This window comes from Streptomyces sp. NPDC107546 (assembly GCF_055639175.1).
In genome coordinates, this window is sequence record NZ_JBVKBA010000001.1 from 228284 (window position 1) to 341729 (window position 113446).

98 protein-coding genes and 1 pseudogene (2 of these 99 cut by a window edge) are annotated in these 113446 nt (G+C 71.8%); 46 read left to right on the forward strand and 53 right to left on the reverse strand.

Going from position 1 to position 113446, the window contains the following annotated elements; translation table 11 throughout:
- Positions 1-151, forward strand: partial view of a protoporphyrinogen oxidase gene (gene hemG, locus ACZ7L1_RS00950; protein WP_471433067.1) — the 3' portion only. 1307 nt of this gene lie to the left of the window's left edge; the window shows 151 of its 1458 coding nt (coding positions 1308-1458); the start codon falls outside the window, past its left edge; the stop codon is at positions 149-151.
- Between the two features lie 4 nt (positions 152-155).
- Positions 156-887, forward strand: a complete 732-nt coding sequence (hemQ, locus tag ACZ7L1_RS00955; RefSeq protein WP_471433069.1) for a hydrogen peroxide-dependent heme synthase — start codon at positions 156-158, stop codon at positions 885-887.
- A gap of 156 nt (positions 888-1043) precedes the next feature.
- On the opposite strand, the gene ACZ7L1_RS00960 is transcribed toward hemQ, so the two are convergent.
- The 11 genes from ACZ7L1_RS00960 to zapE form a co-directional block, all read right to left on the reverse strand.
- Positions 1044-1805: a DUF4142 domain-containing protein gene (locus ACZ7L1_RS00960; RefSeq protein WP_471433071.1), complete on the reverse strand. Its 762-nt coding sequence runs from the start codon at positions 1803-1805 to the stop codon at positions 1044-1046.
- Between the two features lie 297 nt (positions 1806-2102).
- Entirely contained in the window at positions 2103-3407 is a 1305-nt protein-coding gene (locus ACZ7L1_RS00965) for an MbnB/TglH/ChrH family RiPP precursor modification enzyme (RefSeq protein ID WP_471433073.1), read from the reverse strand.
- A 267-nt stretch (positions 3408-3674) separates the two neighbouring features.
- Complete coding sequence (locus ACZ7L1_RS00970; protein WP_471433074.1) at positions 3675-4394, reverse strand: peptidyl-tRNA hydrolase; 720 nt, start codon at positions 4392-4394, stop codon at positions 3675-3677.
- Positions 4395-4455: 61 nt separating this feature from the next.
- On the reverse strand, positions 4456-4656 hold the full coding sequence (locus tag ACZ7L1_RS00975; protein WP_471433076.1) for a hypothetical protein: 201 nt from the start codon (positions 4654-4656) through the stop codon (positions 4456-4458).
- Positions 4657-4687: 31 nt separating this feature from the next.
- Complete coding sequence (locus tag ACZ7L1_RS00980) at positions 4688-5548, reverse strand: polysaccharide deacetylase family protein (protein WP_471433078.1); 861 nt, start codon at positions 5546-5548, stop codon at positions 4688-4690.
- Positions 5549-5622: 74 nt separating this feature from the next.
- A complete protein-coding gene (locus ACZ7L1_RS00985; RefSeq protein ID WP_471433080.1) occupies positions 5623-6510 on the reverse strand; it encodes a PPK2 family polyphosphate kinase in 888 nt (295 codons plus the stop codon).
- Between the two features lie 37 nt (positions 6511-6547).
- Positions 6548-7687, reverse strand: coding sequence for a slipin family protein (locus ACZ7L1_RS00990; RefSeq protein ID WP_471433081.1), 1140 nt, complete (start codon positions 7685-7687; stop codon positions 6548-6550).
- 159 nt (positions 7688-7846) lie between these two features.
- On the reverse strand, positions 7847-9328 hold the full coding sequence (locus tag ACZ7L1_RS00995; protein ID WP_471433082.1) for a SulP family inorganic anion transporter: 1482 nt from the start codon (positions 9326-9328) through the stop codon (positions 7847-7849).
- 8 nt (positions 9329-9336) lie between these two features.
- Positions 9337-9918 (reverse strand): carbonic anhydrase, encoded by a 582-nt coding sequence (locus ACZ7L1_RS01000; RefSeq protein ID WP_471433083.1) that lies wholly within the window; start codon positions 9916-9918, stop codon positions 9337-9339.
- A 146-nt stretch (positions 9919-10064) separates the two neighbouring features.
- The gene (locus ACZ7L1_RS01005) at positions 10065-10466 is read right to left on the reverse strand and encodes a hypothetical protein (protein ID WP_471433084.1); all 402 of its coding nucleotides are present in this window, start codon (positions 10464-10466) and stop codon (positions 10065-10067) included.
- A 187-nt stretch (positions 10467-10653) separates the two neighbouring features.
- On the reverse strand, positions 10654-11754 hold the full coding sequence (gene zapE, locus ACZ7L1_RS01010) for a cell division protein ZapE (RefSeq protein ID WP_471433085.1): 1101 nt from the start codon (positions 11752-11754) through the stop codon (positions 10654-10656).
- A gap of 37 nt (positions 11755-11791) precedes the next feature.
- Between zapE and ACZ7L1_RS01015 the strand changes: the two genes are divergently transcribed.
- The 9 genes from ACZ7L1_RS01015 (at position 11792) to ACZ7L1_RS01055 (ending at position 20596) form a co-directional block, all read left to right on the forward strand.
- The gene (locus tag ACZ7L1_RS01015) at positions 11792-12637 is read left to right on the forward strand and encodes a pyrimidine reductase family protein (protein WP_471433086.1); all 846 of its coding nucleotides are present in this window, start codon (positions 11792-11794) and stop codon (positions 12635-12637) included.
- A 203-nt stretch (positions 12638-12840) separates the two neighbouring features.
- A complete protein-coding gene (locus ACZ7L1_RS01020) occupies positions 12841-13314 on the forward strand; it encodes an indole-3-glycerol phosphate synthase (protein ID WP_471433088.1) in 474 nt (157 codons plus the stop codon).
- A 76-nt stretch (positions 13315-13390) separates the two neighbouring features.
- On the forward strand, positions 13391-14785 hold the full coding sequence (gene murC, locus ACZ7L1_RS01025; RefSeq protein WP_471433090.1) for a UDP-N-acetylmuramate--L-alanine ligase: 1395 nt from the start codon (positions 13391-13393) through the stop codon (positions 14783-14785).
- Positions 14786-14798: 13 nt separating this feature from the next.
- Complete coding sequence (gene msrB, locus ACZ7L1_RS01030; protein WP_471433092.1) at positions 14799-15206, forward strand: peptide-methionine (R)-S-oxide reductase MsrB; 408 nt, start codon at positions 14799-14801, stop codon at positions 15204-15206.
- A 481-nt stretch (positions 15207-15687) separates the two neighbouring features.
- On the forward strand, positions 15688-16698 hold the full coding sequence (locus ACZ7L1_RS01035; protein ID WP_471433094.1) for a substrate-binding domain-containing protein: 1011 nt from the start codon (positions 15688-15690) through the stop codon (positions 16696-16698).
- A gap of 183 nt (positions 16699-16881) precedes the next feature.
- Positions 16882-19236, forward strand: a complete 2355-nt coding sequence (locus ACZ7L1_RS01040) for a sensor histidine kinase (protein ID WP_471433096.1) — start codon at positions 16882-16884, stop codon at positions 19234-19236.
- Positions 19237-19247: 11 nt separating this feature from the next.
- Complete coding sequence (locus ACZ7L1_RS01045; RefSeq protein WP_103838841.1) at positions 19248-19673, forward strand: roadblock/LC7 domain-containing protein; 426 nt, start codon at positions 19248-19250, stop codon at positions 19671-19673.
- 1 nt (position 19674) lies between these two features.
- Positions 19675-20031, forward strand: coding sequence for a DUF742 domain-containing protein (locus tag ACZ7L1_RS01050; RefSeq protein ID WP_200418350.1), 357 nt, complete (start codon positions 19675-19677; stop codon positions 20029-20031).
- Positions 20018-20596: a GTP-binding protein gene (locus ACZ7L1_RS01055; RefSeq protein ID WP_471433098.1), complete on the forward strand. Its 579-nt coding sequence runs from the start codon at positions 20018-20020 to the stop codon at positions 20594-20596. Before ACZ7L1_RS01050 ends, ACZ7L1_RS01055 begins: the two co-directional genes overlap by 14 nt.
- A gap of 30 nt (positions 20597-20626) precedes the next feature.
- Here the strand turns inward: ACZ7L1_RS01055 and ACZ7L1_RS01060 are convergent, their stop codons facing one another.
- Positions 20627-21511 carry a polysaccharide deacetylase family protein gene (locus tag ACZ7L1_RS01060; protein WP_471433099.1) on the reverse strand — a complete coding sequence of 295 codons (885 nt, stop codon included), beginning with the start codon at positions 21509-21511 and terminating at the stop codon, positions 20627-20629.
- A 455-nt stretch (positions 21512-21966) separates the two neighbouring features.
- On the opposite strand from ACZ7L1_RS01060, the gene ACZ7L1_RS01065 reads away from it, so the two are divergent.
- The gene (locus tag ACZ7L1_RS01065; RefSeq protein ID WP_471433101.1) at positions 21967-23334 is read left to right on the forward strand and encodes a magnesium transporter MgtE N-terminal domain-containing protein; all 1368 of its coding nucleotides are present in this window, start codon (positions 21967-21969) and stop codon (positions 23332-23334) included.
- Complete coding sequence (locus ACZ7L1_RS01070; RefSeq protein WP_471433103.1) at positions 23331-24635, forward strand: NRAMP family divalent metal transporter; 1305 nt, start codon at positions 23331-23333, stop codon at positions 24633-24635. The genes ACZ7L1_RS01065 and ACZ7L1_RS01070 overlap by 4 nt, the downstream gene beginning before the upstream one ends.
- Positions 24636-24652: 17 nt before the next feature.
- Here ACZ7L1_RS01070 and ACZ7L1_RS01075 read toward each other — a convergent pair whose 3' ends face one another.
- Complete coding sequence (locus ACZ7L1_RS01075; RefSeq protein ID WP_471433105.1) at positions 24653-25660, reverse strand: cytochrome c oxidase assembly protein; 1008 nt, start codon at positions 25658-25660, stop codon at positions 24653-24655.
- A gap of 198 nt (positions 25661-25858) precedes the next feature.
- Between ACZ7L1_RS01075 and ACZ7L1_RS01080 the strand changes: the two genes are divergently transcribed.
- From ACZ7L1_RS01080 to ACZ7L1_RS01095, 4 genes are all read left to right on the forward strand, one after another.
- Positions 25859-26989 (forward strand): ABC transporter ATP-binding protein, encoded by a 1131-nt coding sequence (locus ACZ7L1_RS01080; protein ID WP_471433107.1) that lies wholly within the window; start codon positions 25859-25861, stop codon positions 26987-26989.
- A complete protein-coding gene (locus tag ACZ7L1_RS01085) occupies positions 26986-27696 on the forward strand; it encodes an ABC transporter permease (protein ID WP_471433109.1) in 711 nt (236 codons plus the stop codon). Before ACZ7L1_RS01080 ends, ACZ7L1_RS01085 begins: the two co-directional genes overlap by 4 nt.
- Positions 27693-28361 (forward strand): ABC transporter permease, encoded by a 669-nt coding sequence (locus tag ACZ7L1_RS01090; RefSeq protein ID WP_471433111.1) that lies wholly within the window; start codon positions 27693-27695, stop codon positions 28359-28361. Before ACZ7L1_RS01085 ends, ACZ7L1_RS01090 begins: the two co-directional genes overlap by 4 nt.
- A 308-nt stretch (positions 28362-28669) precedes the next feature.
- Complete coding sequence (locus ACZ7L1_RS01095) at positions 28670-29632, forward strand: ABC transporter substrate-binding protein (RefSeq protein WP_471433113.1); 963 nt, start codon at positions 28670-28672, stop codon at positions 29630-29632.
- A 111-nt stretch (positions 29633-29743) separates the two neighbouring features.
- Here the strand turns inward: ACZ7L1_RS01095 and ACZ7L1_RS01100 are convergent, their stop codons facing one another.
- The 3 genes from ACZ7L1_RS01100 to ACZ7L1_RS01110 all read right to left on the reverse strand — a co-directional run bounded on the left by ACZ7L1_RS01100 (position 29744) and on the right by ACZ7L1_RS01110 (position 31811).
- Positions 29744-30559, reverse strand: coding sequence for an SAM-dependent methyltransferase (locus ACZ7L1_RS01100; RefSeq protein ID WP_471433115.1), 816 nt, complete (start codon positions 30557-30559; stop codon positions 29744-29746).
- 136 nt (positions 30560-30695) lie between these two features.
- A complete protein-coding gene (locus ACZ7L1_RS01105; protein ID WP_471433518.1) occupies positions 30696-30908 on the reverse strand; it encodes a DUF397 domain-containing protein in 213 nt (70 codons plus the stop codon).
- A 27-nt stretch (positions 30909-30935) separates the two neighbouring features.
- Complete coding sequence (locus ACZ7L1_RS01110; protein WP_446792825.1) at positions 30936-31811, reverse strand: helix-turn-helix domain-containing protein; 876 nt, start codon at positions 31809-31811, stop codon at positions 30936-30938.
- A 288-nt stretch (positions 31812-32099) separates the two neighbouring features.
- On the opposite strand from ACZ7L1_RS01110, the gene ACZ7L1_RS01115 reads away from it, so the two are divergent.
- From ACZ7L1_RS01115 to ACZ7L1_RS01125, 3 genes are all read left to right on the forward strand, one after another.
- The gene (locus tag ACZ7L1_RS01115; RefSeq protein WP_471433118.1) at positions 32100-32651 is read left to right on the forward strand and encodes an ATP-binding protein; all 552 of its coding nucleotides are present in this window, start codon (positions 32100-32102) and stop codon (positions 32649-32651) included.
- The gene (locus ACZ7L1_RS01120; RefSeq protein ID WP_471433120.1) at positions 32629-33111 is read left to right on the forward strand and encodes a hypothetical protein; all 483 of its coding nucleotides are present in this window, start codon (positions 32629-32631) and stop codon (positions 33109-33111) included. The genes ACZ7L1_RS01115 and ACZ7L1_RS01120 overlap by 23 nt, the downstream gene beginning before the upstream one ends.
- A gap of 208 nt (positions 33112-33319) precedes the next feature.
- The gene (locus ACZ7L1_RS01125; protein ID WP_471433123.1) at positions 33320-34123 is read left to right on the forward strand and encodes a VOC family protein; all 804 of its coding nucleotides are present in this window, start codon (positions 33320-33322) and stop codon (positions 34121-34123) included.
- A gap of 117 nt (positions 34124-34240) precedes the next feature.
- On the opposite strand, the gene ACZ7L1_RS01130 is transcribed toward ACZ7L1_RS01125, so the two are convergent.
- Together ACZ7L1_RS01130 and ACZ7L1_RS01135 are read right to left on the reverse strand one after the other, a co-directional pair.
- Positions 34241-34660 carry a DUF6114 domain-containing protein gene (locus ACZ7L1_RS01130; RefSeq protein WP_471433124.1) on the reverse strand — a complete coding sequence of 140 codons (420 nt, stop codon included), beginning with the start codon at positions 34658-34660 and terminating at the stop codon, positions 34241-34243.
- Positions 34657-35340, reverse strand: a complete 684-nt coding sequence (locus tag ACZ7L1_RS01135; protein WP_471433126.1) for a DUF6230 family protein — start codon at positions 35338-35340, stop codon at positions 34657-34659. The genes ACZ7L1_RS01130 and ACZ7L1_RS01135 overlap by 4 nt, the downstream gene beginning before the upstream one ends.
- Positions 35341-35978: 638 nt before the next feature.
- Here ACZ7L1_RS01135 and ACZ7L1_RS01140 point away from each other — a divergent pair.
- Positions 35979-36641, forward strand: coding sequence for a Tat pathway signal sequence domain protein (locus ACZ7L1_RS01140; protein WP_471433128.1), 663 nt, complete (start codon positions 35979-35981; stop codon positions 36639-36641).
- 61 nt (positions 36642-36702) lie between these two features.
- On the opposite strand, the gene ACZ7L1_RS01145 is transcribed toward ACZ7L1_RS01140, so the two are convergent.
- The gene (locus tag ACZ7L1_RS01145) at positions 36703-37620 is read right to left on the reverse strand and encodes a lytic polysaccharide monooxygenase auxiliary activity family 9 protein (protein ID WP_471433130.1); all 918 of its coding nucleotides are present in this window, start codon (positions 37618-37620) and stop codon (positions 36703-36705) included.
- Between the two features lie 252 nt (positions 37621-37872).
- Here ACZ7L1_RS01145 and ACZ7L1_RS01150 point away from each other — a divergent pair, with 252 nt between their 5' ends.
- The 6 genes from ACZ7L1_RS01150 to ACZ7L1_RS01175 all read left to right on the forward strand — a co-directional run bounded on the left by ACZ7L1_RS01150 (position 37873) and on the right by ACZ7L1_RS01175 (position 44847).
- Positions 37873-38325 carry a hypothetical protein gene (locus tag ACZ7L1_RS01150; protein ID WP_471433132.1) on the forward strand — a complete coding sequence of 151 codons (453 nt, stop codon included), beginning with the start codon at positions 37873-37875 and terminating at the stop codon, positions 38323-38325.
- 13 nt (positions 38326-38338) lie between these two features.
- Positions 38339-39487: a damage-control phosphatase ARMT1 family protein gene (locus ACZ7L1_RS01155; protein WP_471433134.1), complete on the forward strand. Its 1149-nt coding sequence runs from the start codon at positions 38339-38341 to the stop codon at positions 39485-39487.
- 381 nt (positions 39488-39868) lie between these two features.
- Positions 39869-42073, forward strand: a complete 2205-nt coding sequence (gene cyc2 / locus ACZ7L1_RS01160) for a germacradienol/geosmin synthase Cyc2 (RefSeq protein WP_471433135.1) — start codon at positions 39869-39871, stop codon at positions 42071-42073.
- Positions 42074-42215: 142 nt separating this feature from the next.
- Positions 42216-42542, forward strand: a complete 327-nt coding sequence (locus tag ACZ7L1_RS01165) for a LysR substrate-binding domain-containing protein (protein WP_471433519.1) — start codon at positions 42216-42218, stop codon at positions 42540-42542.
- Positions 42543-42669: 127 nt separating this feature from the next.
- Entirely contained in the window at positions 42670-43815 is a 1146-nt protein-coding gene (locus tag ACZ7L1_RS01170) for an aminopeptidase P family protein (protein WP_471433137.1), read from the forward strand.
- Positions 43816-43926: 111 nt separating this feature from the next.
- Positions 43927-44847, forward strand: coding sequence for an aminoglycoside phosphotransferase family protein (locus ACZ7L1_RS01175; RefSeq protein WP_471433138.1), 921 nt, complete (start codon positions 43927-43929; stop codon positions 44845-44847).
- An 89-nt stretch (positions 44848-44936) separates the two neighbouring features.
- Here ACZ7L1_RS01175 and treZ read toward each other — a convergent pair whose 3' ends face one another.
- The gene (treZ, locus tag ACZ7L1_RS01180) at positions 44937-46682 is read right to left on the reverse strand and encodes a malto-oligosyltrehalose trehalohydrolase (protein WP_471433139.1); all 1746 of its coding nucleotides are present in this window, start codon (positions 46680-46682) and stop codon (positions 44937-44939) included.
- A gap of 172 nt (positions 46683-46854) precedes the next feature.
- On the opposite strand from treZ, the gene ACZ7L1_RS01185 reads away from it, so the two are divergent.
- The 3 genes from ACZ7L1_RS01185 to ACZ7L1_RS01195 all read left to right on the forward strand — a co-directional run bounded on the left by ACZ7L1_RS01185 (position 46855) and on the right by ACZ7L1_RS01195 (position 49489).
- Positions 46855-47406: an FHA domain-containing protein gene (locus ACZ7L1_RS01185; protein WP_471433140.1), complete on the forward strand. Its 552-nt coding sequence runs from the start codon at positions 46855-46857 to the stop codon at positions 47404-47406.
- A gap of 272 nt (positions 47407-47678) precedes the next feature.
- On the forward strand, positions 47679-49004 hold the full coding sequence (locus ACZ7L1_RS01190; protein WP_471433142.1) for a M14 family zinc carboxypeptidase: 1326 nt from the start codon (positions 47679-47681) through the stop codon (positions 49002-49004).
- On the forward strand, positions 49001-49489 hold the full coding sequence (locus ACZ7L1_RS01195) for an SSI family serine proteinase inhibitor (RefSeq protein ID WP_471433143.1): 489 nt from the start codon (positions 49001-49003) through the stop codon (positions 49487-49489). The genes ACZ7L1_RS01190 and ACZ7L1_RS01195 overlap by 4 nt, the downstream gene beginning before the upstream one ends.
- A gap of 130 nt (positions 49490-49619) precedes the next feature.
- Here ACZ7L1_RS01195 and treY read toward each other — a convergent pair whose 3' ends face one another.
- Positions 49620-51971 (reverse strand): malto-oligosyltrehalose synthase, encoded by a 2352-nt coding sequence (gene treY, locus ACZ7L1_RS01200; protein WP_471433145.1) that lies wholly within the window; start codon positions 51969-51971, stop codon positions 49620-49622.
- Positions 51972-52081: 110 nt separating this feature from the next.
- Entirely contained in the window at positions 52082-54190 is a 2109-nt protein-coding gene (gene glgX / locus ACZ7L1_RS01205) for a glycogen debranching protein GlgX (RefSeq protein ID WP_471433147.1), read from the reverse strand.
- A 312-nt stretch (positions 54191-54502) separates the two neighbouring features.
- On the opposite strand from glgX, the gene ACZ7L1_RS01210 reads away from it, so the two are divergent.
- From ACZ7L1_RS01210 to ACZ7L1_RS01225, 4 genes are all read left to right on the forward strand, one after another.
- Entirely contained in the window at positions 54503-55309 is an 807-nt protein-coding gene (locus ACZ7L1_RS01210; protein ID WP_471433148.1) for a Tat pathway signal sequence domain protein, read from the forward strand.
- 83 nt (positions 55310-55392) lie between these two features.
- Entirely contained in the window at positions 55393-56724 is a 1332-nt protein-coding gene (locus ACZ7L1_RS01215) for a copper amine oxidase (protein ID WP_471433150.1), read from the forward strand.
- Between the two features lie 115 nt (positions 56725-56839).
- The gene (locus tag ACZ7L1_RS01220) at positions 56840-58078 is read left to right on the forward strand and encodes an SAV2148 family HEPN domain-containing protein (RefSeq protein ID WP_471433152.1); all 1239 of its coding nucleotides are present in this window, start codon (positions 56840-56842) and stop codon (positions 58076-58078) included.
- Positions 58079-58186: 108 nt separating this feature from the next.
- Positions 58187-58909 (forward strand): exonuclease domain-containing protein, encoded by a 723-nt coding sequence (locus ACZ7L1_RS01225; protein ID WP_471433153.1) that lies wholly within the window; start codon positions 58187-58189, stop codon positions 58907-58909.
- A 14-nt stretch (positions 58910-58923) separates the two neighbouring features.
- Here the strand turns inward: ACZ7L1_RS01225 and ACZ7L1_RS01230 are convergent, their stop codons facing one another.
- Positions 58924-59901 (reverse strand): DMT family transporter, encoded by a 978-nt coding sequence (locus tag ACZ7L1_RS01230; RefSeq protein ID WP_471433154.1) that lies wholly within the window; start codon positions 59899-59901, stop codon positions 58924-58926.
- 94 nt (positions 59902-59995) lie between these two features.
- Here ACZ7L1_RS01230 and ACZ7L1_RS01235 point away from each other — a divergent pair, with 94 nt between their 5' ends.
- Positions 59996-60901 carry a LysR family transcriptional regulator gene (locus ACZ7L1_RS01235; RefSeq protein ID WP_471433155.1) on the forward strand — a complete coding sequence of 302 codons (906 nt, stop codon included), beginning with the start codon at positions 59996-59998 and terminating at the stop codon, positions 60899-60901.
- On the opposite strand, the gene ACZ7L1_RS01240 is transcribed toward ACZ7L1_RS01235, so the two are convergent.
- Both ACZ7L1_RS01240 and ACZ7L1_RS01245 read right to left on the reverse strand, forming a co-directional pair.
- Positions 60898-61761, reverse strand: coding sequence for a phosphotransferase enzyme family protein (locus tag ACZ7L1_RS01240; protein ID WP_471433157.1), 864 nt, complete (start codon positions 61759-61761; stop codon positions 60898-60900). The two genes, ACZ7L1_RS01235 and ACZ7L1_RS01240, sit on opposite strands and share 4 nt — an antisense overlap.
- A gap of 188 nt (positions 61762-61949) precedes the next feature.
- Complete coding sequence (locus tag ACZ7L1_RS01245; protein WP_471433158.1) at positions 61950-64211, reverse strand: MMPL family transporter; 2262 nt, start codon at positions 64209-64211, stop codon at positions 61950-61952.
- A 242-nt stretch (positions 64212-64453) separates the two neighbouring features.
- Between ACZ7L1_RS01245 and ACZ7L1_RS01250 the strand changes: the two genes are divergently transcribed.
- The gene (locus tag ACZ7L1_RS01250) at positions 64454-65002 is read left to right on the forward strand and encodes a DUF1697 domain-containing protein (protein ID WP_471433160.1); all 549 of its coding nucleotides are present in this window, start codon (positions 64454-64456) and stop codon (positions 65000-65002) included.
- Positions 64995-65369 carry a nuclear transport factor 2 family protein gene (locus ACZ7L1_RS01255; protein WP_471433162.1) on the forward strand — a complete coding sequence of 125 codons (375 nt, stop codon included), beginning with the start codon at positions 64995-64997 and terminating at the stop codon, positions 65367-65369. Before ACZ7L1_RS01250 ends, ACZ7L1_RS01255 begins: the two co-directional genes overlap by 8 nt.
- A 31-nt stretch (positions 65370-65400) precedes the next feature.
- Here the strand turns inward: ACZ7L1_RS01255 and ACZ7L1_RS01260 are convergent, their stop codons facing one another.
- Genes ACZ7L1_RS01260 through ACZ7L1_RS01275 form a run of 4 tightly spaced genes read right to left on the reverse strand, consistent with a single transcriptional unit; the run spans position 65401 to position 69968 of the window.
- Positions 65401-66759, reverse strand: a complete 1359-nt coding sequence (locus ACZ7L1_RS01260) for a GH1 family beta-glucosidase (protein WP_471433520.1) — start codon at positions 66757-66759, stop codon at positions 65401-65403.
- A gap of 29 nt (positions 66760-66788) precedes the next feature.
- Positions 66789-67628, reverse strand: coding sequence for a carbohydrate ABC transporter permease (locus tag ACZ7L1_RS01265; RefSeq protein ID WP_471433521.1), 840 nt, complete (start codon positions 67626-67628; stop codon positions 66789-66791).
- Positions 67629-67653: 25 nt separating this feature from the next.
- Positions 67654-68643: a carbohydrate ABC transporter permease gene (locus ACZ7L1_RS01270; RefSeq protein ID WP_471433164.1), complete on the reverse strand. Its 990-nt coding sequence runs from the start codon at positions 68641-68643 to the stop codon at positions 67654-67656.
- Positions 68644-68648: 5 nt separating this feature from the next.
- Positions 68649-69968: an ABC transporter substrate-binding protein gene (locus ACZ7L1_RS01275; RefSeq protein ID WP_471433165.1), complete on the reverse strand. Its 1320-nt coding sequence runs from the start codon at positions 69966-69968 to the stop codon at positions 68649-68651.
- Between the two features lie 160 nt (positions 69969-70128).
- Here ACZ7L1_RS01275 and ACZ7L1_RS01280 point away from each other — a divergent pair, with 160 nt between their 5' ends.
- From ACZ7L1_RS01280 to ACZ7L1_RS01295, 4 genes are all read left to right on the forward strand, one after another.
- Positions 70129-71388 (forward strand): ROK family transcriptional regulator, encoded by a 1260-nt coding sequence (locus ACZ7L1_RS01280; protein WP_471433166.1) that lies wholly within the window; start codon positions 70129-70131, stop codon positions 71386-71388.
- Positions 71389-71453: 65 nt separating this feature from the next.
- Positions 71454-72062: a TIGR03086 family metal-binding protein gene (locus ACZ7L1_RS01285; RefSeq protein ID WP_471433167.1), complete on the forward strand. Its 609-nt coding sequence runs from the start codon at positions 71454-71456 to the stop codon at positions 72060-72062.
- A gap of 55 nt (positions 72063-72117) precedes the next feature.
- Positions 72118-72735 (forward strand): mycothiol-dependent nitroreductase Rv2466c family protein, encoded by a 618-nt coding sequence (locus ACZ7L1_RS01290; RefSeq protein ID WP_471433168.1) that lies wholly within the window; start codon positions 72118-72120, stop codon positions 72733-72735.
- Between the two features lie 160 nt (positions 72736-72895).
- Complete coding sequence (locus tag ACZ7L1_RS01295; protein ID WP_471433169.1) at positions 72896-75502, forward strand: fibronectin type III domain-containing protein; 2607 nt, start codon at positions 72896-72898, stop codon at positions 75500-75502.
- Positions 75503-75521: 19 nt separating this feature from the next.
- On the opposite strand, the gene ACZ7L1_RS01300 is transcribed toward ACZ7L1_RS01295, so the two are convergent.
- The 15 genes from ACZ7L1_RS01300 to ACZ7L1_RS01370 all read right to left on the reverse strand — a co-directional run bounded on the left by ACZ7L1_RS01300 (position 75522) and on the right by ACZ7L1_RS01370 (position 90426).
- Positions 75522-76271, reverse strand: coding sequence for a sirohydrochlorin chelatase (locus tag ACZ7L1_RS01300; protein ID WP_471433171.1), 750 nt, complete (start codon positions 76269-76271; stop codon positions 75522-75524).
- Between the two features lie 8 nt (positions 76272-76279).
- Positions 76280-77170 (reverse strand): ABC transporter permease, encoded by an 891-nt coding sequence (locus tag ACZ7L1_RS01305; protein WP_471433173.1) that lies wholly within the window; start codon positions 77168-77170, stop codon positions 76280-76282.
- On the reverse strand, positions 77157-77960 hold the full coding sequence (locus ACZ7L1_RS01310; protein WP_471433174.1) for an ABC transporter ATP-binding protein: 804 nt from the start codon (positions 77958-77960) through the stop codon (positions 77157-77159). The genes ACZ7L1_RS01305 and ACZ7L1_RS01310 overlap by 14 nt, the downstream gene beginning before the upstream one ends.
- Before the next feature lie 12 nt (positions 77961-77972).
- Entirely contained in the window at positions 77973-79085 is a 1113-nt protein-coding gene (locus ACZ7L1_RS01315) for an ABC transporter substrate-binding protein (RefSeq protein ID WP_471433176.1), read from the reverse strand.
- Between the two features lie 226 nt (positions 79086-79311).
- On the reverse strand, positions 79312-80640 hold the full coding sequence (locus ACZ7L1_RS01320; RefSeq protein WP_471433178.1) for a sulfate adenylyltransferase subunit 1: 1329 nt from the start codon (positions 80638-80640) through the stop codon (positions 79312-79314).
- A gap of 2 nt (positions 80641-80642) precedes the next feature.
- Positions 80643-81581 (reverse strand): sulfate adenylyltransferase subunit CysD, encoded by a 939-nt coding sequence (gene cysD / locus ACZ7L1_RS01325; protein ID WP_471433179.1) that lies wholly within the window; start codon positions 81579-81581, stop codon positions 80643-80645.
- Positions 81578-82114 carry an adenylyl-sulfate kinase gene (gene cysC, locus ACZ7L1_RS01330; RefSeq protein WP_471433180.1) on the reverse strand — a complete coding sequence of 179 codons (537 nt, stop codon included), beginning with the start codon at positions 82112-82114 and terminating at the stop codon, positions 81578-81580. Before cysC ends, cysD begins: the two co-directional genes overlap by 4 nt.
- Positions 82115-82140: 26 nt before the next feature.
- A complete protein-coding gene (locus ACZ7L1_RS01335) occupies positions 82141-82851 on the reverse strand; it encodes a phosphoadenylyl-sulfate reductase (protein ID WP_471433181.1) in 711 nt (236 codons plus the stop codon).
- Complete coding sequence (locus tag ACZ7L1_RS01340) at positions 82848-83027, reverse strand: hypothetical protein (protein WP_471433183.1); 180 nt, start codon at positions 83025-83027, stop codon at positions 82848-82850. Before ACZ7L1_RS01340 ends, ACZ7L1_RS01335 begins: the two co-directional genes overlap by 4 nt.
- Positions 83024-84715 carry a nitrite/sulfite reductase gene (locus ACZ7L1_RS01345; RefSeq protein WP_471433184.1) on the reverse strand — a complete coding sequence of 564 codons (1692 nt, stop codon included), beginning with the start codon at positions 84713-84715 and terminating at the stop codon, positions 83024-83026. Before ACZ7L1_RS01345 ends, ACZ7L1_RS01340 begins: the two co-directional genes overlap by 4 nt.
- Before the next feature lie 123 nt (positions 84716-84838).
- Positions 84839-84922, reverse strand: coding sequence for a putative leader peptide (locus ACZ7L1_RS01350; RefSeq protein ID WP_309486338.1), 84 nt, complete (start codon positions 84920-84922; stop codon positions 84839-84841).
- 127 nt (positions 84923-85049) lie between these two features.
- Positions 85050-85622: a GNAT family N-acetyltransferase gene (locus ACZ7L1_RS01355; protein ID WP_471433186.1), complete on the reverse strand. Its 573-nt coding sequence runs from the start codon at positions 85620-85622 to the stop codon at positions 85050-85052.
- Between the two features lie 69 nt (positions 85623-85691).
- On the reverse strand, positions 85692-87068 hold the full coding sequence (locus tag ACZ7L1_RS01360) for a hypothetical protein (RefSeq protein WP_471433187.1): 1377 nt from the start codon (positions 87066-87068) through the stop codon (positions 85692-85694).
- A 132-nt stretch (positions 87069-87200) separates the two neighbouring features.
- Entirely contained in the window at positions 87201-88490 is a 1290-nt protein-coding gene (locus ACZ7L1_RS01365; RefSeq protein ID WP_471433188.1) for a GAF domain-containing protein, read from the reverse strand.
- Between the two features lie 301 nt (positions 88491-88791).
- Positions 88792-90426, reverse strand: coding sequence for an acyl-CoA dehydrogenase family protein (locus tag ACZ7L1_RS01370; RefSeq protein WP_471433190.1), 1635 nt, complete (start codon positions 90424-90426; stop codon positions 88792-88794).
- 119 nt (positions 90427-90545) lie between these two features.
- On the opposite strand from ACZ7L1_RS01370, the gene ACZ7L1_RS01375 reads away from it, so the two are divergent.
- The 3 genes and pseudogenes from ACZ7L1_RS01375 (at position 90546) to ACZ7L1_RS01385 (ending at position 92959) form a co-directional block, all read left to right on the forward strand.
- A complete protein-coding gene (locus ACZ7L1_RS01375) occupies positions 90546-91694 on the forward strand; it encodes a YihY/virulence factor BrkB family protein (RefSeq protein WP_471433192.1) in 1149 nt (382 codons plus the stop codon).
- Between the two features lie 13 nt (positions 91695-91707).
- A pseudogene (locus ACZ7L1_RS01380) lies at positions 91708-92244 on the forward strand (DUF6597 domain-containing transcriptional factor); the annotation flags it as partial.
- A gap of 55 nt (positions 92245-92299) precedes the next feature.
- Positions 92300-92959: a ThuA domain-containing protein gene (locus ACZ7L1_RS01385; RefSeq protein WP_471433193.1), complete on the forward strand. Its 660-nt coding sequence runs from the start codon at positions 92300-92302 to the stop codon at positions 92957-92959.
- Between the two features lie 54 nt (positions 92960-93013).
- Here ACZ7L1_RS01385 and ACZ7L1_RS01390 read toward each other — a convergent pair whose 3' ends face one another.
- Positions 93014-94048, reverse strand: a complete 1035-nt coding sequence (locus tag ACZ7L1_RS01390; protein ID WP_471433194.1) for a LacI family DNA-binding transcriptional regulator — start codon at positions 94046-94048, stop codon at positions 93014-93016.
- Between the two features lie 179 nt (positions 94049-94227).
- Between ACZ7L1_RS01390 and ACZ7L1_RS01395 the strand changes: the two genes are divergently transcribed.
- Positions 94228-95832 carry a carboxylesterase/lipase family protein gene (locus ACZ7L1_RS01395; protein ID WP_471433196.1) on the forward strand — a complete coding sequence of 535 codons (1605 nt, stop codon included), beginning with the start codon at positions 94228-94230 and terminating at the stop codon, positions 95830-95832.
- Positions 95833-95954: 122 nt separating this feature from the next.
- Here ACZ7L1_RS01395 and mmuM read toward each other — a convergent pair whose 3' ends face one another.
- The 4 genes from mmuM to ACZ7L1_RS01415 all read right to left on the reverse strand — a co-directional run bounded on the left by mmuM (position 95955) and on the right by ACZ7L1_RS01415 (position 106696).
- Positions 95955-96884, reverse strand: a complete 930-nt coding sequence (gene mmuM / locus ACZ7L1_RS01400) for a homocysteine S-methyltransferase (protein WP_471433197.1) — start codon at positions 96882-96884, stop codon at positions 95955-95957.
- Between the two features lie 80 nt (positions 96885-96964).
- A complete protein-coding gene (locus ACZ7L1_RS01405) occupies positions 96965-99409 on the reverse strand; it encodes a SpoIIE family protein phosphatase (RefSeq protein WP_471433522.1) in 2445 nt (814 codons plus the stop codon).
- 271 nt (positions 99410-99680) lie between these two features.
- Entirely contained in the window at positions 99681-103955 is a 4275-nt protein-coding gene (locus ACZ7L1_RS01410; protein WP_471433198.1) for a HAMP domain-containing protein, read from the reverse strand.
- Between the two features lie 500 nt (positions 103956-104455).
- Positions 104456-106696: an autotransporter gene (locus ACZ7L1_RS01415; RefSeq protein ID WP_471433199.1), complete on the reverse strand. Its 2241-nt coding sequence runs from the start codon at positions 106694-106696 to the stop codon at positions 104456-104458.
- A gap of 219 nt (positions 106697-106915) precedes the next feature.
- Here ACZ7L1_RS01415 and ACZ7L1_RS01420 point away from each other — a divergent pair, with 219 nt between their 5' ends.
- The gene (locus ACZ7L1_RS01420) at positions 106916-107659 is read left to right on the forward strand and encodes a family 43 glycosylhydrolase (RefSeq protein ID WP_471433201.1); all 744 of its coding nucleotides are present in this window, start codon (positions 106916-106918) and stop codon (positions 107657-107659) included.
- Positions 107660-107864: 205 nt separating this feature from the next.
- Here the strand turns inward: ACZ7L1_RS01420 and ACZ7L1_RS01425 are convergent, their stop codons facing one another.
- From ACZ7L1_RS01425 to ACZ7L1_RS01440, 4 genes are all read right to left on the reverse strand, one after another.
- Complete coding sequence (locus ACZ7L1_RS01425; RefSeq protein ID WP_471433202.1) at positions 107865-109454, reverse strand: LuxR C-terminal-related transcriptional regulator; 1590 nt, start codon at positions 109452-109454, stop codon at positions 107865-107867.
- Between the two features lie 132 nt (positions 109455-109586).
- On the reverse strand, positions 109587-111056 hold the full coding sequence (locus ACZ7L1_RS01430; protein ID WP_471433203.1) for a flavin monoamine oxidase family protein: 1470 nt from the start codon (positions 111054-111056) through the stop codon (positions 109587-109589).
- Entirely contained in the window at positions 111053-112276 is a 1224-nt protein-coding gene (locus ACZ7L1_RS01435) for an MFS transporter (protein ID WP_471433204.1), read from the reverse strand. Before ACZ7L1_RS01435 ends, ACZ7L1_RS01430 begins: the two co-directional genes overlap by 4 nt.
- Before the next feature lie 9 nt (positions 112277-112285).
- Positions 112286-113446: the 3' portion of an anthranilate synthase family protein gene (locus tag ACZ7L1_RS01440; protein ID WP_471433206.1), read on the reverse strand. Its footprint extends 774 nt past the window's final position; only the last 1161 of its 1935 coding nucleotides appear in the window; the start codon falls outside the window, past its right edge — the gene reads right to left on this strand; its stop codon occupies positions 112286-112288.

Here is a 113446-nt window from a genome sequence, read left to right on the forward strand (position 1 = left end):
GGTGTGCGGCGCGGTGTACGACGGGGTCGGCATCCCGGCGTGCATCGCGAGCGCGTACGCGGCCGTGGATCAGTTGGGCGGTGACCTGCGCGGTGTCGAGGAGCTCACCGCCAACCCGGTGCAGAGCCTGCACGGCGGAGCGGGAGAATAGGTGCATGAGTGACGACGCCCCCACCACCGAGCCCGGCAGGATCCCGAACAAGGGCAAGCTGGCCAAGGACCTCAACGAGGTCATCCGCTACACGCTGTGGTCCGTCTTCAAGCTGAAGGACGTGCTGCCCGAGGACCGCGCCGGGTACGCCGACGAGGTCCAGGAGCTGTTCGACCAGCTCGCCGCCAAGGACGTGACCATCCGCGGCACGTACGACGTGTCCGGCCTGCGCGCCGACGCCGACGTCATGATCTGGTGGCACGCCGAGACGAGCGACCAGCTCCAGGAGGCGTACAACCTCTTCCGCCGCACGAAGCTGGGCCGCGCGCTCACCCCGGTGTGGTCGAACATGGCGCTGCACCGCCCGGCCGAGTTCAACCGCTCGCACATCCCGGCGTTCCTCGCCGACGAGACGCCGCGCAACTACGTCAGCGTCTACCCGTTCGTGCGTTCCTACGACTGGTACCTGCTGCCGGACGAGGACCGCCGCCGCATGCTCGCGGACCACGGCAAGATGGCCCGCGGCTACCCGGACGTGCGGGCCAACACGGTCGCGTCGTTCTCCCTCGGTGACTACGAGTGGATCCTGGCCTTCGAGGCCGACGAGCTCTACCGGATCGTCGACCTCATGCGCCACCTGCGCGGCTCGGAGGCACGGATGCACGTCCGCGAGGAGGTGCCCTTCTTCACCGGGCGCCGGAAGTCGGTGGCGGAGCTGGTGGCCGGGCTCGCCTGAGGCGGGGGGCGGTGCCCTGTCGGCCGGCCGGGGGTCTGGGGGTTGTCCCCCAGGTGGTGCAGTACCGGGCGCCGGAAGTCGGTGGCGGAGCTGGTGGCCGGGCTCGCCTGAGCGCACTGCGACGGGAGCGCGGCCGGCCGCGCCCCCGTCGGCGGGTCACGGCGGTGGGCTCGACATGGCCGGCGGCAGTGTGTACGTCGGCGAAGGGCTCACCGGGACAGGTGTGCCGGGGTCGTCCGTGGGCCCGGGCGGTGCGGGGGAGCGGGTGAGCGGGGGAGGGCTCGAGGTGGCCGCGTCCTTCGCCAGCGCGTCGAAGTCGACGTAACCGGTGGCCTCCAGGACCTTGATGTGGTCCAGGACCGTCGCGTTCGCGTCGTCGGCGAGGGCACGCACGAGCGAGTTGCGGGTCGTGGCGCGGACCTGGGCGACGACGGTGAAGACCTTGCCGTGGGCGCGTCGGAGCAGGTTGGCGAAGTCGCGGTCGTACTCCTCGCCCTGGGCGGCGTCGAGTGTGTCGAGCCACTGGCGCTGCTGGGCGTTCGGCTGGTTGGGCAGGGCGAGGCCGAGCCGTGCGGCGACGTCGCGGACCCGGGCGTCCAGGAAGGTGTGGCCCCGCACCAGGTGCTCGCCCGCGGTACGGACGGCCTCGGTGGTGCCCTTCTGCTCGGCCTGCTGTCCCGCGGGCAGCTCCCACAGCCCGGCCAGCCGGACCTTGGTGATGAAGTCGCGGTCCAGCGCGGACAGCGGACCGTACTGGGTCGACACGGACTGGGCGTTCAGAGTGTCCACGCCGGTGCCGGAGCGGTCCGCGTAGGACCAGACAGGGAAGACCAGCGCGGCCAGGGTCCCCGCGAGCAAGACGATGAGGATCCCGGTGCCGCTGAGGATGCCGCGGCCTCGGACGGGTCTGGATCTCATGGTGCCTCCTGCTTGCGGCACCGCACGCTAGTGCGCTTCGGGTGCGAGTTGGCATATTACTGCGCCGTATACGCCAACTGCCGTACCAGGCAAATCCACTGGAAACTGGGCATCGCGCACTGAATGTCACAGTCGCAAGACCGGGCACTACGGGACGAACCTCGGCAAGCAACCGCTCTCCCTGAAGGGCGCGACTGTTGTGTTAACCACGGCACATTCCCTGCGGACGACCTCCGGAACGCCCGCTGGAGTGGTACGCGACGGGCGGACGCGGGCAGCGCCCTGCGGGAAGGCGCTTCAGGTGCGCAGCAGGAGCCGGCGCGTGGCGCGGAGCACACGGGCGGCAGGATGCCGGGACGGTGGCGTGGGGCCCGAACGCTCCAGCCACCACGCGCGCAGCCGGCGCCGCGCCTCGTTGTCCTCGGGGCGCTCGGTGAGCAGCAGGTGCTCGGCGAAGTCGAGGGCGTCGCGCCGGTAGCCGCCGGTCATCGGGTGCCGCTGGGCGTAGCCGAGGAAGGCGGACCGGTACCCCTCCCTGAGGATGCCGGGCAACTCGGGCGCGACCTTGGCCACGACACCGGCCCGCTTCGCGGCGAGGGCCCGCGCCTGCACCCCGAGCCGCACCCGGTCGAACCCTTCGGGCACGGGAGTGCCGGCGACGAGACAGGACAGCAGCGCGGCCTGAGCGAGCCCGAGCCGCTGCCGGGCCGCTTCGGTGCCGGCACCCGGACGCCCGCTCGCTGCCGGTGCCAGGGGTGTACGCGTCCCCGGGCCGGGCGCGGCCTTCTCGACCGTCTCCCGGATGAGGGCCAACTCCCGCTCCATCTCCGCCGGTTCAGGGAAGTTCTCGTCGCGTTCCAGCAGGACGCCCGGTGGCGCGGTACGGGACGCCAGGTCCGCCAGGATGTCCAGGACCGGTGGTGGGACCGGGTGGGCGTGGCTGTCGTGCCAGACGCCGTCGCGTTCGTAGCCGCCCGCGACATGGACGTAGGCGATCGCCTCCACGGGCAGCTCGTCGAGCGCCTTCGCCGGGTCCTCTCCCCGGTTGACGTGGTTGGTGTGGAGGTTGGCGACGTCGATCAGCAGCCGTACGCCGGTGCGCTCCACCAGCTCGTACAGGAACTGTCCCTCGGTCATCTCCTCACCCGGCCAGGAGATCAGCGCCGCGATGTTCTCCACGGCGAGCGGCACGGGCAGCGCGTCCTGCGCCATCCGGACGTTCTCGCACAGCACCTTCAGCGCGTCCCGGGTGCGCGGCACCGGCAGCAGGTGCCCGGCCTCCAGCAGCGGCGACGCCGTCCGCGGCCCGCCCGCCCGTACGAACGCGATGTGCTCGGTGACGAGCGGCGCGCCCAGGGCCTCGGCCCGCTCGGCGAGTGCGGCCAGCCGGGCCTCGTCGGGGCGGTCCGCGCCGCCGAGGCCGAGGGACACACCGTGCGGGACGACGGTGACGCCGCGCTCGCGCAGCCGCAGCAGTGACTCGGGGAGGTGCCCGGGGCACACGTTCTCGGCCACGACCTCGACCCAGTCGAGGCCCGGCATGCGCTCCACCGCGTCGGCGATCTCCGGCCGCCATCCGATGCCCGTTCCCAGTCGCTCCATCGTCCCCTCCCTCGCTCGGCCCGCCCGTACCCCTGGACCGCCCGCTGTCGCGGTGACGGAGTCATGGCCCCGGCTGTCGGCGCCGAACCGCCGACCGGGGACGTTCAGAGCAACATTTGAGGTTCCGCCGGACTGGCTACGGCTGCCGCGCGGCCGTCCACCGGCCGGGATCCCGGCCGAGGGGGCGCAGCGTCGCGCCGCGGGACCGGATGGACATCGGCCGCACTGCCGGTCACAGCAACGGGGGCCGGCCGACCGGGGACATGGTCAGTCACGGCGCAGTCCCGGATGGTCCGCCGCCACCGTGCAGCTGCCCGGGGCGATCTCCGTGAAGCCCGCGTCGCGGACCAAGGGCAGGCCCGACGTGGTCAGTTGCCGCCAGCGGGAAGGAGGAGCCGTGCGGACGGCGAGGGGGAAGCCGGCGTCGCGCCAGACCGTGCGCTCCTCGTCCGGCAGGGCCCACCAGGCGAGTTGGGCGCCGTGGCCCGCCTGCGCCATCGCCTTGCCCGCCGACATGTCCAGATCCGGGTTCAGCCACAGTACGGGCGCCATCGGGTCGGCCTCCACCGGCGGCTCCGGGTCCTCGAGGTCCGTCCCCGAGACCTGCAGCCGGGCCAGGTCCTTCGGCCAACCGTCCAGTGGGACCGGAGGGAAGACCCGGACCTCCGCCGACTTGCCGGTGACCGTGATGCCCGGCAGCGCCTCGGCCCGTCGCCACTCCGCGCCGCGCGCCCGCCGCACCACCTTGCGGATCCGCGCGTCCTGCCAGTCCCGCATCGCCCGCGCCCACTCTCCCTCGCCCAGCGAACGCTCGTCACTCAGGATCGCGAGCACGGCGCGTGCCGCCGTCTCCAGCGCGTCCGTGCGGGCCGGGGGAGCGGCGCGCTCGATGCGCACGACGAGCGGCAGCACGAACTGCGGCGCCTCGTCGCGCGCAGTGGGCTCGGAGCGGAACGGGCTGTCCTGGCGGGTCTGGTCACTGGTCACGACGTCCAGTCTGCCAGGCGGAAGATCGGGGCATTCCGGTGACGGGTGGGGCCCTCCCGGCTCATCCCGAGCAGGCGATGCGCTGGGCCTCCTGCCACTCGCAGACGGGGCACAGCGTGATCCCCCTGTACGACTCCGGGTACTCCGTCGGCCGGCGGCACAGCACGCACTCGGCGAACGGCGGGCCGCCCGCCTCGGGCGCCGGGCCCGGGTGCGGGGTGCCCGTGTCGCAGTAGGCCGTGCTGTCGGGGTCATCGCTCATGCCCTCAGCGTAGGCACACCTGGCTCGGTGCCTACCGGCGCCGGCCCGCGGCCTCGATCAGCTCGGACACCTTGACGAACCGGTACCCCTGCTTGCGCAGCTCGGGCACCACCGCCCGCACCGCCGCCTCCGTCACCGGTGCCGCGCTGCGGGTGCAGTGCATGACCACCACGGAGCCGGGCCGCACCCCCTCCAGCACCCGCCGCGCGACCCGGCCCGCGTCCGTGGCGAACGCGTCCCCGCTCACCACGTCCCACTGGACGGCCGTGACTCCGAGGGGGCCGATCGCGCGCAGGGCCCGGTCGTCGTAGCAGCCGCCGGGGAAGCGGAAGTACGGCATCACATGGGGCACGCCCGCCTTGCGGATCGCCGTGAACGCGCGCTCCACGTCCGAGCGCTGCTGCTTCTCGGGCAGGACCGGCAGGCCGTAGCAGCTCCGGGTGAAGGAGTAGTGGCTGTAGGAGTGGTTGCCGACCTCGAAGAGCGGGTCCTCACCGATGTCCCGTGCCTCGTCGGGGTACTGGTCCGCCCAGCGCCCCGTCATGAACACGGTCGCCGGCACCTCCAGCTCCCGCAGCGTGTCGATCAGGTCCGGGTTGTCGAACGCCTCCCCGTCCTCCGCCCGCTCTCCCTGGTCGGCGGTCATGTCCGCGTCGAAGGTGAGGGCGACGGTCTTGCCGCGCATCGCACCCTTCTGGAAGACGGGTGCGAGTCCACCGGGCCCCGGCGCGAGCATGGGCCGCGTGCCGCGGGCGGTCGAGGGGGAGCCGGGGTGGGCGGTGGCGCCCCCCGTGGGGCGCCGGGGGGCGTCGTCGGCGTCGCAGGAGGCGGGCGCGGCGCCGAGGGCACAGAGGGCGGCAAGGCAGGCGATACGTCGCACAAGAGGGATCACCGTACGAACGTAAGGTGGCGATTGCGATCAAAAACGGATGTATCGGTCGATATCGGTCGTAGTGGCCTGTCGTGTCACCCGCCCGGCCGGGACCGCGGCCGGGCCGCGCCCCGCGCCAGCAGTTCGCGGTACTCGTCCACGTCGAAGTCCGCCGCCGGGTACTGAGGATCCAGCTCGCACAGGTGTTCCAGCAGGAGCCTGCTGACGGCCCAGTTGCGGTACCACTTGTGGTCGGCCGGGACCAGGTACCAGGGCGCGGCCGGGGTGGCGCAGCGAGTCAGGGCCGTCTCGTACGCCCGTTGGTAGGCCGGCCACAGGGCCCGCTCGTCCAGGTCAGCGGGGGTGAACTTCCACCGCTTGTGCGGCGTGTCGAGGCGTTTGAGCAGGCGGCGCCGCTGTTCCTCGTAGGAGATGTGCAGGAAGCACTTGATGATCGTCACCCCGTCGTCCGTGAGGGACGTCTCGAACCCGTTGATCCGGTCGTAGCGGCTGTCGATCTCGTCGTACGGAGCCAGCGAGCGGACCTTGGCGATCAGCACGTCCTCGTAGTGCGAACGGTCGAAGATGCCGATCTCGCCGGGGCGCGGGAGCGCCTGCACCACACGCCAGAGGAAGTCGTGCCGCCGCTCCTCGGGCGTCGGCGCCTGGAAGGCGTGGATGCGGCAGCCCGCCGGGTCGAACAGGCCGATGACGTGCTTGACCGTGCCGCCCTTGCCGCTGGTGTCCATGCCCTGGAGCACCAGCAGGATCCGGCGGCGGTCCCCGGCGGTCCCCCCGGCCCACAGGCGTTCCTGCAGGTCGGCCAGGTCCTTGCCCACACGGGCGGTGGCCGCGAGCCCGGCGGCCTTGTCGCCGGGGCCGCCGGGCGTCGCGCCGGCGTCGTGGGCGGTCAGGTCGACGGGCTCGCCGACGGGGAGGCGGAGCAGGTCCCTCAGCGGGGCCTCGTCGCGCTTCGTCGCCATGGAGCACCCCCGGTGGACGGCCGCACGCATCCGAGTCCTAGAACGGAGGCGTCACCGCGGTCTCGGAGGACGACAGTGCGCGGGTCGTTTCCTCCGGGAGGTCGCGGGTCCTTTCTTCCGGGAGGTCGCGGGTCGCCTCTTCCGGGAGGTCGGGGGTCGTTTCCTCGGGGAGGTCGCGGGTCGTTTCCTCGGGGAGGTCGCGGGTCGCCTCTTCCGGGAGGTCGCGGGTCGCCTCCTCCGGGAGGCCGGGCGCGGGCTCGCTCGCCGGCGGGGGAGTAAGAGCGCCCTCGGCCTCGGGTGTCCGGGCGGTCGCGGCGTCGTCCGGCGCCCCCTGCCCGGCCGTGACCGCCGGTGGCGCCTGTGTGGCCGTCGGCGAGGGTGCGCGGGCACCGTCTGCCGCCGGCCGCGTCTCGTGCTGCTGTGCCGCCCGTTCCAGGAACCTGAGCAGCTCCACCGGGAACGGCAGTACCAGCGTCGAGTTCTTCTCGGCCGCGACCGCCACCACCGTCTGCAGCAGCCGCAGCTGGAGCGCGGCGGGCTGCTCGGACATCACTCCGGCGGCCTCCGCCAGCTTCTTGGAGGCCTGGAGTTCCGCGTCCGCGTTGATGACGCGCGCCCGCCGCTCGCGGTCGGCCTCCGCCTGGCGGGCCATCGACCGCTTCATCGTGTCGGGCAGGGACACGTCCTTGATCTCCACCCGGTCGATCTGCACACCCCAGCCGATGGCCGGACTGTCGATCATCAGCTCCAAGCCCTGGTTGAGCTTCTCCCGGTTGGACAGCAGGTCGTCCAGATCGCTCTTGCCGATGATCGAGCGCAGCGAGGTCTGCGCCATCTGCGACACCGCGAAGCGGTAGTCCTCGACCTGGATCAACGCGTTCGCCGGGTCGACCACCTTGAAGTAGACGACGGCGTCCACGCGCACGGTCACGTTGTCCCGGGTGATGCCCTCCTGCCCGGGGATCGGCAGCGTCACGATCTGCATGTTGACCTTCTGCAGCCGGTCCACGAAGGGCACGATCACCGTGAAGCCCGGTGGCCGGGGCGCGCCGAGGAGCCGCCCGAAGCGGAAGACCACCCCGCGCTCGTACTGCTTGACGACCCGTGCCGCCGCGGCCAGGCCCACGAGTCCCGCGACGCCGGCCCCCACAAGGGCACCCACCAGCTCCTGGAGCATGACGACCCCCTCGTCGAGAGGCTCGGTATGTGTGCACTTGCCACGATAGTTCCGCAGGAGTCCACCAGGCGAGCCACAACCGAAGCCCTTCAGGCGCGAGGCCCGCCGATGCGCCACCGGCGGGCCCCGGGGGGTCGGGGGCCAAGCGGCCCCGGGGCGTCAGGTGCCGGACGTCATCAGCGGCTCCGTGCCGGACGTCATCCGCACCGGCTCCGTCCCGGCCACGCTGTGCCGCTCCGCCCAGTTCTCCAGGGCCGTACGGCAGGCGTGGTCCAGGTGGTGCAGCCCGGACAGGTCCAGCTCGACCGGGCGGTCCTGGGGCAACGCCTCCAGGCTGTCGAGGATCTTCGGCAGCCGCAGAAACGTCGCGTTGCCCGACAGGTACACCTGGATCGGGCCGGCGCCCTTGTCGACGACGTCGAGCTTGGCCTTCGAGGCCTCCCAGGCGGTCTTGACGACCGAGAGGGCCAGTCCGATCAGCACGCCCTCGAACATGTTCACCGTGACGATCGAGACGGCGGTGACCACGAGGATCAGTGCCTCGCCCCGGTGCGTCCGCCACAGTGAGGCGATCTCCCGGAACGGGATCAGCTTCCAGCCCGCGTGCACGAGGATGCCGGCGAGGGCGGGCAGCGGGATCAGCGCCAGGGCGGAGGGCAGCAGCGCTGCGAACACCAGCAGCCACACGCCGTGCAGGACACGCGACGCCTTGGTCTTGGCGCCCGCGTGGACGTTGGCGGAGCTGCGCACGATCACCGCGGTCATCGGCAGCGCGCCGAGCAGGCCGCATACCGTGTTGCCCGCGCCCTGGGCCATCAGTTCCTTGTCGTACCGGGTGCGTGGGCCGTCGTGCAGGCGGTCCACGGCGGCGGCGCTGAACAGGCTCTCCGCCGAGGCGATCAGCGTGAAGGCCAGGATGGTGCCGTAGATGGCCGGGTGGGCGAGCTGGCCGAAGGCGCCGGAGCCGGGCGGCTGGATGACGCCGAGCAGGCCCTCCACCTCGACCGTGGCGACGGGCAGGGAGAAGGTGAGCGAGGCGAGCGTGGCCAGGAGCACCGCCGCGAGGGCGCCCGGCACGGCCTGCGCCTTCTTCGGGAGCTTCTTCCACAGCACGACCACGGCGATGGTGCCCGCGCCGACGGCGAGTGAGGTGAGGGCCGTGGTGCTGTCGAGGGCGTCGACGAGAGCACCCGGCAGGCCCACGATCTTGTCTGTGCCGGAGGCCGGGGCCTTCAGGCCGGCCGCCGCGTAGACCTGTCCGGCGATGATCACCAGACCGATGCCGCAGAGCATGCCCTCGACGACGGATATGGAGATCGCCCGGAACCACCGGCCCAGCTTCAGGGCGCCCATGGCGAGCTGGAGCAGTCCGGCGGCCAGCACGATCACACCGAGCGCGGGCAGCCCGAACTCGCTGACGGCCTCGAAGACCAGCACGGTCAGGCCCGCGGCGGGACCGGACACCTGAAGGCTGCTGCCGGGCATCAGCCCGGTGATGATGCCGCCCACGATGCCGGTGACAAGTCCGAGCTCTGCCGGGACGCCGGAGGCGACGGCCACGCCCACGCACAGCGGGAGCGCGACCAGGAAGACGACGAGGGAAGCGGCGAAGTCCTGCTTGAGGAAAGGGAACTTGGTCATGGCGCCGCTCACAGGGCCTCGAACGTGTCGGTCCCGGTGCGGTGTTCGCGCACCGATCCGGTGTGGACCTCGTAGTACCAGCCGTGCAGGCGCAGCTGATCCGCTTTCAGGCGCTGCTCGATGCACGGGTAGGAGCGCAGGCGCAGCAGCTGCGCGAGCACGTGGTTCTGCACGGCCTCCGCGACCGTCGGGTCGTCCGCGGCGGACGACCGAGGCTCGGGCGCGGCGTGCGCGAGCCAGTCGCGCACGGCCGGTACGGCGGTCAGGTCGTCGCCGCGCACCAGCGCGCCGACGGCTCCGCAGTGGGAGTGGCCGCAGACCACGACGTCCTGGACGCCGAGGACCTCCACTGCGTACTCGATGGTGGCCGCCTCGCTGGTGGGGTGCTCGGAGGCGTACGGAGGCACGATGTTGCCCGCGGTGCGCAGTTCGAACAGTTCACCGGGCCGGGCTCCGGTGATCAGCGCGGGCACGACCCGGGAGTCGGAGCAGGTGATGAACAACACCTGCGGGGACTGGCCCCGGGCCAGCCGCGCGAATTCCTCCGGGCGCTGACCGTGCGCACGGGCGTTGTCGATGAGGGGCTGCATTGTCAGTTCCTCCTGGCGCGCCCTGGATGGCGCGTCGGTGTACGAAACATGGCAGATGCGGGTACGGCGACACGACCCACGTCGACGCGCTCGGCCAACGTGGCGTGGTGAGGGGAGGTCGAGTCAGCCCGTACCGGGTGAAGGGCTCAGCAGCGGAACACCTGAAGTGCCGCGGCACTGTGAGCGGTCGAGGATCTGGATATGCGCAGCGCGGCGGGAGAGGCGGCCGGTGGCCGCACGGCCGTGACGTCGTGCGCCAGCGCTACGAGAGCGGGGGCCTCCGGAGCGGAGTCCGCCGCGGCGCGGTGCCGGTCACGGGTGCGCAGCGGGCCGGTGGGGCCGACCGGGTTTCCGTGGTCGCCGCAAGTGACGACCTCGTCCGTCTCGTCGGCGCGCTTGCCGGGGACCGCCTTCGGGGCTTCGACGGCCCTCACATGGGCCTGGTGCGCCGAGGCGGCGAAGGACGCGGTGGGTGCGAAGAACTGCAGGGCGAGTAGGACGGCGGAGAGGATCGTGAGCACGAACCGGACCGTCGTACCGCGTACCATGCGCCTCCTTCCCCTTGCCGACGTCCGCCGAAGGTGTCTGGCCAACACGTTAGCCCGGCAACCGCCTTTGCAGGGTTAACTTTACGTTTCAGGTAAAGGAAAGCCCAAAAATCGAGGTGGGGGTGGCCTGAAGTCGCCACTGACGCACGTCTGTTTGAGACTGCTACGCGTGAACGGGCCTGTGGTGCTACTGCTCCTGAATGAGGCTTGCAGCGTCGCGTGCGAGCGCGGTGAGGCGGGATATGGCGCGGAAGTACTTCTTCCGGTAGCCGCCCTTCAGCATCTCCTCGCTGAACAGCTTGTCGAACGGCAGCCCGGAGGCGAGCACCGGCACCTCGCGGTCGTAGAGCCGGTCCGCGAGGACGACGAGCCGCAGCGCCGTCGACTGGTCGGGCACCGGCCGGACGTCCGTCAGGCACACCGCCTCCAGCCCGTCGGTCAGCGCGCCGTACCGGCTGGGGTGCACGCGCGCGAGGTGGTCGAGCAGCTGCGGGAAGGCGTCGAGCGAGGCGCCCGCGGTGGCGTACGCCGCCTTCGTCACCTGCGCGTCGGTGTACGGCGCCGGCGCCTCGGGCAGCCCGCGGTGGCGGTAGTCCTCGCCGTCGATGCGCAGCGTACGGAAGTGGGCCGCGAGGCCCTGGATCTCGCGCAGGAAGTCGGCCGCGGCGAAACGGCCCTCGCCGAGCTTGCCCGGCAGGGTGTTGGAGGTGGCGGCGAGCGCCACGCCCGCCTCGACGAGCTTGCCGAGCAGGGTGGAGACGAGCACGGTGTCACCGGGGTCGTCCAGCTCGAACTCGTCGATGCACAGCAGGCGGTGGCCGGAGAGCGTCTGCACGGTCTGCTGGAAGCCCAGCGCCCCGACCAGGTTCGTCAGCTCCACGAAGGTGCCGAAGGCCTTGAGCGAGGGCTCGGCCGGGGTGGCGTGCCACAGGGAGGCGAGCAGGTGGGTCTTGCCGACGCCGTAGCCGCCGTCGAGGTAGACGCCGCGGGGGCCCGCGGGCGCCTTGGGACCCTTGCTCCTGCCGAACCCGAGGAAGCCCCGCCTGCCGCCGGCCTGCGCCGCCCCGAGGCGGGTCGCGAAGCCCTCGAGGACACGGACGGCCTCGCTCTGGCTGGGCTGGTTCGGGTCCGGGATGTACGTCGAGAAGCGGACCGAGTCGAAGCGCGGCGGCGGCACCATCTCGGCGACGAGCCGGTCGGCGGGGACGTGCGGCTCGCGTGCGCACAGCGACAGCGGGGCCGCGTCGGCTATCGGTTCGGTCCGGGAGGCGGCGGTGGAGGACGACACGCTTCCCCACTGTACGTGTCGTGCCACACTGCACGACATGCGACGCCTGTTCCCTGTGACCGACGAAACAGACGAAACAGCGGCCCGGCCGGGGGCTCCGGCCCCCGACACCGGGGCGGCGCCGGGCGCCGGTGCGGCGGGCGGCTCCGTCGACCGCGAGTGGTCGCTGGAGGAACTCGCGGCGGCCTACGCCTACCCGGAGCCCCCGCCCGGCGGCCGGGAGCCCTGGCTGCGCGCCAACATGGTCTCCACGCTGGACGGTGCCGCCCAGCACGAAGGGCGGTCCCACCCGATCTCCAGCGCCGCCGACATGCGGATCTTCGGCACGCTGAGAGGGCTCGCGGACGTGGTGATCGTGGGTGCCGAAACGGTACGGCAGGAGGGGTACCGTCCGGCACGCGAGCGTGAGGCCTTCGCGGCGATGCGCCAGGCGGCCGGACAGGGACCGGTGCCCGCCATCGCCGTGGTCAGCTCCAGCCTGGAGCTGGACTTCTCCTGGCCGCTGTTCACCTCGCCCCTGGTGCCCACGCTGCTGCTCACCGGGGCCGCGGCGGCACCGGACCGGGTGGCGGCGGCCGAGAAGGCGGGCGCCCGGGTGGTGATCGCCGGCGACGGCATGGGCGTGGACCCGGTCCGCGCCGTGCGCGCCCTCGCGGAGCTCGGCATGACCCGGCTGCTCACCGAGGGCGGGCCGCGCCTGCTGGGCCAGCTGGTCGTCTCCGGGGTGCTGGACGAGCTGTGCCTGACCGTCTCCCCGATGCTCACGGCGGGCGACGCGCAGCGGATCGCCGGAGGTCCCTCGCTCACGGTGCCCAAGCGCTTCGCGCTGGCGTCGTTGCTGGAAGAGGAGGGTTTCCTGTTCGGCCGGTACCGCCGGACCTGAGGGACAGGGACGTGCGGGGCGTTTCGTGGCTGAAGCTTCGGATTTGCGGCGACAGCGTGGAATCACCCGTTCCGTCGAGTGTTCGGTGGGCACACTAGTTCTCGCGGATCCCGTGCCGGTGCCGGGGCAGGATGGTTTCCGCAAGGGCCGTGACGGCCCGCCGGGGAAAGGTCCGCGGTCCATGGAGGAGAAGGGCGCCTGTCGTGTTCACGAGCGTACTGATGATCGAGAAGGCCCTCACGTCCGCCGACGTGGAGTTCGTCACCACCTTGCACGGTGACGAGCCGGTCTCCTTCCACGTTCTGCTGCAGCCCCGCGGCGACCAGGCGGACCGCCTGCTGCGGGCCATCGACGACATCGCCCTGGGTGAGCTGGACGAGGCGGCGCACGAACGGGAGACACCTGAGGGCAAGGACGCCGCCGAGCTGGGGCGGCAGGCCCTGGAGGTGTCCCTGGCCGCGCTGCGCGCGGCGGGCAGCACGGCCGAGGGGCGCCTCATCGAGGACCACCCGCTGGACGCGCTCAAGGATCTGGTCGGCGAGGTCGGCGCGGACGAGGTGATCGTGCTGACCGACCCCCACTACGTGGAGGAGTTCTTCCACCGTGACTGGGCGTCCAGGGCACGGCACAAGGTGGGGGTGCCGGTGCTGAAGCTGTTCTCGCACAGCAAGGCGTGAGCGTCACCGGGACCCTCACGTGACGCACTAGGGTGTGTCGCTGAACGTCCGCCGTACCAGCATCCAGGAGACACGCATGGCACCCGGCCTCCCCACCGCCATGGACCGACCGCACTTCATCGGCATCGGCGGCGCCGGAATGTCGGGCATCGCGAAGATCCTGGCGCAGCGCGGGGCACGGGTGGCGGGCAGCGACGCCAAGGACTCGCCGACCGCCGAGGCCCTGCGCGCGCTGGGTGCGACGGTGCACATCGGGCACGCGGCCGGGCACCTCGCCGACGACGCGAGCTGTGTCGTCGTATCCTCGGCGATCCGCGAGGACAACCCGGAGCTGGCCCGCGCGGCCGAGCTGGGCATCCCGGTGGTCCACCGCTCCGACGCCCTCGCGGCTCTGATGGAGGGCCTGCGCCCGATCGCGGTCGCCGGCACCCACGGCAAGACGACCACCACGTCGATGCTCGCGGTGTCCCTCACCGAGCTGGGCCTGAAGCCGTCGTACGCGATCGGCGGCGACCTGGACGCCCCCGGCTCGAACGCCCTGCACGGCGAGGGCGAGATCTTCGTGGCGGAGGCGGACGAATCGGACCGCAGTTTCCACAAGTACGCCCCCGAGGTCGCCATCGTCCTCAACGTCGAACTCGACCACCACGCGAACTACGCGTCGATGGAGGAGATCTACGAGTCCTTCGAGACGTTCGTGGACCGCATCGCCGAGGGCGGCACGCTGGTGATCTCGGCGGACCACGAAGGTGCGCGCGAGCTGACGCGGCGCGCCGGCTCGCGCGACGTGACGGTGGTGACGTACGGAGAGGCCGAGGACGCCGACGTGCGGGTCCTGTCCGTCGTCCCCCAGGGCCTGAAGAGCGAGGTCACGGTCCTCCTCGACGGCCAGGAGCTCACCTTCACGGTCTCCGTCCCCGGCCGCCACTACGCGCACAACGCGGTCGCGGCCCTGGCTGCGGGCGTGGCGCTCGGCATCCCGGCGGCGGAGCTGGCCCCGGCCCTGGCCGCGTACACGGGGGTGAAGCGCCGCCTGCAGCTGAAGGGCGAGCAGGCCGGCGTCCAGGTCGTCGACTCCTACGCGCACCACCCCACCGAGATGACGGCGGACCTGGAGGCGATGCGGGCGGCGGCCGGCGAGTCCCGCATCCTCGTGGTCTTCCAGCCCCACCTGTTCTCCCGCACCCAGGAGCTGGGCAAGGAGATGGGCCAGGCGCTGGCGCTCGCGGACGCCTCCGTGGTGCTCGACATCTACCCGGCCCGAGAGGACCCGATCCCTGGCGTGACCAGCGAGCTGATCATCGAGGCGGCGCGGGCGGCGGGCGCGGACGTGCAGGCCGTCCACGACAAGGCGGAGGTCCCCGCGGTCGTCGCGGGAATGGCGAAGCCGGGTGATCTCGTTATCACCATGGGCGCGGGCGACGTCACGGACCTCGGCCCGCGGATCCTGGACCGTCTCGCACAGAGTTAAGGGGTTGGCCTTCATGTCGTACGACGTCGACAAGCCGGAAGAGCAGTGGCGCGCGGAGCTGACCCCGGCGGAGTACGCGGTCCTGCGCCAGGCCGGCACCGAGCCCGCCTTCACCGGTGAGTACACGGACACCAAGACCAAGGGTGTGTACTCCTGCCGCGCCTGCGGCGCCGAACTGTTCACCTCGGACACGAAGTTCGAGTCCCACTGCGGCTGGCCGTCCTTCTACGACCCGAAGGGCACCGACGCGGTGGAGCTCCTGGAGGACCGCTCCCACGGGATGATCCGCACGGAGGTGCGGTGCGCCCGCTGCGGCTCGCATCTCGGGCACGTCTTCGAGGGCGAGGGGTATCCGACGCCGACGGATCAGCGGTACTGCATCAACTCGATCTCCCTGCGGCTGGTCCCTGACCAGGGTTGATCCGACGGGTCAATGGCCGGGGCCCACGGGACGGCCCCGTACCTCACCGGGCTCCGGTCCTGCGTGTCGACTGACGCCGCGGTCATGTGACGATGCGAGAAACGCGGCGGCGCACACTCGGCTGGTCCCCGACGGCGACTGACCGGGCCGGTGGTCGAGGGGGGTGGTGGCTCCCGCGGTCCCGTTCCTGCTTCGGCTGCCGAGGGGCCGCTGTGGTTCCGCGCCCTTCGGCAGGGCCGCCCGGGACGGGAGTCCGGGGACCGGCGTCCAGGGTCCGGCGTCCAGGGTCCGGCGTCGCGGAGATCATCACAATGCGGCAGCAACAGCCGACTACCGGGGGTCGCTCACTTGACCACGGGCGGTCACCCGCGATTGGCTCCGGCACAGCGCGAGCCACCGAGCCGGTACCCCCGGCTCACTCCGCTCTTCCCGTACGACCGCCGTCCTCTGGCTCGGCTGCACAGCGAGGTGCCGCACCCCCATGAAGACCCCTCCCCCTCCGCACAGATCCCGCAGAACCCCCCTCGGCACCGCCCTGACCGCAGCCCTCGCAGCCTGCCTGCTGCTGGCCGGCTGCTCCGGCATCGGCAGCGCCGGATCCGGCGCCGACGCGAAGGCGTCCGGCCCCGGCCGGCTCAAGGTCGCCCTGGTCACCCACGGAGCCAAGGACGACGCCTTCTGGGAACTGGTGCGCAAGGGCGCCGAGGCGGCCGCGGCCAAGGACGGCGCCGAGTTGACGTACGCGGGCGACCCGGACCCCGCGGGACAGGCTGAGTTGGTGCGGGACGCGGTCAAGGACCGGGTCGACGGCATCGCGCTGACACTGGCCAAGCCGGACGCGATGAAGGGAGCGATCGCCGACGCGAGAGCGGCGGGCATCCCGGTCGTGGGGCTCAACTCCGGGATCGACGCCTGGCGTTCCGAGGGCGTGCTCGAGTACTTCGGCCAGGACGAGAGCGTCGCGGGCCGCGCCGTCGGCGACAAGCTGGACGACCTCCGCGGCAAGCACGCCCTGTGCGTCATCCACGAGCGCGGCAACGTCGCCCTGGAAGCGCGCTGCGCCGGCGTGAAGAAGGCCTTCGGCGGCCAGACCGACCTGCTCTACGTGGACGGCACCGACATGAACGCCGTGACCGGCGCCGTCGCCGCCCAGCTGCGGCAGGATCCGACCATCGACGAAGTGGTCACGCTGGGCGCGCAGATCGCGCTCGCCGCGGTCAAGTCGGTGCAGCAGGCGGGCAGCAGGGCGCGCGTCGCCACCTTCGACCTCAACACCGACCTGGTCAGGGCCGTGCAGAGCGGGGACGTGCAGTTCGCCGTGGACCAACAGCCCTACCTCCAGGGCTACCTGGCGGTGGACTCGCTGTGGCTCTACAAGACCAACGGCAACGTCAGCGGCGGCGGCACCGCACCGGTGCTCACCGGTCCGGCCTTCGTGACCAAGGCGAACATCACCTCGGTGGCGAAGTTCGCGGCGGGCGGCACCCGCTGAGCGGGCACCCGGTGCCCAAGCAGGCACCGGTCCCAAGAAACGCCGAAACGATACGGTCCCTGTCGGTGCGCCAGGTCACACGGACGGATAACATCCTGCGCACCCCTGTGTCGCACCGGACACGCGCTCACCCCTCGCGTCCGTCCTCCTTCCCCGTACCCCATGGACCGCTCTAGGACCACGATGTCTCGACGGACACCGACACCTATCCGGCGCCGTCTCGGCTCCATACGCCTCTCCCTGATCCTCCTGGCCCTGGTCCCCAGCGTCACGCTCGCCGCCGTCTGGGGTGTGACCACCACCCAGATGTTCTCGGAGGGACTGCGGCTGCGCGCGCAGACGGAACTGAGCCGGTCCACCGGCGCCATGGGCACCGAGGCGGCGCTCGCCCTGCAGCGGGAGCGGCAGCTGTCCGCGGCGTGGCTGGCCTCCCCGCACGGCTCCCGGGCCGCCCTGGACGCGCAGCGCAGGTCGACCGACGCGGCGGTGGCACAGCTCACCGGGCAGGCCGACGCGATCAGACGGGCGGCCTCCCGCATCAAGGACCCGATGTACTCCGTCGTCGCCTCGGTGGGCAGCCTGGAGTACTACCGCGACCAGGTGGACCGTCCCACGGACATCATCGCCCAGCAGGCGCTGGACCAGTACACCGCGATCATCGGCCGGCAGATCCAGGCGTTCCAGGAGCTCTCCCAGGTCGACGACGGTGACCTCACCTCGCAGGCCGGCCCACTGGTCGCGCTGGAGCACGCCGCGGAGCTGGCCTCCCAGGAGGACGCGGAGCTCACCCTGGCCTGGCCGTCACAGCACATGGACGACGCGTCGTGGGAGCAGTTCATGCAACTGGTCCACGCCCGCCGCTGGCTGGTCCAGGACCAGATCGTGCCCTCGCTCCGAGGGAGCATGAAGACTCAGGCCGAGCGCATCCTGCAGTCGCCCGGGTGGGCGACCCTGCAGAACGTCGAGGACCAGGTGCTCGCAGCCCGGACGGCGTCCGGCGCGCGCGGGATCGCACTGCCGGACGTCCGGCAGCGGTGGAGCACCGCGATGAACACACTCGCCGACCAGTACGCGGCGCTGATCCGGCAACAGACGGCGCAGCTGCTCGACCGCAGCGCCGCCACAGCGCACGGCCTGCTTCTCAAGGCCGGCTCGCTCAGCGCGGGAGGGCTCGCCGCCCTCCTGCTGTGCGTCGGCATGTCCTGGCGGATCACCCGCTCCCTGTCCCGGCGCCTGCGCGGGCTCAGGCTCGCCACGCTCTCCCTGGCCGAGGAACGGCTGCCCGACGTGGTGGCGCGCCTGGAGCGGGGCGAGAAGGTCGACGTGGAGTCCGCGACGCCACCGCTCGACTACGGGCGCGACGAACTCGGCCAGGTGGCCCAGGCGTTCAACACCGCCCAGCGCACCGCCGTGCACACCGCCGTCGAACTCGCCGAGACCCGGCGCGGTTTCCAGAAGGTGATCCTCGGCATCGCCCGGCAGAGCCAGAACCTGGTCAATCTGCAGCTCAGCAAGCTGGACGCGCTGGAGAGACAGCACCAGGACCCGGACGTCCTCAAGGGGCTGTACGAACTGGACTCCACGGCGAGCCAGTTGCGCCGCTACGAGGAGAACCTCGTCATCATCAGCGGCGAGCAGCCCCGGCGCAGCTGGACCGAACCCGTCGCGCTGATCGACATCGTGCGCAGCGCCGTCGGCGAGGTCGCCGAGTACCAGCGGGTGGAGGTGCACACCGACGAGGACGTGTACCTGTCCCCGCCCGCGGTGGCCGACCTGATCCACCTGCTGGCCGAACTCATCGACAACGCGACCGTGTACTCGCCCGCCCCGAGCCCCGTCGAGGTGCGGGCCGCGCTGGTCGCCAAGGGCCTCGCCATCGAGATCGAGGACCGCGGCCTCGGCATGTCCGAGGACGACTACGCCCAGCTCAACGCCCAGTTGGCGGTGGCCCCACAGTTCGACGTGGTGGCCCTCGCCGACGACCTCAGGCTCGGCATGTTCGTGATCGCCCGCCTCGCCACCCGGCACGGCATCGCCGTGACGCTGCGTCCGTCGCCGTACGGCGGGACCACGGCGATCGTGCTCGTCCCGCACGACATCGTGGTGCGTGAGGCCCCCGGGACCTCACAGGCGCCTGACGCCGAGCCCGTACGGGAGCTCCGGCACGCCCGCCCGGCGGCCCGCACCCCCGGGACCGCTCCCGCGGCCGACGCCCGGCGCCGGGAGCCCACCCGGAGGGAAGGCGCCGCGCGCACCGATGAAGCCGGGCACGCGGAAGGGCTTCCCCCGCTGCCGCGCCGGGTGCCGCAGACCAGTCTGGCCGCCGAGCTGCTCGAGGAGGCCGCGCCCGCCGAGGGGGACGGCGTGCTCGACGAGTTCACCGCGGAACGCGCTGCCTCCTCCCTCGCCGGCTTCCAGCGCGGCACGCTCCGGGCGCGTGACGAGGGCACCCTGGAGCAGTACGACCAGGAGGAGCCCGCCGTGGCCGACGTACCCGAGGCCGCACCGACGTCCACACCGCTCGCCGACCGCTCGTGAAGGACACCGACATGACACGCTCCCCTGCCACGCACAGCCAGCTAGACCAGTTGCTCACCTCACTCGTGGACCGGGTCGCCGGGGTCGCCCATGCGGTGGTGCTCTCCGAGGACGGACTGGTCGTCAGCCACTCCACCGGATTCGTCCGCGACGATGCCGAACGGCTCGCGGCGACCGCGTCCGGCCTGATGAGCCTCAGCAAGGGCGTCAGCATGGACTTCCGCGGCGGTCCGGTGCGCCAGGCGCTCATCGAGATGGCCCACAGCTACCTGATCCTCACCCAGGCCGGGCCCGGCGCTCACCTCGCCGTCCTCACCGGCCCGGGCGCCGACGTGGGTGTGGTGGCGTACCAGATGAACATGCTGGTGAAGAAGATCGGCGAGCACCTGAGTGCGGCACCACGTGCGGGCGTCGGCGCGTCCGACAGCGGCGAGTGAGGTGAGCGGAGGCGACGCGGCGGGCCGGCTGGTCAGGCCGTTCACGCTGACCGGCGGACGGACCCGACCCAGCCGCGCCGACTTCACCCTCATCACGACGGTGACGGCGGTGGACCCGCCGCCCGCGTGGGCGCCGCGGCTCCAGCCCGAGCACGCGCGGATCCTGAAGCGGTGCGCGGAGCCGATCGCAGTGGCGGAGCTCGCCGCCCATCTCGATCTGCCGGTGAGCGTGGTCGTGATCATGTTGTGCGATCTGCTGGAGGCGGGCCGGATCACCATCCGCCCGCCGCACCCCGTCTCCCGCACTCCGGACCTTCAACTGCTGCAGAAAGTGAGGGACGGCCTTGGCCGGCTCTGACACCGCCACCCCTCCGGCGCCGGCCCCCGACACGGTGAAGATCCTCATCGCCGGGGGCTTCGGCGTCGGCAAGACCACCATGGTCGGGTCGGTCAGCGAGATCGTCCCGCTGCGCACCGAGGAACTGCTGACCACCGCCGGGCTGGACGTCGACGACCTCGTCGGTATCGAGGAGAAACGGGCCACCACCGTGGCCCTGGACTTCGGCCGCATCACCATCGGCCAGGACCTCGTGCTGTACCTCTTCGGCACGCCCGGTCAGCAGCGGTTCTGGTTCATGTGGAACGACCTGGCGATCGGCGCGCTCGGCGCCGTCGTCCTGATCGACGTCCGCCGCCCGGAGTCCAGCTTCGCCGCCATCGACTTCTTCGAACGCCGCGGCATACCCTTCGTCGTCGCCGTCAACGGCTTCTACGGGCAGCACCCGTACCCGCCCGAGGAGATCCGGGACGCCCTGGCGCTGCCCGAGCACGTCCAGGTGCTGCTGTGCGACGCGCGGGAGCGCGAGTCGTGCCGGGACGTCCTCATCGCCCTGATCGACCAGTTGATCGCCTCGGTGGTGTGACACAGGCCCCGACCGAGGGCCGACGCAGCGTCAGTCCAGCGCGTCCGACAGGCGGACGAAGGTGTGACCGCTCGTCAGCAGCCGCGGTACGGCGGCGGCGATGCCCGGGGCCGTGCCGCCCTCGGGGTGGTTCATGTGGCAGATGACGATGGAGCCGCCGGGCGCGGACGCCACGGTGGTACGCACCTGCTCGGGGGTGAAGGTGGCGCCGCCGTCGCCGTTGACCGAGAAGCTCGCGAAGCGTTCCCCCAGGTCGCTGACGATCCGTGCCGCGACGTCGTCGCTGTACGCGGTGCCGGACCGGAAGAAGCGCGGCGGGGCGCCCAGCAGCCGGGTGAGCTCGGCCCGGTTGCCGGCGATCTCGTCGTACACCTCTCCGGCGTCCCGGGTACCGGGGATGCCGTAGGCGGAGCGCCCGGTGACCGACAGCGGGCGGTGCCGGGTGCCGTGGTTGGCGATCTCGAACAGCGGCTCGGCGGCCAGTCGGCGGAAGAGGGCAGGGTTGGCGTCGATCCAGCGGGAGTTGATGAACAGGGTCGCCGGTACCTCCCGCCTGCGCAGGAAGTCGATCAGCGCCTTGTCGTAGCCGCTGCCGCCCGGGCCACCGCAGGCGTCGAAGGTCAGTGCGATCTCACGCTTCCCCTTCGGCAGTGCGTGCACCACCCCCGGCGCCTCGAAGCCCCAGGTGTGCGGCACGGCATGTCCGTAGCGGGCCACGATCTCGGCACGGGTCACCGTCGGTGCCGTCACCGAGGGCGTGGGCGTCGGCGTCGGGGTGGCCGTGGCGTTCGGTGCGGGCGCACCGGGCGGGCCGGATGTGGGCGTCCCGCCGCTCGTCGCGCCCTTCCGGCCCGCGCATCCGGCGAGCACGCTGGACGCCATGGCGGCCAGCACGGCCCGGCGACCGGTCGTCATCCACACTCCCACCTGGTCGAAAGCTCGGCGACGGACGGCCGCCGCATCACCGTAACCGTAAGGGGCGGAGGATCCACGACCGGGAAGGCACCGGTAAGGGTTCCCCAACAATCCGGTCATGCCGCCCGGAGGCGGGACGGCGGCGGCGTACTCTTGACCGGCCGCGCAGACCTTGCGCAGCGCCTGGTGCCTGTTGGGGCACCAGCTCCGGCGCCGGGATCGGGAGGAGGCGAGATGGACAGTAGTCCGGGCCATAGTCGGCCCCGTTCCGCGTTGTCCTGGTCGTCCTTCCGCGGCCCGGGGCAGCACGTCCTTCCCCGCTGACCGCCCGGCGACGTGAGCCGGTGCCGCACGCGGCCTGACCGGGCCGCGTGTTGTCGTGTGCGCACCAGCGGGAAGGCCGCTGCCGTGGGCCGCCCGGTGCCCCGCTCCGACGGGGCGAGGGGGTGTTCCTCATGGCTGCCCACACCTTGCTCATGTCCACCGGCGCCCGGCTGCGTGACCGCCGGGTCCGTCTGGAGCGCCGCGCCACCGCCTCCAAGGCGGTCCGCGGCTCCCTGGTCTCCCTGGCCGGACTGGTCGGCGGACCCGTCACCAACCAGGCAGGCGAGGAGGTCGGCCGCCTCGTGGACGTGGTCGCCCGGCTGTACGGGGCGGAGTCGTACCCGCCGGTCACCGGGCTGATCCTGCGCATCGGGCGGCGGCGCACCTTCCTGGCCGCCGACGCCATCGGCAGGGTGCACGCCGGACACGTACGGCTGCGCGCCGCCAGGGTGGACCTGCGGGACTTCTCCCGCCGTCCCGGCGAGGTGCTGCTGGCCAGGGACGTCCTCGACCACCAACTGGTCGACGTGGACGGGGTCCAGGTCACGCGCGCCGCCGACCTCTACCTGGCGCCGCTCGTCGACCGCGTCGTCCTGGTCGGGGTCGACGTCTCGCTGCCCACCCTGCTGCGCCGGCTGGGCCCGCGCCGCTGGCAGGCCCGGCCGACCCCGGAGCGGGTCCTGGACTGGCAGGCGGTGGCCCCGTTCGCCGAGGAGGCCACGGAGGGGCCGCCCGAGGTGCGGTTGCGCGCCTCCCGGACCGCGCTGCACCGGCTGCGCCCGGCCGACCTCGCGGACATCCTCGAGGACCTCGGCCGCGCCGAACGGCAGCAGTTGCTGGGGTGGCTCGAGCCCGAACAGGCCGCCGACGCACTGGAGGAGATGGAGCCGGCCGAGCTGGAGAACCTGCTGCGGGAGGCGCACCCCGAGCACGCCGCCCGGCTGGTGGACGAGATGGAACCGGACGAGGCGGCCGACGCGCTGCGCGACCTCACCCCGGAGGAGCGCGAGTCGCTGCTCACCCGTATGCCGGACGACCGGTCCGCGGAGCTGCGCCGGCTGCTGGCGCACCGGGAGGGCACCGCGGGCGGCGCCATGACCACCCTGCTGGTCACGGTCCACCGGGACGCGACCGTGGCCGAGGTGCGGGCCCGGCTGGCCGAGCAGGCCGAGCACCGTACCGAGATCGACGCGGTCGCCGTCGTGGACGACGAGGGCCGGCTGCTGTGCGACATGGCGCTGTTCGACCTGGCGGTGGCCGAGGACGCGGCCCCGGTGGCCGATCTGGTGGCCTGGCTGGCCCAGTTCGGCCCTCCGGTCACCGTGCGCGCGGACACACCGCTGTCCGAGGCCGCCGACCAGCTGGTCGCCGCCCGCGCCTCCTCGCTGCTGGTGGTCGACGACACCGACCGTCCCCTCGGCCGGATCCTGGCCGACGACCTGCTCGACGCCCTGCTGCCCGAACGCGGGCGCGTGCACTTCAGGAGGTTCCTCCAGTGACCCGCGACCTTCACACGCCCCCGACGGCCACGGCACCGGGCACCACCGGCGCACCCGCCGCCCGCCCCACGGGATGGCGGCGCCTGACCATGGTCGCCGCGATCGCAGGCCCCGGGCTGGTCGCGGCCAACGCCGGCAACGACGCGGCCGGGATCGCCACCTACGCCTCGGCCGGCTCCCAGTTCGCCTACGGCACCCTGTTCTTCATGGTCCTGGTGACCGTCGCGCTGGTGATGGTGCAGGAGATGGCCGTCCGCCTCGGCGCGCACACCGGCAAGGGCCTCGGCGCCCTGATCCGCGAACAGTTCAGCCTGCGCCTGACCGCGCTCGCCGTGTCCTGTCTGCTGCTGGCCAACACCGGTCTGGTCGTCAGCGAGTTCGCGGGCATCGGCGCCGCCTTCGAACTGCTGGGGGCGCCCAAGTGGGCGGTCATCCCGCCGGCCGCGATCCTGCTGTGGGCGCTGGTGCTGTTCGGCTCCTACCACTGGGCCGAACGCATCTTCCTGATCATGTCGCTGGCGTTCTTCGCCTATCCGGTCGCGATGATCCTCGGCCACCCCGACTGGGCGGCGGTCGGCCGCCACCTCGTCGTCCCGCACGTCGAACCGAGCAAGGACTTCATCCTGCTCGCGGTCGCCCTGATCGGCACCACGGTCAGCCCCTACATGCAGTTCTACGCCGCCGCCGGTGTCGTCGACCGCGGCGCCAAACCCGCCGACTACCCGCTGATCCGCGCCGACGCCGTCCTCGGCGCGGTGTTCGCCTGCGTCATCAGCCTGACCATCATCATCGCCACCGCCTCCGCGATCGGCGGCACCGGCCCGCTCGACTCCGCCGCCCAGGCCGCCGAGGCGCTCAAACCCGTCGCCGGACAGAACGCTGAACTGCTCTTCGCGCTGGGCCTGATCGGTGCCTCGGCGCTCGCCGGAGCCGTCGTCCCGCTGTCGGCCAGCTACGCCATCGGCGAGGCGGCGGGCGTGGAACGCTCGGTCTCCCGCAGCTTCCGCGACGCCCCGCTCTTCCTCGGCCTGTTCACCGCCCAGATCGTCCTGGGCGCGACGCTCGCGATGACCCCGATCGACGTCATCCAGCTGCTGATCGGCACCCAGGTCCTGCAGGGCCTGATCAGCCCGGTCGTCCTGGTCTACCTGCTGGTGCTCACCAACCGCCGCACCGTGCTCGGAGCGGCCGCCAACGGGCCCCGCTACCGCATCGCCGCCACCGCCGTGGTCGTCGGCGTGGCCACCATGTCCACGATCCTGCTCGTGCAGACCGTCCTCGGCTGGTTCGGCCTTGTCTGAGCCTCCTGGTGAGCGCGTCAGTTCCGCTGCCGGCGGATGCGCTGGGCCACCTCGTTGTCCTCGGTCTCCCACCAGGGCCGTACGCGGTCCTCGTCGGCCGTCTGCCCGGGAGCGGGGGCCGCGGGGACCAGCTCCGTCTCCAGGCGGCGGTCCAGCGCGACGCTCTGGGCCCGCTCGGTGCGCGCCCACTGCACCAGGATCGCGAGCAGGAAGGGCAGCGCCACCAGCTCCGCGATGCTGATCATCGCGCCGCCGCCGAGCTGCTGGTCGTGGTGCACGTCCGGATCCCAGGGCGGGGCGTGGTGCAGGTACCAGGCACCCGCGATCAGCGTGCCGTGGGTCATCACCACGATCCCCGGTACCGCGTCGATGATCCCGTCCACGAACACCAGCGCCGCACGCACCGGATGGGTGCACCAGGCGGGCAGCGCCCCCTCGTGGGTGAGGACCGGCACGACGAACAGGGTCCCGGCGAGCAGCAGGTGGAGATACATCAGCTCGTGCAGCCAGCCGAGGCGCAGGGCGGTCGCGAAGTACGGCGTGAAGTACACCGTCAGCTCGGTGGCGAGCACCAGGGCCGTGCTGACCAGGGGGAAGGTGAGCAGCCGCACCAACCGCCCGGTCATCGCCCGCCGCACCCGCCCCGAGGCGCGCTCGGACAGGGCGCGGACCGCCAGATGCAGCGGGTCGCCCAGCGCCAGGCCGAGGGGCGCGATCAGGTCGAGCAGGACGTTCTGCACCGCGGCGGGCCAGAACAGCGCGTGGTCGTACACCGCGAGCGCGGACATGGTCGCCACGACGAGCGTGCCGAGACCGAGCAGCGCGAAGGTCGCGGTGCGGGCTACGGGCCAGGGCTCGCCCCGGCGCCCGAGCCTCAGCACGCCCCAGCCGTAGAGCGTGCCGAGGAGGACGACCAGGAGGAGCGCCGGGACGTCGAGGTGCCACGAGGACAGCAGGCGTCCCGTGGTGAGCTCCGGCAGGCTCGCCGTCGTCATGGCCATCTCGTCCAGCGGCATGCCGGTCATGCTCTCCCTCGTCTGCGGATTTGCGCAAACCCGCAAGTCAGGGGTTCACCCCAGCCCGGCCCCGACGGCCCCCGCGAGGTCCCGCCGCACGCGCCACGGTGCCGCAACACACGCCGTCTACACTCTCCCCGCAACGGCCCGTGCTGCATCGGCCGAGTTGAGGCCGCTCTCCGCCACACCCGAAGGGCATTCGGCGTTTTGATACGGATAGATTCAGTCACGAAGCGGTATCCGGACGGCACGGTGGCGGTCGACCGGCTGTCTCTGGAGATACCGGACCACTCGATCACCGTCCTCGTCGGCCCGTCGGGCTGCGGCAAGACCACGACACTGCGCATGATCAACCGGATGGTCGAGCCGAGCGAGGGCACGATCACCCTCGACGGCGTCGACATCGGCAAGCAGTCTGTCAACGTCCTGCGCCGGTCCATGGGGTACGTGATCCAGAACGCCGGGCTCTTCCCGCACCGCACCATCGTCGACAACATCGCCACCGTGCCCCGGCTGCTCGGCTGGAGCAAGGACCGCGCCCGCGACCGGGCCCGGGAGCTGATGGAACGGGTCGGACTCGACGCCTCCCTCGCCAAGCGGTATCCCTACCAGCTCTCCGGCGGACAGCAGCAGCGCGTCGGCGTGGCCCGGGCGCTCGCCGCCGACCCGCCGGTGCTGCTGATGGACGAGCCGTTCTCCGCCGTCGACCCGATCGTCCGCAAGGGCCTGCAGGAGGAACTGCTCAGGATCCAGGATGAGTTGGGCAAGACCATCGTCTTCGTCACCCATGACATCGACGAGGCGATCCGGCTCGGCACCATGGTCGCCGTCCTGCGCACCGGCGGCCGGCTCGCCCAGTTCGCGCCGCCCGCCGAACTGCTGTCGTCCCCCGCCGACACCTTCGTGGAGGACTTCCTCGGCACCGACCGCGGCATCCGGCGGCTGTCGTTCTTCACCTCCGGGACCCTTCAGCTGCACAAGACCCCGATCGTCGCCGTCGACTCCACCGCCGAGCAGATCGCCTCCCGCGCCACGCCCGAGGTGCCCTACCTGCTGGTCACCGACCTCGACGGCAGACCGCTCGGGTGGAGCGAGCCGGGGGAGCTGACCGCCGGGGACATCGCGCCGGAGCGACTGCTGCCGTACGGGCGGCCGTTCGCGCACGGCAGGGACTCGCTGCGCGCCGCGCTCGACGGAGCCGTGCTCTCGCCGACCGGGTGGGCCGTCGCCGTGGACGACGCCGGCCGGGTCGTCGGCGTGGTCTCGCAGGCGGCCATCGGCGAGGCGATCCGCAGCGCCCACGCCGAGGGCGTCAAGGACACGAAGGTCGCCGGATGAACGGGTTCTTCGACATCCCGAGCGACCTCCAGCACAGCTGGCCGGGGCTGATCGGACTGCACCTGAGGGAGGCCCTGCTGCCGGTCCTCGCCGGCCTGGCCGCCGCCCTGCCGATCGCCCAGTTCTGCGTGCGGTTCCGCTGGCTGTACCCGCCCGTCCTCGGAGTGACGACGGTCCTGTACGCCATCCCGTCACTGGCGTTCTTCGTCGTCCTCATCGACTACACCGGCCAGAGCGAGCTCACCGTGATGATCCCGCTCGCCGTCTACAGCCTGGTGGTGCTGGTCCCGGCGATCGTGGACGGTGTCCGCTCGGTGCCGCAGGAGACGCTGGCGGCGGCCACCGCCATGGGCATCGGGCCCGTACGGCGCTATCTCCAGGTGCAGTTGCCGATCGCCGCTCCCGCCATCCTGGCCGGGCTGAGGGTGGCGACGGTGTCGAGCATCTCGCTGGTCAGCGTCGGCGCCCTCATCGGCAACCAGGGCGCGCTCGGCAACCTCCTCGCCGACGCGATGTTCTACCACCGGCCCGTCCTCGCGGTGAACTCCGTGGTCACCACGGCCGTCCTCGCGATCCTCGTCGACGCCCTCCTCGTCCTCGTACGCGTCCTGTTGACGCCGTGGATGCCACGCGGCACCGGCAGGAGGCGGAAGGCAGCCGCACGGCCCGAACCGTCCGCACTCGCCGTGGAGGACGCAGTCCGGTGAACGTCCTCAACTTCGTCAACGCGTTCTTCAGCGACAGCGCCCACTGGCACGGCTACGACGGCATCCCGCAACGCCTGCTCGAACACGTCCAGTACTCCCTGATGGCCCTCGCCGTCGCCGCCGCCATCGGGCTGCCGGTGGGTCTGCTCACCGGCCACACCGGGCGCGGCGGCAACGTCCTCGCGTTCGTCGCCACCGCCGCCCGCGCACTGCCCAGCTTCGGTCTCTTGGTGCTGATGTTCGTGCTGCTCGGCCTCGGGCTGCTGCCGGTCATGATCCCGCTGGTGGTGCTGGCCGTGCCACCGATCCTGGTGACCACGTACGAGGCCGTGCGCTCCGTCGACCCGTCCCCGGTGGACGCCGCGCGGGGCATGGGCATGAGCGAGCCCAGGATCCTCTTCCAGGTCGAGGTGCCCGTGGCGCTGCCGCTGATCCTCAGCGGTCTGCGCTCGGCGGCCATCCAGATCGTCTCGACGGCCACCATCGCCGCGTACGTCAGCCTCGGCGGCCTCGGTCGCTACATCGTGGACGGGCTCTACCAGCGCGACTACGAGAAGGTCGTCGGCGGGGCCACCCTGGTGGCCGTGCTGGCGCTCGCCACGCTCACGGTGTTCTGGGCGGTGTCGCGGGCCGCGGTGTCGCCGGGAGTACGCAGGAGCGCCTGAACAACACGCGAGAGGGCCCGGGCACATGATGTTCCCCGGGCTCTCCCGCGCCGTGCGTCATCCCTCCGAACGCGCCAGCTCCAGCACGACGAGGTGGACGCGCCGTGAAGTACGCCCGGTTTCACCTCCGTCCGTCCGCCGATTCTTCACCATCGGACGGCCACAACCAGCCATGCTTCGAGGCCAATCGGTGATCGGAATGCACTTGACTGACCGAGAACCGGCTGGATTGGATCGCATCGTGCGGTGCCCGCACCCCGCACCGCTGTGCCACGCCCTGCCCAACACCCGAGCCCGGAACGGGAACCGTGACTTCTACCGCGAACACCAGCACGTCCAGCAGGAGACTCCCCGGCGCGGCCATCGTCGCCCTTGCCGCCACGGCGGCACTGCTCGCGGGGTGTTCCTCGTCCTCCGACACCAAGTCCGACGACCCGCTCCAGGGCGGCAAGGCGAGCGGCGACACGGTCGTCGTCGGCTCCAACAACTTCTCCGAGAGCATCCTGCTCGCCGACGTCTACGGCGAGGCCCTGAAGGCCAAGGGCATCAAGGTCACCTACAAGCCCAACGTCGGCAGCCGCGAGACGACGTACGGCCTGCTGAAGAACGGCTCGATCACGGTCCTGCCCGAGTACAACGGCGCGCTGCTGGCCTACCTCGACAAGAACGCCGCCCCGAAGACGGTCGCCGCCACCACGGCCGCCATCAACGCCAAGCTGGACTCCAAGCTGACGCTCCTGGAGCCGGCGCCCGCGCAGAACAAGGACTCCGTCACCGTCAACCAGGACACGGCGAAGAAGTACAACCTCACCGAGAAGTCCTCCATCGCCGACCTCAAGGACATCGCCAAGGACCTGGTGATCGGCGCCTCGCCGGAGTTCCAGACCCGGCAGCAGGGCCTGCTCGGCCTGAAGAGCGTCTACGGCCTGCAGTTCAAATCCTTCAAGGCGCTCGACGCGGGCGGCCCGCTCACCCAGGCGGCGCTGAAGAAGAACACCGTGCAGGCGGCCGACATCTTCACCACGGACCCGACCATCACCAAGGAGAAGTTCGTCGTCCTGCAGGACCCGAAGAACCTCTTCGGGTTCGAGAACGTGCAGCCGCTCGTCTACAAGAGTGGGCTCGGCCAGAAGGGCGTCGACGCGCTCAACGCGGTCTCGGCCAAGCTCGACACGGCGGCCCTGCTCGACCTGGACACCCAGGTGCAGCTCCAGAGCAAGGACCCGCTCGACGTCGCCAAGGCCTGGCTGAAGTCGGTCGGCCTGGGCTGACGTCCGCGCCGCGGACACCACCGCGGACGCACCGACGCGGGTGCCCGCGCCCTTCGGGGCGGCGGGCGCCCGCGTCGTCGCCGGCCGCGCCAGGGGGCGCGGGGCCGTGAACTACGGCTTGCGGGCGATCGCCCCGTACATCGCGATGTCCTCGTCCCGAATACCCTGTTCCCCCGTGCCGTCCGGGTGCCACTTGTGCACCTGGACGATCCCCGGCTCCACCAACTCAAGCCCCTCGAAGAACTCGTAAGCCTCCTCGATCGTCCGCAGCCGCATCGGCATGTTGCGGGCCGCGTACTCCCGTGCCACCCGGCCCACCTCCTCGGGCGCGAACTCGGCGGTGCCGATGGTCATCGCCAGGTAGCTTCCGGACGGCAGCGGTTCGAGCAACCGCCGTACGATCCCTACCGCGTCGTCCTCGTCCAGGATGAAGTGGACGATCGCGATGACCGTGAGGGCGACCGGCCTGCCCGGATCCAGGGTCTCCCGGAACTCGGGGGCACCCAGGATGGCCTCGGGGTCACGGAAGTCCGCCTCGATGTACGACGTCTTCCCCTCGGGCGCACTGGCCAGCAGCCCCTGGGACAGCGTGAGCACGATGGGGTCGTTGTCGACGTACACCACCCGTGACTCGGGCGCCACCGACTGGGCTATCTCGTGCAGGTTGGGGGAGGTGGGGATGCCGGTGCCGATGTCCAGGAACTGGCGTATGCCCGCCTCCTCGGCGAGCCAGCGCACCGCCCGGTTCATCCAGTCCCGGTTGGCACGCATGTGGACGGGCAGGGCGGGCCACTCCCGTGCCATGGCGTCACCCGCCTCCTTGTCGGCGGGGTAGTAGTCCTTGCCGCCCAGGATGTAGTCGTAGATGCGCGCCGAGTGCGCGCTCTCGGTGTCGATGCGGTCGGCCGGCCATCCGTTGTCGGGCAACGCCGTCTCCTGTTCCGGGGTCTTGGTTGTCGGGTCTCGGTTGTGGGGTGGGAGAGGAAGGCTCTGCTGAGTACGCAGAGACAAACACGCAGGACGCAGGGATAAAAGAGGATCGGCGGCGGCGGGCGGCCGCGCGTCACAGCAGGAAGTCGGCCTCGCCCGCCTTCACGCTCGCCAGGAAGCCCGCCATCTCGGTGCGGCTGAGCACCAGCGCCGGGCCGTCGGGGTCCGTGGACTGTCGCAGAGCCACGCTGCCGTCGGACAGTTTCTTCGCCTCCACGCAGGCGCCGCCCGCGTCGTCGCTCCAGGGCTTGGACCAGCCGCGGGCGCCGAGGGCGTGGGACGGCATACAGGTGCGTATCGGGTCGTGCACTTCTCACAACTCCTTGCGGATCGCGCCGAGGACGGCCTCGGTCTTCTTCGCGGGCGCGGACTGCGCGCCCAACCGGTCCAGGGCCTCGCGGTAGACCACGACGTCGTCCGCCTTGTCCAGGTAGACGGCGCCCACGAGACCGCTCAGGTAGACGATGTCCGGCAGCTCGGGCGCCCGGAACCGGAAGAGGTGGAACGCGCCGGCGCGCATGGCCGGGTGCGGGCCGTTGCTGAACGGCATGACCTGCAAGGTGACATGGGGGAGGGCGTTCATCGCGATCAGATGGTCGATCTGGGCGCGCATCACCTTCGGGCCGCCGACCGGCCAGCGCAGCACCGTCTCGTCCATCACCACCCACACGCGCGGCGGCGAGGGCCGCGACAGCAGCTCCTGGCGCCGCATGCGCAGAGCCACCCGGCGCTCGGTCGCCTCGGCGGGGGCGTGCGGGTTGCCGGCGCTCAGCAGGGCGCGCGCGTAGTCCTCCGTCTGCAGCAGGCCGGGCACGAACTCGGCCTCGTACGCGCGGATCTGCAGGGCGGCCTGCTCAAGGCTGAGGTACGCGGCGAACCAGTCAGGCAGCACATCGCGGTAGGTGTGCCACCAGCCGCGCTTGTTGGCCTCGCGGACCGACTTCAGGAACGTGTCGATCTCCTGCTGGTCCGTGACGCCGTATGTCTGCAGCAGCTTCTCGACGTCCGCGATCCGCAGCCGGGCCACCTTGGCGGCCTCCATGCGGCGGATCGTGGAGTGGCTGACCCCGATCGCCTCGGCGGCCTGCTCGTACGTCAGACCGGCCCGTGTGCGCAGCTCTTCCAACTGCCGACCGAGGATCATGCGCAGAACGGTGGGGGCGCCGCCCCAGTCGGTTTCCGCGGTCACGCCTACCCCCTCGCGCGGGATGCACGGTCGCAGTCTGTCACGATCTTCCGCCGACCGGAGCAGGATGCACCTCGCGAATTGCAATTTTCAACTTGCCGGTTGCGGGGCGTTGTCGCCGGATGCCACAGTGTTCCTACCGCTCGAAGACGGTGAACCATGGTGCCGAGCAGCTCAGTTGGGGGAGACGGGGCTGCTTCGGCGCCTGCGGCGCGAGGTGCGCGGATCGCGCCGTGGCCGGAAGGCGGTGGGTACCGGCCAGGTCCCCGGACAGACGAAAGGCGAAAGGCGATGGCTCCGCCCTCCCTCCCCCAGTCGGTGGGCCGCCTGCCCGCGGGCGCGGCACACCCGAGAACCGGTGTCTTCGACCTCCCGGCGGTTCCCGCCGCCGTCGGCCTGGCCCGCACAAGCGTCCGGCGGCTGCTCGGCCGCTGGGGCACCGGGGACTGCACGACCGACAACGCCGTGCTGGTGACCTCGGAACTGGTCACCAACGCGGTCAAGCACACCGCCAGCGACCGGATCGTCTGCCGGGTTCGCACCGACGGCCACCGGCTGCGCATCGAGGTCGAGGAGGAGAACCGCGGCGGCACGCTCCCGACCCGGCGCTGGCCCGGGCCGGACGACCAGGGCGGCCGCGGGCTGCTGCTGGTCGGCATGCTCAGCGGCGACTGGGGCGTGCGGGACGCCCCGGACGGCTCCGGCCGCATCGTCTGGGCCGACCTGGCACCGGAACCCGGCGAGACCGTCGTCACCGGCCTGCCCCCGCTCCCGCACACCCTCAGGCCCGCCCCCCACCCGGCCGAAGGATCCACATCGCATGGAACGACCGCACGACTTTGACCCGCTGTCCCCTCCGACTCCCTCCCCGTCCCCGCACACGTCCCTCCCGCTCGAGCCGCCCGGTCGCCTGCCGCTGCCCAGGGAGCTGACCGCGGCCCTCGGGTACGACGCCGTGGGCATCCCCGCGGGCCACGGCGAACGGATCATGAAATGCCTGCCCCGCGTCGGCTGCGTCTTCGCCGACGACCTGCGCTGGTGGTGGATCGTTCCCGCGGGCTCCGACATAGGAGTCACCTGGCCGCCGACGACGAGCTACGCCGTCGACGCGCGTGTGGGACCGGGCGCGGCGACGGACGCACACGGCCGTGACCCCTCCTGGAGTGGCCCCCGCCCCGGTCGGCCCCGGCTGATCCACCGACCGGACGGTGACTCTCCGTACACGCCCCCCATCCCGCTGTACTTCCTCGCCTGCCGCCTGGCCGGCAGCACCCCGCACTGGTCGCTGGGTGTGGGCGCCTGAGGCGGTTCCGGGCCTCAGGCGCCCAGGTCCGTCCGCCGGGGCCCGCGACGCCGAGCTGATCCGAAAGGCAGGCCCCAGCCCCGTCTCGGGATGAAACCCGGCGTCAGGTGGCGCATCCTTGCAAGGGTGCGACCGGGGTACCCGGAGGCCCTCAGCGAACGACGCAGGAGGTGCCCGGCGCCTCCCCTCGGAACCGGGCGGTGTGGTCATGGAGAAGAACGAGACACGCGGCAAGGGGGAAGTAACCAGTCACTCGGTGTTCGGCGCACCGTGCTGGGTGAGTCTCGCCACCCGCGACCTGGAGGGCGCGGAGGAGTTCTACCAGGCCGTCTTCGGCTGGAAGTGGCGGCCCAACAGCCTCGGCGACGGGTTCCGGGTGGCGCTCGCGGACGGGGTGCCCGTCGCCGGGATCGCCGCCGTGGCCTCGATGTGGCAGATGGCCGTGGCCTGGACCGTGTACTTCGCGGTCGACAACGCCGACGAGGCCGCGGCCCGCTGCCGGGAGCGCGGCGGGACGACGGCCGTGGGACCGCTCGCCCTCCCGCCGGGCCGGGCGGCCCTGCTCGCCGACCGCGACGGGGCCGTGTTCGGCATCTGGGAGGGTCCGCTCATCACGGACTGGGAGGAGTGGCGGGCGGCCGCGCCCACCTTCATAAGGCTGCACACGCGCGACGCCTTCGACGCCGCCATCTTCTACGGCGAGGTCCTGGAGTGGGCCGCCGCGCGCCCCGGCTGCTGCGAGGTCCACTACGACGGTGACGAGGTCGTGCTGCGCAGCAGCGCAGTGGTGGTCGCGCGGATCCACTCGGGGGCGGTGGAGGCGGCGCCCGATCCCACGATCCGGCCGCACTGGCAGATCCACTTCACGGTCGACGACGTCACCGCCTGCGTCCTGGCGGCCCGCGCGCACGGCGGGTCCGTGCTGCAGTGGGAGGAGGGCACCGGCGAGGCGGTGCTGGCCGACCCGGACGGCGCACGCTTCACGGTGACCGCCAGGCAGCGGGAACACTGACCGGGCAGCCGCGGGGGCGCCGGCTCGTGGTACGGCCTCGGCGGGCGGGGTCCGGAGGGGAGCCCCGTTGTGGTGTGGGGCCGGGGCGACCGCCCGCCCGCCGAGGGGCGCGAGGGATCAGGGCACGGCCGAGCCGGCGGTGGGGGCCTGATCGCGACGGCGGCGCAGCATGCCCCGGCGCGGCTCCTGGTCCGGCAGCCAGCCGAAGGCCAGACAGCTGCCGACCGCGCCCAGCAGCAGGCCGATCAGGAAGCCGCCCAGGTTGGACGTCAGCCAGGTGCCCAGCGACACCAGGATGCCGATGAGCGAGTAGAACAGGCGCTGGGTGGGGTTGAAGAGGATGAGCAAGCCGCACAGCGCCATCACGGTCGGCAGCAGATACCCCGCGACGCCCTGCATGCCGATGTGCATGACCACCTTCAGCGACGCCTTCTCGGTGAGGAGGATCTCCGCCCCGCCCAGGGCGAGCAGCAGCCCGCCCCAGAAGGGCCGGTTCGCCCGCCACCGCCGGAAGGCGGCCCTCGGCCCGCTCGTCATGAGGGGCAGTCCGAGTCGCTGAAGCCGAGCTTGAGCCCCGGGAGCTTGAAGGTGCCCGCCGTGGTGGCGTAGTTGGTCTGCTTCAGATTGGCGATGTGCACGGTGTCGGACTGCTGGCTGAAGACACCGTGGGGTCCCTTCACACCGGCCTTGTTCAGTGTGCTGGCGTCGTTGCCGATCTCGATGTTGTTGAAGTCGGCGTCACCGGTCAACTGGGTCGAGTCGGTGGTCAGATCGCTGGCGAGGACCTTGTCCTTGCCGCCGCCCGCGGTGATCTTCAGGTAGGAGCCGCCGAGGTCGACGCTCTGGCACAGCTTGGTGAGCGTCGCGTTCTTGATCACGGAGGTGACGACCGCCACCTCGTCACCGACGGTGTCTCTCAGCGGGTTGTCCTTGTCCAGTGTGTCGAGGCCGCCGAACTGCTCGAAGCCGGTGCCGTTCAGGTCGGTGGCGGTGACCGTGAAGGCCATACCGGAGATCGCGAACTGCACGCCCAGTGCTCCCTGGGCGGTCATGATCGCGAGTCCCGCGGCGATCGCGGTGGCAGGCACCGCCATCACCGCGGCGCGGCGCAGGCGGACCCGTCCGCGTCTTGCGGGGGACCCCTCGGCGGCGGAACCGCTTTCCGGGGGCTCGGGGGTGGAACCGGGGGACGCTGTGACGTCCGAGGACGAGGCCATGTCTGCTCCTGGGCATGGTCAATGCGAGTAGGGCTTCACTGGCACGGTGTCCTGGCGCGGACAGTGCTACCGCGCACGCCTCCTCACACCTCCCGGCGTGTGCAAGGGCTTACTCGTGGTGCGGCAGTGGCCACCAAGGAAGTTACCGGGGGTTACACCCAGGGTCAAGAGAGTTGTGTCAGAAGCGTGTTGATTGTGTGGCGCCGGTGATCGACCCGGTGGGCGGCGAAGTCACCGGCACCTCCGGTGCGGTGGCCGCGACCTGCGCCCCCGTGCGTCGATGCTCCAACTTGTGTGTGACGTATTGACGTTGACGATGAATCAGGTCTACAACATCCCGTGTTTTCCGCGGGTCCGTGGCGCCGGATCCGTCGCACGGCGCACGTCTCCCTCCCGGCCCCTGCCTTCCGGGGTGTGTGGTGACACCTCCGCACACGTGGTGCGCCGCACGGATCCTTCACATCCACCGGCGACCCGGTAACCCCTCCGCGTCACCGGCACGTCCGCTTTCCCCCTGTCCACGGACCGTCCCCGGTGGCCCGCCGCCGCTGCCGTCCCGTCACGTACGGAGAAGGCGTGACGGGACGGCAGCGGCACCCACCACCCGCACAGCCCCCCACTTCGGAAAGAGGCACCCCATGCGTACCACCCGATCCCTGCTCGCCGTCGCCGTCGCCGGCGCCGCCGCGGCCCTCGCCGTGGCCACGTCGATCCCCGCCTCCGCGGACGGCGCGGTGCTCACCGCCGGCGGCACCGCCGTCGCCGTCGGCGACGTCCTCAACGCGTCGCTCGCGAGCGGCACCACGGCCACGCTCTACTCCAGCGCCACCGGCACCAGCGGTGTCTCCTGCACCTCGTCCACGTTCACCGCCACCGTCACCGACAACCCGTCCGCCCCCGGCACCGCCGGCGAGTCGCTCACCGGCCACAGCTTCGACAGCAGCAGCTGCACCAGCAACGTCACCGGCGTCCTCGGCGTCGGCAGCATCACCGTCGACAACCTCCCCTACACCACCACGGTCGCCTCCGACGGCACCGTCACCGTCACCCCGGCCGCCGGCTCCACCATCCAGACCACGGTCAAGCTGCGCACCCTGCTCGGCACGATCACCTGCGTCTACCAGGCGCCGAGCCTGACCGGCACGGCGAGCAACACCGACAACAGCATCGGCTTCACCAGCCAGCACTTCACCAAGACCTCCGGCTCGTCGCTGTGCTTCGCCAACGGCTACTTCACGGCGAAGTACGCCCCCGTCACCGACACCAGCCAGGCCGGCGGCCCGGTCGTCTCCGTCAACTGACGGCCCACGGCCCACGGGGGACGGCCGTTTCCGGTCTCCGACGGGACCGGGGGCGGCCGTCTCAGCCGCGTCGGCGGCGCAGCACGGCGAGCGCGGCGCCCCCCAGGAGCAGCGCGACCGCCGCGGCGCCGCCCGCCAGCAGCGGCACCGAGGCACCACTGCCCTCACGGGGCGCCGTGGCCGCGGCCGGGGTGCCGGGTACGGCCGTAGCCGGGACGCCGGACACGGTGGTCGCCGGAACGCTGGGCACGGTGGTCGCCGACGCGTCGGACCCGGTGGTCGCCGGGGCGCTGGGCGACGGTGTCGGCGTGCCGCTCGACCCGCCCTTGTCCGCGCCGGCGCCCGAAGCCCCAGAGGCGGCGAACACCACGTCGGAACACGAGTAGTAGGTGTCCGTCGTGCTGGAGTTCTGCCAGATCGTGTACAGCACGTGGTGCCCCGAGCGGTCCGCCGGAAGCGTCGCCCTGATCCGGTAGGCGCCGTTCCGCAGTGGCGGGTCCGTGACCTCTGCGAACGGCTTCGCCGGAAGGTCCGACCAGGTCAGCGGCTTCGTGGGGTCGTAGCCGCGTGTGGTCAGGAACAGTTTGAACATGCCCGTGTGCGGGATCGTCGAGCTGTACGTCATCGTCAACGTGGCCCCGGGTGCGAGCCGGGTCGCCGGCCAGTCGGAGCGCGCCAGGTCCAGCCCCTTGTACGCGGGCAGCCCTCCGCTGCACAGCCTGCCGTCCGGGATCAGCTGCCGGTCCCTGCCGTTCACGTCCGCCACCCGCAGGTTGTCCCAGGCCGTGAACGGGGCGCCGTTCGCCGCGATCGCCGCCCGGCACGCGGTGGTCCGCGCCCGCTCGCCGCCCTCCGGCGAGCACGCGACCACCCGGCTGACCGGATCCGTGGGCGCGCCGTGGGCGAGGGCCGGGGTCGCGGGCAGCAGCGTGGCCGCCACGGCGACGGCGGCCGCGGTGACGGTGCGGTGAGCGGGCATCCGGTGTCTCCAGGCGCGTCGGGTCCGGCGGGCGCGGGGTGCGCACCGAGAAGTACGGGGATGCGACGGCGCCTGTTCAGACCTGCGGCGCCTCGTGACGGCCCGACCGGCGGCGCGAGGGAGGGCGGACGCGCCGGTTAGCGTAGGCGCATGGCAACGGAGAGCGCCCCAGGGGCGGTTGACGTGAGATGTCCGGGCTGTGGCTCGGCCGCCGTGCGGGCGGTCCCTGAGGTCTGCGCCGATCACGCGTCCATGCGCGACGGCCTCGCCGACCGGCTGGCGCGATCGCCGGGCGCGCCGTCACGGTCCGACAGCTGTGTGCACTTCCTGGAGGGCATGCTGATCGTCGGCGTCGGTGCCGCCCTCGCCTACAGCGGCGTCGCCCACCACCACCCGCTGTACACCGCCGGCGGGTCGCTCCTCGCCGTCCTGCTGCTGGTCGGAACGGTCGTCGTGGTCCGTCGCGAGGCCCGCGAACGCGCCTTCGTCACCGCCGGCGAGCCCCGCGCCGAGGCGCTGTGGCGACCGGCGTACCACTGCGCCGGGTGCGCGTCGGTGTTCTGCCCCGGCGGCACTCCGTGGCAGGGTCTGCTGACGCCGGAGCAGTTCAAGAAGTTCGTGTGGACCGAGGCCGGCTACGACGAGCAGCTCGAGGAGCGGTTCGCGGACGTGGACCTGCCGCCCGGGATTCCCGCCGGCCCCTGAGGAGCCCGAGATCATGCCTGACGCCCCCCTGATCCTCGCCGACGAGCCGGGCTCCTTCCCGCACGGTGTGCTCTCGGCACGGCATCCCGCGCTGATCCGCGCGGTGCGGGACGCCTTCCCGTACGGACCCGACCGGCGGCACGCCCTGGAGGTGCTGCTGACCAGCGCCACCGAGGGCGTCATCGAGCCCCTCGGCACGGAGGACGACGTGCGGTGGGCGGAGTGGGGAGCCCGGGAGTACCTGGGCCGGTCCTGGTTCGAGGTGCCCTTCCTGTGGTCCGAGAGCTACTTCTACCGCCACCTCCTCCAGGCGGTCGGCTACTTCGGCCCGGGTCCCTGGCAGGGCATCGACCCGTTCCGCCCCTTCAAACTCGCCGAACTCGACTCCGCGGAGACCGACGAGGAACTGGCGGCCCTGGACCGGCTGGCCGGGGAGCCGACCGACGCGCGGGCGCGGGCACTGCTGCACGGCTCGCTCTGGGGCAACCGCGCGGACCTCGGCTTCCGCCTGTCCGCACCCGGCGCCTCGACGGCGGCTTCCGGGCTCGTGGCCGACGACAGCGACGTGTTGTGGTCCCTGCTGCCCTGCGACACGGTCTGCCTGGTTGCCGACAACGCGGGCCGGGAACTGATCCCGGACCTGCTTCTGCTGGACCATCTGCTGACCCAGGGCCGGGTACGGCAGGCCCTGCTGCACGTGAAGGCGTATCCCTACTACATCTCCGACGCCACGACCGCCGACGTCGTGGACGCCGTACGCCGCCTCAACGCCGCACGGGGCGAGGCGGCGGCCGCCGGGGAGCGCCTGTGGACGGCTCTGGCCGAGGGGCGCCTGGAGGTCCGGGCGCACCCGTTCTCCTGCGCCCCGCTGCCGTACGCCGACATGCCCGACGACCTGCGCGCCCAGTTCGCCGAGGCGGACCTGACGATCCTCAAGGGGGACCTCAACTACCGCCGCCTGGTGGGCGACCGGCTCCACCCGCCGACGACGCCGTTCGCGGACACCACGGCGTACTTCCCCGGCCCGGTCGCGGCGCTGCGCACCCTGAAGTCCGACGTGATCGTGGGCCTCACCGCGGCGACCGAGGCGTCGCTGGTCGCCGCGGAGGAACAGCGCTGGCGCACGAGCGGCACCCACGCGCTGATCCAGGTCAGGTCGTGATCCCCGAACCCGGTGCGGGAGCGGCGACCTGGATCCCGTCGTGAGGTGCCGGCGCAGCGGCGTGAGCGTTCAAATCGGTCGGCCGGTGAGCGGCAAGGGCGCCGCGACTGAGCACAGAGTGTTACGCAGGCTGCGGACCGGTGAGCGGTGGTCGCGCGCACCGGCACTTGCCCGGCACGCCGGTCGGCCGTTGCCTGTTGGCCGGCTCTTTGGGCGGTCTGGACGCGGACAAGGCGCGCCGAATCCCGGGGTCCGGCGCAGGGGCGGCCGGGCGAGACCAAGACCAGTGCACCCCGCAGAAACCGTACCCCGATTCACGCGTTGGTGTGATCACACCCCGCCGAACGGATGCCTCTCTCACCCCGCGGGCAGGACCCGGCCATGACGCAGCCGTTCGACCTCCCGCACTTCTACATGCCCTACCCGGCGCGGCTGAACCCGCATGTCGACGAGGCCCGCGCCCACTCCACGGAGTGGGCCCGCGCCATGGGCATGCTGGAGGGTTCCGGCATCTGGGAGCAGTCCGACCTCGACGCGCACGACTACGGGCTGCTGTGCGCGTACACCCACCCCGACTGCGACGCCCCGGCCCTCTCCCTGATCACCGACTGGTACGTGTGGGTGTTCTTCTTCGACGACCACTTCCTGGAGACCTTCAAGCGCACCCAGGACCGTGAGGGCGGCAAGGCCTACCTGGACCGCCTCCCGCTGTTCATGCCCCTGGACCTCGGTACCGCGGTTCCGGCCCCGGAGAACCCGGTGGAAGCGGGCCTCGCCGACCTGTGGGCACGCACGGTGCCGTCCATGTCCCCCGGCTGGCGCAGGCGGTTCGCCGTCGCCACCGAGCATCTGCTCAATGAATCCCTTTGGGAGCTGTCCAACATCAACGAAGGGCGGATCGCCAACCCGGTCGAGTACATCGAGATGCGCCGCAAGGTGGGCGGCGCCCCCTGGTCCGCGGGACTCGTCGAGTACGCCACCGCCGAGGTGCCCGACCGTGTGGCAGGCTCCCGCCCGCTGCGCGTGCTCATGGAGACGTTCGCCGACGCGGTCCACCTGCGCAACGACCTCTTCTCCTACCAGCGCGAGGTCGAGGACGAGGGCGAGAACAGCAACGGAGTCCTCGTCCTGGAGACCTTCTTCGGCTGCGGCACACAGGAGGCGGCCGACGCCGTCAACGACATCCTCACCTCACGCCTGCACCAGTTCGAGCACACCGCGTTCACCGAAGTCCCCGCCCTGGCCCTGGACCGGGGTCTCACCCCGGACGAGCTCGCCGCCGTCACCGCGTACACCAAGGGGCTGCAGGACTGGCAGTCCGGCGGCCACGAATGGCACCTGCGCTCCAGCCGCTACATGAACGACAACGCCCGCTCCCGGCAGCGCCCCTTCGGGCTCTCCGGCCTCGGCACGTCCGCCGCCGACGTGCGCGGGCTGCTCGCCGACGCGGGGGCCATGGGGGCGCCTCACACGCCCTTCAGACAGTGGGGGAGGCTGCGTGCGTACACCCATCTTCCCTTCCAGCAAGTGGGGCCTTCGCTGATCCCCGACCTCCACATGCCCTACCAGGTCGAGCTCAGCCCGCACCTGGACGGTGCCCGCGGCCGCCTCACCCCCTGGATGCACCGGATGGGCATGCTGCAGGAGGGCGTCTGGGACGAGGACAAGCTGGCCGCGTACGACCTGCCCCTCTGCGCGTCAGGACTGGACCCGGACGCGACCCCCGAGGCGCTGGACCTCAGCTCCCAGTGGCTGTCCTGGGGCACCTACGGCGACGACTACTACCCTCTCGTCTTCGGCCACCGCCGCGACCTCGCCGCGGCCAGGCTCTGCACCGAGCGGCTGTCGTCGTGCATGCCGCTCGAGGGCGGCGAGTTCCCCGTCCCCGCGAACGGGATGGAGCGCGGCCTGATCGACCTGTGGGCGCGCACCACGGCCGGGATGACCCCGGAGCAGCGGCGATCGTTGCGCGCCGCCGTGGACGACATGACCGAGAGCTGGCTGTGGGAGCTGTCCAACCAGCTTCAGAACCGCATCCCGGACCCCGTCGACTACCTGGAGATGCGCCGCGCCACCTTCGGCGCCGACCTCACCAAGAACCTCTGCCGCATGGGCCACGGCCCCGCGGTCCCGCCCGAGGTGTACCGCAGCGGTACGGTCCGCGCACTGGAGAACGCGGCCATCGACTACGCGATGCTCGTCAACGACGTCTTCTCGTACCAGAAGGAGATCCAGTACGAAGGCGAGATCCACAACGCGCTCCTCGTGGTGCAGAACTTCTTCGGCTGCGACTACCCCACGGCGGTGCGCATCGTGGGCGACCTGATGAACCAGCGCATGGAACAGTTCCAGCACGTTGCCGCCCGCGAACTGCCCGTGCTGTTCGACGACTTCGCGCTCTCCCAGGAGGCGCGCGTGGTCATGGACGGCTATGTGGCCGACCTGCGGAACTACATGGCGGCCATCCTGAACTGGCACCGCAACTGCCACCGCTACGGCGCCGACGACCTGGCCCGCCGCTTCCACGGCTTCGTCCCGGACCTGGCTTCGGCCGTCACCCGGGGGGCGGCGCCGGTGGCACGCTGACCGCCCCCGGCCACGGCGCCGGGCACGACGGCCACCTGGGCTGACGGGCCCGCCACTCCCGGACCGGTGGTCAGCCGAGCCGGACCTTCTCGCGACGGCCGGCGTGCTCCACCGCGGCTTGCGCCAGCGCCCGCACGACGGGGTGCGGGCGCGAGCCGTCGCCCGCGAGTTACCCGACGCGGGCCTGCCGCTGGCTCAACTGCGGGCCGTGGGCGGTGGCACGGGCTTCAGACCGGCCCTGCGCCAGGAGGGCACCGATCTGCGCACGCTCATGGCGCTTGCCGCCGCAGGCCACGGCCTCGCACTCCTGCCGCGCTCGGCGGCCACCGGAGTACCGGGCACGGTCGCCGTGCCGCTCACGGCGCCCCGCGTGGTCCACCGCACGGAACTCCTACACGGCCGGGGCCTGCGCGGAGCCGCGGCGACACTGGCCGAGCGGCTGCTGGCCGCTCCGCAGGCCACGGGGTGACCCGGTGCGCGGGCGGGCGCCCCCGTGCGCGGGCCGTCATGGTCGCAATGGGCTCGCGTCCGCTCCTGCGGAGGGGCAGGATGCTGCCCGTAGACCCTGGGAGGACCCGGACCAGCGGAGGTTATGGATGACCGGCACGCCCGTACCGCCCGACACGGAGGGTCCCGCGCCCTTCACCGCCGAGGACTACGCGGCCCGGATGCGGCGCGCCGCGGACGCCGCCGCCGAGGCCGGGCTCGACGGGATTCTCGTCGCGCCCGGACCCGACCTGGTGTGGCTGACGGGATACCGCCCGGTGGAGACCGAACGCCTCACCCTGCTGGTCCTGCGCGCCGGGCACGACCCCGTCCTCGTCGTGCCCACCCTGGAGGCGCCCGACGCCGCCCGGGCGCCCGGCGGGAGCGCCCTGACGCTGCGCGACTGGACCGACGGCAAGGACCCCTACGAGGCGGCCGGCTCCCTGCTGACAGCCGACGGCCGTTACGGCATCAGCGACAACGCCTGGGCCCTGCACCTGCTCGGCCTGCGCGAACGGCTGCCCGACGCCGGCCACGTCGCGCTCACCCGCGCCCTGCCGATGCTGCGGGCCGTCAAGGACGCCGCGGAACTCGGCCGGCTGGCCGCCGCGGGCGCCGCCGCGGACGCCACGTACGAGGAGATCCGGAAGGTCCCCTTCGCCGGTCGCCGGGAGCGCGAGGTCGCCGCCGACCTCGCCGACCTGCTGCGGCACTTCGGCCACTCCCAGGTCGATTTCACCATCGTCGCCTCGGGCCCCAACGGCGCCAACCCGCACCACGAGGCCGGCGAGCGCGTCATCGAGCGCGGTGACATGGTCGTCCTCGACTTCGGCGGCCTCAAGCACGGCTACGGCTCCGACACCACCCGCACGGTCCACGTCGGCGAACCCACCGACGAGGAGCGCCGGGTGCACGACCTGGTGCGCGCCGCCCAGGAGGCGGGTTTCCGCGCGGTCAGGCCCGGCGCGGCCTGCCAGGACGTCGACCGGGCGGCCCGCGCGGTCATCGCCGACGCCGGGTACGGGGAGTACTTCATCCACCGCACCGGGCACGGCATCGGCGTCACCACGCACGAGCCGCCGTACATGATCGAGGGGGAGGAGCAGCCCCTCGTCCCCGGCATGTGCTTCTCGGTGGAGCCCGGTGTGTATCTGCCCGGCCGCTTCGGGGTCCGCATCGAGGACATCGTGACGGTGACCGGGGACGGCGGACGCCGCCTGAACAACACGCCCCGTGAGATGGCGATGGTCGACTGAAGGAGTGAAGGAGGCAGTGGCCGCCCGCCGACGCGACCGCGAGGCCGCGACGGCCGCCCGACCCGGCAGCAGAACCCGCAGCACGCCCACCGAGACGACAACGGCGCGATCATGACCCAGGCACCGACACCGACGGCGGAGACCGTACGCCGACTGGTCCGCACCCTGCTCCACGACGGCGACGGACCGGACGTGACGCCCGTCGCCGAGGGCGGGCACGCCACCTGGTGGGTCGGTGCACGCCATGTGCTGCGGCTGGCCGCCGATCGGGACGCCACCGCCCGCCAGCGCCGTGAACTGCGGCTTAGGGCCCTGGTGCGGCCGCACATCGGGACGGCGGTGCCGATGAGCGTGGCGCACGGGGAGTGGGCCGCCGGCCGCGGCTACACCCTCGACGCCCGGCTGCCCGGCTCGACCGGAAGGGAACGGGACGTCTCGGCGGTCGGTGAGGCGGACCTCGCGGCCCTGCTCTCGGGGCTGCGCGAGGTACCCGTACGGCAGGCCGAGGCACTCGGCGTGCCGCGCGTCCCGCCCCGCTCACTGGAAACCCTGCGCACCGCCGCCGCGCACGCCGCGGAGCGCCTCGCCGAGCGGGACGAGTTCGACCCCGCCCGGCTCGCCCAGCTCGCCGCCCCGGCCGCCCGCCAGCTCGCCTCCCAGCCCGGCGCGGCCGTCCTGGTGCACCGCAATCTGCGGGACGACCACCTCGTCGTCAGCGACGACGGGCGGGTGCGCGGCGTCCTCGGCTGGAACGACGCGGTGATCGGCGACCCGGCCGAGGACATCGCAGGACTCGCCGTGGCCGTCGGCGCCCCCGCCGCGGTGCGCGCCGCCACCCTCGCCGGCTACGGCGCCCGGCCCTGCCTGCGCGGCCTGTGGCTGGCCCGCTGCGACGCGCTCGTCGCCCTGGCCGGCGGACTCCGGGGCCGAGTCGACACCCCCCTGCCGGACCTGCGGGCCCGCCTGCGCCGCGCCTGGGAGCCGATCCTGCTCGAACGTGTCACGGAACTGCCGGGGGACGAGACGCCGTAGGCGGATGGGCCGGGACGGGCGTGTGAGCTGTCGGGGCGACGCGTGCGTAAACGCTTGCGCGCACGCCTGCGTGCGGTATGCGCGGCACCTCACTCCTGCGTCAGCACCACGCACGACTCGCCCGGCAGGGTCACCACCCCGTCCTCGTCCGGCGGCTGGACCGGTTCCCAGGCGGCCAGCACGCGCGCGTTGCGGAGGCCCAGGGGGATGCGTGCCGGCTCCTTGACGAGGTTGACGGCGACCCGGACGTCCCCGCGGCGGAAGGCGAGCCAGCGCGCGTCCTCGTCGTAGGTGACCTTCACATCCCCGAGGTCGGGGTCCGAGAGGTCGGGCTGTGTGCGGCGCAGGGCGACCAGCTCCCGGTACCAGGCCAGCACGCGCGCGTGGGGCTCGCGTTCCGGCTCGGACCAGTCAAGGCACGAGCGGTTCCGGGTCGCCGGGTCCTGGGGGTCGGGCACGTCCTCCTCCGCCCAGCCGTGCGCCGCGAACTCCCGGCGCCTGCCGCGTCGTACGGCGTCGGCGAGCTCGGGATCGGTGTGGTCGGTGAAGAACTGCCAGGGCGTGCCCGCCGCCCACTCCTCGCCCATGAACAGCATCGGTGTGAACGGGGCCGTGAGCATCAGGGTCGCCGCGCACGCCAGGAGGCCGGGGGAGAGGGACGCCGACAGCCGGTCGCCCTGGGCGCGGTTGCCGACCTGGTCGTGGGTCTGGGAGTAGCCGAGCAGGCGGTGGGCGGACACCCGGCTGCGGTCCAGCGGGCGGCCGTGCCGCCGGCCCCGGAACGTCGAGTACGTGCCGTCGTGGAAGAAGCCGGCCGTCAGGGTCTTGGCGAGGGCGGCGAGGGGCGCGCGGGCGAAGTCCTCGTAGTAGCCCTGCGACTCGCCGGTCAGCGCGGTGTGCAGCGCGTGGTGGAAGTCGTCGTTCCACTGCGCGTGGACGCCGAGGCCGTTCTCGGCGCGGGGGGTGATGAGGCGTGGGTCGGCCAGGTCCGACTCGGCGATCAGGAAGAGCGGTCGGTCCACCTCGGCGGCCAGCGCGTCCACCGCCTGCGACAGCTCCTCCAGGAAGTGGATCGCGCGCGTGTCGTGCAGCGCGTGCACCGCGTCCAGGCGCAGGCCGTCGATCCGGTAGTCGCGCAGCCAGGCCAGCGCGCTGCCGATCAGATACGCGCGCACCTCGTCCGAGCCGGGCGCGTCCAGGTTCACGGCGGAGCCCCAGGGTGTGTGGTGGGTGTCGGTGAAGTACGGGCCGAAGGCGGGCAGGTGGTTGCCGGAGGGGCCGAGGTGGTTGTGGACCACGTCCAGCACGACGCCGAGGCCGAGTTCGTGCGCCCGGTCGACGAACCGTTTCAGCGCGGCGGGCCCGCCGTACGGCTCGTGCACCGCCCACAGCGAGACGCCCTCGTAGCCCCAGCCGTGCCGCCCCGGGAAGGGGCACAGTGGCATCAACTCGACGTGTGAGATGCCCAGTTCCACCAGGTGCTCGAGCCGCTCGGCCGCCGCGTCCAGCGTGCCCTCACGGGTGTACGTGCCCACGTGCAACTCGTACAACACCGCGCCCGGCAGTCCGCGCCCCGGCCACGCGGCACGCCACGCGTACCGTCCGTGGTCGACCACCGCGCTCTGCCCGTCGGGCCCGTCCGGCTGGCGACGCGAGCGTGGATCGGGCAGCACCGGGCCGTCGTCCAGCGCGTAGCCGTAACGCGTGCCGTCCTCGGCCTCCGCCTCGCCCGCCCACCACCCGGCGCGCTCCGGATCGCGCTCCAACGGGCGCGTGGCACCGTCGCAGTGGAGCGTGACCCGGGTGGCCTGTGGTGCCCACACCTCGAACCGCACTGACGTTCCCCCTCGTCTGCTCATCGTGATGTAGCCCGTCCATGGTGCGTCAAAACGCGATCACTTCGCCGCCCGATCGACCCTTTCGTCACACGGAACGACCCTGACGGCGGCCTGGGCCGTCTTTGGGTTTCCTGGACATGCCAGGGCCGACTGACCGACAATCACGTCCGTGACGTCGTCCTACGAGTTCCACACGTACCCCGCGCGGCTCTCGGACGCCGAACGCGACAGGGCGCTGAAGGTGCTCCGCGACGGCGTCGCCCTGGGGCGTCTGTCGCACGACACGTTCCTCCGGCGCATGGAGTTGGCCCTGGTCGCCCGGCAGCCGCACGAGCTGGCCGCGCTCACCGCCGATCTGCCCACCGAGAAGCGCTGGTCGCGGATCGTGTTCGGGACCGTGGAGGCGGTCTCCGGGTTCACCGTACGGCTGCGGCGGGCCTGGCAGGCCGAGCGGCTGCCCAAGCTGCTGCTGCCCCACCCGGGCAACCCCTACCCGCTGCGGATCGGCCGCGACCCCGCGAGCGGCCTCCGGCTCAGCCACGAGACGGTCTCCCGTGTGCACGCCGAACTGAGCCGCCAGGGCGGCCTGTGGATACTGCGCGACCTCGGCTCCACGAACGGCACGACCGTCAACGGCCGCCGGGTGATCGGTGCCGCGGTCGTCCGCGAGGGCGACCAGATCGGCTTCGGGAGGATGACGTTCCGCCTGGCGGCGGAGTAGGGCGCCCGCCCGGCGAGCACCGGCACGCCGGTTCGGAGTGGGGCCACGGCGCGTGGTCCGCCGCACGGAGCGTGGCGAGGGCGCGGTCTGCCGCGCCGGAGCGCGTTACGCCGTCGGAGTGCCGTCCCGCCGCACCGAACCTTCGGTACGTCCCACGGTGTTGACGTACCTGTCCAGCCGTGACTGACTGTGCGTACGCCATGTACAGCAGGTGAATCGACGGCACCGCATAGGGGAGGTGTGCCCTGCCGCCCCTCCTCCGCTACCCGACCGTGGACGAACTCGGCGCCCGTGCCGCCGCGCTGGCCGCCCTCCGTCCGCTCGACGCCCGGCTGCGCCGCGTGGGCACATCCCGCGGCGGCACGCCCCTGTGGCTGCTCTCCGTCGGCCACGGCAGCCGCCACGCCCTCGTCGTCGCCGGACCGCACGCCAACGAGCCCGTCGGCGGCGCCACCGCCCTGCGCCTGGCCGAACGGGCGCTGGCCGACCCCCGGCTCGCCGAGGACGCCGATGTCACCTGGAACCTGCTGCTGTGCCTCGACCCCGACGGCGCCCGGCGCAACGAGGGCTGGCTGTCCGGGCCGTACACCCTCGGCCGGTACTTCCGGAACTTCTTCCGCCCCGGCTTCCTCGAACAGCCCGAGTGGCTTCCCGACGGCGCCGATCGCGCCGCCCTGCCCGAGACCCGCGCCCTGCTCGACCTCCAGGACGAACTGCGGCCCTTCTTCCAGTGCTCCCTGCACGGCGTCGACGTCGGCGGCGGCTTCGTCGAACTGACCCACGACCTGCCGGGCATGGCCCAGCGGCTCGCCCACGCCGCGGCCCGGCTCGGCATCCCGCGCGAACTCGGCCCGTACGACACCCTGTACTGGCCGCTCCTCGGGCCCGCCGTGTACCGCATCCCGCCCCCGCGCCGCGGCGACCTCGCCGCCGCGATCACGGAGGCCGCGGTCGAGTCGACCTGGTTCCACCCGCACCGCTACGGCACCGTCACCGCGGTCGTGGAGGCGCCCATGTGGGGCGTGGCGGCCGTGGAGGACCCCTCACCGCTCGCCGACCCGGACGCGATCCTGCGGGCCGTCAGCGGCACGCTGCGCCGTGACACGCGCCTACTGGAGGGCCTGCTGGCCCGTGTCCGCCCCCACCTGGACGCGGTGCCGGACGCGGCCCGGCTGCTCGCCCCGGTGGACGACTATTTACTGGTCGGACCCGGACTCGCCGACTCCTGGGACCCCGACCTGTACGGCGCCGGTCAGCGGCCGCTGCCGCCGCTGGACACCGCACGGCTGACCGCCCTCGGCATCTCGGGCCGCCGGCTCGCGCTGCGCACCGCGGGACTGCTGCACCAGCTCGCCAGGGCCGCCGGACGCGCGGCGGCCGACGTGCTGCCCGAACTGGACCGGCTGATCGACGCCTGGTGCGCCGACTACCACGACGGCTACGGCGCACGCTGGATCCCGGTGGCGCGCCAGGCCGAGTACCAGGCACGAGTGGTGCTCGCCGCCTTCGAACTCACCGGGCAGTACGCGGCCGTACGCTCCCATTCGGGTGAGAAGGACTGGGGTTCGGCTCCCGCGGTGCCGATGCACAGGGAATGAACAAGACGATCCTGGCCCTGCGCGGCGCCCTGCTCGCCGCGACCGCCTTGCTCATCGCGACACCGGCCCAGGCCGCGCCCCGACCGGCCACCAGCGGCAACTGGCTCTATCTGACGGTCACCAAGGGCGACGCCCGTTCCCGGGACGTCCGCGGCACGCTCCTGATCTGCAACCCGCCCCAGGGACACGCACGGGCCGCCCAGGCCTGCGACCAACTGACCGCCGTGCAGGGCGACATCCGCCGCATCCCGCCCGAGCAGTCCTACTGCACCATGCTCTACGCCCCCGTGACCGTCTCCGCGCGCGGCGAGTGGAACGGCCACAAGGTGGACTACACCCACACCTTCGCGAACAGCTGCGACCTGACCGCGAAGACCGGCGCGGTGTTCGCGCTGTCGGACCAGACACCGGCCCGCTCGGTGCCGGACGGTCGCCACGCACACGGGGCCGGCACCGGCACCCCACGCGCGTGGGGTAGGAGTTGACGACCTCACCCGCGTGGGGTAGGAGCTGACGACCTCACGCGCGTGTGCGCGGACGCGCGGGCTCACCGCTGGTGCGGCCCGCGCCCCGCGAGGGTGGGGAACGCTTCGGACGGCGCACAGGGGCACGACGTCACCGCCCGCCCACCCGCTCCAGCAGCGCCACCGGCAGCCGCGCGAACAGGTCAGCCACGCGCGTGCGCCCCTCGTACTCCCGCTCCGGTGCCAGCGCGTCGGCCCAGCGGCCGGGCGGCAGTGGGAGGGACGTGTCGTGCCAGCCGCCGGCCTCCGCCAGCCGCAGCGACAGTCGCGTGACCGCCGTGAGCACCTCACCGGAGCGCACGAAGGCCACACAGTGCGCGGCACCCGGGCCCTCGGCCGCCAGCGGCGCGTACGTCGCCGAGGCGCCGAAGACCTCCGGGCGCCGCCGGCGCAGGAGCAGCGCGGCTCTGGTCAGGTCTTCCTTGTCCGAGGCCGTCTGCCGCGGTGCGAACGGCCGCCGGTTGTCCGGGTCGACCAGGGCCCGGTACTCGTCCTCGGTGCCCTGGTAGACGTCGGGCACGCCCGGCATCGTCAGCTGGACCAGCGCGGCCCCGAGGACGTTCGCCCGGATGTGCGGTGCCAGCTCCTCCCTCAGGGCCGTCACGAGCCGTCCCGGCGCCCCGCACGGGCCTGCGGAGACGAACGCCGCCACCGCCTCCTCGTAGGCCGGGTCCTGTTCGGTCCACGAGGTGTGCAGCCCCGCCTCCCGCACATGCTTGAGCAGCGCCCCCTTCAGGCGCTCCTCGTCCGCCTGCCCGAGCCCGAACAGCGTCTGCCAGGCCGCCCAGGCCAGCTGGGGGTCGGGCGCGTCACCGTCCGCGCGGGTCACCTCGGACAGTACGTCGTCCCAGCGTTGCGGGCACTGCGTGAGCACCGAGATCGCCGCCCGCACGTCCGCGCTGCGCTTGGTGTCGTGCGTCGACAGCACGGTCCCGGTGACGGGCCAGTCGCGCTGCACGCGCGCGCAGTACGCGTGGAAGTCCTCCGGGGCGACGGCCGGGGCGCCGGGCTCGCCGCCCACCTCGTTCGCCGACAGCAGCGGCACGTAGCGGTAGAACGCCGTGTCCTCCACGGACTTGGCGCGCAGCGCCGACGCCGTCTGCGCGAACCGGGCCCGGAACTCCTCGAGGTCGGGCCCCTCGCCGGCCCGCCCCAGCACCAGGTCGCGTACGACGGTCACCACGTGCGCCTCCTCGGGCACCGCGAACGCGGCCCGGGCCTCGGCGGCGGCCGCCTCGGTGACCACCTCGGCGGCGTCCTGGGAGGCGTACGGCCGGTACACCTCCATGCGGACGAGGAGTTCCCGCAGCGCTGTGCGCAACGCCCAGGGCGCGTGGTCGCGCAGCGCCGGATCCGGGGACGTGGCGCACAGCCGGCTCGTCACTCGGGTGAGCCGCTCCACCTCGGTCGCCAGCTCGTGCGTGACCACCTCGTAGGCGGCGCGGCGCACCGTCGAGGCCCACTGACCGCCGCGGTCGCCCCTCGGGATCGCGAAGAGCCGGTAGTGGCCGAGCAACTCCTCGGCGCCCTCGGGGTCCGCGAAGAGCCCGTCCACGTGCCGCAGCGCGTCGTACCCGGTGGTGCCCGCGACCGGCCAGACGGCGGGCAGGTGCTCGCCGTCCGCGAGGATCTTCTCGACCACCGTCCAGCGCCCGCCGGTGGCCTCCTCGAGCCGGCTCAGATACGCCTCCGGGTCCGCGAGACCGTCCGGATGGTCGACGCGCAGACCGTCGATGACGCCCTCGTCGAGCAGCCGCAGCAGCGTGCCGTGGGTCGCGGCGAAGACCTCCGGGTCCTCCACGCGCACCCCGATCAGCTCGGAGATGCTGAAGAACCGCCGGTAGTTCAGCTCGGTACGGGCCAGCCGCCACCACACCGGGCGGTACCACTGGGCGTCGATCAGCTGGGGCAGCGGCAGTTTCCCGGTGCCCTCGCGCAACGGGAAGACGTGCTCGTGGTAGCGCAGCACGTCCCCGTCGACCTTGAGGTCCTCGATCACCTCGCCGAGCCGGCCCCCCAGGACCGGCACCAGCACCTGCCCGCCCTGCGCGTCCCAGTCGAGGTCGAACCAGCGGGCGTACGGCGACGCCGGGCCCTCGCGCAGCACCTCCCACAGGGCACGGTTGTGGCGGGGGAAGGCGGCCATGTGGTTGGGCACGATGTCCACGACCAGGCCCAGCCCGTGCTCCCGCGCCGTGCGCGCCAGGGAGCGCAGCCCCGCCTCGCCGCCGAGTTCGTCGCGCACGCGCGCGTGGTCGACGACGTCGTAGCCGTGTGCCGAGCCCGGGACGGCCTGAAGGATCGGCGACAGATGCAGGTGCGAGACGCCGAGGGCGGCCAGGTACGGCACGGCCGCCTCCGCCGCATCGAACGGGAACCGCGGCTGCAACTGCAGCCGGTACGTGGCCGTGGGCACCGTCGGGCCGGGACGCTCAGGTGTCATGGAAAGCTACGTACCCGCCCCGCCGCCTTTCGTGTCATCGACGCGCCGCCGACCCGGCCGCCCACGGAAAACGTCCGCCACGCGCGCGTGCCCCGCGGCCGGACCACCGGCTAGTCGGGCCGCTGCAGCACCACCAGGCTCCGATCCACCAGGGTCAGCCGGCCTCCGGCCTCGATCTTCGTACCGGTGCCCGGCGGCAGCCCCTCCGGGACGGCGGTGTCGACGACCACCTGCCACTGGCGCCCGTGGTCGACCGGCACCACGAACTCGAGCGTTTTCGGGGAGGGGTTGAACATCAGCAGGAACGAGTCGTCCGTGATGCGCTCCCCGCGCTGCCCCGGCTCCGAGATCGCGTTGCCGTTGAGGAACACCGTCAGCGCGCTCGCCTGCCCCGACGTCCAGTCCCGCTGGGTCATCTCCTCACCCTCCGGGGTGAACCATGCGATGTCGGACAGCTCGTCGTGCGTGCCCTGCACCGGGCGGCCGTGGAAGAAACGGCGCCGGCGGAAGACCGGGTGGTCCCGGCGCAGCCACACCATCGCGCGCGTGAACTCCAGCAGATCGCTGCCGTCCTGTGGCCACTGGACCCAGGAGAGCTCGCTGTCCTGGCAGTACGCGTTGTTGTTGCCCTTCTGGGTGCGCGCGAACTCGTCGCCGTGGCTGAGCATCGGCACGCCCTGGGAGAGCATCAGCGTGGCGATGAAGTTCCGCATCTGCCGGGCCCGTAGCTCGAGCACCGCCGGATCGTCGGTCTCGCCCTCGGCCCCGCAGTTCCAGGAACGGTTGAAGCTCTCGCCGTCGCGGTTCTCCTCGCCGTTGGCCTCGTTGTGCTTCTCGTTGTACGAGACCAGGTCGTGCAGCGTGAAGCCGTCGTGGCAGGTCACGAAGTTGATGGAGGCCAGTGGGCGGCGGCCGTCGTCCTGGTAGAGGTCCGAGGAGCCGGTCAGCCGGGAGGCGAACTCCGCGAGCGTGCGCGGCTCGCCGCGCCACAGGTCGCGCACGGTGTCGCGGTACTTGCCGTTCCACTCGGTCCACATGGGCGGGAAGTTGCCCACCTGGTAGCCGCCCTCGCCGACGTCCCACGGCTCGGCGATCAGCTTCACCTGGGAGACCACCGGGTCCTGCTGCACCAGGTCGAAGAACGAGGACAGCCGGTCCACCTCGTGGAACTGCCGCGCCAGGGTGGCCGCCAGGTCGAAACGGAAGCCGTCCACGTGCATCTCGGTGACCCAGTAGCGCAGCGAGTCCATGATCAGTTGCAGGACGTGCGGCGAGCGCATCAGCAGGGAGTTGCCGGTCCCCGTGGTGTCCATGTAGTACCGCGGGTCGTCCGCCAGCCGGTAGTACGAGGGGTTGTCGATGCCCCGGAAGGACAGCGTGGGGCCCAGGTGGTTGCCCTCGGCGGTGTGGTTGTAGACGACGTCCAGGATGACCTCGATACCGGCCTCGTGCAGCGCCTTCACCGCCGACTTGAACTCCAGCACCTGCTGGCCGCGGTCGCCCCAGGAGGCGTACGCGTTGTGCGGGGCGAAGAAACCGATCGTGTTGTAGCCCCAGTAGTTGCTCAGGCCCATGTCCGCCAGACGGTGGTCGTTGACGAACTGATGTACGGGCATCAGCTCCAGTGTGGTGACACCCAGCTCGGTCAGATGTTCGATGATGGCCGGGTGGGCGAGCGCCGCGTACGTGCCGCGCAGCTCGTCCGGAAGCGCCGGGTGGCGCATGGTCAGGCCCTTCACATGGGCCTCGTAGATCACCGTCTGGTGGTACTCGGTGCGCGGCCTGCGGTCGTCGCCCCAGTCGAAGTACGGGTTGATCACCACGGACGCCATGGTGTACGGCGCCGAGTCCAGGTCGTTGCGCTTGTCGGGGGACCCGAACGGGTAGCCGTACACCTCCTCGCCCCACCTCACCGTGCCACTGATCGCGCGCGCGTACGGGTCGAGCAGCAGCTTCGCCGAGTTGCAGCGCAGCCCGCGCTCGGGGGCGTACGGACCGTGCACCCGGAACCCGTACCGCTGGCCGGGCATCACCCCCGGCAGGTACGCGTGCCGGACGAACGCGTCCGTCTCCCGCAGCTCGATCGCCGTCTCCGAGCCGTCGTCGTGCAGCAGACACAGCTCGATCCGGTCGGCGGCCTCCGAAAAGACCGCAAAATTGGTCCCGGCGCCGTCATACGTGGCACCGAGCGGATACGCCTCTCCAGGCCAGACCTGCATGAATACGACTCTCCCAGCTTTGCCGGCCCTCAGGGGGCGCCTTGCGGCCGAGTTCCCGAAAGTGACTGCTCCCCCTCCTGAGCGAGCGGGAATCCTGACTCATCCTGCTCGGTCCCTCATCGAGTGACGAGTATGGCGCGAATCGTCCGTGGCGCCTCCGATCCGTCCGACGATGGAACCTCCCCTCACGTGCATCCCTCTTAACGGCCGACCAGCGCACACCCGGCGCGCGCGCTGACCACCGCGCGCCGTGGTGTGCCGAACCAGTGGGGCTCGAGCCACTCCCGCAATGCAGGGGGAGTAGGGGGAAATGTGCGCAGGACAGTGCGCCGCCACCTGGGCAAGGTGGTAGCGGGTGCGGCCATCGCGGTGACAGGGACCGCCGTCATGGTCGGGATCACGCTGCCGGGCTCGGCGGGGGCCGAGGAGCCCGGTGGCAAGGGCGGCGGACTCGCTGCCCAGCAGGCCGCCCGGCAGCAGGATCAGGCCGTGGGGCCCGGTGCAGTAGAGCCGGCTCCCGCCGAGGGAACCACCGGCAAGGGCGACGACCCGCTGACCGATGACGAGATGCGACGCGCCGAGCGCATCGCACTGAGCGGGCCGCAGTTCGCCGCCGGAGAGAACGTCGAGGGCGGGAAGGGCCCGCAACGCCTCGCCGTCGATCTCGCCGCGCCGGACGCGGACGAACTGGACGACCCGAACGCCCGCCGGCGCGCGGAGGTCACTCTTTACGACTACAAGAGCGACGCCCTTGTCACCAAGACCGTCGACCTCCGCTCCGGGAAGGTGGAGGGGACCGGCACCCAGCACGGCGTGCAGCCGCCGCTGGCCCGCGAGGAGAACGCCGAGGCGGCCCGGCTGCTGATCGCCGACCCGCTCGGCGCGGGGCTGAAGGCCGACTACAAGGACGCCACCGGCAAGGACCTGACCTCGCCCGGCCAACTGGTGCTCACCGGCATCGTCTACCGGGCGACCCCGGGCGCCCAGCCGGCGGTCCTCGAGCACTGCGGTGAGCACCGCTGTGTGCGGCTCCTCCCGAAGATCCCGAACGGCTCCTGGATCGACAGCCGTTCCTTCGTGATCGACCTGAGCTCCCGCAAGGTCGGCAGGCTCGGCTGAGCCGCGCGGCCACCGCCCTCCGGAGGAACGTTCCTCTGGACCCCTGGACCTTTCTCGCTTCGTGCAACAGGAGTCTCTTCGTCATGCGCGTGAACAGAAACAGCCGTGCCCGTCGCCAGTCGCTCCACCGGCGGGCCACGGCCGGTCTGCTGACCGCCGGGCTCGCCCTAGGCGGCACCGCGGCCACCCCGGCCTTCGCCCGGACGGAGGCCGCCGCCGCTCCGGCCCCCGAGTGTGGGGCCGCCTACCGGATCGAGCAGAGGCTCGCCACCGGCACCACCTGGCGGATGTGCTGGCGCTACGACAGATACGCCGGTCTGGTGCTGGAGCACGTCTCCTACCAACCTCCGGGCGAGAGCCGTCCGATCAAGGTCCTGAACAGCGCCCGGCTCGCCCAGATCGACGTCCCCTACGACGACGGCTCGGTCGAGTACAGCGACCTGACCGGTGCCGGGTTCGCGCAGGGCCTGATGAACATGGCGCCCGCCGAGTGTCCCGGCGGCACCATCAAGACGGTCAAGGTGCCGGACGCCGGGGACCCGCGCCACCCGAACGTGAAGGGCCTGTGCGCCACGACCCGTTCACGGGGCCACGCCTACCGTATGCAGAGCGACGACGGGAACAAGGTCTACCAGGCCCAGGGCAAGGACCTGCTGGTCTACACCGTCAACAAGGTCGGCTGGTACGAGTACATCACCGAGTGGCGCTTCCAGGACGACGGCACGGTGAACATGAACGTCGGTGCCACCGGCAGCCTCTCTCCGTTCGACTACGACGCGGGGGACGGCCGTGGCTGGCCGATCGGCAAGGGCGCCCGCTCCTACGCCACCAGCCACAGCCACAACGTCTTCTGGCGGCTCGACTTCGGCCTCGACGGCTCCTCCGGGAACAGGATCGAGCAGTACGACTCCGTGGTCAGCCCGCCCGCCCCGGGCGCCCAGGCACCCAGCAACAGGACGACACGCACCGCCGTCACCAAGGAACTCGCGGGCGACGCCGGGAACATGCGCTGGTGGCGGGTCGTCAGCGACACCGGCAAGAACAAGGACGGCCACGCCCGCTCGTACGAACTCGTGCCCGGGGCCTCGACCAAGTACCTCGGCCACGACTTCACCAAGCACGACGTCTACTTCACGGAGTACAACCCGTGCGAGCAGTTCGCCAGTGACAACGTGGGCAACTGCGGTACTGGAGCGGCCAAGACGGTCGACAAGTGGGTCAACGGACAGACGCTCACTCACCCGGTGGTGTGGGTGAACGTCGGTTTCCATCACATAGCGCGCGACGAGGACCAGCAGCCCATGCCGGTCCACTGGCAGGGCTTCTCCATCGCTCCGCGCGACGTCACGGCTATGAATCCGCTCACTCCGCCCGCCCTGGCCGACCAGAACGGACGGCCTCGAAACGGTAGTTGAGAAACGACCCTGTCCATCCGGCTGCACCGTGCCGCACTCCCGGAGTAGTCTTCCTTGATCGTTGGCCGGGGCCTTGCCCCTGGGGAGGCTCGGGGGAGCGGAAGGCGGTGCGCGGGTGGGCTCGGGAGGGCTGGAGCTGCCCCCTGGTGACGAGGGTCACGAGGGGAACTCCGCGGATGTCCCGCCCGGGGCGGTGTCCCTGGCACGGCCGATGGAGACGGGCTCCATCGGACCGGAACTGGACTGGGACGCCGACGCGTGGCGCGAGGTGCGGACCCGCGCCCAGCGGGCCGGGCGGGCCTACATCTGGCTGAATCTGGTCGAGCAGCGGCTGCGCGCGGTCGTGGCCGCCGTTCTCCGCCCCATTTACGAACCGGTCCACGGGGACGACTGGGTGGTCGCCGCCGCCGGGCCGGCCGGCCAGGAGTGGGTGCAGCGGGCGGTCGCGGTACGCGAGGTCAGCCGCCGCAAGGGGTATCTGCTCGACCCCGCCGACGACAACGTGCTCAGCTTCCTGACGCTGCCGCAGTTGCGCGAGCTGATGGTGCAGCACTGGCCGTGCTTCGAGCCGTACATAGACGAGCGCCGCGACGTGGAGCTCGCCCTGGACGAGCTGGAAGTGACCCGGAACGTGGTCTCCCGCAACCGGGCCCTGTCCCAGGCGGTCCTCGCGCAGGCCGAGCGCGCCTCCGCCAATCTCCTGGAGATCCTCGGCGCGGGCGGCGACGTGCCCTCCGCCCGCCGGCTGCCCGTCGACGCGGTCGAGGACCTGGTGGGCGACCGGTACGCGGACGTGGTCGCCGTCCACCCGGACCGGGTACGGCTGCTGCGGCAGTTCCCCGCCGAGGACATCTTCGGCGGTGCCCGCCGCCTGGACGCCATCGGTATCGGCCTCAACCTGCTGGTGCAGAACTTCTCCGGGCGGCGGCTGGTACGGCTCGCCGAGTCCGGCTGCCGGGTGCGGCTGTTGTTCCTCAACCCGGCCTCCAGTGCGGTCAAGCGGCGCGAGCGCGAGCTCGGCATCAGGAAGGGCGAGCTGAGCCGCGCGGTCGAGATGAACATCCTGCACATGCGCCGGGTGCGCTCGAAGCTGCGCGACCCGGGCGCCTTCGAGATCCAGGTCTTCGACGAGACGCCCCGTTTCACCGCGTACCTGGTGAACGGGGACGGCTCCGACGGCATCGCGGTCGTGCAGTCCTATCTGCGTCGCACCCGCGGCATGGAGGCGCCGGTGCTGGTGCTGCGTGGCGGCAGCAGGGTCGTCAAGTCGGACGACGTCGAGGAGAACGGACTCTTCCCCACCTACCGCGAGGAGTTCGAAATGGCTTGGGCTGATTCGCGCCCCGTGTCCTGAACTGTCCGATGGTGTCGGCCAGAAGCGGAATCCCGTCCTCGGATTGTCAGTGGCGCATGCGAGGGTGGAGGCCACCGGGGGAAAGCACCACCATGAAGGGGGGCCGCCATGGCCTGGCACCGGGAGCTGCTGATCGGCTTCGACCTGGAGACGACCGGGACGGATCCGTATGAGGCGCGCATCGTCACTGGGGCGGTGATCGAGGTCAAGGACGGGGAGCCGCTCGGCCGCCGCGACTGGCTGGCGGATCCGGGCGTGGAGATCCCGGCCGACGCGGTCGCGGTGCACGGGATCAGCAACGAGCGGGCGATGGCCGAAGGCCGCCCGGCCGACCGGGTCGCGGACGCGATCGCCGAGGTCCTGGTGGCGTACTGGAGGACGGGAGTCCCGGTCGTCGCCTACAACGCGGCCTTCGACCTGACCCTGCTCTCCGCCGAGCTGCGACGGCACGGACTGCCGTCCCTGCGTGACCGTCTGGGCGGCCTTGTTCCGGCCCCGGTCATCGACCCGTACACGATCGACCGCTGGGCCGACCGCTACCGCCGCGGCAAGCGCAACCTGGAAGCGGTCTGCGCGGAGTACGGAGTGGCGCTGGAGTCCGCGCACAACGCGGGCGCGGACGCGCTGGCCGCGGCCCGGCTGGCCGCGGCGATAGCCGGCCGCCACCCGAAAGTCGCGGCACTCGGTCCGGCGGAGCTGCACCGCCGCCAGATCGAGTGGTACGCGGACTGGGCGGCGGACTTCCAGGAGTTCCTGCGCGCCAAGGGCGACGCGGAGGCGGTGGTGGACGGTACGTGGCCGCTGCGGGAGCCGGTGGACGGGAGGGTCTGAGACGGGCGGGGCGTTCAGGAACCGGTGGGTGCCGTGGTCCCGCGCGTGGTGTCCTTCTCGGCTCGGGGGTGATGCGCGGAGGCGGGGCCGTACGCCGGGTCCGGCGCGGCCGTACGGTGGGCGCGCTCGACGGACTGGCCCCAGTAGGTTCCGGCGACCATCAGGGCCGCGCCGAGACCGGTGAGCGGGGTGAGGCGGTCGCCGCCGAGGACGACGCCCACGGCCACGGCCCACACGGGCTCCGTGCCGAGCAGCAGGCCGGCGCGGCTGGCGGAGGTGCGCTGGACGGCCCAGGTCTGCGCGAGGAATGCGAACACGCTGCAGAACAGGGCGAGATACAGCAGCTGAACCCAGGTCGCGGCGCCGGCGTGCGCGAAGTCGGGCAGGGCGGTGGCGGCCGCGGGGAGGAACAACGCCGTGCCGATGAGGGTCTGCAGCGCCGTCAGGTGCAGGGGACGCACCGCGCGGCCCGCGGTGAGCCGGCCGACCAGGGCCACGTGCACGGCCCGGACGACGGCGGCGGCGAGCATCAGCAGGTCGCCGAGTCCGGGCGCGTGGAAGCCGTTGCCGGACATCAGGAGCCCCACGGCCAGGACGCACACACCCGCGGCGGCGTGGAAGGAGGGCGGCAGCCCGCCGGGGTGACCGGAGCGGTCGAGCAGCGGGGTGAGCACGATGGTCAGGCTGATGATCAGCCCCGCGTTGGCGGCGCTGGTGTGGGCGACTCCGTACGTCTCCACGACCAGCACCGCGGCCTGGGTCAGCCCCAGCGGCACTCCGGCCCGTACCTCGTCCCGCGTCCACCGGCGCCGTCCACGGCGGGCGGCGACCCGGACCAGGAGCAGGCAGGCCGGTGCGGAGAGCGCGTACCGGGCGAACAGGACCGCGGGGACGGACAGAGCGGACACCGCCGTCTGGGCGGAGAGATAGCTGGAACCCCAGACGAGCGCGACCAGGAGGAGTACCGCATCGGTACGGCGGGCGTCGAACACCAGCCCACGGTGCACCGCGCACGACCCTGAAGCACAGCACCAGTTCCTAAAACGATCTTTTAGTACGCCTACACCCTGCCCCTACACTGCGGGAATGGACGAACGTCAGTTGCGGATCCTGCGGGAGCTGGGCGAACTCGGCAGTGTCACCGCGGTGGCCGAGGCGCTGCTGGTGACGCCGTCCGCCATCTCCCAGCAACTGCGGTTGCTGCAGCGTTCGATCCCGGTGCCGCTGACCGAGCGGCACGGGCGGCGGCTGGTGCTCACCGACGCCGGGCAGGCCCTCGCGGGCGCGGCGGTGGAGGTGGAGACGGCGCTGGCGCGGGCCCGGGGCGCCGTCGAGGAGTTCGTCGGGAGGGCGGACGGCGAGGTGTCGGTGGCGGCGTTCCACAGCGCCGGTTCGGCGTTCTTCCCGCCGCTGCTGCGGACCTTCGGCGGGCCCGGTTCACCCCGGCTGGCACTCGCCGACGAGGACGTGCCGCAGGAGGACTTCCCCCGGCTGACGAGGGAGTACGACCTCGTGCTCGCCCACCGCCTCGATCACGCCCCGCCGTGGCCGGGCACGGTGACCGTGACCACCCTGCTGCGTGAACCGCTCGACGTGGCACTCCCCGCCGGCCATCCGCTGGCCGGCAGGCGGAGGCTCACCCCGCGGGACGTGGCCGACGAGCCGTGGATCACCGTGCACGACGGGTTCCCCGTCATGGCCACCATCGAGGCCATCGCCGCCGCGGCCGGGCGCCGGCTGCGGTTGGTCCACCGCATCAACGAGTTCGCGGTGGTCGCGGAGGCCGTGGCCGCCGGGGGCGGGATCGCCCTGATGCCGCGCTGGACGATGCGCCCGCACCCCGCGCTGGTCCTCCGACCGATCGACGGCGTCCAGGCCAGGCGGCACATCGACGCCCTGTGCCGCCCCGAACGCACGGCCCGCACCGCGGTGCGCACGGTGCTGGCCGAACTGCGCCGCGCCGCCCGCACGATCCGGGAGGGGTCGGCTTAGAACGGATACCAGCGCACCGTCTCGTCCCCGTCCCGCAACGACGCAACCCGGCGCTCGAACTCGGCGAGGGCCTTGGGGTTGCTGGGCGCGTGCTGGGCGACCCAGGCGCAACTGGCCGTCTCCCGGGCGCCGCGCAGCACCGAGCAGCCCTCCCACGCGTGTACGTCCCAGCCGTAGGCGGCGGTGAAGGAGTCGTACGCCTCGGCCGGAAGACCGTAGCGGTCACGGGAGAGCGCCATGACCACCAGGTCGTGCTCGCGCAGATCGGCGGAGAAGGTCTCCAGGTCGACCAGGACCGGGCCGTCCGGGCCGATGTGCACATTGCGCGGCAGCGCGTCGCCGTGGATCGGCCCGTGCGCCAGATGCGGGGTGAGCGCGGCCGCCGCGGCGGCGAACCCGTCGCGGCGCTCGCGCAGATAGGCCGCGTCCGCCGGGTCGATCGCGTCACCGGCGAGCCGAAGCCAGCGTTCCACCCCGCCCAGCAGATCGCGGGGCGGCAGGGTGAAGGCGGGGGAGGGCAGGGCGTGCACGATCCGCAGCAGTTCGGCCAGGTCGCGCGGTTCGGCGGGCCGTACGGGGTCGGGCAGCCGGTGCCATACGGTCACGGGATGCCCGTCGACGAGCAGCGGTTCGGGCTCGGCGGCCCGCACCGCCGGGACATCAGCCTCGGCCAGCCAGACGGCGATGTCGAGCTCCCGCCGCGCCCGGGCCAGCAGCTCGGCGTCGCGGCCCACCTTGACCACCAGATCCCCGACGGCGAACACCGCGTTCTCACCCAGGGAGAGGAGCCGCGCGTCCCGCGCCGCACCCGGCAGTACGCCCGCCGCGTCCAGCACATCCCGCGCCCGCGTCTCGTCCATCGCCCGCCTCCGCGTCCCGAACCGGCTCCTGTGGTCTGCCAGTGTCGCATTCCCGCAGGTCGGCGCGGCGACCGGCTGGGGTCCGCGAAAAACCCGTCGGCTGTCTCCGCCCGGTGCGCCTGGAGCCCCGCACCAGGGGAGGGCCCGTCGGCTCCCCGGTCGCCGACGGGCCCTCGCTCAGGTGGGGTTCAGACCCCCAGCGGCTCGTTCTCGTCCCGCACCGCCGGTGCCATCGCCTGCGGTGTCTCGTCGTGCGTGAGGTCCGGCAGCCGGTGCAGCCACTTCGGCAGGTACCAGTTGCGCTCGCCCAGCAGCGCCATCACCGCCGGCAGCAGCACGCCCCGGATGACGGTCGCGTCGATGAGGACCGCGGCGGCCAGGCCCACGCCCATCTGCTTCATGGACTGCATGGACAGTGTGCCGAAGATCGCGAAGACGGCGACCATGATGACCGCGGCGCTGGTGACGACTCCGGCCGTGGTCACCACTCCGTGCGTGATCGCGTCCTTCGTGGTCCGGCCCCGCATCCGGGCCTCGCGGATCCGGGAGACCACGAACACGTGGTAGTCCATCGACAGGCCGAACAGGATGACGAAGAGGAACAGCGGCAGCCAGGTGATGATGGCGCCCACACCGTGCGCGCCCACCAGCGACGCGCCCCAGCCGTGCTGGAAGACGGCGACCAGGATGCCGTAGGCCGCGCCGACCGAGAGCAGGTTCAGGACGATCGAGGTGATCGCGATCGTCAGGGAGCGGAACGACAGGAGCATCAGCAGGAAGGCGAAGACCACGACGAACGCGAAGACCGGCACCACCGAGCCGACGAGCTGGTCGTTGAAGTCGTGCGAGCCCGCGACCTGACCGGTGATCGGCGCCTGCACGCCCTCCACCTTGCCGAGCGTGTCGGGCCGCACCTTGTCGCGGAGCAGCTCCAGGCTCTTGCCCGCCTTGTCCAGGTCGGAGCCGCCGACGAGGGGCACGGAGATCACGGCGACGTTCTGCGCGTCGTGCAGTTTGACGTCGACCGGGCCGCGCGAGGCGCCGGAAGCGATGGCCTCCGTGCGGAAGCCGGTGATCGCGGACTGCACCTCGGGCGCGTTGATGTCCTTCGCCCTGACCACGACCTGGGCCGGCTCCGAGCCACCGGGGAAGGCCTCGTTGACCCGGTTGTAGGTGGCCACGATGGGCAGTTTGTTCCCGAACTCCTGGTCCAGGGTGAGGTTCTGGGTCTTCATGCCGAGTGCGGGCGCGGCGATCGCCAGCAGCGCACCGGCCGCGACCACCAGGGAGACGGCGGGCCTGGCGAGGACCACCTTCAGGACGGCACTCCACAGCCTGCTGCCCTCGTCGGCGCCGTGACCGGCCCGTGCGCGCCGCTTGTCCGGGTGCAGGAACGGGATGCGGCCCTTCTCGACCCGCTTGCCCAGCAGCGACAGCAGCGCGGGCAGCACGGTCACCGAGCCGACCATGGCGACCGCCACCACCATCAGCGAGGCCAGGCCCATCGCCTTGAACGTGGCGAGTCCGGTGAACAGCATGCCCGCCATCGCCACGCACACCGTGACACCGGAGACGATCACGGCGCGTCCACTGGTCGCGGCGGCGATGCGCAGCGCGGTGCCCGCATCTCGACCGGCAGCGCGCTCCTCCCGCTCGCGGCGCAGGTAGAACAGGCAGTAGTCGACGCCGACGGCCATGCCGACCAGCAGCATCACGGAGTTGGCGGTGTCGTTCATCGCCTGCAGGTGGCTGACGATGCCCATCAGGCCCATCGTCGCCATGATCGCGGTGATGGCGAGCGCCACCGGCAACAGCGCCGCGACCAGCGCGCCGAACGCGATCAGCAGGATGCCGAGCGCCACCGGCACCGCGGAGTACTCGGCCTGCTTGAAGTCGTTGCCGAACGCGTCGGAGAACGTCTTGCGCATACTGGCGGCGCCGATCTCCTCGATCCGCAGCTGCGGGTGGTCCTTCTGGACCCCGGCGACGGCCTGGAGCACGGGCTCGACACGGTCACCGGCGGTGTCCGCGTCGCCGCGCATGTCGAACTGCACCAGGGCGCTGCGGCCGTCCTTGGAGATGGTCTTCGTTTCGTACGGGGAGGTCACGTCCGTCACCCGGCCGGTGCCGTCGACGGCCCGCACGACCGCGGTGACGGCGGCGCGGAAGCGCGGGTCGGTGGCCGTGACGGTGCCGTCCTTCGCCTGGATCAGCACGCTCTCGCCGGCCGGCTGCTTGATCCCCGCGTCCTCGATGATCTTCGCGGCGGTGTGTGTCTCCCCCTTGAGCTCGTCGCTGTCCTTGATGTCGACGCGCCCGGCGGCCGAGCCGACGGCCATGGCCAGCACGACGAACAGCACCCAGATGCCGACGGCAGCCCATCGGTGCCGAGCGCTCCAGCCGCCGGCCCGGGCGGCGATGCCCCGCACCCGCGTATCTCCGTTCCCCATGACGGGCTGCCCCCTCCGTGCGGGTGACGGCCCCCTGCCGCCACCGTTCGCTTCGAAGGTAGGGGCTGCGTAAGCGCGACTCGTCGTGCTGCCCGGTGAACCGTGAGCGCCCCGGCTCATCCCCTCGGACCGGGCGACCTCACCATCCGGGAGGACAGTGGCCCCTTACACCTTTCCGGGTGGCTCGGGGGCCGGGATCAGGGTCCGGGCGCCCGCGCGAGCATCCGCTCTAGGGTGTGAGCATGACGACGACGTACGCGGCGCTGCTGCGGGGGATCAACGTGGGCGGCAACCGGAAGCTGCCGATGGCGCGGCTGCGGGAGCTGCTGACCGGGCTCGGTCACACCGGGGTGGCCACGTATCTGCAGAGCGGCAACGCGGTCTTCACCGCCGACCACGGTGACGAGGAGTCCTTGGCGGCGGAGCTCGAGGAGGCGATCGAGAAGGACTTCGGCTTCCGGGTCGACGTGCTCGTACGTGACCACGCGTACCTGAAGGCCGTACGCGAGGCCTGCCCGTTCCCGGCCGACGAGCTCGAGGGCAGGCAGCTGCACGTCACGTACTTCTCGGGGCCGGTGGAGGCCGAACGGTTCGCGCAGATCGAACGGGCCGCGTATCTGCCGGAGGAGTTCCGGCTCGGCGACCGCGCGCTCTACCTCCACGCCCCCGACGGCCTCGGCCGGTCCAAGCTCGCCGAACAGCTTTCGAGGCCCCGGCTGAACAAGGGGCTGATCGCCACCACCCGCAACTGGAACACGGTCGTCAAACTGGAGGAGCTGACCCGTGCCTGAGCAGGGCCCGGCCGTCGAGGCGGCGATCGAGCGCGAACTGCGTCTGCTGGACCCGGAGGTCAGCCGCACTCCCGAACTGGTCGGGGCGCTGCTGCACCCCGACTTCCACGAGTTCGGCGTCTCCGGGCGGCACTGGGACCGGGACTCCGTCATCGAGATGCTGGCCTCGACGACCGATGCGGGGGCGCGGCCCTCCGTCACCTCCCCCGTCACGGGCGTCCAGCTGGCACCGGACCTGGTGCACCTCACCTTCGACACGGAGAACGACGGCCGTCACGCGCACCGCAGTTCGCTGTGGCGGCGGACCGAGGACGGCTGGCAGCTCTACTTCCACCAGGGGACGCCGTTCAGCCCCGGGGCGCAGTGACACAGAGACCCGTCGAGGCGGACGACGTGGTTCAGGCGGCGCTGCGGCCTCGTTCCGCATGCGCCCGGATGATGTCCGCGTACCGGCGCCCGCTGCCCTTCACCGTGCGCTTCTGTGTCCTGTAGTCGACGTGCACCAGCCCGAAGCGCTTGTCGTAGCCGTACGCCCACTCGAAGTTGTCCAGCAGCGACCAGGCGAAGTAACCCGCGAGCGGGGCGCCCTGACGGGCTGCCGATGTGCAGGCCGCCAGGTGTTGCTCCAGATACTCCGTGCGCTCGGGGTCGTGGACGGTTCCATCGGGACGTACGACGTCGGGATAGGCGGAGCCGTTCTCCGTGACGTACAGCTTGCGTGCGCCGTAGTCGTGCGTCAGGCGGAGCAGGAGACGCTCCATGCCGGTGGCGTCGACCTCCCAGTCCATGCCGGTGCGGGGCACGCCGAGGCGGGGAACCGCGCGGACCCGGGGGGCCGGCCCGGTGGGGTCGTCGGCGACGGTGGCGGGCATGTAGTAGTTGAGGCCCAGCCAGTCGAGGGGCTGCGCCATGGTCGCCGAGTCGCCCGGCTGTTCCGGGAGTTCGACGCCGTACACCTCTCGCATGTCGGCCGGGAAGCCGCGGCCGTGCACCGGGTCCAGCCACCAGCGGTTGGTGTGCCCGTCCATGCGGCGGGCGGCCTCGAGGTCCTCCGGCCGTTCGGTGGCGGCGTGGACGGTGGAGAGGTTGTTGACGATCCCCACCTGCGCGCCCGGCGCTGCCGCGCGGATCGCCTGCGTGGCCAGACCGTGACCGAGGAGGAGGTGGTAGGAGGCGCGGACGGCGGCCGTGAGGTCGGTCAGTCCGGGGGCCATCCTGCCCTCCAGGTGGCCGATCCACGCCGAGCACAGGGGCTCGTTGAGCGTGGCCCAGTGATGGACGCGGTCGCCGAGACGTTCGGCGACGACCGCCGCGTACGAGGCGAGGTGGTGGGCCGTGTCGCGGACCGGCCAGCCGCCCCGGTCCTGGAGCACCTGCGGCAGGTCCCAGTGGTACAGGGTGACGGACGGAGTGATGCCCGCCTCCAGCAGGCCGTCGGTCAACGCGTCGTAGAAGTCGAGTCCCTTGGCGTTGACCGCACCGTCGCCGCCCGGCACCACGCGCGGCCAGGCGATGGACAGCCGGTAGGCGGTGGTGCCCAGTTGGCGCATCAGGCCGATGTCCTCGCGCCAACGGTGGTAGTGGTCGCAGGCGACGTCTCCGTGGTCGCCGTTGTCGATCTTGCCCGGAGTGTGCGAGAACGTGTCCCAGATCGAGGGCGAGCGGCCGTCCTCGGCGACGGCCCCCTCGATCTGGTAGGCCGACGTGGCCGTCCCCCACAGGAAGTCCTCGGGCAGTGCGGCGAGGTCGATGGTCACGGAATTCCCTTCGAAGACGTAAGGGGTGGTCACTTCACGGCTCCCGCGGTGAGCCCGGCGACGAGATAGCGCTGCAGGAGGAGGAACCCGGCGACCACGGGCACGCTGACGACGAGCGAGGCGGCCATGATCTGGTTCCAGTAGACGTTGTAGAGCGTGGAGTAGCCCTGGAGGCCGACGGCGAGCGTGCGGGTGTTGTCGTTGGTCATCACCGACGCGAACAGCACCTCGCCCCAGGCGGTCATGAAGGCGTAGACGGCGACCGCGACGATGCCTGGGATCGCGGCAGGCACGACGACCCTGAACAGGGCCCCCAGCGGGCCGCAGCCGTCCACCAGCGCCGCCTCGTCCAGTTCGCGCGGCACCGAGTCGAAGTACCCGATCAGCATCCAGATCGAGAACGGCAGCGAGAAGGTGAGATACGTCAGGATGAGCCCGCCGCGCGAGCCGAACAGGGCGATGCCGGTCGCGTTGCCGATGTTGACGTAGATCAGGAACAGCGGGAGGAGGAACAGGATGCCGGGGAACATCTGCGTGGACAGCACGGTGACCGTGAAGACGCGCCTGCCCCGGAAGTCGTAGCGGCTGACGGCGTACGCGGAGAAGACCGCGACCACCACCGAGCAGACCGTCGCCGCACCCGCCACGATCAGCGAGTTCACGAAGTACCGCGCGAGCGGGATCGTCGACCAGATGTCGATGTACGGGCGGATGGTCAGGTGGCTCGGCAGCCAGCGGAACTTCCCGGAGACGTCGGCCAGGGGCTTCAGCGAGCTGGAGACCATCGCGTAGACCGGTACCAGGACGAACCCGGTGAGCAGGGTGAGGAAGATCCGCCGGGACCAGAGGAAGGACCGCGGCGGAGCCATCGGCGAGCGGGGCGTCTGCGAGGTGCTAGACATCGGCCGTCTTCCTTCCTCGGGAGGTCAGCAGGAGGTAGACGCCCGTCACCACGAGCAGGAAGAGCAGCAGCAGGACGGACATGGCGGAGCCTGTGCCGAAGTTCCAGGTGACGAAGGACGCCTGGTAGATGTGGACCGAGATGAGGTCCGCGGCCTCGGGGGCGGACTTGCCGAACAGCACGTACGGCGTGTTGAAGTCGTTGAACGTCCACAGGAACAGCACCAGGACCAGGACCTGGTTGACCGGGCGCAGTGACGGCAGGGTGATGCGGCGGATCTGCTGCCACATCCCGGCTCCGTCGAGTGCGGCCGCCTCGTACAGCTCGCCCGGGATGTTCTGCAGGCCGGCCATGACGATGAGGAAGGCGAAGGGCCAGCCCTTCCACACGGACACGGTGAGCAGCGCGACGAAGCTGTTGTCGCCGATGAGCCAGAAGGACGGTTTGCCGGTGAGGTGCAGCTGGTCGTGCAGGACGTGGTTCACCAGGCCGTTGTCGTGCTGGAACATGAACACCCAGGTGATCACGGCCGCGTACACGGGAAGCGCGTACGGCACCAGGAACAGGGCGCGCAGCAGGCCGCGGCCGCGGAAGGTGTCCTGCATGGAGATCGCGGCCGCCGTGCCGATCAGCCAACACAGTCCGACCGACAGGAGGGTGAAGGCGACGGTGACGAGGAAGGAGTGCAGCAGCGCCTCGCCGACCGGGGCGTCGAAGTCCACCGACACCCTGTAGTTGGAGAGGGCCGCCCAGGGGGCGGTGCCCCAGTCGCGGATGTAGAACTGGGTGAGCTGCTTGAAGCTCATCACGATGCCGATCACCATCGGCACCAGGTGGACGAGGAGTTCGAGGAGCAGGGCGGGCAGGAGCAGCAGGTACGGCAGTCCGATGCGGCGGATCCTCCCGGGGCGGCGGGGCGTTCGCTTCGCCGCCCCGGAAGGGCTCTTGTGGACGGCGGCCTCCGCCGGAGCAGTGGTCGTCATCGTGCTCACTTCGCCGGCATCTGCTGCTGGGCCTTCTCGAGCTCGGCCTTCACGGAGTCGGTGGTGACCGCGCGTCCGGCGGCCGCGTCCGCGAACAGCTCCTTGACGGCCGTACCGACCGCCGTCTCGAACTGGGATTCGTCGGCCACCTGCGGAAGCGCGGCGGCGCTCTTGGCGAGGGTGTCCTTCAGGACCGCGTTCGCCGGAGAGTTGAAGGCGGGGTCCGCCTGGGCGGTCTTCACCGGCGGGATCGAGCTGTACTCGGTGTTGAGGACCTTCTGTTCGGCGTCGCTGGTCATGAACTGAACGAACTTCATGGCGCCGTCGAGGTTGTGGGTGTTCTTGAAGACGGCCAGGTTGATGCCCGCGACCATGGAGTTGACCTGCTTGCCGGTCCCCGGGGCGCCGGACTGCACGGGCACGGGGGCTATGCCGTACGCGTCCGCGCTCATGCCCTGCGATGCGAGGTTGGCGGAAGCGGACTGCCACAGCAGCATCGCGTTCGTGCCCTTGGCGAAGTCGCTCACGGACTGGTTCTGGGCGTACTCGGCGTTGCCCGGTGCAATGATCTTGTCCGTCGCCATCAGGTCGACGTACTGCTTGACCGCGGCGACCACCCCGTCGCCTGTGAAGTCGGGCCTGCCGTCCGCGGTGAAGAAGTCCGCGCCGTGCTGCTTGGCGAAGACGAAGGCGTGATGGATGTTCTCCGAGGGGTTCGAGCCCTCGGCGCCCAGGCCCCACTTGCCGCCCTCGGACAGCTTCTTGCCGTCGGCGACGAGCTCGTCCCAGGTGGCCGGCGGCTGGGAGATGCCCGCGTCGGCGAACATCTTCTTGTTGTAGTAGAGGGCGTACGCCATCGAGTACAGCGGCACCGCGGCCGGGTCCTTGCCCGGTGCGCCCGTCGAGCCGAGGGCCGAGTCGACGAAGCGGTCCCTGCCGCCGATCCTGGCGAAGTTCTTCGCGTCCCACGGGAGCAGCGCACCCGTGGCCTGCAGGGAGGCGCTCCAGGTGTTGCCGATGTTGAGGACGTCGGGACCCTGCCCCGAGGTGGTCGCGGTCAGGATCCGGTTGAGCAGATCCGACCAGGGGACGACCTCCAGCTTCACCTTGATGCCCGTCTGCTTCTCGAACTTGGCGAGTTCGGGCTGGAGGACCTTCTTGTCGACCTCGATGCTGGCGCCCTGGTTGGAGGCCCAGTAGGTGAGCGTCTTCGGTGAGTCGTCGGACCCGCCGCCGCCCGTCGACGAGCCGCCGCCACAGGCGGTCACGGCGGTCAGCAGGGAAACGGTGACCGCACCGGCGGCCGCGGCTCGGATTCTGCGCATGGCTCAGACGTCCCTTTCCGGAGGGAGACCCACGAGCGCGTTCGTCCCGAACGACACCCCGGGGCTTAATTTAGAGTGTGAGTTAAGACGCGAAGGAAGGTCGCGTCAAGGGATCGCGCGGAGGTATCTTGCAGGTCGGGCAGAGTCGGAGGGGAACCACATGGCGGCGCGGAACGGGCGGACAGTGCGCGACCTGCGGCGGGGCAATCGCACCGCCGTACTGCAACGGTTGTATTTCGACGGGCCGATGAGCCGCTTCGAGCTGGGCCCGGCCACCGGACTGAGTTCCGGTTCCATCAGCAACGTGGTCGCGGAACTGGTCGCCGACGGTCTGGTGGAGGAGGCCGGCACCGTCGAGTCCGACGGCGGCCGTCCCCGCACTCTGCTCCGCGTCACCCCCGCCAGCGGTCACATGATCGGCGTCGATGTGGGCGAGACTCGCGTACGCGTCGAGCTCTTCGACCTCACCCTCACCGAGCTCGCGCGCGCCGAACGGCCCCTGGAGCATCACGGTTACGACGTCGAGATCATCGTCGGCCACATCCGCGACGGCATCGCCGAGGTCCTCGTCGAGACGGACATCGCCCCCGAGCAGCTTCTGGGCGTCGGCATCGGCGTCCCCGGCATCGTGGCACGCACCCCTGAACAGGGGGCCGTGGTCCACGGGCAGACGATCGGCTGGGACGCCGTCCCGCTGGAATCACTGCTGCGCTCGACGTGCGGGCTCCCCGACTGCGTCCCGTACTTCATCGACAACGGCGCCCGGACGCTCGGCCAGGCCGAGATGTGGTTCGGCGCCGGCCGGGGCGCCCGCACCGCGGTCGTCGTCCTCTTCGGCTCCGGGGTCGGCGCCTGTCTCGTCACGGAGGAGGTGGAGCAGGGACGGTCCGTCGAGTGGGGGCATCTGACCGTACGGGTCAGGGGACGCCGCTGCCGCTGCGGCGCCCTGGGCTGCCTGGACGCGTACGCGGGTGCCGAGGCGCTCATCGACCGCTGGCGCGAGGAGGGCGGACGCCCGCCGGAGGGCACCGACGAGGAGACCGCACTGACCGCGATGGTCGCCGCGGCCTACCCACCCGAGGGCACCGATACGGACCCGGTGGCACTCGCCGTCCTGGAGGAGGCCGCCGAGTACGTGGGCGCCGGCCTGTCCGACCTGATCAACCTCTTCCAGCCCGAGCGCATCCTCATCGGGGGCTGGGCGGGACTTCAGCTCGGCACCCGCCTCCTGCCGGCCGTACGCCGGTACGCCGCCTCGTACGCCCTGCGCCATCCGGCCGAACGGGTCTCCATCGACCTCGGCAAGCTCGGCCCGGACGCGGTCACGGTGGGCGCCGCCATCCTGCCCCTCGCCGCCTTCTTCGCACACGGCGGGCAGCGCGGCGCGCACGGTCGCGGACGCCACGGCGAGAGCGCGTGATCCGGTCGAGGGTGCGTGTCGCGTTTGTTCAAGAGGAACGCGGCGGCCGTTCCTAACCTGGAGGCATGAGCGATGCCTACCACAACGTGCACCCCTACCTGGCGGAATGCGCCGCCGAGGCCGCCCGCGTCGCCCGCGGCGTCCGGGCGGAGCGGCTGTCCGAGCCCACCCACTGCACCGGCTGGGACGTCCGTGCCCTGGTGAACCACTGGGTCCTGTACACCTCGCACGGACTCGAACACCGCGCCCTGCGCAAGCAGCTGCCCGAGGAACTGACCGCACGCGACTTCAGCGCGGACCCCGGCTGGGCGCGAGGCTACGCCGAGCAGCTCGACCGCGGCGTCGCCGCCTGGGACGACCCCGCCGTGTGGGAGGGAGAGATCGACCTGGGCATGGCGAAGATGCCCGCCGAGGAACTGGCGCGGATGCTCGTCAAGGAGCTGGCCGTCCACGGATGGGACGTCGCGACGGCCACCGGCCAGGAGTACCGGATCTCCGAGGGCGCCGCACGGCTCGTCCTGGACGTCGTCGAGGCCCACGGCGACCTCTACCGCCAGTACGACGGTTTCGCCGACCCCGTGCCCGTCCCCGACGACGCGCCCGTCTTCGAGCGCGCGCTGGCGGCGAGCGGACGCGATCCGCGGCAGACCCCGGTGGGCGAAGTGGACCACTGAGAAGGCCGGTGATTGGACCAGGGATCCGCGCCAATCGGCGACTAGCGTCGGCGGCATGCCGAACACCTCTTCCGTCCGCGTCGACGCCTACTTCGACCCCGCCTGCCCCTTCGCCTGGATCACCTCGCGCTGGCTGCTGGAGGTCGAGCGTCAACGCCCGCTCGACCTCCGCTTCCACGTGATGAGCCTGTACCTGCACAACGTGGGCAATGAACTGCCCGACTGGTACCGCACGTTGGTGGACAAGTCGATCGGCCCGGTCCGTGTCGCCGTCGCCGCCGCCGAACGGCACGGCGAGAAGGTGCTGCCTGATCTGTACACCGCGTTCGGGACCCGTATCCACGAGCGCGAGGCGGAGGACTTCGACGCGGTGATCACCGAGTCCCTCGCCGAGCTCGGACTGCCGGCCGACCTGGCCGCCGCCGCCCACGACCCCGCGTACGACGAGGCCGTACGCCGCAGCCACGACGCCGGCGCCGAGACCGGCTCGGGCGGCTATGTGGGAACACCCACCCTCCATGTGGACGGCACGGTGTGGTTCGGCCCGGTGCTGCGGGCCATCCCCCGGGGCGCCGCGGCGGCGGAACTCTTCGACAGCTTCCGGGTCCTGGCGACACACCCGGACTTCTTCGAGCTGAAGAGGACCAGGACCGGAGGGCTTTGCTTCGACTGAGTGTCACCGACGGGGTGGTCAGGAATGTGACCATCGGTCCGATGAATTGCGCTCTCGAACGAGGAACTCAAGGCTGTTTTTGTCATATTGATTGACGGTGGTGGACAGTGCTCCTACCTTTCCCGGCGTTGGGTACAGGCAAAGCCCACGGGAGGGTCATATGCCCACGCACCGAAGAGCCGCCCTCGTCACCCTCGTCTCCGCGCTGCTGGCACTCGGTGTTCCCGGTGCCGTCGCCCAGACCCCGGCCACGACCCCGGACCTCTATGTGTCCCCGGCCGGGAACGACCACGCCGACGGCACGGCACGGCACCCGGTCCGCACCCTGGAACGCGCACGCGACCTCGCCCGGACCCGGGCCGCACACCTGACGGCCGACCTGACGATCCATCTGGCGTCCGGCACCTACCGTCCGAGTGATCCTCTGGTCCTGGACGCCCGCGACTCGGGCACCGGCGGCCACAAGGTCATCTGGCAGGGCACGGGCGCCACCGTCATCAGCGGCGGCCGCCAGGTCACCGGCTGGCGTCGGGTCACGGGCCGTCCGGGGCTGTGGTCCGCGCCCGCGCCGCACGGGCTCACCGACACCCGGCAGCTGTACGTGGACGGGGTGCGCGCCCAGCGGGCCCGGGGCGGCGTCCCGGTGACCCTGACGCAGACCGCGACCGGCTACACGGCGTCCTCCGACACCATCGGCCGCTGGAAGCGCCCGTCCGACGCCGAGTTCGTCTACACGAGCGGCGAGGCCCTGTGGAACATCGAGCGCAACGGCCTCGGGCAGTGGACCGAGCCGCGCTGCCGCATCGCCTCCGCCGAGGGCACCACCATCACCATGGCCCAGCCCTGCTGGGACAACTCCAACAAGCGGGTGGAGTTCCCGGACATCCCGGGCCGCACGGTCAGCATGGTCGGACCCGGCCACCTCACCAACAGCGGCAAGGTCACCTACATCGAGAACGCCTTCGAGCTCCTCGACCAGCCCGGAGAGTGGTACCTCGACCGCGGTGCGCACCGCGTCTACTACATGCCCCGCAAGGGCGAGAACCTCGCCCGGGCCGACGTCGAGGCTGCGGCGGCCGAGAAGCTGGTCGACGGCCGGGGCACGGCGAACGCGCCGGTCCACGACATCGCCTTCCGCGGGCTCCGGTTCAGCTACGCGACCTGGCTGACGCCCTCGGGTCCGCAGGGCTTCTCCGAGATCCAGGCGGGCTACACCATCACCGGCGACAAGGGCTGGGCCACGCAGGGCCTGTGCCAGTACGTCGAGGGCGGCACCTGCCCCTTCGCCTCCTGGACGAAGATGCCGGGCAACGTGTCGTTCGCCTACGCAGAGCGCATCGACTTCTCCGACGACGTGTTCGCCCACCTCGGCGCCTCCGGCCTCGACCTCGGCACCGGTTCGAAGGACTCCACGGTCAGCGGCAGCATCTTCACCGACATCTCCGGCAACGGCTTGGAGATCGGGGGAGTGGACGGGCAGACCCCGGCCTCGGGCGTGCAGGTGACCGACAACCACCTCTACGGACTGCCCCGCGAATACCACGGCGGTGTGGCGATCCTCAACGGTTACACCCGGCACAACACCATCGCCCACAACCAGATCGACCACGTCGGCTACAGCGCCGTCTCGATGGGCTGGGGCGGCTGGCCGGACAAGATCGGTGACGCGGCGACCCCCAACGCCAGCCATGACAACGAGGTCCGCGACAACCTGATCTTCGACTACATGCAGATGCTCGACGACGGCGGCGGCATCTACACCCAGGGCCTGACCGGCACCTCGATGACCGACGGCGAGAAGGTCACCGGAAACGTCATCCGCGACCAGTGGGGGCTCGGCAAGAGCGTCTACACCGACAACGGCTGCACCTACGAGACCGTCGAGGGCAACGTCCTGTACCACGCCTCCTACGCCAACGTCGCCTCCCGTCACACCGACTACCGCGACGACCTGGGCAACAACGACCCGACACTCGTCAAGGACAACTGGTGGGAGGAGGGCACCGCCGACAGCGACAACAAGGGCCTGGTGACCACCGGCAACAAGATCATGACGGCCCTGTCGGACGTGCCGGCGGACATCGTGGCGAACGCGGGCCTCGAACCCGCCCACCGCGCACTGCTCCAGCGGAGCATCGGCGGCCCGTCCGCCCCCGAGGCACCCTCCCGCGTCGGCACGAGCACCGCGGGCGCCGACGCGCTCTACGTCACCTTCAACCCGAGCTTCGTCGAGGGAGGTTCCCCGGTGACGGGCTACACGGCCCGCGCCTTCGACGCCACGGGCAAGCAGGTCGGCGAACAGACGGTGACGGCGGCCGACTTCCGGCGCACCGCGCTCGTACGCCTCGGCGGGCTGCCGTCCTCGGGCGGCCCCTTCACGGTGACGGTCACGGCGGCCAACGCGTACGGCACCAGCGCCCCCTCCCTCGCCTCGCTCCCGCTGACGCCCACGGCCGCGACCACGCCGCCCCCGGCCCCGACGAGCCCCAAGCTGCGCACCCGGTCGACGGCGGCCACCCTCGCCTGGACCCCGCCGACGGCGACGGGCGACGCCAAGGTGATCGGCTACCGGGTGACGGTCTCCGACGGCCGCGAGCCGATCGACGTCACCGGCCGGGACGTCCTGGTCACCCAGCCGTCCGCCAAGGGCATGTTCCGCGTCATCGGCGGCCTGAAGCCGGGCGCCTCCTACACGGTCACGATCGCCGCGGTGACGGCGGCGGGCACCGGCCCGTCGGCCACGGTCACGGCGACCACGACCTCATAGGACGCCGGACCGGGAACGGTCAGGCCCCGATTGCCGCGGGCGTCGGCACCCGGGCCCGGTCGTAGCGCTCCACCACGACCCGCGCCACCTCCGGCGCGGGTCCCAGCACCTCGGCCAGCACGTCCGCTCCGGCCGCGCCCCGCGCGATGCGGTCCGGCAGGAAGCCGGGCGCCAGGACGTACGGCGCCACGGCCACCCGGGCGCAGCCCAGCGCGCGCAGTTCGCGCACCGCGTCCTCGGTGCGCGGGAACCCCGCGGGAGATGCAGCGGAGGCGAACGCAGGCCGCACGGCGCACCAACCGGTGTGCCGCCACTCCCGCGCGATGTCAGCGATCACTGCGATCGCCTCCGGGTCGGTGGACCCCGCCGAGGCGAGCACGACCCCGGTCGAGGACTTGTCGGCGGGGGTCAGGCCCGCCTCGTACAAACGGCGTTCGAGGGCCCGCGTCAGCAGGGGCGAGGGGCCCAGCACCTCCGCCTGCCGGATCCGCAGCCGTGGCGGCGCCTCCCGCAGGACCGCGGGGATGTCCGCCCTGGCGTGGAACGCGCGGGTCAGCAGGAGGGGGAGTGCCACCACGTCCCGGACGCCCTGAGCCGCCAGGGACTCCAGCACCCCGTGCACGGACGGGACGTTGAAGTCCAGGAACCCGGTCTCCACGCGCAGCCCGGGCCGCAGCGACCGCACCCGCCGTACGAGGGCGTGCACGGTCGCGGCGTGCCGCGCATCGCGGCTGCCGTGGGCGATCACGAGGAGGACCGGGTTGTGCATGAGGCGGCTCAGCCCTTCACCAGCAGACCGCGGCTGCGCAGCACCCACCGCTCCAGCGGGCTGAAGATCAGCAGGTCGATGGCGATGCCGACGAACAGGATCAGGATGATGGCCTCGAACACCATGGACATGGAACTCGCGTTGCGGCCGTTCTCCAGCAGCGCGCCCAGGCCGATGCCGAGGTCGGGCGAGGAGGCGATGATCTCCGCCGCCATCAGCGAGCGCCAGGAGAACGCCCACCCCTGCTTCAGCCCCGCGAGGTAACCCGGCAGCGCGGCCGGCAGCACGATGTGCCAGGCGCCCCTCAGACCGGTCGCGCCCATCGTGCGGCCCGCGCGCAGGAACAGCGGCGGCACCTGGTCGATGCCGGAGACCAGGCCGTTGGCGATGGAGGGGACCGCGCCGAGCAGGATCACCGCGTACATCATCGAGTTGTTCAGACCCAGCCAGATCACCGCCGGCGGCACCCACGCCACCGAAGGCAGCGACTGCAGACCGGACAGGACCGGGCCGATGGCCGCGCGCACGAACTTCACCCGCGCCACCACCAGGCCGAGGGGGGTGCCGATCGCCAGCGCGAACAGGAAGCCCAGCAGACCGCGCGAGACGCTGGTCCAGATGTAGCCGAGCAGCGTGCCCTGCAGCCAGGCGTCCTTGAACTCGCCCGCCACGGCGCCGGGCGAGGGCAGCTTGGTCGGGTCGTCGACGACCTTGAAGGAGATCAGCGCCTGCCAGACCACCAGGACCAGCGCGATGCCCACGAGCGGAGGGAGGATCTTGTTGACGAAGGTCTGCCGGAAGGGCGTACGGCCGGTGACCGTGGTCTCCAGTGCGTCGAGACCGGCCTCCACACCGTCCAGCCCGGTGCCCTCGGTCGTCTTGGTCTCAGTGCTGGCCATGGCGGCGGATCTCCCCACGCAGTACTTCGGTGATCTCGAGGGACAGCTCCGCGACGGGCGCGTCCTCGATACGGCGAGGCTGCGGAATGTCGACGGTCCACTCGCGGGCCACGCGCCCCGGGCGGGAGGACAGCAGCACCACGCGCTGCGCGAGCCGCACCGCCTCGCGCACGTTGTGCGTGACGAACAGGACCGACACACCCGTCTCCTGCCAGATACGGGTCAGCTCGTCGTGCAGCAGGTCCCGGGTGATGGCGTCCAGCGCGGCGAACGGCTCGTCCATCAGCAGCAGCCGGCTGTCCTGCGCCAGCGCGCGGGCCATGGCGACCCGCTGGCGCATACCGCCGGACAGCTCGTGCACCCGCTTGCCGTACGAGCCCTTGAGCCGGACCAGTTCCAGCAGCTCCTCGGCGCGCTCGCGCCGGTCGCTCTTCGCAACGCCCCGGAGCTTCAGGGCGAGTTCGATGTTCTTGCCCGCGGTCAGCCACGGGAACAGGGCGTGCTCCTGGAACATCAGGGCCGGGCGGCCGTCCGTCGTGATGTCACCGCCGGTCGGCTTGTCCAGGCCCGCCACCAGGTTCAGCAGTGTCGACTTGCCGCAGCCCGAGGCCCCCAGGAGGGTGACGAACTCGCCCGGCGCGACATCGAGGCTGATGTCGTCCAGCACGAGCTGCTGCCCGCCCGGCACCGGGAAGGACTTGGAGACGTGCTCAAGGCGTGCCGCCTGGTCGACGGACTCGGCGGCCGTGGCGAGGGTCGTGGCCATGGTCGTCACCTCCTGGGAACTCATCGGCTGCGGGCTTTACTTGACGCCGAGACCGGCGTCGCTGACGGTCGGGTCACCCTCGGCCTTCAGGACCTCGTTCAGGAGGGTGAGGTCGTAGATGCCGTCCAGCTTCGGGTTCTTCAGCAGACCCGCCTTGACCGCGTGCCGCGCCTCGGTGTTCAGGGTGGAGGCCAGCGGGTCGTCGGTGAACTGGATGGACTTCCACGCCGGGTCGAGGACCTTCGCCGGGAGCGCCTTGCCGGAGTCGATCGCCAGCTGCTGGTTCGCCGCCGCCTTCGCCGCGTCCGGGTTGGCCTTGATCCACTTGTTGGTCTCGACCGACGCCTTCAGCACGGCCTCGACGGCCTTCGGGTGCTCCTTGAGGAACTTCTGCGACACGATGATGTTCGTGATCACGAACTTCTTGTCCGGCCACAGCGAGGACTCGTCCAGCAGCACCTTGCCGCCTTCGGCGACCAGCTTGGACGCGGTCGGCTCCGGTACCCAGGCGCCGTCGACGGAGCCGGACTTGAAGGCGTCCGGGGTGACCTTGTTGTCGGTGCGGACCACCGACACATCGCCCTTGCCGCTCTGCGCGTCTACCTTCCAGCCCTGCTCCGCGATCCAGTTGAGGAACGCCACGTCCTGCGTGTTGCCGAGCTGCGGGGTGGCGATCTTCTTGCCCTTGACGTCCGCCAGGGACTTGATCTTCTCGGGGTTGACCACGAGCTTCACACCGCCGGACGCCGAACCGCCGATGATGCGCAGGCTCTTGCCGTCGGACTTGGTGTAGCCGTTGATCGCGGGGGAGGGGCCGATCCAGCCGATGTCGATGGAACCGGAGTTCAGGGCCTCGATCTCGGAGGGGCCCGCGTTGAAGATCTGGTACTTGGCCTGGGTGGCGCCGAGCGCCTTCTGGAAGAAGCCCTTCTGGACGCCCACGAGCGCGGTGCCATGGGTGAGGTTGCCGAAGTAGCCGATCTTGACGGAGTCGAGGCCGTCGATCTTCTGGGCCCCGGCGGCGACCTTCTGGTCCGACGGGGTGGTGCTCGCCTTGGAGCCGTAACTGCAGGCGGCGAGTGTGAGGAGGGGGAGGGCGGCGACCACGGCTGTGCCGCGGCGGAGGAGCGTCGAGCGGTTGGCAGGCACGGGAGGTGTTCCTCTCGTTGGCCCGGCGGTCACGGTCTTTCAGGTCGTGGCCGGGAGGTCGGCAGGTCTTCGTTTAGGCAGGCAGTGGGGGGTGAGGGCGCGCAGGCAGTGCGCGTACGTCATCGCGCACATCGCGCCACTCCGCCCTGCCCGCTGCCGAGGGCGCCGCTGCCGACACGGCCGCCCTCCTTGGCGAACGTCGAGTAGAAGTCCGTCGTCTTCATGATCAGAAGTCCCACCCGTCGTCGTCGGGTTCGTCCTTGACCGGCTCGGGCGCGGCGAACGACTCGCCGACCATGCCCGCGGTCAGCGTGGTGCCGTCGGACGGGTCGATCAGGATGAACGAGCCCGTGCGGCGCGAGTCCGCGTACGAGTCCACCGGCAGCGGCTCGGCGGTACGGATCTTCACCCGGCCGATGTCGTTGGCGAGGAGCTGCCCCGGGTGCGGGTGCAGGGACAGGTCGTCGAGCGTGAGCCGGGAGGGGATGTCCTTGACGATCGCCTTGACGGTGCGGGTGCCGTGCTTGAGCAGCACCCGGTGGCCTACCGTCAGCGGTTGGTCGGCGACGTGACAGACGGTCGCCTCGATGTCCTGGGTGGTCGGCGGCGCGTCCTTCGTGGGCACGATCAGGTCGCCGCGCGAGATGTCGATGTCGTCCTCGAGGAGCAGCGTCACCGACTGCGGCGTCCAGGCCACGTCGACCGGCTCGCCCAGCAGGTCGATCCCGGAGACATTCGTCGTACGGCCGGACGGCAGAACGGTGACCTGGTCGCCGACCCGGAAGGAGCCGGCCGCGATCTGACCGGCGTAGCCGCGGTAGTCGGGGTGCTCGGTGGTCTGCGGGCGGATCACGTACTGCACGGGCAGCCGGGCGTGGCAGTGCGCCAGGTCGTGGCTGACCGGGACGGTCTCCAGGTGCTCCAGGACGGTCGGGCCGCCGTACCAGTCCATGTGGGCGGACGGCTCCACCACGTTGTCGCCCTCGAGCGCCGAGATCGGGATCGCCGTGACCTCCGGGACGCCCAGCTCGGTCGCGTACGCGGTGAACTCCTCGGCGATCTGCGCGAAGACGGACTCCTGGTAGTCGACCAGGTCCATCTTGTTGACGGCGAGGACCACGTGCGGGACGCGCAGCAGGGCGGCGATCGCGGCGTGGCGGCGGGTCTGCTCGACGACGCCGTTGCGGGCGTCGACCAGGACGACCGTCAGCTCGGCGGTGGAGGCGCCGGTGACCATGTTGCGGGTGTACTGCACATGGCCCGGGGTGTCGGCGAGGATGAACCGGCGGCGGGGCGTGGCGAAGTAGCGGTAGGCCACGTCGATGGTGATGCCCTGCTCGCGCTCGGCGCGGAGGCCGTCGGTGAGGAGGGCCAGGTCCGGTCCCTCCTGGCCGCGGCTGGCCGAAGCCCGCTCCACGGCCTCCAGCTGGTCGGTGAGGACCGACTTGGAGTCGTGCAGAAGCCGTCCGACGAGGGTGGACTTGCCGTCGTCGACCGAACCGGCGGTGGCGAACCGCAGGAGGGTGGTGGCGGAGAGTTCCGTGGTCGTGGTCATGGCTAGAAGTACCCCTCGCGCTTGCGGTCCTCCATGGCGGCCTCCGAGAGCTTGTCGTCGGCCCGGGTCGCGCCCCGCTCGGTGAGCCGGGAGGCGGCGATCTCGGTGATGACCTGCTCCAGGGTCACCGCGTCGGAGTCGACGGCACCGGTGCAGGACATGTCGCCGACGGTGCGGTAGCGCACGAGGCGCTTCTCGACCGTCTCGCCGTCCTTGGGGCCGCCCCACTCACCGGCGGTCAGCCACATGCCGCCCCGCTGGAACACCTCGCGCTCGTGGGCGAAGTAGATCTGCGGCAGCTCGATGCCCTCGCGGGCGATGTACTGCCACACGTCCAGCTCGGTCCAGTTGCTGAGCGGGAAGACGCGCACGTGCTCGCCGGGCGCGTGACGGCCGTTGTACAGCTGCCACAGCTCGGGGCGCTGACGGCGCGGGTCCCACTGCGAGAACTCGTCCCGCAGCGAGAACACGCGCTCCTTGGCGCGCGCCTTCTCCTCGTCACGCCGCCCGCCGCCGAAGACGGCGTCGAACTTCTCGCTCTGGATCTTCTCGGTCAGCGGCAGCGTCTGCAGCGGGTTGCGGGTGCCGTCCGGGCGCTCCTTGAGCACACCGCGGTCGATGTAGTCCTGCACGGAGGCGACGTGCAGCCGCAGGTTGTGCTGCGCCACCGTGCGGTCGCGGTACTCGATGACCTCGGGGAAGTTGTGCCCGGTGTCCACGTGCAGCAGCGCGAAGGGCACCGGCGCCGGGGCGAACGCCTTCAGCGCCAGGTGCAGCATGACGATGGAGTCCTTGCCGCCGGAGAACAGGATCACCGGGTTCTCGAACTCGCCCGCCACCTCGCGGAAGATGTGCACCGCCTCGGACTCGAGGGCGTCCAGGTGGGAGAGGGTGTACGGGCCGCTGTCCGTGCCCTCCTGGATACCGGCGACGGTCGTCATGCCAGTCCCCTTTCGCTGAGCAGCGCGTACACGGACGCGGCGGACTCCTGCACGGTCTGGTGCTGCGACTCGATCCGCAGGTCCGGCGACTCGGGCTCCTCGTAGGGGTCGTCGACGCCCGTCAGGCCCTTCAGCTCGCCGGCGGCCTGCTTGGCGTACAGGCCCTTCACATCGCGCACCGAGCAGACATCGACAGGGGTGGCCACGTGCACCTCGAGGTACGCCGTCCCGTTCTGCTGGTGGCGCTTGCGCACCGCCTCCCGGCTGTCCGCGTACGGCGCGATGACCGGGACGAGGGCCTTGACGCCGTGGCTGGCCAGCAGTTCGGCGACGAAGCCGATGCGCTGCACGTTGGTGTGCCGGTCCTCCCGGCTGAAGCCGAGGCCCGCGGAGAGGAACTCGCGGATCTCGTCGCCGTCGAGCACCTCGACCCGGTGGCCCTCCTCGCGCAGCCGGCCCGCCAGCTCGTGGGCGATGGTGGTCTTGCCCGCGCTCGGCAGACCCGTGAGCCAGACGGTGGCTCCGCTCGTCACGTGTGTCTCCTGAATCTCTGTCATGGTCAGCCGTGCAGCCCGCACTCGGTCTTGGCGCGGCCCGCCCATCGGCCGGCGCGCGCGTCCTCGCCCTCAAGGACCCGGCGGGTGCAGGGCGCGCAACCGACGGAGGCGTAGCCGTCCATCAGCAGGGGGTTGGTCAGCACGCCGTGCTCGGCGACGTAGGCGTCCACGTCGTCCTGAGTCCAGCGGGCGATCGGCGAGATCTTGACCTTCTGCCGCTTCTCGTCCCAGCCGACGACCGGGGTGTTCGCGCGGGTCGGGGACTCGTCGCGGCGCAGGCCGGTCGCCCAGGCGTCGTAGTCCTTGAGGCCCTCTTCCAGCGGCTGGACCTTGCGCAGCTTGCAGCACAGGTCCGGGTCGCGGTCGTGCAGCTTCGGGCCGTACTCGGCGTCCTGCTCGGCGACCGTCCGGCGCGGGGTGAGGGTGATGACGTTGACGTCCATCACCGCCTCGACCGCGTCGCGGGTGCCGATGGTCTCCGGGAAGTGGTAGCCGGTGTCGAGGAACACCACGTCGACGCCGGGCATCGCGCGGGAGGCGAGGTGGGCGACCACCGCGTCCTCCATGGACGAGGTCACGCAGAAGCGCTTGCCGAAGGTGTCGGCCGCCCACTGGAGGATCTCCAGCGCGGAGGCGTTCTCCAGGTCACGGCCTGCCTGCTCGGCGAGCGCCTTGAGTTCGTCGGCCGTCCGTTCCGTCTGAGCCGTGGTCATATCTCGTCCCCTCCGTTGTCGGCTCGTCGAAGCCCCTGGGCGAGAAGGCCCAGGAACTTCAACTGGAAGGCTCGATTGCACGCCGCGCATTCCCACGCGCCGTGGCCCGCTTCGCTCGGACGCAGGTCCTCCTCGCCGCAGTAGGGGCAGTAGAAGGGCGCCGCACGCTCGCTCACGACAGCGCCTCCTCGGAAGCCCGGGAAACCCAGGTCGCGAACCGCTCGCCGTCCTCGCGCTCCGCCTGGTAGCGCTTGAGGACCCGCTCGACGTAGTCCGGCAGCTCCTCCGCGGTGACCTTCAGACCGCGGACCTTGCGGCCGAACCCGGCCTCGAGGCCGAGCGCGCCGCCCAGGTGCACCTGGTAGCCCTCGACCTGTTCGCCCTTGTCGTCGAGGACCAGCTGGCCCTTGAGACCGATGTCCGCGACCTGGATACGGGCGCAGGCGTTCGGGCAGCCGTTGAGGTTGATGGTGATCGGCTCGTCGAAGTCCGGCAGGCGCCGCTCCAGTTCGTCGATGAGCGAGGAACCGCGCTGCTTGGTCTCGACGATGGCGAGCTTGCAGAACTCGATGCCGGTGCAGGCCATGGTGCCGCGCCGGAACGAGGAGGGCCTGGCGGTGAGGTCGAGCGCCTCCAGGCCGTCGACCAGGGAGTCGACCTGCCCCTCCTCGACATCGAGGATGATCATTTTCTGTTCGACGGTGGTGCGGACCCGGCCGGAGCCGTGTGCCTCCGCGAGGTCGGCGATCTTCGTGAGCGTGGTGCCGTCGACGCGGCCGACGCGCGGGGCGAATCCGACGTAGTAGCGGCCGTCCTTCTGACGGTGGACGCCGACGTGGTCGCGCCACTGCTGGACGGGCTGCTCGGGAGCGGGACCGTCGACCAGCTTCCGCCCCAGGTACTCGTCCTGAAGGACCTGGCGGAACTTCTCCGCGCCCCAGTCGGCGACGAGGAACTTCAGGCGGGCCCGGTTGCGCAGCCGCCGGTAGCCGTAGTCACGGAAGATCGACAGGACGCCCTCGTAGACGTCCGGGACCTCCTCCAGCGGCACCCACGCGCCCAGCCGCACGCCCAGCTTGGGGTTGGTGGACAGACCACCGCCGACCCACACGTCGAAGCCCGGCCCGTGCTCGGGGTGCCGTACGCCGACGAACGCCACGTCGTTGATCTCGTGAACCACGTCGAGGAGCGGCGAGCCGGAGATGGCGGTCTTGAACTTCCGGGGGAGGTTCGAATACGCCTTGTTGTTCAGGACGCGGCGCTTCATCTCCTCCAGCGCCGGGGTGGCGTCGATGATCTCGTCCTCGGCGATGCCGGCGACGGGGGAGCCGATCATCACACGGGGGGTGTCACCGCAGGCGGTGACCGTGGACAGGCCGACGGCCTCCAGGCGGTTCCAGATCTCGGGCACGTCCTCGACCTGGATCCAGTGGTACTGGACGTTCTGCCGGTCGGTGATGTCGGCGGTGCCGCGCGCGAACTCCTGCGAGATCTCACCGATGACGCGCAGCTGCTGCGTGGTCAGCGCCCCGCCGTCGATGCGCACCCGCATCATGAAGTACTTGTCGTCCAGCTCCTCCGGCTCCAGGATCGCGGTCTTGCCGCCGTCGATCCCGGGCCTGCGCTGGGTGTACAGGCCCCACCACCGCATACGGCCGCGCAGGTCGTTGGGGTCGATCGAGTCGAAACCCGCCTTGGAGTAGATCGTCTCAATGCGTGTCCGCACATTGAGACCGTCGTCGTCCTTCTTGAACTGTTCGTTGCCGTTGAGCGGGGTGAAGTGACCTGCGGCCCACTGACCCTCGCCACGGTGACGGCTCACCTTGCGGCGGGGCGTGGCGGGATTCTGCGGGGTGGCGGCCATGGTGGGTACGTCCTTCGGGACAGGCAGGAGAGCGGCTCTGACCTGCGCGCGCGGGCACACGAGAGATGTGCGCGACCTTGCGCGAGGGTGGAAAAGGGAAGAAACCGGACTGGCTGGAGGCTGTCAGCTCGCCGGACAGATGGCGCTGGACATGCGGCCGAGATCGACGTGCCGTCGACTCACCAAGGCAATTCCAGTTCCAGACATGACGGAAGCGTGTCATGGCGATCTGGACACAGTCCAGCTTCGTCCGTCATGCGGACACCCTTGTCCCGTAATGTGGGACAAGGGTGTTGTCGGTCACATCACCCGGACGCGCTCGCGTCCGCGCAGGTCAGAGAGCGTACGCCCCCAGCCAGGGGCCCGGGGCGGCAACCTCCGCCTGCTCCTCCACCTTGGTGTCGAACAGCCGGAACCCGCGGCGGCGGTAGTTCTCCATCGCGTGCTCCCCGTCCAGGCTGCACGTATGCAGCCACACCCGCTTCGTCGGCGTCCGCCGCGGCCAGCGGTCCGCGAGGTCCCAGGCGCGGGCGGTCCCGTACGACAGCAGGTGCCCGCCGATCCGCCGCCCCCGGAAGGCCGGCAGCAGTCCGAAGTAGACGATCTCCACGACCCCGTCGTCCTGCGGCTCCAACTCGACGTATCCCGCGGGCGTGCCCCGGTCGTAGGCGACCCAGGTCTCCACGCCCGGCCGGTCCAGGTGCTCCTGCCAGCGCGCGTACGTCCAGCCGAGCCGGTCGATCCAGCGGATGTCCCCGCCGACCGACGCGTACAGGAACCGGCTGAACTCGGGCGAGGGCACCTCGGCGCGGAGGATCCGGACATCGCCCTCGGGGGCCGCGGCGGGCAGCAGATCGCTCGGGGACGTCTGCTCCAGGGACCACGTGGTCACGGTCATGCTGCTCATGCGGCCAGGGAATCACGACGGCGAGCGGTACGACAAAGGGCCCGGCGCCCTGCCCGGCCTGTCGGCGCGCTACTTCAGGGCGTCGTCCACCGCGTCCAGTGGCACCGCGTACAGCACCCGCCCGTCGGCCGGCCCCGATCCGTCGTCGCTCGCCGCGCCCTGAGTGAGCGTCCACAACTCGCCCGTCTCCCGCCAGTACGACAGGGACGCGGTGTGCCGGCCCCAGCAGGCGTGGGTCCCGTCGGCAGCGCAGGTGGCCGTCTGCGCACCGGAGGTGGTCTGCCGCCACAGCGTGCCGTGCCGGCCGCCGACCGAGGGCGCGCGGTCGACGTACCAGTCGGTCCGTGCCGCCCCGTCGCGCCGGTGCGACAGTACGCCCTGCACCCCGGCCGCCGACGTCTCGTAGGCCTCCGTCGCCCTGACGTCGCCGTGCGCGTCCGTGGCGAGCAGGCCGGCGCGGCCGGGCGCGGTGCTGAACGCGTACCGCCACACCCGGGCCGTGTGCCCGTTGCCACCGGGACGCAGCGACTCGCTCGCCACCAGGCTGGCCGGGATGGTGGTGCGGTCGAGGGAGAGCGTGGAGAAGCAGGGCACCCCGTGGTCGTCGGCCGCCGAACAGGGGCCGCCGGTCAGCCGGTAGGAGCCGGCCGTCGGCAGCACGTACTGGTAGCCGTCCGCCGCGTAGCCGCCGTCGACCCGTCCGATCGCGGCGCCGTCGACGTTGGCTCGCAGGATCCGGTGCAGGTCGAACACCAGCAACGAGTCGCGTGCGGTGACGAACAGTTTGTCCCGGTACCAGACCATGCCGGACAGACCGGGGCGGACGGCGGTGAAGTCCTGCCCCCCGGCGCGCGGAGCGACCAGCAGGACCCAGCGGTAGGCAAGGCGGTAGGGATCGTCGGCGTCGACGAAGGCGACCCGGGCGAGGCCCCGCTCGGCGGCAGGGCCGCCGGGGCGGTCCTGGTGCGTCCAGCCGGACAGGATGACCCGGTCCGGGCCCCACAGGCCGTCGGCCTCGGCGTCCCCGGAGGTGGTCACGGACCGCGGTACCCACTGCGGGGTCGTCGCGTCGTCGTGGTCCCAGCAGTACGCGCGCGTGGCGGCCGGCCGCACGGGCAGCGCGGCGGTCTCTGCGACGTCGCACGCGGACCGGTCGCGCATGGTGCGGTCGGCGGAGGACAGGACGCCGTGGACGTCGACGGCGCCGCCCATCGCACGGGTGAGTGTGTCGAGCGTGCGGTGGTCGGTGAGGTCCTCGTGGAGGCGGAGCTTGGCCGTCTCGGTCGCCGTGGTGACACGGGTCAGGCCCCCGGGGTTGTCGCCGCCCGCGGCCTGCGAGGTGCTGATCAGCGTGGCGGCGGCGGTCAGCGCCAGCGCGGTGCCGGCCAGCGTCGCCCGCAGCGCACGCCCCCGGCGCCTGCGGCGGTGCCTGCCACGGTGCTTCATACAACCTCCCGGCGTCGGCCAACTGCTCCTCGTGGTCCGTATGTTGACTTCAGGAGCGGGTGGGGTGGCCTGTAAGGAGGGATGCTACGGCAGACGGATGGAGGACCGGTCGAAGACCCGGGAAAAGCAGGGTTATCCCCACGTTCGGGTGTGCCTAACTCTCACCACCCCAGGCGCCGTCGAGTGCGGCAGCAGGTCGTTCGGGTCGTCCGGGGTGAGCAGGTCCACCTCCGCCGACTCGCGGAAACGATACGGCCGGTGTTCCAGGAACGCTCCCAGATACCGCCTCACACGGGACATCTCGGCGCGGACCGTGACCGTGCGGGCCGGGTCGCCGAACAGGTCGGACGCCAGGGCCGCGGCCGTGCGGCCCTGGCGGTGCACGGCCAGCAGGTACAGCAGTTCCGCGTGCCGGGGGCTGAGTTCATGGGTCCAGGAGCCCGTGTCCCCGAAGACCGTCACCGACCAGCGGCGCGGATGGGAGACGTCCAGGACGATCCGGGCCACCTGTGCGGGCGCGGGCGCGTCCGCGGCGCGGATCAGCCAGCCGCCCGGCAGCGGCTCCACCGTGCAGGGGCCCAGCGCCGGCAGCAGAGCGCGGCCGGGCCCGAGCGACGCGGGCAGCGCCACCCGGCCGGTGTACGGCATCCCGGTCACCGCCGCCGTCCAGCCGTCCTTGTCCACGGCCACCGCACGGCCACCGAGCCGCGCGAGCAGCGGCGCCGCCACCGCGCGCAGCCTCTCCAGCGCGTTCAGATGCGTCTCCCGCAGCCGGGCCTCCGCGAGCCGGGCCACCGACTCCACCCACGCGAGCGTCGCCGGATGCATCGTCTCCAGCGGGCCGCTCACGTCCACCACCCCGATCAGCCGGCCGTCGCGCGGGTCCGTGATCGGGGCGCCGGTGCAGGTCCAGGAGGCGTGGGAGCGTACGAAGTGCTCGGAGGCGAACACCTGTACGGGCCGCCGGGTCACCGCCGGGGTGCCCACGCCGTTGGTGCCGACGACCCCCTCGCCCCAGTCCGCGCCCGGCTCGAAGCCCAGCCCGTCCGCCTTGCGCAGCACCGGCGCGCTGCCCTCGCGCCACAGGATCCGCCCGTCCGCGTCCGCGACGACCATGATGTGGTGCGCGACGTCCGCCACCGACAGCAGGCCCTCGCGCAGCACCGGCAGCACCTGCCGCAGCGGGGAGTCCTGGCGGCGGCGCTCGATCTCGTCACGGCCCAGCGGGTCGGCACGGACGTCGTGGTCGGGGTCGACCCCGCGGCGCAGCATCCGCCCCCAGGACGCCTCGATCACCGGACGCGGCGGGACGGGAGCGCGCTGCCCCGCGAGCGTCGCGCTGCGCACCTCGCTCAGCACGCGCGCCGCCTGCCCGACGTCCAGGGCGGCGAGCCGCGTGACCCCTCTGGCCGAATACGCCACTGGAAACCTCCCCCAAGGCTGTCCGTCCCCGTCGACGGATTCCGGCCGGAAGCGTCCCCCGGCCCGTGTCGACGGTGGTCCTCATACTGCCGTCTACGGTCGGCGGAGGGGGGAAGTCCGGCCAGAGCGGGCGCGGGTTGCAACCCTTTGCAACCCTGGCGGAGGGCCAAGCTCTGGTTGAAACTTGTGCAACGCCGCTCAGACGGCGTCCGCGCTCCTTGAACGGGGCCGGCAGGCGGGGGTGGTGCCGAGTCGGCGCAGCACCACCCCCGCCGCCATCGATCCCTGTGGCCGGAGCATCTCAGGCGACCGGCCGGGCCCGCTCCACCACCGTGGCCAGATCCAGGGTGTGCGGCAGGGTGCCGAACGCCGCACCCCAGTCGCCGCCCAGGCGTGAGGCGCAGAAGGCGTCCGCGACCTCCGGGGGCGCGTACCGCACAAGAAGCGCCCCCTGGAGCACCAGCGCGATCCGCTCCACCACACGGCGCGCCCGGGCCTCGATACCCTCCAGATCGGCGAGTTCGGTGAGCAGGTTCTTGATCGCGCCGTCCAGACGGTGGTCCGCGCCGCGCGCCCGGCCCACCTCCTGGAGGAAGGCGTCCAGGGCGTGCGGCTCACGCTGGAGCGCGCGCAGCACGTCGAGCGCCTGCACGTTGCCCGCGCCCTCCCAGATCGAGTTCAGCGGCGACTCGCGCAGCAGCCGGGGCATGCCGGACTCCTCGACGTAGCCGTTTCCGCCGAGGCACTCGGCGGCCTCCGTCACCACCGGCGTGCACCGCTTGGTCACCCAGTACTTGGCGGCCGGCACCGCGAGCCTGAGGAACGCCCGCTCCCCCTCGCCCCCCTCGTCGTACGCCGCCGCCAGCCGTAGCCCCAGCGTCGTCGCGGCCTCCGACTCCAGGGCCAGATCGGCGAGCACGTTGCGCATCAGCGGCTTGTCCAGGAGCCGGCCGCCGAACGCCTCCCGGTAGGTGCAGTGGTGGATCGCCTGCACCACCGCCTGCCGCATCAGCGACGTCGAGCCGAGGACGCAGTCGAGCCGGGTCGCCGCCACCATCTCGATGATGGTGCGCACCCCGCGCCCCTCCTCGCCGACCCGGCGCGCCCAGGTGCCGTCGAACTCGACCTCGCTGGAGGCGTTGGAGCGGTTGCCGAGCTTGTCCTTCAGACGCTGGATCATGAACACGTTCCGTGTGCCGTCCTCGAGCACCCGCGGCACCAGGAAGCAGGTCAGCCCTCCCGGGGCCTGCGCCAGCACCAGGAACCCGTCCGACATGGGCGCCGAGCAGAACCACTTGTGGCCCGTCAGCTCGTACGTCCCGTCCTCGGCGAGCGGCCGGGCCGTCGTCGTGTTGGCGCGTACGTCGCTGCCGCCCTGCTTCTCCGTCATGCCCATCCCGAAGATCACGCCGGCCTTCTCGGCGGCCGGGCGCAGCCCCCGGTCGTAGACCAGCGAGGTCAGCCGGGGCTCCCATTCGGCGGCGAGCACGGGATCCGTGCGCAGCGCGGGCACGGCGGCGTGGGTCATCGACAGCGGGCAGCCGTGGCCCGCCTCCACCTGGCTCCAGATCACGAACGACGCCGCCCGGCGCACATGCCCGCCCGGCCGCGACCAGGCCGCGGTCAGCCCCGCGGCGACGCCCTTGCCGAGCAGCCGGTGCCAGGCCGGGTGGAACTCCACCTCGTCGATGCGGTTGCCGTAACGGTCGTGGGTCTGCAGCTTGGGTGGGTTCTCGTTGGCCTGCGCCCCCCACTCCTGCACCTGCGCGGAGCCCGCGCTGAGCCCGAGCCCCGACAGCTCGGCGCGCACCTCGTCCAGGAGCGCGGGGTCCAGATGCCGTTCGACGGCCTCCACAAGGGCACGATCAGTGGCGAAGACGTCATATCCGACCAGCGGCGGAGCCTGATTGGTCACGGTGTGCGTGCTGGCTGCCATGAGCTGAACCTACCCCTCGGTACGCGATCGGTCACTCGTATCGCCGAGGGGATGCGCCACACCGGGGGCCACAGCACTGCGGGGTGAGTGGGGGCCCGGGCGGCGGATACCGTTAAGGCGTGCAGCCAGCAGCAAGTGATATCCCCGAGCGGCCCTCCGGCCGTCTCCACCGGGCACGTGCCCTCTACCGGAACGTCTCCAAGCGCAGGACCGCCTGGCTGCTGCTGAAGGACATCGTCAACTCGTGCATGGAGTACCGCGTCCTGGGGCTGGCCGCCGAGGCGGCGTTCTTCACCCTGCTCTCCGTGCCGCCGCTGCTGTTGTGCCTGGTCGGACTGCTCGGCTACGTCGACCACTGGACCGGGACCGACACCATCCAGAGCCTGCAGAACAACATCCTGGACGCGTCCCGCACTGTGCTGTCCGACCGGGGTGTCAAGGAGATCGCCCAGCCGATCCTGCACGACGTGCTCAAGGCCGGCCGTCCCGACGTCGTCTCCATCGGCTTCCTCTTCGCCCTGTGGTCCGGCTCCCGCGCGGTGAACGTCTTCATCGACACGATCACGGTGATGTACGGGCTCGACGGCACCCGGGGCATCGTGAAGACCCGGCTGCTGGCGTTCGTGCTGTTCATCGTGGCGCTGCTGATCGGCTCGGTGGCGCTGCCGCTGATGGTGGCGGGTCCGGACGCGGTGGTGAACGTCGTGCCCTGGTCCACGACCGTGGTGCAGGTCCTGTACTGGCCGGTGGTCATCGTCCTGTCGATCGTGTTCCTGACCACGCTCTACCACGTGTCCGTCCCCGTGCGGTCACCATGGGTCGAGGACGTGCCCGGCGCTCTGGTAGCCCTCGCGATGTGGGTGCTGGGCAGCTTCCTGCTGCGCATCTACCTGACGCAGACGGTCGAGGGCCCCACGATCTACGGGTCGCTGGCCGCCCCCGTGGCCGTCCTGCTGTGGATCGGCGTGTCCGCCTTCGCCGTCCTGGTGGGTGCCGCCGTCAACGCCGCGATCGACCGCGTGTGGCCCGCCGCCGCGACGGCGGCGGCCCGCGAGGCGAACGAGCGGCTGCGCGAGGAGCAGGCCGCCGAGTACGTGGCCCGCGCCGCCGCGACCCGGGTGGCCGACCCCGACGACCCGGACATGCCGTCGGAGTTCCCGGAGCGCTGGTCCCGCTTCCTGCCCCCGGAGGACGTCACCTCCCGCCTGCGCACGCAGGTGCGCAGCGGCCAGATCCACCCGCAGAAAAAGGAGGGACCGGCGGACTGAGCGCGGGCACAGCCTGACGAGCGTGGCTGTCGAGCGAGGCTTCGCGACCGCCGGGTACGCCGAGCGGGCGTCCCGGCTCCCGGGCGCCGTCGTGTGGACCAACCTGTCCTCCACCGCCGGATGGCCGGTGCTGCCCGACGGCTGCATGGACCTGCTGTGGACCGAGGGCCGGCTCCTGGTCGCCGGCCCCGACACGCGCGGGTACCACCCGCAGGGCCCGCCCGTCCGTTGGGCCGGCGTCCGTTTCCACCCCGGAACCGCACCCGCCTACCTGGACGTCCCCGCCCACGAACTGCGCGACCGGCGCGTCGAGCTGGCCGAGCTGTGGCCCGCGGTCGAGGTGCGCCGGCTGGTCGGCCGCGTGGACGCCGCCGACCCCGCGACGGCGCTGGAGGAGATCGCCCTGGAGCGCGCCGCCCGCTCCCCGGCCCCCGACCCGCTGCTGGGCGGGCTGGTCGCGGCGCCCGACTCGGGCCGCCCGGTCGCCGCCACCGCCGACCGACTGGGCCTCAGCGCCCGGCAGCTGCACCGCCGCTCGCTCACCGCGTTCCTTTCGATGCCCTCTGCTGTCGGTACGGCCCCGCCACACGCCTAGGCTCGCTGCCATGCCGTTCCGCGTGCTCGTGTACTCCCGCACCACCGCCTACCGCCACGACTCCATCCCCGATGCCGTCGCCGCCGTACGCGACCTCGGGGCCGCGCACGGTTTCGAGGTCGACGCCACCGAGGACCCGGGGGTCTTCGAGGCTCCCCTCGACGTGTACGGCGCGGTCGTCTTCCTCTCCACCAGCGGTGAGGTGCTGACCCCGGCGGGGCGGGAACAGTTCATGGCGTACCTGCGGGACGGCGGCGGTTTCGTCGGCGTGCACGCGGCCGCCTGCACCGAGTACGACTGGCCGTACTACGGCGGACTCCTGGGCGCCTGGTTCGACCGGCACCCCGCGTACCAGCGGGGCAAGGCCGTCGTCGAGGACCGCGGGCATCCGGCGACGCGGCACCTGCCCGCCGTCTGGGAGTTCGAGGACGAGTGGTACGACTTCCGTACGAACCCCCGTGGCTCGGTCCGGGTGCTCGTCTCCGCCGACGAGTCGTCCTACGAGGGCGGCGGGATGGGGGCCGACCACCCGCTCGCCTGGTGCCGTGAGCAGGGCGGGGGCCGGGTCTTCTACACGGCACTCGGACACGCCTCGGAGGCGTACCAGAACCCCGACTTCCGCGCCCACCTCCTCGGCGGCATCCGCTGGGCGGCCGGGTGGGAGTCGTAGGCTCCGGGACTGCCCGCGCGGACTCGAGCCCCAGTTGCGACGAGCCGTCGCAAGTCAGCGGCGCGGAGGCGCCGTACTGGCCCGTTCCACCAGGCGGGTCGACAGTTCCGTGCGGGTGCCCTCCGGTCGTGCGCCGGCCATCATGCGCACCAGCAGCCGGAGCGCCGTCGCGGCCATCTCCCCGAGCGGCTGCCGAACGGTCGTCAGCGGGGGTGTCGCCCAGCGCGCCTCCGGCAGGTCGTCGAAGCCGACGACGCTGACGTCGTCCGGCATCCGCAGCCCCCGCTCCGCGAGCGCCGCGCACACCCCGAGCGCCATCCGGTCCGAGCAGGCGAAGACGGCCGTCGGCGGCTCGGGCAGGTCCAGCAGTTGCAGCGCGCGCCGGTGGGCGGTCGCCTCGTCGAAGTTGCCGTGGCGCACGTACTCGGGTCGGTACGCGATGCCCGCCGCGGACAGCGCCGAGCGGTACCCGGCGACCCGTGCGCCGCTGCAGAGCTTGCGCCGGTAGCCGCCGATGACCGCGATCCGCTCGTGGCCGAGGTTCAGCAGGTGCTCGGTGGCGGCCACCCCGCCCTGCCAGTTGGCGGCGCCCACCGACACCACGCCCGGCGGCGGCTCCAGCACCGGGTCGATGAGGACGTACGGAACGCGGTGCTGGTCCAGCCAGGCGTACTGGGAAGGGGTCAGCTCGGCCACATTGAACAGGACGCCGGCGGAGCCGCGCGCCGACAGCTTGTCGAGCCAGCCGCGCTCCGGGCGCCCGTCCCGGGTGCGGTTCAGGCTCTTGGAGACCACCACCTCGAGGCCCGCGTCGTGTGCGGCCTCCGTCACACCGTGCAGGATCGCCCCCGACCAGGTGCTCTCCAGCGAGTGCACCACCAGGTCGATGAGAGCGGGCGGCTTGTTGGCCTCGAAGCGGGGTCTTCGGACGTAACCGAGCCGGTCCAGAGCCTCGGTGACACGGCGGCGGGTCTCGGGTGCCACGTCCTCGCGGCCGTTGACCACCTTGGACGCCGTCGGCACGGAGACACCGGCCTCGCGTGCGACGACCGCGAGGGTCGGTCCGGCCGCGCCTGCGGTACGCACCATGGGCCCACCTCTCCGGCCCCGTCCCGAGGGCCCTGGAACTCCGTTGACGGCAACCACTCATGGCAAGCGCTTTCTACATTAAGGCCGTGGTGAGTTGCCGTGGAAGACACCGGATGCGCGGTGTCGCGCACGGGGGAAGTCATGTGATGTGGGCAGCCCCCGCGGTGAGGAGAGGCCGGATGGACCCTGTGGACGACGTGACCCCGAACCCGGCGCACCGTTCGGACCCCGTGGTCCGTACCCCCTACGGGGCCGTGCGCGGCCGGTACGAGCACGGGGTCGCCGTCTTCCGCGGCATCCCGTACGCCGCCCCGCCCTTCGGCCCCCACCGCTTCCGCCCGCCGGTGCCGCCCGAGCGGTGGGACGGGGTGCGCGACGCGGGCGCGTTCGGGCCGACGCCGCCGAAGCCGCCGTACTCGGAGGCCTTCGCCCGCTATCTGTCCGACCCGGTGGTCGCCGGGGACGACTGCCTGAACCTCAACGTGTGGACGCCGGACCCGGTCGCCGGTGCCCGGCTGCCGGTGATGGTGTGGGTTCACGGCGGCGCCCTGACCCGGGGCTCGTCGGCCGTGCCCGTGTACGACGGCAGCGCCTTCGCCCGTGACGGCGTGGTCCTCGTCACCTTCAACTACCGCCTGGGAGTGGAGGGTTACGGCCTCTTCCCGGACGCTCCGCCCAACCCCGGGCTGCGCGACCAGCTCGCCGCGCTGGAGTGGGTGCACGAGTCCGTCGCGGAGTTCGGCGGCGACCCCGACCGGGTGACCGTCTTCGGCGAGTCGGCGGGCGCGATCAGCATCGGCGCGCTGCTGGCGAGTCCGCGCGCCCGGGGACTGTTCGGGCGGGCGGTGCTGCAGAGCGGGCCGCCGGAGGCCACGGAACGGGAGAAGGTACGCCGCCTGGTGCGGCGCATGGCGGCGAGGCTGAAGGTGCCGGCGACGGCGGCGGCGTTCGCCGCGCTTGACCGCACGATGCTGGCCGAGGCGCAGGCGGAGGTGGGCCGCCGGGCGAGCCCGATCCTCGGCGGCCCCGCCTTCGGGATCGTCGTCGACGGCGACCTGGTACCGCGCGACCCGCTGGAGGCGCTGCTGGCCGGCGCCGCCCGCGACGTACCCCTGCTGGTGGGCTGGACCAGCGAGGAGTACCGCCTCTGGCTGGCCCCCACCGGCCTGACCGAGCGCATCGACCGCCTGGGCCCGGTCGCCGTGGCCGGCGCGATGGCCCGCTGCCACTGCGGCCCCGAGGTCCCGCGCGGCTACCGCACGGCCCACCCGGACGCGCCCGTCTCCGACGTGGTGGGCCAGATGATGACGGACCACCTGCTCCGCCACCCCCTGCACCGCCTGGCCGACTCCCGCGCCGACCACGCGCCCACATACGTCTACGAGTTTGCCTGGCGCTCCAACCTCCCCGGCCTGGGCGCCTGTCACGCCCTGGAGCTGGGCTTCGTCTTCGACAGCGCGGAGGTCCCGGAGTCGGCGAAACTGGCGGGGCCGAACGCCCCGCGCGCACTGGCCCACGAGATGCACGGGGCATGGGTGCGTTTCGCGACGGACGGCGACCCCGGCTGGCCGGCGTGGGACGCCAGGCACCCGGTACGGATCTTCGGCGGGGACGGGGAGCCGGTCGTGTACGGCCCCCGCGACCCGGAGATGACGCTGTGGGAGGCGGCCCGCACCCGCCCGGAGCCGACCCTCGCACAGGGAAACGGGGCGGTGCGGAGGGGCGCGGTACCGCTGTCGGTGGTACGGCGACTGCGGCGTCCGGGCGGGGCGGGGCGGCAGTGACGGTTCAACGGGGTCGATGGACCGAGGTGCCGGTCGCGTCGATCAACGGGGCCACAGACGGATGTCTTGGTTCATGCGGTCTGTTCACACGGGTCTGTTCACACGGATCTGTTCACGTGGGTTCACGCCCTGGCCCCCAACGCCCCCGCGATCCCGCCGATCGCCTCGGGCCCCACCCGGCAGCAGCCCCCGATCAGCCGTGCCCCCGCGTCTCGCCACCCCGCGACCTCCGACGCGGTGAACGTCGAGCGGCCGTCCCAGGCTCGGGCCTCGGCGTCCCAGGACTCGCCGCTGTTGGGGTAGACCACCACCGGCTTGCCGGTGACCCGTGCCGCCGTCGCGATCGCGCCGTCCACGTCCCCGGGAGCGCAGCAGTTCACGCCCACCGCGATCACCTCCTCCGCGTCGGCGGCCAGGGCGAACGCCTCCTGAAGGGGCTGGCCCGCGCGCGTGCGGTCGCCGGAGACGCTGTACGACAGCCAGGCGGGGACGCCCAGGCCGCGCAGCGCCCGCAGGAGTGCGGTGGCCTCGTCCGTGTCCGGGACCGTCTCCAGCGCCAGGACGTCCGGGCCGGCCGCCGCGAGTACCTCCAGGCGCGGGCGGTGGAAGGCCTCCAGTTCGGCGACCGTGAGGCCGTAGCGGCCCCGGTACTCGGAGCCGTCCGCGAGCATCGCCCCGTACGGGCCGACGGACGCCGCCACCCACAGCGGACGTGTGACGCCCTTCTCCCGTGCCTGCGCTGCCGCCTCGCGGGCCAGTTCGACGCTGAGGGAGAGGAGCGCGGCCGCCCGGTCGCGGTCGATGCCGCGCTTGGCGAAGCCCTCGAACGTCGCCTGGTAGCTGGACGTGATCGCCACGTCCGCACCCGCCTCGTAGTACGCCAGGTGCGCCTCCGTGATCGCCTGCGGCCGCTCCGCGAGCAGCCGCGCCGACCACAGCTCGTCGCTCAGGTCGTGCCCGGCCGACTCGAGCTGGTTCGACATGCCGCCGTCCAGGACGAGGGTTCCTGCGGCCAGCGCCCCGGCGAGGGCGGGAGTGGTGTTGCTGGTCATGACATGACGCTAGTCGAAGGGCGGGCGGACGCCCGGCGCCGTCCAGTACGTGGGCATCCCGGGCGCCCGTCGCGCACCCGTCAGGCCACGCGGATGCCCACGATGCAGGTGTCGTCGTCCGTGTCCGACTTGCTGTAGGTGAGCAGGCGGTCCAGCTGCTGGTCCAGCGTGGGAGACACTGTGAGCGCGGCCGTCAGCAGCTGCGCCAGCGACTCCTCCACGGAACGGTCACGGCGTTCGATCAGGCCGTCCGTGTACATCAGCAGGGTGTCGTCCACGGCCAGCTGGACCTCGTGCTCCTCGTACGTCGCCTCGGGCACGGCGCCCAGCAGCAACCCCTTGACCAGGGGCAGCGGCGCGGCCTCGGCGCCCCGCACCAGGACCGGCGGCAGATGGCCCGCCCTGGCCCACCGCAGAGTGTGGCGAACCGGGTCGTACAGGCCGCAGACCGCCGTGGCGGTGACCGCGCCGGTCAGATGGTGGGCGACCATGTTGAGCCAGGACAGCAACTGGCCGGGGCCGGCGCCCGTCACGGCGAGCCCCCGCAGCGCGTTGCGCAGCACGACCATGCTGGTGGCCGCCTCTATGCCGTGTCCGGCCACGTCGCCCACGCACAGCAGCACCAGCTCGGACGGCAGCAGGACCGCGTCGTACCAATCGCCGCCGACCAGCTGTTCCGTCTCCGCGGGCCGGTAGCGTACGGCCACCTGCAGGCCGGGAGCCTCCAGCGGGGCCTGCGCCGGGGGCATGATCGCGTGCTGGAGCTGGAGGGTGAGCCGATTGCGCTCGCTCGCCTGCTGCTCGGTGTGGGCGAGCTGGTCACGGGTGGCGGCGAGCGCGACCTCCGTCCAGTGGTGGGCGGAGATGTCCTGGTAGGCGCCGCGGACGACGAACAACCGGCCGTCGGAGTCGAGTACCGGCTCGGCCACCACGCGGATGTGACGCGTCACCCCGTCGGGGCGCTGCAGGCGGAAGGCCGTGGACGCGGGACGCCGGTGGTGGAGCACGGTGCGCAGGAACCTGCCGATGGCGACGGCGTCGTCGGGGTGGGCGTGCGCGGGCAGGTTCTCCAGCGGCACCGGGACGCTCGAAGTGGGTCTGCCGTAGAGGCTGTACAGCTGCCCGTTCCAGGTGATCTCGCCGGTGAGCAGGTTCTCCTCGAAGCCGCCGATCCGGCCGAGGCGCTGGGCGTGCTGGAGCAGGCTCGCCAGGCGTGCCGTCTCGTCCTCGACGCGCCAGATGAGCAGGACGTTGCCGGCGTGCCGGGTGATGTTGATGTCGGCGACCGCAGCCAGCGGGACGTCGTCCACCAGTGCGGTGAGCCTCATACGGTGGGCGCGGAACGGCTCCCCGGTGGCGTACACGCGCTCGATCCGGTCGAACAGCTCGCTCTCGCCGGCGGCCAGCGGGTACGCCTCCAGCAGCAGGGCACCGTTGACGACGCCGCGCGGTCGGCCGGCGGGGTCGAGGAAGCGGCTGTTCACATGCTGGATGCGGAAGTCCACGAGCTCCCCGCTGCCGTCCAGGTGGGGCACGAGCACCAGGGCGGGGTCGTGGAGCCCGTCGGCCAGGTCCATCAGCTCGGCGACGTGCGGCAGGACCCCGGGCCTCGGGACGCCGTCGGGGTACTGCAGGGCGTAGGACTCCAGGGTGTGGGCGCACAGCTCGGCCAGGGCCTCGACCTGACGGACGATCCGCGGTGGCTGCTGTCCGAGCGGCGTGGGCCAGACGATCTCCAGCACTCCGTGGAGCCGGCCGCCGGTACCGGCCGGAACGGCGACCCTGCCGCCGTCCGGGTGGAGGTGCTGACCGATGGAGGGCAGGCCGGTCTCGGACAGGGAGCCGATCCAGTGCCCCGCGCGCTCGGCCAGACCGCGTCGAGCCACGGTCGCCACGCCCGGGGGCACATATCGCCAGCGCCCCGCCTCAGCCGATGAGAACCCCGCGCTGCCCGCCAGGCTGAGGGAACCGTCGGAGCCCACGGCCCAGATGGCCACGGCAACCGCGCCGAGCGGGGTCAGGGCGTGCTCCAGCAGGGAGTCGGCGACGGCCTGGGTGTCCTGGGCGGCCAGCGCACCGCTCTCGGCGGCGCGCAGCCGCACGACGGAAGAGAGGTTCGCAGGCGGACCACCCGCCTCGTCGGAGGCCGCCGAGTCCGCGGAGCCGGTCGTCATCGCCAGGAAGGCGGTGGCCACCTCGGAGAGCCGGTCACGCGAGGCCTGGTTGATGACCTCTACGGCGAACTCGAGCGGGGTCGCACCCGCCTGCTTGGCCAGTTCGGCGAGTTGTCTGGCGGCCTGCGCCGGCCCGCATCCCAGTCGCTCGACCAGGATGCCCTTGGCCAGTTCGATCAGGGCCCGCCCGTCCGCCTCGGCCTGCGCCGCACGGACCTCGCGACGCAGCCGCTCCACGGTCGCGGCGAGCCTGCCGACGGGGGACGTCTGCCCGCGCTCATCCTCGTCGGCGGCCTCGGCCCCGGCCGGGTGACCGCCGACCGGATCGGGACCGAGCAGGGCGTCGGCCACGGGCCCGGTACCCGCCGCCGTCGGACCGAGCGGCTCGGCGGCTGCGGCCGTCCGGCCGAGCGGCTCGGCGGCCGGGTTCCCGTTCCGCGGCTCGGCGGCGGCCGGGCTCCCGCTCGGGGGCTCGGGGGTTGCCTGTTCACCGGCCGGAGCGCGTACGCCCTCCGGCTCGGGCGGTTGCTGGGGATTGCTCACGGTTGGCCTGTTCCTCGGCTGGGACGGCGCCGGTCGGCGCCCGGTGGGCTGGTGCGCACGGCGGGAGCGTGTCCCTTCCTCAGGCGGGCAGCCAGCGTCGGACGCGGGCGATGAGGTCGTTGGTGTCCACGGGCTTGGTCACGTAGTCGTTCGCGCCGGACGCGAGGCTCTTCTCCTGGTCGCCCGGCATCGCCTTGGCCGTGACGGCGATGATCGGCAGGTCGGCGTACTGCGGCATGGTGCGGATCTCGGCGGTGGCGGCGTACCCGTCCATCTCCGGCATCATCACGTCCATCAGGACCAGCGCGACGTCCGGGTGGGCGAGCAGCATCTCGATGCCCTTGCGGCCGTTGTCCGCGTGCAGGACCTGGAAGCCGTGGAGTTCGAGGATGCCGCTGAGCGCGAAGAGATTGCGCGCGTCGTCGTCGACCACGAGCACCTTGCGGCCGAGGAAGGTGTCGTCCACGGGCTGCGCGGGCGCGTACTGCGGTTCCTCGGCGCGGACCAGCGACAGTACGTCTCCGGGTTCCTCGGCGGACAGGTGCAGTGTGATGCGTTCGCGTAGTTCGTCCAGGCTGGACAGGAAGTCCAGCGGCCGGCCCCCCGCACGGGACCGCAGGGACTGCTCCTGGGCCAGGTCCACGCGGTGCCCCGTGTGGACGAGCACCGGCACACTGGCCAGCGCGGAGTCGCCCTGCATGGCGTCCAGGAAGCGCGCGCCCTCGTCGTCCGGCATGCCGAGTTCGAGGACGACACAGTGGCAGGGTTCCGCGGCCAGCGCGCTCGCCGCCTCCTGCGCTCCCGCGGCGGTGATGATGTCGATCGCCCCGCGCGGATCGCCGCCGTCCTGCGCGATGTCCGCGACCGCGCTCTCCGCGACGAGGGTGAGCAGGCCGCGCGGGCGCTCCTCGACGACCAGCAGGCGGCGTCTGCGCTGCCCGAGCGCCTGCTTCGGGCCGGCAGCCGCGGGCGGCGCCGGCACCGCCTCGGAGGGAACCGGCTCCTGCGGCTGCTCCGCCGGCCGGCCGCCGCCGGCCGCCAGTTCCTCGAAGTCGGCGCGTGCGACGGGCAGGTAGAGCGTGAACGTGCTGCCCTGGCCGGGCGTGCTGTCGACCGTGACGGCGCCGCCGAGCAGATGGGCGATCTCCCGCGTGATGGACAGGCCGAGGCCGGTGCCCCCGTACTTGCGGCTCGTCGTCCCGTCCGCCTGCTGGAACGCCCCGAAGATCGTTTCCAGTTGCTGCTCGGGGATACCGATGCCGGTGTCCTTCACCCGGAAGGCGACGACGGGGCCACCGCGGTGCACGCCTGCGGGCACCTCCCGGTCGGCGGCGGGTTCGATGCGCAGCTCGACGCTTCCCTGCTCGGTGAACTTCACCGCGTTCGACAGCAGGTTGCGCAGGATCTGACGCAGCCGCGAGTCGTCGGTGAGCAGGTCGGCGGGTGTGCCCGGCGCGGTGGTCACCGTGAAGTCCAGGCTCTTCTGCGTCGTCATCGGCCGGAACGTCGCCTCGACGTACTCCAGCAGCTTCCGCAGTGGGACGCGTTCGGGGGCGACGTCCATCTTGCCGGCCTCGACCTTCGACAGATCGAGGATGTCGTTGATCAGTTGGAGCAGGTCCGAGCCCGCCGAGTGGATGATGCCCGCGTACTCGACCTGCTTGGGCGTGAGGTTGCGTGACGGGTTCTGTGCCAGCAGCTGGGCCAGGATCAGCAGGCTGTTCAGCGGGGTGCGCAGCTCGTGGCTCATGTTCGCCAGGAACTCCGACTTGTACTTCGAGGCCAGCGCCAGCTCCTGGGCGCGGGTCTCCAGCTCCTGCCGTGCCTGCTCGATCTGGAGGTTCTTGGCCTCGATGTCGCGGTTCTGCGAGGCCAGCAGCGAGGCCTTCTCCTCCAGCTCGGCGTTGGAGCGCTGCAGTTCCTCCTGCTGGACCTGCAACTCCTCCGAACGTGCCTGCAGTTCGGCGGTCAGCCGCTGGGACTCCTCGAGGAGTTCGTCGGTGCGGGCGTTGGCCACGATGGTGTTGAGGTTGACGCCGATGGTCGGCATCAGCTGTGCCAGGAAGTCCTGGTGGATCTGGGTGAACCGGGTGACGGAGGCCAGCTCGATGACACCGAGGACCTGCTCCTCGACCACGATGGGCAGCACGACCAGGGCGCTCGGCACCGTCTGCCCGAGCCCCGAGGAGATGGTCACATAGCCCGGCGGCAGCTCCTCCACGCTGATGGGCCGGCGGTTGCGCGCGGCCTGCCCGACCAGCGAGCGGCCGAAGGGGATGCGGGAGGGCCGCTCCTCGTCGCCGGGATAGCCGTACGAGCCCACCAACCGCAGTTCGGGGCCGCGCTCGGTGTCCTCCGCGAGGTAGAAGGCGCCGTACTGGGCCGAGACCAGCGGTGTCAGCTCGTCCATGATCAGCTCGGCGACGACGGGCAGCTCGCGGTGGCCCTGCATCAGGCCGGAGATCCGGGCCAGGTTGGTCTTCAGCCAGTCCTGCTCCTGGTTGGCCCGCGTGGTCTCGCGCAGGGACTCCACCATGGAGTTGATGTTGTCCTTGAGCTCGGCGACCTCGCCGGAGGCCTCCACGGTGATCGAGCGGGTCAGGTCGCCCTCGGCGACGGCGCTCGCGACCTCGGCGATCGCGCGGACCTGCCGGGTCAGGTTCCCGGCCAGTTCGTTGACGTTCTCCGTCAGCCGCTTCCAGGTGCCCTCGACGCCCTCCACCTCGGCCTGGCCGCCGAGCCGGCCCTCACTGCCGACCTCGCGGGCGACACGGGTGACCTCCGCGGCGAAGGACGACAGCTGGTCGACCATCGTGTTGATGGTGGTCTTGAGCTCCAGGATCTCGCCGCGGGCGTCGACGTCGATCTTCTTGGACAGGTCGCCGCCCGCCACCGCGGTCGTCACCAGCGCGATGTTGCGCACCTGGCCGGTGAGGTTGTTGGCCATCGAGTTGACGTTGTCCGTGAGGTCCTTCCACGTGCCCGCCACGTTCGGCACGTTCGCCTGACCCCCGAGGCGTCCCTCGGTGCCGACCTCGCGGGCGACGCGGGTGACCTCGTCGGCGAACGCGGACAGCGTGTCGACCATCGTGTTGATGACGTCCGCCAGGGCCGCGACCTCGCCCTTGGCCTCGACCGTGATCTTCTGCGACAGGTCGCCGCGTGCCACGGCCGTGGCGACCTGGGCGATCGAGCGGACCTGGCCGGTCAGGTTGGACGCCATCACGTTGACGTTGTCCGTCAGGTCCTTCCAGGTCCCCGACACACCCCGGACGATGGCCTGGCCGCCCAGGTTTCCCTCGGTGCCGACCTCGCGGGCGACGCGGGTGACCTCGTCGGCGAAGGCGGAGAGCTGGTCGACCATCGTGTTGATGGTGTTCTTCAGTTCGAGGATCTCGCCGCGGGCGTCGACGGTGATCTTCTGGGAGAGGTCGCCCTGGGCGACCGCGGTGGCCACCTGGGCGACGTTGCGGACCTGGGAGGTGAGGTTGCCAGCCATGAAGTTCACGGAGTCGGTCAGGTCACGCCAGGTGCCCTTGACGCCCTTGACGTCCGCCTGGCCGCCGAGACGACCCTCGGTGCCCACTTCGCGGGCGACGCGGGTGACCTCGTCGGCGAAGGCGGAGAGCTGGTCGACCATCGTGTTGATGGTGTTCTTCAGTTCGAGGATCTCGCCGCGGGCGTCGACGGTGATCTTCTGGGAGAGGTCGCCCTGGGCGACCGCGGTCGTCACCTGGGCGATGTTGCGCACCTGGGAGGTGAGGTTGCCCGCCATGAAGTTCACGGAGTCGGTGAGGTCGCGCCACACACCGGCGACACCGGGCACCTGGGCCTGGCCGCCCAGCCGGCCCTCGCTGCCCACCTCGCGGGCGACGCGGGTGACCTCGTCGGCGAAGGCGGACAGCTGGTCGACCATCGTGTTGACGGTCTCCTTCAGCTGCAGGATCTCGCCACGCGCCGGCACGTCGACCTTCTGGGACAGATCGCCCTTGGCCACCGCGGTCGCCACCTGGGCGATGTCACGGACCTGTGTGGTGAGGTTGCCCGCCATGGCGTTGACCGAGTCGGTCAGGTCGGCCCAGGTGCCCGAGACCCCCGGCACCTCCGCCTGACCGCCCAGCGTGCCCTCGGTGCCCACCTCGCGCGCCACGCGCGTCACTTCCGAGGTGAACACGGACAACTGGTCCACCATGCCGTTGAAGACGGTGGCGATGTCGCCGAGCAGACCCTCCCCGTCGGACGGCAACCGTGTGCCGAAGTCGCCGTCCCGTACGGCGGTCAGCCCGGCCAGAAGCTGACGCAGCTCCCGCTCACCCGGACCCCGATCCACAACCTCGGTCGTCTTGCTGGTCATGCGCACCTCGTTCCGCTCCCCAAGAGTCCTCACACCGAGGACTCGGAACCGCGCCGGGCCCCGCCCATCGCCGCATTTCCGCAGTTCACGGATCTGCGCGACGAGAAAATCCGTCGCAGGGTAACTCAGGTCGCCTGCGGCGAACAAAGCGTCGCGGAAACATCTCAGCTCGCCGAAAAAAGGTCCGCGAGACAGGCATGTGCAAGCCGCCCCGGGGTACTCACCGAAGTTTTCGTACCAGTGGCCGACAGGGCGACCGACGGTCTGGTATGTCCAGTAAGTGAACAGATTGCCCACCATGTGGAATGCCGGGTGACGATCCGGCCCTTCCCGTCCCCCTCCGTGCACCCCCGCGCGGGCCGTCCCCGTCACCCGAAAGCGTCATGACCGCCACCAGCACCACCGAGGCGACCGAGCCGAGCTCCTCGACGACGAGGCCTGGCGGCAGCCTCTGGTCCGCGACCACTTCCCGCCCGGCCTGCGCCGCGAGACGGGCCCTGCTACCGGGCCGCGTGCCGCCCGCCCTGCCGTGCGCGCTCTCGTGCGGCGCGGCTGCGCTCGCGGAGGATCGCCGGGACCAGCAGCCCGGCCACCATCGCCACTCCCAGCGCGTACCCCGGCCACCATGAGAGCGAGCCGCCCTGCGAGGTGTTCGCGGCCGTCGGGTCGTCCGGAGTGCCGGCCGACGGGGCGGTCAGCGCCTGGGCGGAGGCGGTGGCGCCCACCGCGGTCAGTACGACGTCGTTGCCGTCGCCGCCCCTGTAGCTGATGCGGTAGGTGGTGTCGGCGAGTTTCACCGTCGCCCCTTCCCGCAGGTCCGCGAACGTGCCGTCGATCTTCGCTCGGCCCCGGTGGTCGATGACGGTGATCTGCCGGGCGGACGGTGAGCCGGCGTCCGACAGGTCGAGGCCACCCGCCAGCCGCACCCGGCCGGTGACCTTCAACGGGCCTTCGCGCAGGACCAGTTGCCCCTCGGCGTGCTGGCTGTAGTCACCCGTGACCGTGAGCCCGCCCGTCACCGTGCCGTCGTTCGTCACCGGCCCGCGCACCGTGCCCCGGCCGGTGAGGGTGGTCGACACCCGCAGGCCCGCCGGGCCAGGGTCGAGCTGCGCGCCCTGCGTCGTGAGCCGGATCGCCTTGCTGTGGGCGAGCGTTGCGCCGCCGCGCAGGGCCAGGGTGCCGTCGGTGACGGTGGTCGTGCCCGAGTAGGCGACCTCCGCACCGGTCAGCGTGGTCGTCGCGGCGCCCGACTGCACGAGCGAGCCGCTGCCGCCGATCCGGGACAGCGACACGGGCGTCGAGGTGTTGCTGACGACCAGCGTGCCGTCGACCACGATCCGCGTCCGCCCGGTGCCGGTCATCAGTGAACCGTCCCCGCCCGGCTTCCCCGAGCCCAGCCGCAGCACCGCGCCCTTCTCGACGGTCGTCGACCCGTCGTAGTACTGGCGGGCCGCGAACGTGACGTCGTTGCCGCGCGTCCCCGCGATGACGACGTCCCCGGCGCCGGGCGCGGCCAGCGTGTCGTGGTACCGGCCGCCGCCGATGGGGGCCCCGAGCGTCACCGGGCCGTTGTAGTCGAAGGTGAGCAGGGAGCGCCGGCCGCTCGCCTCGTGCAGGTTGATGTAGACGGTGTCCCTGGTGCCCGGCATGAAGATCCGGCGCGTGGTGCCGTCGCCCCACTGGACGTTCGCGCCCTCGATGTTGGTGCCGCGTTTGTTCAGATGGTGCGGTACCGCCCGCCAGTTGAGGCCGGGGTCGCTGAGCGAGGGCTCGGTGTCGCCGCCCCGGTCGCTGTAGCTGTACTGGCCGGTGAGGACCACCTTGCTGCCGGGCCGAGAGTGGACGTTGACGTCGCTGCCGTACTCCCGCTGGTAGAAGTCCTGGCGCAGGGTGATCGTCTGGTTCAGGGGGGTGTCGATGATCCAGGAGCCCTGGTTGAGGATCGCCCGGGCGTTCGGCAGCGCGACGGGGAACTCGGGGCGGCCGGCCGCCGTGCCGGTGCCGTTGTCGATGACGCCGGAGAAGGGGTGCGTTCCGGCCAGGTCGAGGGTGCCCCACATGTTGCGGGGCTGGGTGACCAGGCCCGAGCCGCTGATGGTGCCGAGGTTGAAGGTGCGGGTCAGGGACAGGCGGAGGGTCCCCTCCACCCGGATGTTCAGTTGATTGAGCCGGTAACCAGGGGTGTTGTAAGGGAAGTGGCCGATCAGTCCGCTGCCGCCGCCGGTGCCGTACTGCAGCGTCGCACCGCGCTCGACCGTGATCGCGGGCGGGTCGGGGTTCGTGACCGTGGTGTACGGGTGGTTGCCGCCCCGGGTCGTGACGCGCTGCCGCTGCCGGGCGTCGGGCAGGGTGAAGTCGCTGTCCTTCGTGAGGATCAGCGTGCCGCTGCCGCGCACGGTGAGCGTGCCCTCGCCGTGGAACGCACCGCCGTAGGTGGTCGTCCCGGCCGGCACGGTCACCACCGTGTCACCGGAGAGCGTCACGTCCCGTCCGGCGAGCACGTCGGCGGTGACGTCGCGGATTCCGGCGGCGGAGTCCGCGGCGAGTGAGCCGAAGGGGCGCGTCGGTGTCGAGAGACCGAACACGCGGAAGCCCGAAGGGCTGAGCACGATCGGGCTCTCGACACCGGCTGAGGCGCCCCGCAGGTGCACGGAGCTCAAGAAGAGGGGAGAGGTGAGCGTGAAGGCGACCGCCGCGAGGGCGCCGACGGCCGCTGCTGTCCTGTGGGTATGGCTGCGCACGATAGGGGGACGGGCGGACGGGGCTGCCGATAACAGAAATCGGCAAGCGAATTGGCAAGCGGTTTCCGGCTCGTCGCTCCAGACCCGTTGACCTCCCGGTACCACACCTTTACCTTTTCGACGTTCGGAATGACAGATGTAGTTCGAGATGTCGAACGGAGCAAGCGCACTGCACCGCATCCCCGTTCCCCGTCCCCCCACCCGGAGAGGCGAGTCCGCATGAGCCGCGACCCCGACCTGCCCGAAACCGCCAGCCGCAGACTGATGTTGAAGGGCGCCCTGGCCGCGGGCGCCCTGACAGCGGTCTCCGGTGTGGCCGAGGCGGCCACACCGGCCACACGGGCCAGAACCCCGAAAGCAGCCCCGTACGTGAACCCGCTCGTCAAGCAGCGCGCCGACCCCCACATCCACCGCCACACCGACGGCTTCTACTACTTCACGGCCACCGTCCCCGAGTACGACCGGATCGTCCTGCGCCGCTCCCACACGATCAACGGCCTCGCCACGGCCGCCGAGTCCGTCATCTGGCGGGCCCACACCACCGGCGACATGGCCGCGCACATCTGGGCGCCCGAGCTGCACCGCATCGGCGGCAAGTGGTACATCTACTTCGCCTCCGCGCCCGCCGAGGACGTGTGGAAGATCCGCATCTGGGTGCTGGAGAACAGCAACCCCGACCCGTTCAAGGGCACCTGGGTCGAGAAGGGGCAGATCAAGACCGCCTGGGAGACGTTCTCGCTCGACGCCACCACCGCCGCCGAGCACGTCCCACTGATCGATCTGACGGCCAGGACCAAGGCGCTGGTGGAGTCGCGGGGCGTCGAGGGCTCCAAGTCGCTCTACCTGTACGACGAGAAGCGGGACAACACGCATACGTCCGTTCACGGCGCGACTGTGTACGCGGGTCTGGTGCGCGACGAGTTGGTGGCGCAAGATCTGATACCGGAGGGTCTTTCACGTTAGGCCCCGCCCGAACGGGGAACTCGCCGACAGTCCCCGACCGAAAGCCCCTGGGGCGTCCCGACCGGAACCGGGGCGCCCCAGGCCTGTGCCTTGGGTTCCCATCTGACGTGGAAGCCGGCGGCCCGCGCCGGCGACCCTGGTCCTGATACTGACGTCCGACGGTTCGAGCAGGCCGCATGCAGCAGGCCGCCGCGGCCGCGCGGGGTCAACCCGTCCGGTGTCCCGGAGTCCCGGAGGCAAGATGGCGGCCGATCTCCACCCGGGAAGTGATCTCAAGCTTCCGGAACACGCTGCGCAGATGGAAGTTGACCGTGTGGATCGAGCAGTGCACCCGCGAGGCGATCTGCCGATTGGTCAGACCCGCCGCGGCCAACCGCGCCACCTGTTGCTCCCGCCCGCTGAGGGCCTCCCACCCCGACTCCTGCTCGCCGTCGAGCGGTTCGGGCTGCGCGTCGGCCGACACCACGTGCCAGCTGCCGCGGTGCCGTCCCGGCTCGCTCTGCCACACCGGGGGAGGACCGGCCCGGTCCTCCAGGCTCGCGGCGAGATCGCTCGCCGCACGTGACCTCGCCCAGGCGTGCCGGTGCTGGGTCGCCGCTCTCGCCAGGGCCACCGGGTCGCAGTCGAGCACGCCCCGGACGTGCTCGGCCGACAGGGCCGCGCGGGTCGGCTGCAGTGCCCGTACGTCCTCGGTGACGGCGGCGATGTGCCGGGCCAGGCTGCGCTGGCCGGCGTCCACCGCGATCCGGGCCGCCCATGCCGCCGCCCCGGGCACCGTCGCGAAGAGCCGCACCAGCGGGGCGCGTGGGTCGCGGGCCAGCCGGGTGAGCCGGTGCACGGCCCGTTTCCGGCCGCCGTCGCACTCCTCCCACAACAGTTCCGCCCACGGCACTTCGGGTGCGTACCGCGCGTCCCACGCGTCGGCGCGCCGTTCCGGCAGAAGCCGCCGGCAGGCCTCCAGGCGGGCCCGGGCGGTGGGCAGGTCACCGGCGTACACGGCGGCGATGCTCAACTGCGCCAGCAGCAGCGGCGCGTGCAGGCGCTCCCCCCGCTCCGGTGTCGCGGCCGCCGCGACGTCGTTGACCTGTCCGTTCAGCGCAGACCACAGGCCGCGCTGGATCAGCACCTTGGCCTGCACCCGGGCGAGGCCGGCCTCGATGCCCGGGTAGGGCGCCCGCTCCCACCGCGCGCGGACCCGTTCGGCCAGTGTCTCCGCCTCGGCGTCCTCACCGGCGTCCGCCAGCCGCGCGGCCGCCTCGACCAGCAGGTGCATGCTCCAGAAGGGAGAGGGCACCAGGTCGGCGTGGCGTGCGACCAGACGTGACCAGTACAGTGCCTCCTCCATGTCCCCGGCCCGCGCCCGGCAGTCGGCCAGCACCGAGGCCGCCGCGATCGCCGCCGGATCCTGGTCGATGCCGCCCGCGGCCGCCCCCAGCCGCCGACGGGCGGAAGCCTCCGCCGAGTGGGGCTGCAGCAACGCGCCGGAGAGCACCTTCGCCACGGCCGCGCTCCCGGCGACGGACGGTGCCACCGCGCCCTGCGGCAGCGCCGCCACGGTGGTCACGGTGTCGGCGGGCCGGCCCGCGATGAAGAGCAGTTCGGACAGCAGGCAGCGCAGCCAGCCGACCGACGAACCCGACGGAGTCAGCTGCAGCAGTGCTTCGGTGAGCTGCACCGCGTGCGTGACCGAGGACTCCCGGGCGATGCTGCGCAGGGTCTCGATCGGTACGTCCGCGAGGTCCTGGAGCAGTTCCACCACCCGCCCCACCACGGCCGTCGCGTCATCCCTGGTCATGACGGTCCCCATGCCGCTTTCCCCCGTCTCCCATCGGCTGTGTTTCAGCTCTGTTAGACGCGAGGAGCTTATCGTAGCCGGAGCATGACAGATCGCGATCAAGGTGGCCGGGTCACGGTTTTCGTACGCTGTTCACACACTGTGGCCGAGATGGATTCGACGGGCCGCCCGGATACCGGATTCCACCGCCCCCTCGATCCAGGCGGGCCACTGCGAGCAGTGTTCGCCGGCGAAATGGATACGTCCCTCGGAGCGATTGATATCGGCCGCCAGAGCGGTCTGCTGTTCCGGTTCGAACAGGGCATAAGCGCCCATTGCGTAGGGGTCCTGGTACCAGGAGTGGCTGATTCCCGCCTCGAACTCCTCCAGTATTTCCGGATGGATACGGGCGACGTCGCGCAGTGCCCGTTCCACTCGCTGGTCAGGGCTCATCGCCGACCACTGCAGGGCGTCCTGGCCCCAGGTGTAGCTGGCCAGCAGCACGGTACGGGACCCGGGCGAGTGGGGATGGGCGGGATAGATGACGCGGCGCACCGGAAGGTCGGTCACGGTGGTGCCGCCGCGAATCCCGTCGGTCTCCTCCCAGAACGGGCGGCGTACCTGGAAGAAGATCTTCGTCGCGGCGTCGTAGTGGAGTTGCCGTATGGCCTTCTGTTTTCCGCGCGAGAACGAGGGATTCACCTCGAGCCCGCGCAGTACGGAGAACGGAAGCGTGCAGATGGCCTCGTCACCGGTGAAGGAGACGCGATCGCCGCCCACCCGGGCCCGTACCGTCACCGAAGTGCCGTCCTGTTCCAGCGCGGTGACCTCCACTCCGAAGCGGATGTGGGGCGCGAGCCGTTCGTAAAAGGCCATCGGCAACCGGTCCATTCCACCGACGACTTCCTGCACGTCGTCGTACGCCCCTCCGATCACCTCCCGGAACTCCTGCATGACGGCCGTGTTGAGGGTGGATTCGGAGAACGACATCACGGCGTAGCGCTCGATCGCGCCCTCCGACCAGCCCCGCGCCTTGAGGAAACCACGGATCGAGTACGCGTCGTACTTGGCGGCCAGCGCCTCCAGCGCCTCCCTGCCCTCACGCTGGTAGAGGTCCCGTATCTCCTCGGTGGCCTCCCGCCACATCTCCTCGCGGGTGCGGTTCGCCTCGTACGAGGCCAGCGGGAACGGCAACAGCCCCGGGTTGCCCTCGGCCTCCTCCAGGGTGAGCCGACGGCCGCCGATGTACGCGAGCGTCCTCGGGTCGCGTGCGGTGCCGGGCCGCAGGGCGAGGCCGAACTCCCGGCAGTATCCCAGGGTCAGCGCGTGCACACGCGGGATGCGCATGGCGCCGAACTCGGCGTACAGGCCCGGTGCGAGGTCCCGCACGGTGTGGATGCGACCGCCGACGCGGGCGCGGGCTTCCAGGATCAGCGGTTCGTGCCCGCGGCGCAGCAGCTCGTGGCCGGCCACCAGGCCCGCCATGCCCGCTCCGATGACCAGGACACGCCGACGCGGGCGGGTCGCGTCGGGCAGTCCGTCGGCGGGGACGGCGGCCAGGGCCACGGGAGTGCTCCGCTCGGGCAACGGTTCGGTGGATTCCCAGGGAGTCGTGGTCCTCATGAAGGGGTGCTCTCCGGAGTCTCGCACTGCTTGTCGAAGGGAACGGGCGCCGCGGCGAGCTGTGCGCGCCGCTCGGCCAGGGTGCTGACCGCGGTCAGCAGCAGGGTGAACGCCACCCCGGTGAGGATGGCGGCGCTGGGCGTGGACCGGTCGAGCATCACCGCGGCGAAGACCGCCGACAGCGAGTAACCGATGCCCTGGACGGCGTACATCACCGAGTAGCCCGCGGTGTGCGCGCTGCTCGGCAGCGCCTCACGCAGCGAGAGGTTGCGGGTCACCATGACCACGGCCTGCAGGACTCCCGCCGCGAGGAAGCCCAGGACGATACCGGTCAGGCCCGGGACGAGCGCCACGACGGTGATGCCGGCGGCGGTGCCGACCAGACAGACCAGGCTGTGCGTCCTGGCGGTGCCCGGCCAGGACCTGAGCCCGTAGATGAAGGCGCCGAGGGCGGACAGACCGGCGAACACCATCAGCAGCACGCCCGCCAGGCCGACCGGCAGGTCGCGGTACTGCAGCAGCGGGGTCAGAACCAGCTCGGAGACGGCCATCAGGGACATCGCCGCCGCGCTGGTGACGTAGATGGGCCAGCCGGACAGCACCACGGACGTGGGCGCGCGTTCAGCGCTCTCGGCCGCGTCCGCCTCCACCGCCTTGGCGGAGCGCAGCGCGAACACCATGGCCGTGCCGAGCACGAGGCACAGCGCGCACACCGCCATCGGCACGCCGGGACCGGCCTGCAGGGCGAGCAGCACCACCAGGCCGGGCGCGGCGAGCCACACCAGTTCCGTCAGGATGGAGTCCGCGCTGAACGCCCGGGCGACGTCCTGCTCGTCCACCACGGAGGTCAGCAGCGTGCGCAGCGCGCCGGGGCTCGCGGCGGGCGCCCCGCCGGCCACGAACGAGGCGGCGGCGAGGACGGGCAGCGCCGCGTCGGGCCACAGGGCGAGCGCGGTGAACGCCGCCGAGCCGATGACGAGCCCCGTCGACAGGTGCAGGCGCAGCCGGCGCGGGTGCAGGAACGTGCCCAGGGCCCAGGCGCCCACCACTTCACCCGCGATGAAGAACGCGGCGAGCACGCTGCCCGTGGAGTAACCACCGGTCGCCCCGTGGCCGAGGAAGACCATGGCCAGAGGCGCCATGGCGACGGGCAGCCGGGTCATCGAGGCGGTGAAGGCCCAGGCTCCGGTCTGCCGGGTGAGGATCGTGCGGTAACTCATGGGCTGCTCTCACTTCAGGGCGTACGAGACGGGGGCGGGCGGCGAGGCCGGGTGCGGGACGTGGCGCGGCAGGAGTTCCTCCAGGGTGTCCGCGAGGACGCCGAACCCGTCCGTGCTGAGCACCGACTCCGGGTGGAACTGGAAGGAACGCAGCCCGGGCGCCCGCAGGGCGTGCACCTCGCCCGTCGCCTCGTCCCGGCAGACGTCGACGCAGCGGTCCAGGATCCCCGGCGGCAGGGTGCCGGTGCCGGCGCGGGCGGCGAAGGTGTTGTAGAAGCCCACCCGCACCCGCCGGCCGAACAGGTCGATCTCCCGTCGCAGCCCCTGGTTCGGGCGCTCGCGCCGGACCAGTTCCAGCCCCAGGAGCCCGCTGAGCACCTGGTGCCCGAGGCAGACGGCGAGCAACGGCCGTCGTAGGGCCAGCACGTCGCGCAGGATCGCACGCAGCGCCGCGATCTTCGGATGGGCGAGGTCACGGGGATCACCGGGACCGGGGCCGGCCAGCACCAGGTCGTACGCGGCCGGATCGACGGCCTCGTCGTACCGGCGCACCGTCACCTCCGGTCCCAGCGTACGGATCTGGTGCGCCAGCATGGCGGTGAAGCTGTCCTCCGCGTCGATCACCAGGATCCGGTGGCGGGGGAGGGCGGCCGGAGGGCCGTCCTCGCCCTGTCCGGCCAGCCAGAACCGTGCCAGCCCCGTGTTGCGGTCCTTGAGCGCCCGGCGAACCGCGGGCTCGTCCGCCAGCGGCCGGCGGCCGGTCCCGCGCGAAGCGGCCCCGGGCGGCGGGCCCTGCAGCGCGCGCAGCAGGCCGGCCGCCTTCGCCCGGGTCTCCGCCGCCTCCGCGGCCGGGTCGGAGTGCCGTACCACGGTGGCGCCGACGCCGAGGCTCAGGGCGCCCGAACGGTCGATGTGCGCGGTACGGATGAGGATCGCGGAGTCCAGCTCCGGCAGGCCCCGCGGGTCGGTGCCGATCAGGGCCAGCGCGCCACTGTAATAGCCGCGGCCCTGCGGCTCGTAGCGGGCGATGGCCCGGCAGGCGCTCTCCAGCGGGGAGCCGGTGACGGTCGGGGCGAACAGGGTGCGCCGCAGCACCTCGTGCACGGGCAGCGTGGAGCGGCCCTCGATGAAGTACTCGGTGTGCGCGAGGTGCGCCATCTCCTTCAGCCG

What these genes read in the sequence shown, in the direction of transcription:
- hemQ (WP_471433069.1), top strand. Translation starts at nt 156, where the DNA reads ATGAGTGACGACGCCCCCACCACCGAGCCCGGCAGGATCCCGAACAAG.
- ACZ7L1_RS00960 (WP_471433071.1), bottom strand. Translation starts at nt 1,805, where the DNA reads ATGAGATCCAGACCCGTCCGAGGCCGCGGCATCCTCAGCGGCACCGGG.
- ACZ7L1_RS00965 (WP_471433073.1), bottom strand. Translation starts at nt 3,407, where the DNA reads ATGGAGCGACTGGGAACGGGCATCGGATGGCGGCCGGAGATCGCCGAC.
- ACZ7L1_RS00975 (WP_471433076.1), bottom strand. Translation starts at nt 4,656, where the DNA reads ATGAGCGATGACCCCGACAGCACGGCCTACTGCGACACGGGCACCCCG.
- ACZ7L1_RS00985 (WP_471433080.1), bottom strand. Translation starts at nt 6,510, where the DNA reads ATGGCGACGAAGCGCGACGAGGCCCCGCTGAGGGACCTGCTCCGCCTC.
- ACZ7L1_RS00990 (WP_471433081.1), bottom strand. Translation starts at nt 7,687, where the DNA reads ATGCTCCAGGAGCTGGTGGGTGCCCTTGTGGGGGCCGGCGTCGCGGGA.
- ACZ7L1_RS00995 (WP_471433082.1), bottom strand. Translation starts at nt 9,328, where the DNA reads ATGACCAAGTTCCCTTTCCTCAAGCAGGACTTCGCCGCTTCCCTCGTC.
- ACZ7L1_RS01000 (WP_471433083.1), bottom strand. Translation starts at nt 9,918, where the DNA reads ATGCAGCCCCTCATCGACAACGCCCGTGCGCACGGTCAGCGCCCGGAG.
- ACZ7L1_RS01005 (WP_471433084.1), bottom strand. Translation starts at nt 10,466, where the DNA reads ATGGTACGCGGTACGACGGTCCGGTTCGTGCTCACGATCCTCTCCGCC.
- ACZ7L1_RS01015 (WP_471433086.1), top strand. Translation starts at nt 11,792, where the DNA reads ATGCGACGCCTGTTCCCTGTGACCGACGAAACAGACGAAACAGCGGCC.
- murC (WP_471433090.1), top strand. Translation starts at nt 13,391, where the DNA reads ATGGCACCCGGCCTCCCCACCGCCATGGACCGACCGCACTTCATCGGC.
- msrB (WP_471433092.1), top strand. Translation starts at nt 14,799, where the DNA reads ATGTCGTACGACGTCGACAAGCCGGAAGAGCAGTGGCGCGCGGAGCTG.
- ACZ7L1_RS01035 (WP_471433094.1), top strand. Translation starts at nt 15,688, where the DNA reads ATGAAGACCCCTCCCCCTCCGCACAGATCCCGCAGAACCCCCCTCGGC.
- ACZ7L1_RS01040 (WP_471433096.1), top strand. Translation starts at nt 16,882, where the DNA reads ATGTCTCGACGGACACCGACACCTATCCGGCGCCGTCTCGGCTCCATA.
- ACZ7L1_RS01045 (WP_103838841.1), top strand. Translation starts at nt 19,248, where the DNA reads ATGACACGCTCCCCTGCCACGCACAGCCAGCTAGACCAGTTGCTCACC.
- ACZ7L1_RS01060 (WP_471433099.1), bottom strand. Translation starts at nt 21,511, where the DNA reads ATGACGACCGGTCGCCGGGCCGTGCTGGCCGCCATGGCGTCCAGCGTG.
- ACZ7L1_RS01065 (WP_471433101.1), top strand. Translation starts at nt 21,967, where the DNA reads ATGGCTGCCCACACCTTGCTCATGTCCACCGGCGCCCGGCTGCGTGAC.
- ACZ7L1_RS01075 (WP_471433105.1), bottom strand. Translation starts at nt 25,660, where the DNA reads ATGACCGGCATGCCGCTGGACGAGATGGCCATGACGACGGCGAGCCTG.
- ACZ7L1_RS01085 (WP_471433109.1), top strand. Translation starts at nt 26,986, where the DNA reads ATGAACGGGTTCTTCGACATCCCGAGCGACCTCCAGCACAGCTGGCCG.
- ACZ7L1_RS01105 (WP_471433518.1), bottom strand. Translation starts at nt 30,908, where the DNA reads ATGCCGTCCCACGCCCTCGGCGCCCGCGGCTGGTCCAAGCCCTGGAGC.
- ACZ7L1_RS01115 (WP_471433118.1), top strand. Translation starts at nt 32,100, where the DNA reads ATGGCTCCGCCCTCCCTCCCCCAGTCGGTGGGCCGCCTGCCCGCGGGC.
- ACZ7L1_RS01120 (WP_471433120.1), top strand. Translation starts at nt 32,629, where the DNA reads ATGGAACGACCGCACGACTTTGACCCGCTGTCCCCTCCGACTCCCTCC.
- ACZ7L1_RS01125 (WP_471433123.1), top strand. Translation starts at nt 33,320, where the DNA reads ATGGAGAAGAACGAGACACGCGGCAAGGGGGAAGTAACCAGTCACTCG.
- ACZ7L1_RS01130 (WP_471433124.1), bottom strand. Translation starts at nt 34,660, where the DNA reads ATGACGAGCGGGCCGAGGGCCGCCTTCCGGCGGTGGCGGGCGAACCGG.
- ACZ7L1_RS01135 (WP_471433126.1), bottom strand. Translation starts at nt 35,340, where the DNA reads ATGGCCTCGTCCTCGGACGTCACAGCGTCCCCCGGTTCCACCCCCGAG.
- ACZ7L1_RS01140 (WP_471433128.1), top strand. Translation starts at nt 35,979, where the DNA reads ATGCGTACCACCCGATCCCTGCTCGCCGTCGCCGTCGCCGGCGCCGCC.
- ACZ7L1_RS01145 (WP_471433130.1), bottom strand. Translation starts at nt 37,620, where the DNA reads ATGCCCGCTCACCGCACCGTCACCGCGGCCGCCGTCGCCGTGGCGGCC.
- ACZ7L1_RS01150 (WP_471433132.1), top strand. Translation starts at nt 37,873, where the DNA reads ATGCGCGACGGCCTCGCCGACCGGCTGGCGCGATCGCCGGGCGCGCCG.
- ACZ7L1_RS01155 (WP_471433134.1), top strand. Translation starts at nt 38,339, where the DNA reads ATGCCTGACGCCCCCCTGATCCTCGCCGACGAGCCGGGCTCCTTCCCG.
- cyc2 (WP_471433135.1), top strand. Translation starts at nt 39,869, where the DNA reads ATGACGCAGCCGTTCGACCTCCCGCACTTCTACATGCCCTACCCGGCG.
- ACZ7L1_RS01170 (WP_471433137.1), top strand. Translation starts at nt 42,670, where the DNA reads ATGACCGGCACGCCCGTACCGCCCGACACGGAGGGTCCCGCGCCCTTC.
- ACZ7L1_RS01175 (WP_471433138.1), top strand. Translation starts at nt 43,927, where the DNA reads ATGACCCAGGCACCGACACCGACGGCGGAGACCGTACGCCGACTGGTC.
- ACZ7L1_RS01195 (WP_471433143.1), top strand. Translation starts at nt 49,001, where the DNA reads ATGAACAAGACGATCCTGGCCCTGCGCGGCGCCCTGCTCGCCGCGACC.
- treY (WP_471433145.1), bottom strand. Translation starts at nt 51,971, where the DNA reads ATGACACCTGAGCGTCCCGGCCCGACGGTGCCCACGGCCACGTACCGG.
- glgX (WP_471433147.1), bottom strand. Translation starts at nt 54,190, where the DNA reads ATGCAGGTCTGGCCTGGAGAGGCGTATCCGCTCGGTGCCACGTATGAC.
- ACZ7L1_RS01215 (WP_471433150.1), top strand. Translation starts at nt 55,393, where the DNA reads ATGCGCGTGAACAGAAACAGCCGTGCCCGTCGCCAGTCGCTCCACCGG.
- ACZ7L1_RS01225 (WP_471433153.1), top strand. Translation starts at nt 58,187, where the DNA reads ATGGCCTGGCACCGGGAGCTGCTGATCGGCTTCGACCTGGAGACGACC.
- ACZ7L1_RS01235 (WP_471433155.1), top strand. Translation starts at nt 59,996, where the DNA reads ATGGACGAACGTCAGTTGCGGATCCTGCGGGAGCTGGGCGAACTCGGC.
- ACZ7L1_RS01240 (WP_471433157.1), bottom strand. Translation starts at nt 61,761, where the DNA reads ATGGACGAGACGCGGGCGCGGGATGTGCTGGACGCGGCGGGCGTACTG.
- ACZ7L1_RS01245 (WP_471433158.1), bottom strand. Translation starts at nt 64,211, where the DNA reads ATGGGGAACGGAGATACGCGGGTGCGGGGCATCGCCGCCCGGGCCGGC.
- ACZ7L1_RS01250 (WP_471433160.1), top strand. Translation starts at nt 64,454, where the DNA reads ATGACGACGACGTACGCGGCGCTGCTGCGGGGGATCAACGTGGGCGGC.
- ACZ7L1_RS01265 (WP_471433521.1), bottom strand. Translation starts at nt 67,628, where the DNA reads ATGGCTCCGCCGCGGTCCTTCCTCTGGTCCCGGCGGATCTTCCTCACC.
- ACZ7L1_RS01270 (WP_471433164.1), bottom strand. Translation starts at nt 68,643, where the DNA reads ATGACGACCACTGCTCCGGCGGAGGCCGCCGTCCACAAGAGCCCTTCC.
- ACZ7L1_RS01275 (WP_471433165.1), bottom strand. Translation starts at nt 69,968, where the DNA reads ATGCGCAGAATCCGAGCCGCGGCCGCCGGTGCGGTCACCGTTTCCCTG.
- ACZ7L1_RS01280 (WP_471433166.1), top strand. Translation starts at nt 70,129, where the DNA reads ATGGCGGCGCGGAACGGGCGGACAGTGCGCGACCTGCGGCGGGGCAAT.
- ACZ7L1_RS01285 (WP_471433167.1), top strand. Translation starts at nt 71,454, where the DNA reads ATGAGCGATGCCTACCACAACGTGCACCCCTACCTGGCGGAATGCGCC.
- ACZ7L1_RS01290 (WP_471433168.1), top strand. Translation starts at nt 72,118, where the DNA reads ATGCCGAACACCTCTTCCGTCCGCGTCGACGCCTACTTCGACCCCGCC.
- ACZ7L1_RS01295 (WP_471433169.1), top strand. Translation starts at nt 72,896, where the DNA reads ATGCCCACGCACCGAAGAGCCGCCCTCGTCACCCTCGTCTCCGCGCTG.
- ACZ7L1_RS01300 (WP_471433171.1), bottom strand. Translation starts at nt 76,271, where the DNA reads ATGCACAACCCGGTCCTCCTCGTGATCGCCCACGGCAGCCGCGATGCG.
- ACZ7L1_RS01305 (WP_471433173.1), bottom strand. Translation starts at nt 77,170, where the DNA reads ATGGCCAGCACTGAGACCAAGACGACCGAGGGCACCGGGCTGGACGGT.
- ACZ7L1_RS01310 (WP_471433174.1), bottom strand. Translation starts at nt 77,960, where the DNA reads ATGAGTTCCCAGGAGGTGACGACCATGGCCACGACCCTCGCCACGGCC.
- ACZ7L1_RS01320 (WP_471433178.1), bottom strand. Translation starts at nt 80,640, where the DNA reads ATGACCACGACCACGGAACTCTCCGCCACCACCCTCCTGCGGTTCGCC.
- cysD (WP_471433179.1), bottom strand. Translation starts at nt 81,581, where the DNA reads ATGACGACCGTCGCCGGTATCCAGGAGGGCACGGACAGCGGCCCGTAC.
- ACZ7L1_RS01335 (WP_471433181.1), bottom strand. Translation starts at nt 82,851, where the DNA reads ATGACCACGGCTCAGACGGAACGGACGGCCGACGAACTCAAGGCGCTC.
- ACZ7L1_RS01345 (WP_471433184.1), bottom strand. Translation starts at nt 84,715, where the DNA reads ATGGCCGCCACCCCGCAGAATCCCGCCACGCCCCGCCGCAAGGTGAGC.
- ACZ7L1_RS01350 (WP_309486338.1), bottom strand. Translation starts at nt 84,922, where the DNA reads ATGTCTGGAACTGGAATTGCCTTGGTGAGTCGACGGCACGTCGATCTC.
- ACZ7L1_RS01355 (WP_471433186.1), bottom strand. Translation starts at nt 85,622, where the DNA reads ATGAGCAGCATGACCGTGACCACGTGGTCCCTGGAGCAGACGTCCCCG.
- ACZ7L1_RS01360 (WP_471433187.1), bottom strand. Translation starts at nt 87,068, where the DNA reads ATGAAGCACCGTGGCAGGCACCGCCGCAGGCGCCGGGGGCGTGCGCTG.
- ACZ7L1_RS01370 (WP_471433190.1), bottom strand. Translation starts at nt 90,426, where the DNA reads ATGGCAGCCAGCACGCACACCGTGACCAATCAGGCTCCGCCGCTGGTC.
- ACZ7L1_RS01385 (WP_471433193.1), top strand. Translation starts at nt 92,300, where the DNA reads ATGCCGTTCCGCGTGCTCGTGTACTCCCGCACCACCGCCTACCGCCAC.
- ACZ7L1_RS01390 (WP_471433194.1), bottom strand. Translation starts at nt 94,048, where the DNA reads ATGGTGCGTACCGCAGGCGCGGCCGGACCGACCCTCGCGGTCGTCGCA.
- ACZ7L1_RS01395 (WP_471433196.1), top strand. Translation starts at nt 94,228, where the DNA reads ATGGACCCTGTGGACGACGTGACCCCGAACCCGGCGCACCGTTCGGAC.
- mmuM (WP_471433197.1), bottom strand. Translation starts at nt 96,884, where the DNA reads ATGACCAGCAACACCACTCCCGCCCTCGCCGGGGCGCTGGCCGCAGGA.
- ACZ7L1_RS01410 (WP_471433198.1), bottom strand. Translation starts at nt 103,955, where the DNA reads ATGACCAGCAAGACGACCGAGGTTGTGGATCGGGGTCCGGGTGAGCGG.
- ACZ7L1_RS01420 (WP_471433201.1), top strand. Translation starts at nt 106,916, where the DNA reads ATGAGCCGCGACCCCGACCTGCCCGAAACCGCCAGCCGCAGACTGATG.
- ACZ7L1_RS01425 (WP_471433202.1), bottom strand. Translation starts at nt 109,454, where the DNA reads ATGACCAGGGATGACGCGACGGCCGTGGTGGGGCGGGTGGTGGAACTG.
- ACZ7L1_RS01430 (WP_471433203.1), bottom strand. Translation starts at nt 111,056, where the DNA reads ATGAGGACCACGACTCCCTGGGAATCCACCGAACCGTTGCCCGAGCGG.
- ACZ7L1_RS01435 (WP_471433204.1), bottom strand. Translation starts at nt 112,276, where the DNA reads ATGAGTTACCGCACGATCCTCACCCGGCAGACCGGAGCCTGGGCCTTC.